General features: G+C 42.2%; 74 protein-coding genes and 1 tRNA gene (2 of these 75 only partly in view). 30 read left to right on the top strand and 45 right to left on the bottom strand.

Going from position 1 to position 115,343, the window contains the following annotated elements; translation table 11 throughout:
* Window positions 1-402 carry the final stretch of a DUF2027 domain-containing protein gene (locus K8P02_RS13860; RefSeq protein WP_025868048.1) on the top strand. 651 nt of this gene lie to the left of the window's left edge, so the window shows 402 of its 1,053 coding nt (coding positions 652-1,053); its start codon lies beyond the left edge, outside the window; the stop codon is at window positions 400-402.
* Between the two features lie 89 nt (window positions 403-491).
* On the opposite strand, the gene K8P02_RS13855 is transcribed toward K8P02_RS13860, so the two are convergent.
* The 11 genes from K8P02_RS13855 to K8P02_RS13805 all read right to left on the bottom strand — a co-directional run bounded on the left by K8P02_RS13855 (window position 492) and on the right by K8P02_RS13805 (window position 11,704).
* Window positions 492-848 carry a hypothetical protein gene (locus K8P02_RS13855; protein WP_002562552.1) on the bottom strand — a complete coding sequence of 119 codons (357 nt, stop codon included), beginning with the start codon at window positions 846-848 and terminating at the stop codon, window positions 492-494.
* Window positions 849-1,096: 248 nt separating this feature from the next.
* Window positions 1,097-1,699 (bottom strand): lysine exporter LysO family protein, encoded by a 603-nt coding sequence (locus K8P02_RS13850; protein ID WP_007486937.1) that lies wholly within the window; start codon window positions 1,697-1,699, stop codon window positions 1,097-1,099.
* Entirely contained in the window at window positions 1,696-1,980 is a 285-nt protein-coding gene (locus tag K8P02_RS13845) for a LysO family transporter (RefSeq protein WP_002562550.1), read from the bottom strand. The genes K8P02_RS13850 and K8P02_RS13845 overlap by 4 nt, the downstream gene beginning before the upstream one ends.
* A gap of 37 nt (window positions 1,981-2,017) precedes the next feature.
* The gene (locus tag K8P02_RS13840; protein WP_195350055.1) at window positions 2,018-2,821 is read right to left on the bottom strand and encodes a hypothetical protein; all 804 of its coding nucleotides are present in this window, start codon (window positions 2,819-2,821) and stop codon (window positions 2,018-2,020) included.
* A 6-nt stretch (window positions 2,822-2,827) separates the two neighbouring features.
* On the bottom strand, window positions 2,828-3,883 hold the full coding sequence (locus tag K8P02_RS13835; RefSeq protein ID WP_025868046.1) for a DUF4249 domain-containing protein: 1,056 nt from the start codon (window positions 3,881-3,883) through the stop codon (window positions 2,828-2,830).
* Window positions 3,884-3,888: 5 nt separating this feature from the next.
* Complete coding sequence (locus K8P02_RS13830) at window positions 3,889-6,570, bottom strand: TonB-dependent receptor (RefSeq protein WP_025868045.1); 2,682 nt, start codon at window positions 6,568-6,570, stop codon at window positions 3,889-3,891.
* Between the two features lie 213 nt (window positions 6,571-6,783).
* Entirely contained in the window at window positions 6,784-7,665 is an 882-nt protein-coding gene (locus K8P02_RS13825) for a FecR family protein (protein WP_195350051.1), read from the bottom strand.
* 67 nt (window positions 7,666-7,732) lie between these two features.
* On the bottom strand, window positions 7,733-8,158 hold the full coding sequence (locus tag K8P02_RS13820) for a hypothetical protein (protein WP_002562545.1): 426 nt from the start codon (window positions 8,156-8,158) through the stop codon (window positions 7,733-7,735).
* 89 nt (window positions 8,159-8,247) lie between these two features.
* On the bottom strand, window positions 8,248-8,805 hold the full coding sequence (locus K8P02_RS13815) for an RNA polymerase sigma-70 factor (protein WP_002562544.1): 558 nt from the start codon (window positions 8,803-8,805) through the stop codon (window positions 8,248-8,250).
* Between the two features lie 16 nt (window positions 8,806-8,821).
* A complete protein-coding gene (gene hemW, locus K8P02_RS13810; protein ID WP_025868044.1) occupies window positions 8,822-9,955 on the bottom strand; it encodes a radical SAM family heme chaperone HemW in 1,134 nt (377 codons plus the stop codon).
* 597 nt (window positions 9,956-10,552) lie between these two features.
* Window positions 10,553-11,704 carry an ISAs1 family transposase gene (locus K8P02_RS13805; protein ID WP_025868361.1) on the bottom strand — a complete coding sequence of 384 codons (1,152 nt, stop codon included), beginning with the start codon at window positions 11,702-11,704 and terminating at the stop codon, window positions 10,553-10,555.
* Window positions 11,705-12,424: 720 nt separating this feature from the next.
* Between K8P02_RS13805 and K8P02_RS13800 the strand changes: the two genes are divergently transcribed.
* From K8P02_RS13800 to rprY, 3 genes are all read left to right on the top strand, one after another.
* A complete protein-coding gene (locus tag K8P02_RS13800; protein WP_002562542.1) occupies window positions 12,425-14,581 on the top strand; it encodes an elongation factor G in 2,157 nt (718 codons plus the stop codon).
* A gap of 262 nt (window positions 14,582-14,843) precedes the next feature.
* Entirely contained in the window at window positions 14,844-16,397 is a 1,554-nt protein-coding gene (locus K8P02_RS13795; protein WP_002562541.1) for a sensor histidine kinase, read from the top strand.
* A 1-nt stretch (window position 16,398) separates the two neighbouring features.
* The gene (gene rprY / locus K8P02_RS13790; protein ID WP_002562540.1) at window positions 16,399-17,100 is read left to right on the top strand and encodes a response regulator transcription factor RprY; all 702 of its coding nucleotides are present in this window, start codon (window positions 16,399-16,401) and stop codon (window positions 17,098-17,100) included.
* A 383-nt stretch (window positions 17,101-17,483) separates the two neighbouring features.
* Here the strand turns inward: rprY and K8P02_RS13785 are convergent, their stop codons facing one another.
* Window positions 17,484-17,930 carry a MarR family winged helix-turn-helix transcriptional regulator gene (locus K8P02_RS13785; protein ID WP_002562538.1) on the bottom strand — a complete coding sequence of 149 codons (447 nt, stop codon included), beginning with the start codon at window positions 17,928-17,930 and terminating at the stop codon, window positions 17,484-17,486.
* A 160-nt stretch (window positions 17,931-18,090) separates the two neighbouring features.
* Between K8P02_RS13785 and rpsF the strand changes: the two genes are divergently transcribed.
* The 3 genes from rpsF to rplI are packed head-to-tail and all read left to right on the top strand — an operon-like array spanning window position 18,091 to window position 19,168.
* Window positions 18,091-18,435, top strand: a complete 345-nt coding sequence (gene rpsF, locus K8P02_RS13780) for a 30S ribosomal protein S6 (protein ID WP_002562537.1) — start codon at window positions 18,091-18,093, stop codon at window positions 18,433-18,435.
* Between the two features lie 2 nt (window positions 18,436-18,437).
* The gene (gene rpsR, locus K8P02_RS13775) at window positions 18,438-18,710 is read left to right on the top strand and encodes a 30S ribosomal protein S18 (RefSeq protein ID WP_002562536.1); all 273 of its coding nucleotides are present in this window, start codon (window positions 18,438-18,440) and stop codon (window positions 18,708-18,710) included.
* Window positions 18,711-18,724: 14 nt separating this feature from the next.
* Entirely contained in the window at window positions 18,725-19,168 is a 444-nt protein-coding gene (rplI, locus tag K8P02_RS13770) for a 50S ribosomal protein L9 (RefSeq protein ID WP_002562535.1), read from the top strand.
* Window positions 19,169-19,636: 468 nt separating this feature from the next.
* Here the strand turns inward: rplI and K8P02_RS13765 are convergent, their stop codons facing one another.
* Together K8P02_RS13765 and K8P02_RS13760 are read right to left on the bottom strand one after the other, a co-directional pair.
* The gene (locus tag K8P02_RS13765) at window positions 19,637-19,852 is read right to left on the bottom strand and encodes a hypothetical protein (protein ID WP_002562533.1); all 216 of its coding nucleotides are present in this window, start codon (window positions 19,850-19,852) and stop codon (window positions 19,637-19,639) included.
* Between the two features lie 158 nt (window positions 19,853-20,010).
* Window positions 20,011-21,684 (bottom strand): long-chain fatty acid--CoA ligase, encoded by a 1,674-nt coding sequence (locus K8P02_RS13760; protein ID WP_122201875.1) that lies wholly within the window; start codon window positions 21,682-21,684, stop codon window positions 20,011-20,013.
* A gap of 173 nt (window positions 21,685-21,857) precedes the next feature.
* Here K8P02_RS13760 and mtaB point away from each other — a divergent pair, with 173 nt between their 5' ends.
* Genes mtaB through K8P02_RS13745 form a run of 3 tightly spaced genes read left to right on the top strand, consistent with a single transcriptional unit; the run spans window position 21,858 to window position 24,738 of the window.
* Window positions 21,858-23,174 carry a tRNA (N(6)-L-threonylcarbamoyladenosine(37)-C(2))-methylthiotransferase MtaB gene (gene mtaB, locus K8P02_RS13755; RefSeq protein WP_025866705.1) on the top strand — a complete coding sequence of 439 codons (1,317 nt, stop codon included), beginning with the start codon at window positions 21,858-21,860 and terminating at the stop codon, window positions 23,172-23,174.
* A 5-nt stretch (window positions 23,175-23,179) separates the two neighbouring features.
* Entirely contained in the window at window positions 23,180-24,211 is a 1,032-nt protein-coding gene (locus K8P02_RS13750; protein WP_025866706.1) for a glycosyltransferase family 2 protein, read from the top strand.
* Window positions 24,212-24,216: 5 nt separating this feature from the next.
* Window positions 24,217-24,738: a methylglyoxal synthase gene (locus K8P02_RS13745; protein ID WP_002562529.1), complete on the top strand. Its 522-nt coding sequence runs from the start codon at window positions 24,217-24,219 to the stop codon at window positions 24,736-24,738.
* 226 nt (window positions 24,739-24,964) lie between these two features.
* Here the strand turns inward: K8P02_RS13745 and folB are convergent, their stop codons facing one another.
* The 4 genes from folB to K8P02_RS13725 all read right to left on the bottom strand — a co-directional run bounded on the left by folB (window position 24,965) and on the right by K8P02_RS13725 (window position 32,408).
* Window positions 24,965-25,336, bottom strand: a complete 372-nt coding sequence (folB, locus tag K8P02_RS13740) for a dihydroneopterin aldolase (RefSeq protein ID WP_007486953.1) — start codon at window positions 25,334-25,336, stop codon at window positions 24,965-24,967.
* 63 nt (window positions 25,337-25,399) lie between these two features.
* Complete coding sequence (locus K8P02_RS13735) at window positions 25,400-26,410, bottom strand: acyltransferase family protein (protein ID WP_025866707.1); 1,011 nt, start codon at window positions 26,408-26,410, stop codon at window positions 25,400-25,402.
* A gap of 122 nt (window positions 26,411-26,532) precedes the next feature.
* Window positions 26,533-29,235: a 4-alpha-glucanotransferase gene (locus K8P02_RS13730; RefSeq protein WP_025866708.1), complete on the bottom strand. Its 2,703-nt coding sequence runs from the start codon at window positions 29,233-29,235 to the stop codon at window positions 26,533-26,535.
* Between the two features lie 635 nt (window positions 29,236-29,870).
* Window positions 29,871-32,408: an adenosylcobalamin-dependent ribonucleoside-diphosphate reductase gene (locus K8P02_RS13725; protein ID WP_007486959.1), complete on the bottom strand. Its 2,538-nt coding sequence runs from the start codon at window positions 32,406-32,408 to the stop codon at window positions 29,871-29,873.
* Window positions 32,409-32,693: 285 nt separating this feature from the next.
* Here K8P02_RS13725 and K8P02_RS13720 point away from each other — a divergent pair, with 285 nt between their 5' ends.
* A complete protein-coding gene (locus tag K8P02_RS13720; protein WP_007486961.1) occupies window positions 32,694-33,434 on the top strand; it encodes an NADPH-dependent oxidoreductase in 741 nt (246 codons plus the stop codon).
* Window positions 33,435-33,487: 53 nt separating this feature from the next.
* Here the strand turns inward: K8P02_RS13720 and dnaA are convergent, their stop codons facing one another.
* From dnaA to K8P02_RS13705, 3 genes are all read right to left on the bottom strand, one after another.
* Complete coding sequence (gene dnaA / locus K8P02_RS13715) at window positions 33,488-34,909, bottom strand: chromosomal replication initiator protein DnaA (RefSeq protein WP_002562523.1); 1,422 nt, start codon at window positions 34,907-34,909, stop codon at window positions 33,488-33,490.
* 348 nt (window positions 34,910-35,257) lie between these two features.
* Window positions 35,258-36,151 (bottom strand): MlaD family protein, encoded by an 894-nt coding sequence (locus K8P02_RS13710; RefSeq protein WP_002562522.1) that lies wholly within the window; start codon window positions 36,149-36,151, stop codon window positions 35,258-35,260.
* Between the two features lie 9 nt (window positions 36,152-36,160).
* The gene (locus K8P02_RS13705; RefSeq protein ID WP_025866709.1) at window positions 36,161-37,396 is read right to left on the bottom strand and encodes an N-acetylmuramoyl-L-alanine amidase family protein; all 1,236 of its coding nucleotides are present in this window, start codon (window positions 37,394-37,396) and stop codon (window positions 36,161-36,163) included.
* A 146-nt stretch (window positions 37,397-37,542) separates the two neighbouring features.
* Here K8P02_RS13705 and K8P02_RS13700 point away from each other — a divergent pair, with 146 nt between their 5' ends.
* Together K8P02_RS13700 and K8P02_RS13695 are read left to right on the top strand one after the other, a co-directional pair.
* Window positions 37,543-38,436, top strand: a complete 894-nt coding sequence (locus K8P02_RS13700; protein ID WP_002562520.1) for a bile acid:sodium symporter family protein — start codon at window positions 37,543-37,545, stop codon at window positions 38,434-38,436.
* A gap of 47 nt (window positions 38,437-38,483) precedes the next feature.
* Window positions 38,484-39,248 carry a class I SAM-dependent methyltransferase gene (locus tag K8P02_RS13695; RefSeq protein WP_025866710.1) on the top strand — a complete coding sequence of 255 codons (765 nt, stop codon included), beginning with the start codon at window positions 38,484-38,486 and terminating at the stop codon, window positions 39,246-39,248.
* Window positions 39,249-39,404: 156 nt separating this feature from the next.
* On the opposite strand, the gene K8P02_RS13690 is transcribed toward K8P02_RS13695, so the two are convergent.
* The gene (locus K8P02_RS13690) at window positions 39,405-39,923 is read right to left on the bottom strand and encodes a methylated-DNA--[protein]-cysteine S-methyltransferase (protein WP_025866711.1); all 519 of its coding nucleotides are present in this window, start codon (window positions 39,921-39,923) and stop codon (window positions 39,405-39,407) included.
* Between the two features lie 208 nt (window positions 39,924-40,131).
* Window positions 40,132-41,295, bottom strand: a complete 1,164-nt coding sequence (locus tag K8P02_RS13685) for an exo-beta-N-acetylmuramidase NamZ family protein (protein WP_025866712.1) — start codon at window positions 41,293-41,295, stop codon at window positions 40,132-40,134.
* Between the two features lie 74 nt (window positions 41,296-41,369).
* Here K8P02_RS13685 and K8P02_RS13680 point away from each other — a divergent pair, with 74 nt between their 5' ends.
* Window positions 41,370-41,906 carry an HD domain-containing protein gene (locus K8P02_RS13680; RefSeq protein ID WP_002562516.1) on the top strand — a complete coding sequence of 179 codons (537 nt, stop codon included), beginning with the start codon at window positions 41,370-41,372 and terminating at the stop codon, window positions 41,904-41,906.
* A gap of 88 nt (window positions 41,907-41,994) precedes the next feature.
* Window positions 41,995-44,706: a putative LPS assembly protein LptD gene (locus K8P02_RS13675; RefSeq protein WP_007486968.1), complete on the top strand. Its 2,712-nt coding sequence runs from the start codon at window positions 41,995-41,997 to the stop codon at window positions 44,704-44,706.
* Between the two features lie 103 nt (window positions 44,707-44,809).
* On the opposite strand, the gene K8P02_RS13670 is transcribed toward K8P02_RS13675, so the two are convergent.
* The 6 genes from K8P02_RS13670 to asnA all read right to left on the bottom strand — a co-directional run bounded on the left by K8P02_RS13670 (window position 44,810) and on the right by asnA (window position 54,747).
* A complete protein-coding gene (locus tag K8P02_RS13670) occupies window positions 44,810-47,194 on the bottom strand; it encodes a T9SS-dependent choice-of-anchor J family protein (RefSeq protein ID WP_025866713.1) in 2,385 nt (794 codons plus the stop codon).
* Between the two features lie 33 nt (window positions 47,195-47,227).
* The gene (locus K8P02_RS13665) at window positions 47,228-48,094 is read right to left on the bottom strand and encodes a hypothetical protein (protein WP_025866714.1); all 867 of its coding nucleotides are present in this window, start codon (window positions 48,092-48,094) and stop codon (window positions 47,228-47,230) included.
* Window positions 48,095-48,119: 25 nt separating this feature from the next.
* Window positions 48,120-49,616, bottom strand: a complete 1,497-nt coding sequence (locus tag K8P02_RS13660) for a RagB/SusD family nutrient uptake outer membrane protein (protein WP_025866715.1) — start codon at window positions 49,614-49,616, stop codon at window positions 48,120-48,122.
* 14 nt (window positions 49,617-49,630) lie between these two features.
* The gene (locus tag K8P02_RS13655; RefSeq protein ID WP_025866716.1) at window positions 49,631-52,624 is read right to left on the bottom strand and encodes a SusC/RagA family TonB-linked outer membrane protein; all 2,994 of its coding nucleotides are present in this window, start codon (window positions 52,622-52,624) and stop codon (window positions 49,631-49,633) included.
* Between the two features lie 408 nt (window positions 52,625-53,032).
* Entirely contained in the window at window positions 53,033-53,695 is a 663-nt protein-coding gene (locus K8P02_RS13650; protein ID WP_025866717.1) for a uracil-DNA glycosylase, read from the bottom strand.
* Between the two features lie 14 nt (window positions 53,696-53,709).
* Window positions 53,710-54,747: an aspartate--ammonia ligase gene (gene asnA, locus K8P02_RS13645; RefSeq protein ID WP_007486978.1), complete on the bottom strand. Its 1,038-nt coding sequence runs from the start codon at window positions 54,745-54,747 to the stop codon at window positions 53,710-53,712.
* A 219-nt stretch (window positions 54,748-54,966) separates the two neighbouring features.
* Between asnA and K8P02_RS13640 the strand changes: the two genes are divergently transcribed.
* A tRNA-Arg gene (locus K8P02_RS13640) sits at window positions 54,967-55,038 on the top strand.
* 79 nt (window positions 55,039-55,117) lie between these two features.
* Here K8P02_RS13640 and K8P02_RS13635 read toward each other — a convergent pair.
* The gene (locus K8P02_RS13635; protein ID WP_025866718.1) at window positions 55,118-55,840 is read right to left on the bottom strand and encodes an HAD family hydrolase; all 723 of its coding nucleotides are present in this window, start codon (window positions 55,838-55,840) and stop codon (window positions 55,118-55,120) included.
* A 101-nt stretch (window positions 55,841-55,941) separates the two neighbouring features.
* On the opposite strand from K8P02_RS13635, the gene K8P02_RS13630 reads away from it, so the two are divergent.
* Entirely contained in the window at window positions 55,942-56,418 is a 477-nt protein-coding gene (locus K8P02_RS13630; RefSeq protein WP_025866719.1) for a DUF5035 family protein, read from the top strand.
* Between the two features lie 73 nt (window positions 56,419-56,491).
* Here the strand turns inward: K8P02_RS13630 and K8P02_RS13625 are convergent, their stop codons facing one another.
* The 3 genes from K8P02_RS13625 to lysS form a co-directional block, all read right to left on the bottom strand.
* Window positions 56,492-57,829 carry a glucose-6-phosphate isomerase gene (locus K8P02_RS13625; RefSeq protein ID WP_025866720.1) on the bottom strand — a complete coding sequence of 446 codons (1,338 nt, stop codon included), beginning with the start codon at window positions 57,827-57,829 and terminating at the stop codon, window positions 56,492-56,494.
* 152 nt (window positions 57,830-57,981) lie between these two features.
* On the bottom strand, window positions 57,982-58,977 hold the full coding sequence (locus K8P02_RS13620) for an NAD(P)H-dependent glycerol-3-phosphate dehydrogenase (protein WP_002562504.1): 996 nt from the start codon (window positions 58,975-58,977) through the stop codon (window positions 57,982-57,984).
* A gap of 86 nt (window positions 58,978-59,063) precedes the next feature.
* Complete coding sequence (lysS, locus tag K8P02_RS13615) at window positions 59,064-60,791, bottom strand: lysine--tRNA ligase (RefSeq protein ID WP_044095590.1); 1,728 nt, start codon at window positions 60,789-60,791, stop codon at window positions 59,064-59,066.
* Window positions 60,792-61,626: 835 nt separating this feature from the next.
* Here lysS and K8P02_RS13610 point away from each other — a divergent pair.
* Window positions 61,627-62,985, top strand: a complete 1,359-nt coding sequence (locus K8P02_RS13610; RefSeq protein WP_002562502.1) for an MATE family efflux transporter — start codon at window positions 61,627-61,629, stop codon at window positions 62,983-62,985.
* A 98-nt stretch (window positions 62,986-63,083) separates the two neighbouring features.
* Window positions 63,084-64,004: an Rpn family recombination-promoting nuclease/putative transposase gene (locus tag K8P02_RS13605; protein ID WP_002562501.1), complete on the top strand. Its 921-nt coding sequence runs from the start codon at window positions 63,084-63,086 to the stop codon at window positions 64,002-64,004.
* 11 nt (window positions 64,005-64,015) lie between these two features.
* On the opposite strand, the gene K8P02_RS13600 is transcribed toward K8P02_RS13605, so the two are convergent.
* Together K8P02_RS13600 and K8P02_RS13595 are read right to left on the bottom strand one after the other, a co-directional pair.
* Window positions 64,016-64,591 (bottom strand): Crp/Fnr family transcriptional regulator, encoded by a 576-nt coding sequence (locus tag K8P02_RS13600; protein WP_025866721.1) that lies wholly within the window; start codon window positions 64,589-64,591, stop codon window positions 64,016-64,018.
* On the bottom strand, window positions 64,578-65,960 hold the full coding sequence (locus K8P02_RS13595; RefSeq protein ID WP_223382429.1) for an MATE family efflux transporter: 1,383 nt from the start codon (window positions 65,958-65,960) through the stop codon (window positions 64,578-64,580). The genes K8P02_RS13600 and K8P02_RS13595 overlap by 14 nt, the downstream gene beginning before the upstream one ends.
* Window positions 65,961-66,376: 416 nt before the next feature.
* Between K8P02_RS13595 and K8P02_RS13590 the strand changes: the two genes are divergently transcribed.
* Window positions 66,377-67,039, top strand: coding sequence for a cytidylate kinase-like family protein (locus K8P02_RS13590; RefSeq protein WP_025866722.1), 663 nt, complete (start codon window positions 66,377-66,379; stop codon window positions 67,037-67,039).
* 103 nt (window positions 67,040-67,142) lie between these two features.
* Here the strand turns inward: K8P02_RS13590 and K8P02_RS13585 are convergent, their stop codons facing one another.
* A complete protein-coding gene (locus K8P02_RS13585; protein WP_007486992.1) occupies window positions 67,143-68,810 on the bottom strand; it encodes a putative transporter in 1,668 nt (555 codons plus the stop codon).
* Between the two features lie 230 nt (window positions 68,811-69,040).
* On the opposite strand from K8P02_RS13585, the gene mutA reads away from it, so the two are divergent.
* Window positions 69,041-70,939, top strand: a complete 1,899-nt coding sequence (mutA, locus tag K8P02_RS13580) for a methylmalonyl-CoA mutase small subunit (protein ID WP_223381398.1) — start codon at window positions 69,041-69,043, stop codon at window positions 70,937-70,939.
* 102 nt (window positions 70,940-71,041) lie between these two features.
* On the top strand, window positions 71,042-73,189 hold the full coding sequence (gene scpA / locus K8P02_RS13575; protein ID WP_195450022.1) for a methylmalonyl-CoA mutase: 2,148 nt from the start codon (window positions 71,042-71,044) through the stop codon (window positions 73,187-73,189).
* A 304-nt stretch (window positions 73,190-73,493) separates the two neighbouring features.
* On the opposite strand, the gene K8P02_RS13570 is transcribed toward scpA, so the two are convergent.
* A complete protein-coding gene (locus tag K8P02_RS13570) occupies window positions 73,494-74,780 on the bottom strand; it encodes a DUF4861 domain-containing protein (protein ID WP_223381396.1) in 1,287 nt (428 codons plus the stop codon).
* Between the two features lie 275 nt (window positions 74,781-75,055).
* Here K8P02_RS13570 and K8P02_RS13565 point away from each other — a divergent pair, with 275 nt between their 5' ends.
* The 7 genes from K8P02_RS13565 (at window position 75,056) to K8P02_RS13535 (ending at window position 93,326) form a co-directional block, all read left to right on the top strand.
* Complete coding sequence (locus tag K8P02_RS13565; RefSeq protein ID WP_223381394.1) at window positions 75,056-79,096, top strand: hybrid sensor histidine kinase/response regulator transcription factor; 4,041 nt, start codon at window positions 75,056-75,058, stop codon at window positions 79,094-79,096.
* 423 nt (window positions 79,097-79,519) lie between these two features.
* On the top strand, window positions 79,520-82,678 hold the full coding sequence (locus K8P02_RS13560; protein ID WP_223381392.1) for a SusC/RagA family TonB-linked outer membrane protein: 3,159 nt from the start codon (window positions 79,520-79,522) through the stop codon (window positions 82,676-82,678).
* Window positions 82,679-82,699: 21 nt separating this feature from the next.
* Window positions 82,700-84,190, top strand: a complete 1,491-nt coding sequence (locus K8P02_RS13555) for a RagB/SusD family nutrient uptake outer membrane protein (protein ID WP_025866723.1) — start codon at window positions 82,700-82,702, stop codon at window positions 84,188-84,190.
* A gap of 24 nt (window positions 84,191-84,214) precedes the next feature.
* Entirely contained in the window at window positions 84,215-85,852 is a 1,638-nt protein-coding gene (locus K8P02_RS13550) for a T9SS type A sorting domain-containing protein (protein WP_025866724.1), read from the top strand.
* Between the two features lie 79 nt (window positions 85,853-85,931).
* The gene (locus tag K8P02_RS13545) at window positions 85,932-88,094 is read left to right on the top strand and encodes a T9SS type A sorting domain-containing protein (protein WP_223381390.1); all 2,163 of its coding nucleotides are present in this window, start codon (window positions 85,932-85,934) and stop codon (window positions 88,092-88,094) included.
* Window positions 88,095-88,110: 16 nt separating this feature from the next.
* Window positions 88,111-89,316: a glycoside hydrolase family 88/105 protein gene (locus K8P02_RS13540; protein ID WP_223381388.1), complete on the top strand. Its 1,206-nt coding sequence runs from the start codon at window positions 88,111-88,113 to the stop codon at window positions 89,314-89,316.
* A gap of 5 nt (window positions 89,317-89,321) precedes the next feature.
* Window positions 89,322-93,326 carry a fibronectin type III domain-containing protein gene (locus K8P02_RS13535; RefSeq protein ID WP_223381386.1) on the top strand — a complete coding sequence of 1,335 codons (4,005 nt, stop codon included), beginning with the start codon at window positions 89,322-89,324 and terminating at the stop codon, window positions 93,324-93,326.
* A gap of 168 nt (window positions 93,327-93,494) precedes the next feature.
* Here K8P02_RS13535 and K8P02_RS13530 read toward each other — a convergent pair whose 3' ends face one another.
* Window positions 93,495-95,744 carry an inorganic phosphate transporter gene (locus K8P02_RS13530; protein ID WP_223381384.1) on the bottom strand — a complete coding sequence of 750 codons (2,250 nt, stop codon included), beginning with the start codon at window positions 95,742-95,744 and terminating at the stop codon, window positions 93,495-93,497.
* 63 nt (window positions 95,745-95,807) lie between these two features.
* On the bottom strand, window positions 95,808-97,886 hold the full coding sequence (locus tag K8P02_RS13525; RefSeq protein ID WP_025866726.1) for an RNA degradosome polyphosphate kinase: 2,079 nt from the start codon (window positions 97,884-97,886) through the stop codon (window positions 95,808-95,810).
* Window positions 97,887-97,940: 54 nt separating this feature from the next.
* Here K8P02_RS13525 and K8P02_RS13520 point away from each other — a divergent pair, with 54 nt between their 5' ends.
* Complete coding sequence (locus tag K8P02_RS13520) at window positions 97,941-98,432, top strand: metallophosphoesterase family protein (RefSeq protein ID WP_223381382.1); 492 nt, start codon at window positions 97,941-97,943, stop codon at window positions 98,430-98,432.
* A gap of 103 nt (window positions 98,433-98,535) precedes the next feature.
* Here the strand turns inward: K8P02_RS13520 and K8P02_RS13515 are convergent, their stop codons facing one another.
* From K8P02_RS13515 to K8P02_RS13490, 6 genes are all read right to left on the bottom strand, one after another.
* A complete protein-coding gene (locus K8P02_RS13515) occupies window positions 98,536-100,878 on the bottom strand; it encodes a GH92 family glycosyl hydrolase (protein WP_223381380.1) in 2,343 nt (780 codons plus the stop codon).
* Between the two features lie 245 nt (window positions 100,879-101,123).
* A complete protein-coding gene (locus K8P02_RS13510) occupies window positions 101,124-106,460 on the bottom strand; it encodes an FG-GAP-like repeat-containing protein (RefSeq protein WP_025866727.1) in 5,337 nt (1,778 codons plus the stop codon).
* 12 nt (window positions 106,461-106,472) lie between these two features.
* Window positions 106,473-108,464: an alpha-galactosidase gene (locus tag K8P02_RS13505; RefSeq protein WP_025866728.1), complete on the bottom strand. Its 1,992-nt coding sequence runs from the start codon at window positions 108,462-108,464 to the stop codon at window positions 106,473-106,475.
* 47 nt (window positions 108,465-108,511) lie between these two features.
* The gene (locus K8P02_RS13500) at window positions 108,512-109,009 is read right to left on the bottom strand and encodes a hypothetical protein (protein ID WP_025866729.1); all 498 of its coding nucleotides are present in this window, start codon (window positions 109,007-109,009) and stop codon (window positions 108,512-108,514) included.
* Between the two features lie 101 nt (window positions 109,010-109,110).
* Window positions 109,111-111,141, bottom strand: coding sequence for an FG-GAP repeat domain-containing protein (locus K8P02_RS13495; protein WP_025866730.1), 2,031 nt, complete (start codon window positions 111,139-111,141; stop codon window positions 109,111-109,113).
* Window positions 111,142-112,070: 929 nt separating this feature from the next.
* A protein-coding gene (locus K8P02_RS13490) for a hybrid sensor histidine kinase/response regulator transcription factor (RefSeq protein ID WP_025866731.1) crosses the window boundary here: on the bottom strand, window positions 112,071-115,343 show its 3' portion. 777 nt of this gene lie beyond the right edge of the window; only the last 3,273 of its 4,050 coding nucleotides appear in the window; the start codon falls outside the window, past its right edge; the stop codon is at window positions 112,071-112,073.

The raw sequence follows: 115,343 nt of genomic DNA, 5'->3' as shown, positions 1-115,343 counted from the left end.
AATGATGTGCCTGTCAAACAGGTCTATGTTTCTGCAGAAGATATTCAAGTGGCTTTATTGCAGAAAAAAGAGGTGGAGAAACCCAGATCACAACCGATAGTCAAACGTAGCAGCTCGAATGGTATTATAGAAATAGATCTCCATATTAATGAATTGTTGGATGATGCACATGGTATGAGTAACAGTGAAATATTGAATTATCAGCTGGATAAATTCCGTGAGGTAATGGAGAAGTATAAGGGTAAACGCGAACAGAAAATCGTTTTCATTCACGGTAAGGGTGATGGAGTGCTCCGGAAAGCTTTGCTGGACGAATTGAAACGTAAATACAATACCTGTCGTTATCAGGATGCTTCCTTTCAGGAATATGGTTTCGGGGCGACATTGGTGACTATCCGATGATGAAGGTAACAGCACCTGAAGATAGATAAAAAAAGAGTGCCGACAGATAAAACTGTTGACACTCTTTTTACATTTATATAATAATCATTTTACTTGTTCAGCTCGATACCTTTATTCTTCAAGGTGATGTTCAGTAATGCTGCATATTTGCTATACTGTTCATTTGTGAGCGTTCTTTTCATCAATTTCAAGTTTCCGTAAATTGCATTGTGCAATTTGGCTTCCTTATTCTTTTTGGCTGAAGCGGCCCGGCCCATTTGTTCTGTGAAATATTCACAGATATTAGAGACCTCTTCGCTCTGCATTGAATTCAGATTCAAATATTGACTTAACTTATTTACATTGATGTTACCTTCCCATTTTGCAGTAGTAGGTTGGTTTCCTGCTGCAAAAGTAGTCGCAGCCAGGCAGAGTGCTGCCACTAATGTTAATCCTAATCTTTTCATAATACCTACTTTTTAATTGTTATACCTAAAAACTAATCCTAATAACTAAATCTAATACCTATTGAAAACCGACTTAAGCGCTTAGTCTTTCTTTTTACCTATGCAAATATAAGGATATGTTTTAGAACATAAAAGAGGTTGGGGAGAAAAGTGTACTGTATAGCATCATTTCTTGATGTAGATCAAGAATATGCTAATAAAAAGAGTGGAATAGAGGTAGATTTGTAATCTAATTGTAATATGTTTGCCTACACGGAACAGAATAATGTTACGAGAAAGGGCACGCTGAAGTCTACTATAAAACCATGAAATATGGAAACGATCACAAATTCTTTTCCGCAGCAGCGGGTTATGATCGGGAGGGTAGTATCCATTGTGGTGGCACCACCAGCAGAAATGGGTGCGAGGCGTCCAAAGTATCTGACTAATAATGGGGCACAAAGTAGAGCGATAATTTCGCGTATGATGTTTGATAAGAGTGCGATAGTACCTAACTCCGGGCCTTTGTACTCGGTGATAAAGATGCTGGAAAGCGAATAATAACCAAATCCTGCGCCTACTGCCATGCAATCGGTCGGTGAACGATGGCTCAGGAACAGGCTGACTACAGCACAGCCGGCTAATGTTCCTAATATGGTCATGATGGGAAGAAACACCAGTCTTGGGTTGAGCGAACGGAAGCTTTTCAGTGTATTAGGATCATTGCCAATGCTGACGCCTACACAAAACATAAGTGCGCACAAGGCGTAATAACTTAGTTTGCTATGTATGAAATCAGATGGAATCAGGTGGTATAAGCCACAAAGGGTGCCCACAACGAAGAATGAGACAATGATGAGGCTACCTTTCATTGTTTTATCTCCTTTCTATACCTTATGTATATAAAGTACCACAATGCCCATGCTGCCAATACACTTCCTGCAACAGCACCCAGTGTGATAATGATGGCTTCCAGCCCGATGGTATGCAATCCTTTGATGATGGTTTCATTTCCTCCTACATCAATGCCCAGTAGAAAAAGCAGTAACCATATCAATAGTGTGATAACTTTATGAATCCATGAAAGCTTTTTACTGCGTAGCAGATAGCCGGTGAGCATCCCGGTGAGCATTATTCCTATGATAGTGAACATATCTTTTACATTATTAGGCTGCAAAGATACTATTTTCTCAGGATGCAGCCAGTATCAGGTTTAATTCCTGACAGATATTTTCTACTATTTCTTGGGTTGCTATTGAAAGACATTCGGTCATGGTACGCAGACAATTTTCGTTGGCCTGAACGGAGTTTTCGTATCCACGGTCGGGGGCTTGTTGCCGGTGATGGACGGTATAGGTTTTGTCCAGTAGGCAATCGTCTCCCCTTGATAAACGTACGGCAATGGATAAGTCGGTATTGGCATCATTGGCACGGTGATTGGGGAAAGTGATGTATTCGCCACCGAACCACAGGTAACTGCTTTCTTTCAGTTTCACTCCGGAGTAGGTTTCGTTATGAAGTATTTTCACTTTCAGGCTTAACGCAGAGTCGGGTAGGGCAGTTGGAATACTGTCTCCTAATAGTTCTCTGGGCATTCGGCGTGCATTTTTCCTGACGGGGCGCACAGGAGAAGGTTTCAGAATGAAATCGGGAGTATTACATTCGGTCAGCAAAGCTTCGGTGAGAAATTCACGATAAGTTTGTGTCAGCGAGCCTTCGCCTAACCGGACGTTGAAGCGGTTGGTTTCGTAGATATAGAGGAGTAGAGGAATTGCAAATCCACCTCTCTTTTTCACTGTGGTATAGTAGTCCAGATTGGAGTAGTCAATAAAGTCCAGATATACGGTTCGTTTGGCTTCTCCCTGATAAGCGGGGGAGGTGAGTTCGTAAAACAGATCGGACTTCATTGGGTTTATCTCCTTCTGCATGCTCCGGCTACTACGGCAGGAACAGAGGAGAAGGCTGGCCAGGAGAAATAGGTAGATGGTCTTCATGGTTTTTTAATAGGGATTATATGGGTCATATTTCTCGTCGGATATATTGATTTTTACACTTGTTTCTGTACTGATACTTACAATGCCAAGTCCTCCATGAACATTGCTGGCAAAAGTGACAGGTTCCATGGTTACGTCATCTGCAAAGTCCGATTCGCTAAGATTCAGTGCTTTTAAATACTGGAAATCCGTTTCACTGATACTAAGTATCCGGACGTAAGTATCCAGTGTTCTCCGCGTGACATCGTGGGATTCAAAGAGATAGGGCCAACTATCTGAACCGGATGAATACACCGTCATTGTGTACGATTGTCCGGAGAAGCGGCTGTCATCGAATACTCCATATATGTTCTGGGCTTGTTCAAACATACCGTTTTCGTCATCCTCAGAAGTGGTGGGATGTCCGTCTGTCAAGACTACATCTTCACGAGGGAGCATTCGGAAATTTTGTTGTGTAAGTACTGTATCTTTTAGTGCCAGACTGCCACTTATTGTACCCCGTCTGTACATGGTTGCATACAGTGTGTAGCGACGTTCCAGAACGAGACGATAGTAGTTCTTTTCGTCCGGACGGTCTGAGAAGGTGATGCGGTAGCGAAGCAACCGGTTGTAATAGTTGCCATATTCGCGGACAAGAGCAGTAGCGGTATCTACTTTTTCTATGGGCATTGGTGGTTGTGGCACTACTACTTCTGCCCAGGCATGAAATTCTCCGTCTCCGGTGCGGGCATCAATACGTACTTTGTCTCCCGGATGAAATTTAGTGGTGATGAGGAAACGTTTCTGTAAGGATACAAAATCTCCGGTGGGGATAGGTATTGCTTTGGGTGTTTCCACCAATACATCGTTTACCCGCACTTCTACACTGGCATTGGTGACATCACTTATAACGTATTGCCCTGTTTTATTCAGGTAGAGTATGTTGTTTGTGCTGTCGGCATTGATCAATGCGTTCATGATCAGTTTGGGCGGACGGGCGGCTTTATTGAAGTCTATTTCGTTTTCGCAACTGCAGATGAATGTCATTAGCATAAGGAGTGGAAATATGTATCTTGTTGTCATAATGCTCAAAATTTATAGGTGTAAGTTACTGAAGGAACACAGGGTAATAACGTTAATTTGGTGATCTTTCGTTTGGCTGGTATGTATTGAAGATATACCTTTCCATCTTCCTGGTTTTTGATATAAGAGGCATATCCTCCGGAGTTGTTACTGTATATCATTGTTGGATTCATAGCATTGTAAGCATTATAAAGGCTTATATTCCAGGTGCGTACTCCATGTTTGGTCTTTTTGTTGAAGTTTACTCCTATGTTCAACCGGTGGCTGGCAGGCAATCTGTAGTTATTGCGTTTCTCTATGTAATCTTTTTGCTGTATGGCATCCTCTCCCGGGCGGATGATGGCGGTAACTTCTTCGGCAATCGTAGCTGTGCCGCCTGTGGAGAATATCCATGAAGCGCCTATATCAATCCGGTTGCTGAACTTATGATTTACCACCAGGCTCAGGTTGTGGCGGCGGTCGTATTTATAGGGAAACCGTTCTCCGTTGTTGATACCTCCTACGGCAAACTTCCGGTCACTTTTGGCCAGTGTGTAGGCTATCCAACCGGTTGTTTTTCCGGTAGTTTTCTGTGCCATGAACTCTATTCCCATGGAACGTCCTTTGCCCATCTCTACTTTGTTTTCCCATCCGGAAGAAGAGCCAAGGAAACTGACTCCTTCTTTGTATTCCAGTACGTTACGCATCTGTTTATAATATCCTTCTACAGAAAATTCCCAGCCTGGAAGTCCCGTGTAGTAACTTCCCAATGAATATTGGTGGGCTTGCATCGGTTTTATTTTGCTGGTTACAGGCACCCAAAGATCTGTGGGCATAGAGATGGGAGTGGAGGAGAGCAGATGTATGTATTGGCTCATTTTAGTATAAGAAGCTTTTAGGGCGGTATGCCTGGTCAACTGATACCGGGCTGAAACGCGTGGCTGAGCCGAGAAATAGTTTCTCTTCTGTACCCGGAACATCGATAAGTGCAGCCCTACATTCATACGTAGCCGTGAACCTATGTCGAAATTATCTTCTATATAAGCGGATACTTCGTGTGCCTGGATTGTACTGTTGGAGATACTGTTGTAGAGGGTATCCTGTTTGGTTATTCCATCTTCCTTTTCCTGTATTTTGGAGGTAGCTACTTCCGGGCGGAAATCGTGATGGAGATATCCGGCACCGAATTTGATATGATGGGCGGGCGTGGGGTTATAATCGAAATCTATCAGATAGCTCCAGTCGCAGATGCCCGAGTGGTAGTTGGAATGATAATTACTCTCACTTATGCTTTCAAGGAGACTTGTTTTTGTGTATACCGTAGAGTTGGCGTCCATCCGGTATTTGTTGTAAGCCACGGTGGTGTTACTGAACAGCTTCTGGTTGAATATATAGTTCCAGCGGGCCGTAGCGATGGTGTTTCCCCAGTTGAGTGACATCTTGTCTTTGTACATGGATGAAGAAGAATCCGTGGTTTTGAAATAATAGCTGTCTTTCCCGTTGTAGAAGTTCAGAAACAGGCGGCTTCGGTCTGAGAATTTGTGGTTGATTTTAGCATTTATATCGTAGAAGTAGTAGCTTATTTTATCATCTTTCGGCATGAAAGGTTTCGCTATCAGATCTATATAAGAACGGCGTGCCGAAATATTAAAGGATGTTTTGTCACGGATGATTGGCCCTTCCAGTTGGATTTTACTGGAAAGAAGCCCTATACTGAGCGTACCGTGATATTTCTTCATATCTCCGTCATTGCTACGTACATCTACCACTGACGAAAGTCGCCCACCGAAGCGGGCGGGAAAGGAACTCTTGAAAAGTGTTACTTTTTTCACCGCTTCCGGCGTAAAAACAGAGAAGAAACCGAACAGGTGGTCTACATTGTATACCGGTACACCGTCCAGCAGGATAAGGTTCTGGTCCGGGCCGCCGCCACGTACATACAGTCCGGCGGATCCTTCTACACCAGCCTGTACTCCAGGCATCAGTTGAATGGTTTTCATCACATCGGCTTCTCCCAGAATGCTGGGCGTATTCTTGATTTGTGCGATAGGTATTTCCTGGGCTCCCATTTGCGTGGCGGTTATGCCTGCTTCTGCTTTGTCGGATATGATGACCACCTCTTCCAGCTGGTTGTTGTCTTGCATGAGAACGTTGATCAGAGTGTCTTTGCTCAATTCCAGTTTGTACTGCCGGGTGGTGTATCCTAAATACGAAAAACTTAGTTCTGTCTCTCCTGCGGGTAAAGTGATGCTATAAAAACCGTAAGGATTGGTAGTAGTGCCTTGCTGTTGACGACTCTCAAGGATGTTAGCGCCAATCAACGTCTCGGAGGACGTTCCGTCTGTCACATATCCGCTGATAGTGAACTTGCGGCTTACAGGTTTTTGTTTTTTCTTTTGCAAAAGGATGTGCCGTCCGGTTATCTGGTATTTTACGGGTTCATTGGCAAAGGCCAGATTAAGTATCTCCGGTATTGTTTTTTGTTTGACATCGAGTGTGAGGCGGTGGTTAATCTTCACCTCTTCTCCATAAATGAAAGAGAAACCGGTGGAGTTTTCTATTCGTTTGACGAACTCTTCCAGTGTGGCATTGCGAATGCTGAACGAAAGTTTTGTTTCAGCTTTCTGTGCCTGTGTCTGTAATGCGAAAAGAAGTACTCCGCCTATCAGAATCAGGCTTCTTATAAGAGATGTATGTATATGTTTCATGATTGATCAGTTTTGAATGTATTTCACCACAGGAGTAACACAGAGTTCCACCGAGTTTAAATCTTTGATGAAACGCGGATGATCGCAGATAAACGCAGATTAAAAGGCTGTGGATCTTTATTATCTATTTGTTTCCCTTTGCGAAAATCTGCGTTCATCTGCGTTTTAATAAATCATCGCTAGTCGTACCTCCCCGTGTGGGAAACACTCCAACTATTTTGCATTGATAATTATTCCTTTATCGTTTCGTTTGTACTCAAAGTCTCTTCCTTGTTGCAGCAGATGCAGGATTTCTTCGAGGCTTTCTCCGTTGCTAAATCGTGCTGTGAGATGGTAGTTGTACAATGCTTCATCTTCAATTTTTATTTCTACTCCGAATGAATTACTGAGTTCCCGTACTATTTCCTGTAAAGGCAGATGGTTGAAAATGAATGATCCGCTTCGCCAGGCTATTTCTGCGGCAGCATTTTGGGGCGTTTCAAGGGTCAGGCTTCCGTTCTCCTTATTATATATGGCACTTTCGTTAGGGCGTAATATAATACGTTCCGGGTTGTTGGCAATGGTTACAGCTACAGAACCTTCAAATAGGGTTGTTTTTACTTCCGGATCATTGGGGTAGGATTCTATGTTGAAGTGAGTACCCAACACCTGCACTCTGACGGCTTCGGCCTGTACGATGAACGGATGTTCCGCGTTCTTACTTACCTCAAAATAGCCTTCGCCATTTAATGTTACCTCGCGTCGTTTTCCACGAAAACGTTCCGGATAGGTGAGTGAAGAGAAGTGGTTGAGCATCACCTTCGTTCCGTCCGGGAGCTGTATGCTCCTGCATTCGGCAAGAGTGGAGACGGTTTGCATGTCCACCGGACCTATATAGTTATATGCCAGCCAACTCATCACACAAAGTAAGATAACTGCTACCGCTGCTGAGAATATTCGTATGCTTCTCGTCCTGAAGGTACGTTTATTAAGGGCAGGCAGCCGTCTTTCCAACAATTTGTAACTCTCTTCTGCCGAAAACCGTCCTCTTGGAGAACGGGTAGAGGCTATGAGCTTTTCGAGTATTTTCTCTGCTTCTGTTTCTGTATATTTCATTCTGTTTTTGAATAATATGCCAATGCCTAAATATCGCTTGGCGTACCTCCCCGTGCGGGAAGTACCTTTATTTGGGCATCAGCTCAATAGCCAGTTTGGATGTTTGTCCACCTTCCCACAGCGGTGTACAACTTATCTGGATAACTTGCCCTCTGATAGCCTTCTTCGGAGAGAGTACGATGGTTGTCTTTGCTTCTTTCTTTCCGGCTTTTATAGTCAGCCGGTCGTTGGTCAGTTTATAAATCGTACCTATTCCTGGTATGTTGGACTGGTGAATGTTTAGTTTAACTTCTCTGTCTTCTTTCTTTTTATCAACGGCAATTACTTTTACTTCCAGCGTTTCTTCCTGATTGGCCGGGTTGTAATAGTAGGTTTGTGTTGAGCGCTCAAACCCTACATAGTCTGTAGGATAGTCTTTTTTCTTGTTGTCGCATGCCAGCAACAAGAGGCTTGCCAACAGTGTCATGGCTGCCTGAGAATAGAATCTTTTCATACGTCAGTCTATTTTTGATTAAAAACATTATTCACTTATAAAGACAGGCGTCTTTGACGGATTCCCTATGCCGTTCTGGTGAATAAATGTTAATCTATCTCGGCACGTATGATCATCTCTTTCAGGCGTCCGGTTGCTTTCTGTAGCTGGGCGTCTACGGTTTTGGTGCTGATGCCCAATTCTTCTGCCACCTGAGCATAACTTTGTTTCTCTTCACGTATGCGTATAAACACTTCCCGGCAGCGTTGAGGCAGGCGATCCAGTGCTTTCACGTAACGGGCAAAAAGCTCTTCGCCGATCATTTCTTCTTCAGGCGAACGGGAAGCACCTTCCGTTTCGTCGGGTAGTTCATGGCTCGTGAGGGTATCCCGTCTCATCTCCTTCTCCAGATAATTGAGGGATGCATTTTTGACAAGTATAAAGCTATAGTCTTCAATGTTTCTCACTTCAGGGAGTGTACTACGTTGCTCCCAAAGTTTTAGAAACACATCGAGCACAATCTCCTGTGCCCACTCTTCCCGCTTCACGTAATAATAGGCAATGCGGAACAGGCGGTCGTACGTCAGGTCATAAAAACGGCGGAAGGCGGTTTGAGAACTCCATTCCTTCATCTGCCGTAGTAGTTTTCGTACTTCTGATTCGGTCATGGTGAGAGTCTTTGTGTTATTCTTCTACTTTAAGTAAGTCGCTCATGATACTGTCGGATATGAATATCCCTTTGCGGGTGAGGCGTAGATTGCCTTCCCTTTCTTCCAGCATGCCGTTTTTAATAGAAGGGGCGGCCATGTTGAGGCAATATTGCCACAGTTCCGTACCGAACTCTTCTTTTAACTTTGTTAGTGAAAGCCCCTGGCTGGTACGTATGGAAGTGATGATACATTCATTGTATCGTGTGGTAGTATCCAGAATCTCCGTTTCGTAAACTCGTTCTCCGCTTTCAATTCCCAGGAGATATTTATTGAGGGAAGCTATGTTCCATTCTCGTTCACGACGGTTGAATGAGTGTGCCGACGGGCCACAACCTAAATACGGAATTCCCTGCCAATATGAGGTGTTGTGCCGTGAAGGGTATCCCGGGCGGCAGAAGTTGGATATCTCATAATGCTCATATCCGGCTACCGTGAGCCGGTCGATGAGGCTGGAGAAGAAGTGCACGCTACTTTCCTCGTCTACTTCGCTGACGCGGTGTTGTTGCAACATCTTATATATAGGTGTACCTTCTTCATAGATCAGGTGGTAGGCAGAGATATGTTCCGGGTTCAGTGCGATAGCCTGTGTCAGATCGTGTTCCCAGCGTTCTGCCGTTTCTCCGGGCAGTCCGTAGATGAGGTCAATGCTGATATTCCGGAATCCAGCTTCCCGGCAACGCTCTATGGCAGTGATTGCTTGTGCCGCTGTGTGCCGGCGGTTGAGCAAGCGCAGGGTCGCTTCGTCAAAAGTCTGCAACCCCATACTGATACGGTTGAAAGGCAACTTGGTAAGCGTTTGCACATATTGCGGAGTGAGATCGTCCGGATTGGCCTCTAAAGTGATTTCTTGCACCTGCTTCATTCCGTAAGTTTTTTCAATGGTGTCAAAAACTTGTTGAAAATCTTCTCCGGAAAGCTGCGATGGAGTACCGCCTCCAAAGTAGATTGTCTCTATGGGTTCCCCTTGCAGGTATTGCCGGCGTATCTCCAATTCGCGGCAAAGGGCGTGGATGTATCTCTCTTTGAGTTCACTGCGTGTGGTAGAATAGAAATCACAGTAGATACAACGGGTTTTACAAAAAGGAATATGAATGTAGATACCTGCCATAGTCTGGTTATGTTGTTTAGTCCGCAAAAGTAAGATTTTAGGTTCATAAAGTGGTTATTGTGTGTGAGGATTTAACTATTTACTATACCTGTTAGTGGAATTGATTCAAATCAGATCCGATATGAATCAGTTCACCACAGAGGACACGGAGGGCGCAGAGATATTATTTTCTCTGATGAAACGCGGATGATCGCAGATGAACGCAGATTAAAAAACTGTAGTTCTTTATTTTATCGTTATTTCCCTTTGCGAAAATCTGCGTTCATCTGCGTTTCAATAAAGATTTAAAACTCTGTGCCCTCTGTGTCCTCTGTGTCCTCTGTGGTGAAATACATTCAAAACCGTATAGTGACGAAGATTATGACCCTATCTTTTCGATGGCGGAAGTACCTGTAGACGGCATCGATCCCCTTGTTCGGTGTTGTACTTTGTCTTTCTCAGAAAGGAATGTTCCTTTCCCCGGTGTGCAGTATTGTTTTAGATGTACATGTAAAGCAGCATGAGATGCACATGTCGTGTTGTCCCACATGCACATGTCGTACTGCTTTACATGTACATCTAAAACAATGTTACACACCGGGGCTCAGGGCCGACGCATTAAAATGCGCTGTCCTGTAAAAGTGTTGACAGGTATTTTTCATCCCATCCTGCTTTCAGCCTTTTGAGATTCATGCTTCCTTTTGTGACTTTATCATTCTTCAAAATGGTGAGCGCCATTTTTGTAACTGCCGAGAAATTTCTTGCTGCATTCTGCACTTTCTTGCTGTAGTCTTCCCTGAAGGTAACATCCAGTTGCCAATGCAGATTGTTTTCAATGGACCAATGCTGTCTAATGGCATTGGCTATTTCCTCCGGGTTAGTATTTTCAAGTGAAGTTATATAATACCTCGTTTTTTCAGAACGTTCCCCCGTTGCCAAAATTATCCTTTCGGATTTCATGCCCACTATTGACCTCAATCCCGCAAATTTGTCCTTAAACATCGGCTCCATGACCGGACCATAACTGACTACAGTACAGACTCTTGTTTCAAGCCTGCCATGTCCTGTACTTTCGCTGGTATGCCGGGTAACCCTATTGAGAATCACATTTCTGTTTTCATACCCATCAATTATTTTCTTGGCTAATTCATAACTACTCTTTTGATTTTTCTTTAAAGCTATTATATAGTTTGAATTCCGTTCAATAATGGCTTTTGTTATTTCCAACTGACAGCCCATGGCATCAATAGTGACGATACAATCATCCAGATCCAAGGCATGGATTAGCAGAGGAACAGCTGTGATTTCATTACTTTTATCATCCACTTTTACCTGACCCAGAGAAATACCGTTAGCTGCGGACCATGCTGAAACCATCCAGAGCTTAAAGCCTTCTTTGCCGGTAGTATGTTCATCATTACATTTGCTAGGACCACGCATTAGTTTTCCATCGATGGCTACAACACCTTTAATCTCCTGACACACTTGTTTCACCCAATTGCGGAAAATCAACTCAAAATAGGATGGTTTTATAATGCTGAAGAAACGATTAAAAGTATCATGGCTGGGGATAACTTCTAAATCGGGTATTCTACTTTTAAAAAAATCGAATTTAGCATGGCCAAATTCTTCAATCTCATTCCAAGACTGAGCACCACAGATGACAGCAGCAATGGATACATATATGATCGTTTCCATTTTATGTAACTTTTTACGATCCATCCGAGGGTCCTCTATTTGCTTACAAATGTCAATTATACCTATTTTCATGTCAATTACTGTTTAATATTACCATGTAAATATACGAAATATAAACGAAATAAAACAATGCTAAACAATTAATATTCAATTAAATAACAATAAGAAAAGTACATATACAATAGTAAATTATTTAATGCGTCGGCCCTGCACCGGGGCTTCATACGTTACTCTACGAGATAGAACTTTATCAATACCGGAGAAAGAGACTGATAGCAATGACAAACACCATTAAGTTCAAAACTGAATAGCAATGAGCAAAACTCACTACAGAGTTTCACAGAGCATTATTTATCTAATAAAACGCGGATTAACACAAATAAACACAGATTAAAAGATTGTAGTTCTTTATCATCTATTTGTTTCCCTTTGCGAAAATTTGCGTTCATCTGCGTTTCAATAAAGATTTAAACTCTGTGGAACTCCGTGTTACTCTGTGGTGAAATACATCCAAATCCATACAGAAAGGAATCAAACTTTTCCCCAGCGTATTTATCTGTATTTTAATAATTACCCATCGCCTGTCGCACCTCCCCGTACGGGAAGCACTCGGCTCCGGGTAGGAGGTTGTTCCTCGGAGCCGAGGAAGAAGATTTACGCAATGTGTTGCATAACATTGTTTAGTAACACTGTGTCCTTTGTTGCTTTTCCCCTTATTAATTCCTAATTTGCGACACTTAAATAAATGGTATGCGAGAACATACTGAGTAATTCATTTAAATCTTATTGATTATGAAGGTATATCAGACGAACGAAATTAAGAACATAGCCCTCTTGGGAAGTTCTGGATCTGGGAAAACCACTCTCGTGGAAGCAATGCTTTTCGAGAGTGGTGTTATAAAACGTCGCGGAACTATTGCCGCAAAAAATACAGTTAGTGACTATTTCCCCGTTGAACAAGAGTATGGCTACTCCGTTTTCTCCACCGTATTCCATGTAGAATGGAACAATAAAAAGCTGAATATGATAGACTGTCCGGGCTCGGACGACTTTGTAGGAGGCACAGTTACCGCACTGAATGTGACCGACACCGCAATAATTCTTCTCAATGGCCAATACGGCGTTGAAGTTGGTACACAGAATCATTTCCGCTACACCGAAAAACTGAATAAACCCGTCATTTTCCTTGTCAACCAGCTTGATAATGATAAATGCGATTATGATAATATCCTCGAACAATTAAAAGAAGCTTATGGCTCAAAAGTTGTTCCTATCCAGTATCCGATAAATACAGGTCCCGAGTTTAATTCGCTGATCGACGTCCTGTTGATGAAAAAGTACTCCTGGAAACCTGAAGGAGGAGCCCCTATCATCGAAGATATTCCTGCCGAAGAAATGGATAAGGCTATGGAATGGCATAAGGCACTTGTAGAGGCTGCTGCTGAAAATGACGAAGAACTCATGGAAAAGTTCTTTGAGCAAGACTCGCTGACAGAAGACGAAATGCGCGATGGTATCCGCAAAGGACTTGCCGCCCGTGGAATGTTCCCCGTATTTTGTGTATGTGCAGGCAAAGACATGGGAGTACGCCGCCTGATGGAGTTCTTAGGCAACGTTGTTCCCTTTGTTTCTCAAATGCCAAAAGTGACCAATACAGCCGGAAAAGAAATAGCTCCTGATGTAAATGGTCCTACCTCTCTTTATTTCTTCAAAACGAGTGTTGAACCCCATATCGGTGAAGTATCTTACTTTAAAGTAATGAGTGGAAAAGTACACGAAGGTGACGATTTGCTCAATGCCGACCGCGGATCAAAAGAACGTATGGCACAACTTTACGTAGTGGCCGGCTCCAACCGTGTCAAAGTAGAAGAGCTTTGCGCAGGTGATATTGGCGCTACCGTAAAACTGAAAGACGTAAAAACAGGCAATACACTGAATGGAAAAGACTGTGATAATAAATTTAACTTTATTAAGTATCCCAATTCAAAATACTCGCGTGCCATTAAACCTGTCAATGAAGCAGACGTAGAAAAGATGATGAGCATCCTGAACCGTATGCGTGAAGAAGATCCGACGTGGGTTATTGAACAGTCTAAAGAATTGAAACAGACACTGGTACATGGACAGGGAGAATTCCACCTCCGTACTTTGAAGTGGCGTCTGGAAAACAATGAAAAGCTACAAGTAAAATACGAGGAACCGAAAATCCCCTACCGTGAAACAATCACAAAAGCTGCCCGTGCCGACTATCGTCATAAAAAACAATCGGGTGGAGCCGGACAGTTCGGCGAAGTACACCTCATCGTCGAACCCTATAAAGAAGGCATGCCTGTGCCCGATACTTATAAGTTCAATGGACAGGAGTTCAAGATCAATGTAAAAGGAACAGAAGAAGTCCCATTGGAATGGGGAGGAAAATTGGTATTTGTTAACAGTATCGTGGGTGGTTCTATTGATACACGTTTCCTGCCTGCTATCCTGAAAGGTATCATGTCTCGGATGGAACAAGGTCCGTTGACGGGGTCCTATGCCCGTGATGTACGCGTTATTGTTTACGACGGAAAGATGCACCCGGTAGACTCCAATGAAATCTCATTCATGCTGGCAGGACGTAATGCTTTCAGCGAAGCCTTCAAGAATGCCGGTCCGAAGATTCTGGAACCTATTTATGACGTAGAGGTGTTTGTGCCGTCGGATAAGATGGGCGATGTGATGGGTGATCTTCAGGGACGTCGTGCCATGATTATGGGTATGAATAGCGAGAAAGGGTTTGAAAAACTAATAGCTAAAGTACCTCTTAAAGAAATGTCTTCTTATTCAACAGCGCTTAGCTCACTCACCGGAGGGCGTGCTTCATTCATTATGAAATTCGCAAGTTATGAACTTGTGCCTTCTGATGTACAGGATAAGTTAATAAAAGACTTCGAAGCCAAACAGGTGGAGGAGTAATTATTCGTTTATAATGCTTTAGCCGTCCTTCTTTCGTTCGAAAGGGGGGCGGCTTTTTCACTTAACAATGATTAAGAAAAGTAGAAATTCCTAAGAGAAAGATTTAATTTTTTATTAAATTTGCAAACCAAAGGATATATTGTTTTGTTATAGTCGTCAGAACATGAGCTAAATATTACCTTTCGGTTAATTTACGAGAATGTACGATTAAAATAGGTTAATGTGTTAGGTATGTTAATTAGGGAGTGTTAATTTTGTTGCTATGAAAAAGTCAACAATCTGGATATTAGGTATTGTAATGGGTCTTTCCTTCCTCGGATTACTTTACTTACAGGTAAGTTATATAGAGGCAATGGTGAAGATGCGCAAAGAACAATTTGATAACTCTGTGCGTAATAGCTTGTATCAGGTATCAAAAGATGTGGAATTTGCGGAAACCGACCGTTGGCTGAGGGAAGATATTACTGAAGCGGAACGGAAAGCGCTGACCGCTTCCTCTTCTATGCAAGGGGATGATTTGGTGCAGCAAACACAGCGATTTACGGTGAAATCACCGGATGGAAGAATAATGACGGACTTTGAATTAAAAGTAATGACTAACAAACCGTCAGAGTTGCCCAAGATGATGATTTCGCGCAGACATGGTGGAAATACGATTCCAAAAACATCGAAATCTTTGCTCGATGCAGTTAAGAATCGGTATATGTATCAGCGGGTTCTGCTCGATGAAGTTGCACTGCAAATGGTTTACCGTGCCAGTGACAAGTCGATAGGCGAACGCGTAAGATTTAAAGATCTGGACGACTACCTGAAGTCGGCACTTCTTAATAATGGAATAGAATTGCCTTATCACTTTACGGTGGTCGATAAAGATGGGCGGGAAGTATACCGCTGTGCGGACTACGAAGGGAAAGGAAATGAGGATTCATATACTCAGCCGCTTTTCCAGAATGACCCGCCGGCTAAAATGAGTATTGTAAAGATACACTTTCCCGGGAAAAAGGATTATATCTTTGATTCGGTGAGTTTTATGATCCCGTCAATGATATTCACTTTAGTACTGTTGATAACGTTCATCTTTACTATATATATAGTATTCCGTCAGAAGAAGCTGACAGAAATGAAGAATGACTTTATCAATAATATGACGCATGAGTTCAAGACACCGATATCAACCATCTCATTGGCGGCACAGATGTTGAAGGACCCTGCGGTGGGTAAGTCACCACAGATGTTCCAGCATATATCGGGAGTGATCAATGACGAAACGAAACGGCTCCGCTTCCAGGTGGAGAAAGTGCTTCAGATGTCAATGTTCGACCGTCAAAAGGCGACGCTCAAGATGAAGGAAATTGATGCTAACGAACTGATAACAGGGGTGATTAATACGTTCACTTTGAAAGTGGAACGATATAATGGTAAGATTACATCGAACCTTGAGGCCACCGATCCTGTTATATTTGCAGATGAAATGCATCTCACGAATGTGATCTTCAATCTGATGGACAATGCGGTGAAATACAAGAAACCGGAAGAAGAACTGTTGCTGAACGTCAAAACCTGGAATGAACCGGGTAAACTGATGATTTCTATACAGGACAACGGTATTGGTATAAAGAAAGAAAACCTTAAAAAGGTGTTCGATAAGTTCTATCGCGTGCATACAGGTAATCTGCACGATGTAAAGGGCTTCGGATTGGGATTGGCCTATGTGAAGAAGATTATTCAGGACCATAAAGGAACCATTCGGGCAGAGAGCGAATTGAATGTAGGAACTAAATTTATAATTGCATTACCTTTATTAAAAAATGATTGATATGGACGAGAAACTGCGTATTTTATTGTGCGAAGATGATGAAAATCTTGGCATGCTTTTAAGAGAATATTTACAGGCAAAAGGTTATTCTGCTGAGTTGTATCCCGATGGGGAAGCTGGTTATAAGGCTTTCCTGAAGAATAAATATGACTTGTGTGTGTTTGACGTAATGATGCCTAAAAAAGACGGATTTACTTTGGCACAGGATGTGCGTGCTGCCAATGCCGAAATTCCTATTATCTTCCTGACTGCAAAAACACTGAAAGAAGATATTCTGGAAGGATTCAAAATCGGTGCGGACGATTATATCACCAAGCCGTTTAGTATGGAAGAACTTACTTTCAGAATCGAAGCTATTCTGAGACGTGTACGCGGAAAGAAAAATAAAGAAAGTAACATCTATAAGATTGGTAAGTTTACCTTTGATACTCAGAAGCAGATTCTTGCTTCAGAAGGAAAGCAGACGAAACTGACTACCAAAGAATCTGAGTTACTTGGCTTGCTTTGTGCACATGCCAACGAAATCCTGCAACGTGACTTCGCTTTAAAGACTATCTGGATTGATGATAACTACTTCAATGCACGTAGTATGGATGTGTACATCACTAAATTGCGTAAACACCTGAAAGAAGATGACTCTATTGAGATTATCAACATTCATGGAAAAGGATATAAATTGATTACTCCCGAAGTTGAAAACTAAGGAAGGAGAAAAAACGAAACTAAAAAAAGGGCCGGAAATATTCATTTCCGGCCCTTTTTTTAGTTTCGTTAAATATTAATCTGCTATTTTCTTATTAATGATAATATAAGAAACAAGACCTAATACTACCAAGAGTATCGAAGTTCCCAAAATAGTATTGTTATTTACATTACCAGTCAGGGAGCAGGCGATCAGAATAATTACTCCGACCAAAATTAATATTAATCCTAAATTCTTTAATAAGACTTTCATGTGTGTGTATTTTAATAGATTATTTTATTCCTGGTCACAAATTAAAGCATAATTCTTTAACGGGCGAAATTATTTATGCAAAAAAACTATTAATCAGCGTAAATAGTCTGTTTTTACATACTTGCCGATACTTAATCTTTCGTATTGAAGAATATTTTTCTTAAGACTTCCTGACTTACGCTTAACTCTTCTACAGTGATGCCCTGTAGAGCCTCCATAAGGGTACGATTAGCTATAATACGTGCTTTTTCCTCCAACTCCTTACCGGTTTTGGTTAAGTGGATGAGATTGGTACGGCGGTCTTTTTTGTCTGAAATGCGGACAACCAAATGTTGGCGTTCCATATTATCTATCAATCGGGTCATACTGGGTTTATCTTTAAAAGTTGCATTACACAACTCTTGTTGTGTAACTCCGTCTTTTTCCCAAAGAAAAATGAGCACGGTCCACTGTTCGGGACTGATTTCCAAACCGCCCTGACGGAAGTTACGATACAGTTTCCGGTTTATAGCCGCGGAAACCTTACCATTGAGAATGGCAAAAATAAGCCGGATGTCAAAGTTAAATTGTTCTATCATGAAATTATTGTTTCAACAACTTTGCAAAGGTATAGCTCTTCTGTGTAAATTCCTATCTTGTGATACAAAAAAAGATTAAATGTTTGTAGTTCACAATAAAATGCCTAACTTTGCACCCGCATTTTTAAATCAAATAATTTATTTATTTAATTAAACGAGTATGAATCAATACGAAACCGTTTTCATTTTAACTCCCGTTTTATCTGATGTTCAGATGAAGGAAGCGGTAGAAAAATTCAAAGGTATCCTTCAGGCTGAGGGTGCTGAGATTATCAATGAAGAGAACTGGGGACTGAAGAAATTGGCTTATCCTATTCAGAAGAAGTCTACAGGTTTCTATCAGTTAATCGAGTTCAACGCAGACCCGACTGTTATCGACAAGTTGGAGTTGAACTTCCGTCGTGACGAACGTGTTATCCGTTTCTTGACTTTCAAGATGGATAAGTACGCTGCAGAATATGCTGCAAAAAGAAGAAGTGTTAAATCAAGCAAAAAGGAGGATTAATCATGGCACAACAAGTTCAATCAGAAATCAGATATTTGACTCCGCCTTCAGTAGACGTTAAGAAGAAAAAATACTGCCGTTTCAAAAAGAGTGGTATTCGTTATATCGACTACAAAGATCCTGAATTCTTGAAGAAATTCTTGAATGAACAGGGTAAAATCCTTCCGCGCCGTATCACAGGTACTTCTTTGAAGTTCCAACGTCGTATTGCGCAGGCTGTGAAGAGAGCACGTCACTTGGCATTGTTGCCTTATGTAACTGACATGATGAAATAAGAAGGAGGAAAAGTATGGAAATTATATTGAAAGAAGACGTAGTAAACTTGGGTTATAAGAATGACATCGTAACTGTTAAGTCTGGTTATGGTCGTAATTATTTGATCCCGACTGGAAAAGCTATCATCGCTTCTCCTTCCGCAAAGAAAATGTTGGCTGAAGACCTGAAACAGCGTGCTCACAAACTTGAGAAAATCAAGAAAGATGCTGAAGCAATGGCTGCTAAATTGGAAGGTGTTTCTTTGACTATTGCAACTAAGGTTAGCTCTACAGGAACTATTTTCGGTTCTGTAAGTAACATTCAGATTGCTGAAGCGTTGGCTAAATTGGGTCATGAAATTGACAGAAAGACAATCGTTGTAAAAGACGCAGTAAAAGAAGTTGGTTCTTATAAAGCTATCGTAAAATTGCATAAGGAAGTTTCTGTAGAAATTCCTTTTGAAGTAGTTGCTGAATAAGATTTAGAACTTACTAAATATAGAAAAGCCTGATCTCGAAAGAGATTAGGCTTTTTTTATGTGCCAAGGTCAGGGGGGATGTTTGCTTAAAAAGCAACTATCTCTTTTAAAGATTTGCAGGATGGGGTGGAAGAAAAGTGTTGTTTGTCTGTAATTGCTTGATATTCAATTTGAAAACAATCTAATGTATCCGATATAAAGAATAGTATTTAATAGGGTATTAAATAGGTACTTTTGTGTACCCAAAAAACGTACTTTTAAGTATGAAAAGTACGTTTTCTTATAATGAAGAGTTTCTATATCTTGGGGAATTGTTAATGGTGTTAATATGGAATGCTTAATATGGGGTTGCGCATTTGATTGAGTGTTTGTTGAATGTGTTTTTTAAGTGTCAGATGGAAGTATAAGGTACAAAAAAAGTCTGTTCGTGTTTTACACGCCAGACTTTCAATTCTCTCAGAGCTAAAATTATTCAGCTACTACAGTTTCTGTTACTGTTACGCTATCAACAGTTACTGTATCCATTGCCGCTGCTGCTTCAGCTGCTGCTGCTTCTACTGCTGCGATTGAGTCAGCGATACGGATAGAATCTGCTTCTGCTTTTGCTGCTTCAGCTGCTTTGTTTCCACAAGATGCGAATGATACTGCTGCGATAGCTGCGAATACTAAAACTAATTTTTTCATTTTCTTTGCTTTTAAAATCTGTAATACAATCAATTGCTTATTAAAACGCTGCAAAGATATGTACTTTTAGAATACGTTGTTCTCGAAAAGCCAACTTTTTTTATATTTTTTTTTGAAGTATACTTTCTATTTGTCTCACAACATGTTTTAAAACATACCTAATTCACTGCTATACTATTATATAGATAGCGTTTAATACTTCTCTTAGGTGTTTTTTCAAATTCTGTTGGGTAGAGTTGTATTTGACTTATCTTCTCATAGTTGGCTACAGTTGCATTCAGATTCTTTAGATTTTCATCCATGATGGTTTTTAAATTGTCCGGTTGATTGAGGCCTAATGAATCTAAAGACTCGTAATCTGCATATACAAGGGCTACCAACTTCTTATTTCTTTCAATAACAAGACTTTCGAGAATGAAAGGCAGGTTATTTAGTTTGGCTTCGATTTCCTCCGGGAATATATTTTGTCCGCTCGAACTTAAAATCATCGTTTTCAATCGTCCGCGAATGAAGATATTGCCATTGGCATCCATGGTTCCCAAGTCACCTGTGCGCAGCCAGCCGTCTTCGGTGAATACTTCCTTGGTAGCATCCGGATTTTTGTAATAACCGGTCATAACATTCTCACCCCGTACTTGGATTTCTCCTGTTTCAGCTTCGGGATTTTCTTTGTAAATGCGTGCTTCCATAATGTCAAGTATCTTACCGGAAGAGGTAGGGATAAATTCATTCCATGGGGCATAACTGATGAGCGGACCGCATTCTGTCATTCCGTAACCAATAGTAAATGGGAATTTGATCTTGTGAAAGAATTCTTCTACTTCCGGGTTCATAGCAGCTCCGCCAATGATAATTTCTTTGAAACGTCCTCCTAATGCATCGATCAGCTTTTTGCGAATCTGACCATAAATCTGGCTATCAAGTAAGGGGATACTTAATGCCCATTTCATACCTTTTTTATTAATAAGAGGCTGGATCGTGTTTTTGTATATCTTTTCGATAACGAGCGGAACAGTGATTATCAGATTGGGTTTTACTTCCTCGAATGCTTTCATTATGATCTTCGGAGAAGGGGTTTTGCCGAGCAGGGTGACGTGCGTACCTACAGCCGTAGCCGTCAGAAAATCGAACGCACAGCCATAAGCATGTGCTAACGGAAGGAAGGAGAGTACTTTATCTCCTTTTTTCAGTAGTTCGGTGCGGATTCCGAAGGTGACATTTCCTGCAAGATTGTTTCCTGTCAGCATGACACCTTTACTGAAACCTGTGGTACCGGAGGTATAGTTCAGCAACATGACTTTATCGTTGGAAAGCGTGGTATATTGCACATCTTCCCGGTGGAATCCTTTGGGGTATGCACGGTGCATTTCATTGTCCAGATGTTTGACGAATTTCTGTATCGTTTCACCGTCACGCTGATACAGACAACGGAAGTCAGTAAGCGAGAATACACCGCGGAGTCCGGTCAGTTTTTCTTCTTCGAGATTGTCCCAAATGGTATCGCTGGTAAAGAGAAAAACAGATTCCGAATGGTTCACAATATGATGTACGTCGTTCGGGTTGAAGTCCTGAAGAATCGGCACGATGATGGCGCCATAGGTGATTGTTGCCATATAAGCGATGCACCATCGGGCATTATTTTTTCCGATAACGGCTATTTTGTCACCACGTCGGAGGCTACAATGTCTGAATAATAGATGAAGGCGGGCTATCTCTTCGGCCACTTGCCCGTATGTGTAACCAGAGTCCTCGTCATAGTCGGTATAACAAGGCAGGTCCCAGTTTTCTTGAAAGCTATTCTCGTATAGCTTAATAAAATTCTCTTTTATCATTGCACGTTTTTTAGTGAATTGTGCAAAAATAGGAATAATAATTTAATTAGGAATCAAAAAATAGTAATTAAAGTCTATGAAGGGTTGAATCCTTTAGTTGTTAATTCCTAATTTTTAATACTTAATTCTCATAGATTGTGTAACTTTGCATCCAATATGCGTTTGTTAAAATTATGATAGATACCACTGTATTTCAGGATAAGACAGCTGTTTACTATACTTTAGGCTGTAAATTGAACTTCTCAGAGACTTCGACTATTGGTAAAATCCTGCGTGAAGCAGGTGTGCGTACGGTGCGTAAAGGCGAGCGTGCGGATATTTGTGTGGTTAATACATGTTCGGTAACAGAGATGGCTGATAAGAAATGCCGGCAGGCTATTCATCGGTTGGTGAAACAGCATCCGGGAGCTTTTGTTGTGGTGACGGGATGTTATGCGCAGCTTAAACCGGGCGATGTGGCGAAGATTGAGGGAGTTGATGTTGTGTTAGGTGCTGAGCAAAAGAAGGACCTGCTTCAGTATTTGGGCGATTTGCAAAAGCATGAAGCCGGAGAAGCGCATACAACGGCTGCAAAAGATATTCGTTCGTTTGCACCTTCATGCTCACGCGGAGATCGTACCCGCTTTTTCTTGAAGGTACAGGATGGCTGTGATTATTTCTGTTCTTATTGTACGATTCCCTTTGCCCGTGGGCGGAGCCGGAACGGAACGGTTGCTTCTATGGTAGAACAAGCCCGTCAGGCTGTTGCCGAAGGTGGAAAAGAGATTGTACTTACAGGTGTGAATATTGGTGATTTTGGTAAGACTACCGGAGAGACTTTTTTTGATCTGGTGAAAGCACTGGATGAAGTGGAAGGCATTGAGCGTTATCGGATTTCTTCCATAGAACCCAATTTGCTGACGGATGAAATTATTGAGTTCGTATCCCATTCCCGCAGATTCATGCCACATTTCCATATACCCTTACAGTCCGGATCGGATGATGTACTGAAGTTAATGCGGCGGCGTTATGACACGGCTTTGTTTGCTTCCAAAATAAAGAAGATCAAGGAAGTGATGCCCGATGCCTTTATTGGAGTAGATGTAATTGTGGGTACACGTGGTGAAACGGATGAATATTTTGAAGATGCCTACCGCTTTATTGCCGGATTGGACGTGACCCAGCTGCATGTATTCAGTTATTCGGAACGTCCCGGTACACAGGCTTTGAAGATAGATCATGTGGTGGCTCCCGAAGAAAAACATAAGCGTAGCCAAAGATTGCTAACTCTTTCGGACGAAAAAACGCAGGCTTTTTATGTCCGTCACATCGGGCAGACAATGCCTGTACTTATGGAAAAGACCAAGGCGGGCATGCCGATGCATGGTTTTACGGCCAATTATATCCGGGTAGAAGTGGAAAATGATCCTTCGTTGGATAATAAAATGGTCGATGTGTTGTTGGGAGAGCTTAATGAAGATGGTACAGCGTTGAAAGGCACTATTCTATAAAGACTATGAAAAAGATATCTGTTGTTATATTAAACTGGAACGGTTGTGACATGCTCCGCTCTTTTCTTCCGTCGGTGCTTTGCCATTCCGATAGGGATGATGTAGAGGTTTGTGTGGCCGATAATGGCTCTACGGATTCTTCGGTCGCCATGCTTCGGGATGATTTCCCAATGGCTCGTTTGATCTTGTTGGAAGAGAATCACGGCTTTGCAGAAGGATACAATCTTGCTTTACAAAAGGTGGATGCGGAATATGTGGTTCTGCTTAATTCGGATGTAGAAGTAACGGAGAATTGGCTCGAACCACTTGTCAGCTATATGGATGCTCATCCTGAAGTAGCTGCCTGCCAGCCCAAAATACGTAGTTGGCGACAGAAGCAGATGTTTGAATATGCCGGTGCAGCCGGTGGATACATAGACCGTTACGGCTATCCTTTTTGCCGGGGACGTGTGATGAATGAAGTGGAAGAGGACCGGGGACAGTATGATACGATTACTCCGGTATTTTGGGCTACGGGAGCAGCTTTGTTTATCCGCCGGGCGGATTATATGGATGCAGGTGGACTCGATGCCCGCTTTTTTGCCCATATGGAAGAGATAGATCTTTGCTGGCGGCTTCGCTCACGCGGGAAGAGTATTGTTTGTATCCCTCAAAGTGTTGTCTATCATGTGGGGGCGGCAACGCTGAAAAAAGAGAGCCCGCGGAAGACTTATCTCAATTTTCGTAATAATCTTGTCATGCTTTATAAAAATCTTCCTCCACAGGAGTTGAATAAGGTGATGCGCGTACGGGCTTTTCTCGACTATCTAGCCGCCCTTCAATACTTACTGAAAGGGCAGTTGGATAATGTAAAGGCAGTGTTTCATGCACGGAGTGAATATAAACGGCTTCGTTCTTATTTCTTGAAAGCCCGTGAAGAAAATCTGAGAAAAACTTATGTCGATTCTATTCCCGAACGAATAAAAAGCAGTATCTTGTGGCAGTTTTATGTGAAGGGACGGAAACGTTTCTCCCAATTGTCTGACTTTAAAGGATAACGCAAATGGAAAAAAAGTTAGTAAGGAAAATAGGTCTTGTGGCACATGATGCCATGAAAAGAGATCTGATTGAATGGGTGCTCTGGAATTCAGAACTGTTGATGGGACATAAGTTCTATTGTACGGGAACGACCGGTACGCTGATTCTTGAAGCATTGAAAGAGAAACATCCCGATGTTGAATGGGATTTTACGATTCTGAAATCCGGTCCGCTGGGAGGTGACCAGCAGATGGGTTCGCGTATTGTGGACGGAGAGATCGATTATCTGTTCTTCTTTACCGATCCGATGACGCTGCAACCACACGACACGGATGTGAAAGCATTGACCCGTCTGGCCGGTGTGGAGAACATTGTATTCTGCTGCAACCGTTCTACAGCTGATCATATCATATCAAGTCCTCTGTTTATGGATCCCGATTATGAACGGACTCATCCCGATTATTCCGGCTATACGAAGCGGTTTGAAAACAAACCGGTAGTGACCGAAGCCGTAGAATCAGTAAAGAAACGAAAGAAAAAGAAATAGTGCTTCCCGCACGGGGAGGTTCGGCAGGCGATGGGGGACTCAAAAATGGGTTCCCTTCTGCGTTATCCCCGTGCTGAATTCAATTGATTTTTGACTGACATTCCCGGCTCCGGGGAACAGCTTCCTCCCCGGAGCCGAGGACACTCCTCCCCGGAGCCGAGGATATTCCTCCCCGGAGCCGGGGAAAAGTACTCAATGATGGGGTGAAATTCTTCCTCATTATCTCTCATGCTCTGGTGCAAAACATCTCCACACCTGCCGCATCAATATCTGCTCCCATGGGTGGATTCCGTTTGGACAACTTTATTTCTACTTCTTCAATGGCAGGAAAATCCCGGAATAATCTTTCTGCAATACGTCCGCATACATGTTCCAACAGCTTGGAGGGGATTCCCATTTCTTCTTTCAATAGGGTATATACGTCGGCATAACTCACAGTATCCTCTACTGCATCTGTCGTAATGGCGTGTGCGAAGTCGACTTTTAATCTCAGATTGATATAAAACTCATTCCCCACAATCGTTTCTTGTGTAGCTACTCCGTGATGGGCAAAGAAGAGTATATTCTCTAAATGTATATAACTGGCGTTTATATTCATGACTGTATTTAGGCTTGAAAAGATGAATACTTTTACAAAGATACAACAAACCGGATAGAACTCTTACCTGATTCTTATCAAATCTTTCTGCGCCACCACCTGGGGCATTACTTTCAGGAAGAAAGGCGTTACGGCAATGCAGATGCCCAATGTTATGAATAGTAGTGTGAAGGCTAATGCCCATTCGTTATGAATATACCGTGATACGAGTTGACCGGAAAAATGAAGTATCGGTGCGTGAATACCAAGCGTGATTACCGAATAACGTCCTAAGTAAGAGACTACAGGTATGTGCTTCACCCTCTTGCACAGCAACATAATCATAAAGATACCGGCAAAAGCGGCTATATAGAACTGGAAGATATTGCCATGATAACTGTTGGTACGCATCCCTGGGGTGAAAGCAACGAAATACATGATGGCAAGTGCGGCAATGATAAACAGCGGGATCAGCTTGTCGAGCCGATGCGGAAAGAGAAAGAAATTGTAACGGCGTATCCAGAAACCTGCAACGTAGAATGGCAGAGCTGTCATGGCCACATCTATATACAGTGGCAGCTCAAAACGGTATTTTCCCATAAAGAAACCGATTGCTCCGATGAGTAGAGTGAGGGCAAATACCAGTTTCAGGTGTCTGTCTCGTAAGAAATGGAGTAAATAGAATAGAATATTACAATTGAACAGTGCAATCAGAAACCAGATAGGAGGATTGAACTTGATTAAATCGTGCCTGTGAAACACAACAAGTAATTCACTCCATTGTACCGGCAGATGAAATACACCGGGGGCTATTTTCCATACGACATACTTTAGCAGAAAAGCTCCGACATAAAAAAAAGTGAATGGGATAAGTAGCTTGTTGATTTTACGAAGGAAGAAACCTGAGAAGCCTTCATAAGATTTAAAGAAGATACCGGATATGAAGAAATAAAGCGGCATGCGGAAACAAGATACCATGGAGTCTTCATCAAACTTGGTAAATGCTCCGCCAATGTGGGCCATAACTACCAGAATGATGCAAACGCCTTTGGTGAGGTCTACAAAGTCAATGCGTTTGCTTTTGTTATCTTCCATTGTTGTGTTTGTCTCATTTTATGGCCGCAAAGATACAGGATATCTTGATAATAACAACGCCTCTCCCGGATTGATTTAATAGGGAGAGGCGCTTTTTATGAAAATCAGGAGATGACAGGAGTTTATTTTTCCGGCTTTCTTCCTGTCTGTTTAATCAACTCTTTTATTTTCTCGTTCAGGCTTTCTGCTTTCATCAGCTGTTCCAGCGTCAGATGCATGCGATAGCGCCAATAGTGCCGTGGGTTGGCAGGTATATTGATACGTTCTTCCTGTACGTTTGGATTACGCCATTTTCCATCTATTGCCAACCAGTCCTGCAAAGAGAGGATACAGAGGATGGAATTACTGTACAGGTGGTTGCGGACTACTTCCTCGCACAATTCCGGAGTAGCTACTGCCGGAGCAGCGCCGTAATGACCAAGCATGGTGTTGTAGTAACGCTGTGTCTGCTGATAATCTTCTTCCCACCAGCCACGTAAAGTAGACATGTCGTGCGTTGAGATGGTACAGACAGAACGGTACGGATATTCATTCAAATGACCGAATTCATAAGTTGGATTCTTTGGCATGCGCTGTATCTCAAGACTGAGAATACGCAGGTCATTCATTACCCAAGGGACGCAGTCGGGGATCATGCCGAGATCTTCACCGCATACCAACATACGGGTAGATTGTGTCAACTGTGGCAACTTGTTCATTGCTTGCTGCTGCCAGAACTGGTTATGGCGATGATAGTAATACTGATCGTACAAACGGTTGAAGGCAGCTTTTTCCCAGTCGTTCAGCGAACGGTAGATAAAGTCGTGTTGTACGCTGATACGCGGGTGGTATTTATCTGCTTCCTGACGGTCGGGGACAAACAATACATCACTGATCAGTGCGTACAGTCCGTCACGAATCCATATACTATCCTCGTCTGTTTTTCCGGCAAAGAAGGCTTCTACTTTACGTTGCGTGTCAAACTCATCACGCATACGGTATACCTCCCAGGTATCAGTTGGCTCGATAAATGTCTGTTTTACATAATCGGTGTGTGGTCCGAACACTTGTCCTAAGAAATATTCGTGTATATAAGGTTTCAGGAATTCTTCACGGAAAGGAAGTCCATAACTTTCTATCTCTTCCCGGCTCATTGGCAGGGCGGGTACAAACTGTCCTAATAGTCCGTGAACGGCATGCATCGGTATTTCCCAGATACGGAAGAAACCTAAAATGTGGTCGATACGGTAGGCATCGAAGTATTCCGCCATTTTACGGAAACGTTTCATCCACCAGCTGTAACCATCTTGTTCCATAACATCCCAGTTATAGGTTGGGAATCCCCAGTTTTGGCCGTTTACAGAGAAGTCATCGGGTGGGGCACCGGCTTGACCGTTGAGGTTGAAATAGTAGGGCTCCGTCCAGGCTTCCACACTGTTACGGCTGATACCGATAGGAATGTCACCTTTCAGTACTACCCCGTTTTCGCGGGCATATGTAGTCGCTTCAAGCAATTGCAGATGTAGGTTGAATTGGATATAGAAATAGATTGAGATAAAGGGATAATCGACAGCTCCCGGTTGGCACATCTTTTCTATCTCCTCTGCGTTGTATACGTTATGGCGGGGCCATTCGCGGAAGTTAGGCGTTTTGAAAGCATCGCGCAGATAACTGAATACAGCGTATGGTTGCAACCACTCTTTGTTGGCTTCAAAGAATTTCTTGAATGCCTTGGAAGCTAACACCTTTTCACCTTCCTGGCAGAAGATAAGACGGAAGTATTCCCACTTTGTCTGATTCACTGCTTCGTAGTCAATTGTAGAAAGTGCATTCAGCTCTTTCTGCTTTTGATTAAAGGCGGCAGCTGCTTCTTTGTCTTTCAGTGTACCCATCTTTTTGAGATCGGCATACATGGGGTGAAAAGCATAGATAGAGATACTGTTGTACGGATAAGAGTCCGTCCAGGTGTGAGTCATCGTCGTATCGTTAATTGGCAGGATCTGTACTATTTTCTGGTTCGTACTTACAGCCCAGTCAACCATGCGTTTCAGGTCTCCGAAGTCTCCTACGCCAAAGCTCTTATCTGATTTTAACGAGAATACGGGCACAGCAACGCCGGCACCTTTCCATGCGGGGATATTAAAATAGACGTACCGGTCGGAGATGACAAGCGTTTCGTTCGCTTTCAATTCCGGGTTAGCCATATAGCGATTTGGATTATTTTCCCATGTTTCGGCACGTTTCTCCTTTTTATTGTAGAGAATGAATTTGTATTCCAGCGGGAATTTAAGTTTGCTTGCATCCATCTCAGCCTGCCATTCTGGGAAATTGATATCACTCATTAACAATGCTTTGTCAGGATTCCAATCGCCCAATACTTTCTGATTGCCGCAGATAGCCACACAATAGTCTTCGTTGATGCGTGGAGCATATGCTTTTATCACTAAGCTTTTTTTGTAACTTTGAGGTACGCCTGCTCTACTGTGATGTGCCAGCAATGATTCGGTAAAAGCTGAACTATAGAAGTACTGCTGTTCCGGAAGATTCTTCCAACAGTCATTGATGCAGTATCTTTTCTTACTGTCATCTGTTAGATATAGGCGGCGGGGAAAACTGTTCCACTCATTGCGGACCACTTTTCCGTCTTGCCAGATGAGATAACTATAGTTCACAAATTTTTCATTAGGGACTTGTATTTCAGTCTCTGCTGTCCAGTGAATTCCATCTACAGTGCGAAGGGGAATGGAGTATTCGGGATTGTCTTCTCCCAATTCGGGGATGGAGCCCGTGACTCTTACTTCTTCTCCCCAGCTGGTACGATATTCAATATTAAATGATACTATCATATATATTAGATTTTGATTATGAACGATTGATTATGCAAGTATAAGACATTCTTTTTATATATTGTGTATCTGAATTCTTAGAAGTAATTTAAAATGTTATGCAAACGTTTGTGTTGGGATGTACTTTTCTTTTGCCTTGATGCAAAAGAAAAGATCAAGGCTGCATTTTTTCTCCTACTCACTTCCTTCGTTTCGCTAAAGGGGCTCGAACTCGCTTCGCTCAGACAATCGTCCCTTTTTAACGCTCCGCTACGGGCATTCGCTTAACGGAGAAAAAATGAGGCCGCAGCGGTTATGGCAGGACCGGGGGGATTTGGGTTATGTTTTGAGATCCTATTTACATATAGAACTTTAGAACCTATTTATCTTTTATTCTGTAACAGATAGCAAATAAATCGCTCCATAATTTAATCTCATTCATACTATATTAGTGCATTCCTGCCGAATGGTTCCTCGGCCTCATTTACGTAGCGTTAAACAAAACTCCGGCAAAAAGCGTCAAAGGGGCGATTGTCTGAGCGAAGCGAGTTCGAGCCCCTTTAGCTTTTTACCGGAGTTTTGTAGCGAAGTAAATGCAGCCTTGATCTTTTCTTTGGTTCTTTCTTTTGCATCAAGGCAAAAGAAAGAATATCAATTTACCCACACCTTGAAGCCCCACACGTCGTACATATCAGGCATCCTTCCTGATAAACCAGTGTTTCGTTTCCGCAGTTCGGGCACTTCTTGCCTTTGGCTTCCGTACCATCCTGGATATATTTCTTCAATGCACGTTCCACACCGTTTTTCCAGGTATTGATATTTTCACTATCCAGTTGCAGCGAACCTACCAGTTTGATAACCTGTTCAATTGGCATTCTGTAACGAAGCACTCCGGAAATCAGTTTTGCATAGTTCCAGTATTCCTTGTTAAACTTCTCGGACAGACCTTCGATTGTCATCTTATATCCGCGCTTGTTCTCGAACTGGAAATCATAGCGTTTGTTTCCGTTTTCGTCTACATTCTTAATAATACGTCCGCAAACGACACTCTTCGGAATGAAGATACCTTCATCATCATCCTGCAGACCGGTGAATATTTCATAAGGGTGTCCATCGAGCAGACCTACCAATGCTACCCATTTCTCTTTATTATTCTGGAAACGTACTACGTCGGCTTCCAATACAGATGGGCGGGTTTCGACTACAGTAGGTGGTTTGCAGGGAGGCAGACCCTCTTTCTTTTCTGGTTTGGCAGAGATCAATACTCCTGAACGTGATCCGTCACGGTATACTGTACAACCTTTACAGCCCGATTTCCAAGCTTCCACATACAAACGGTTTACGAGATCCTCGTCTACATCGTTCGGCAGATTAATCGTTACACTGATGGAGTGGTCTACCCATTTCTGGATACGTCCTTGCATCTTTACCTTCATTAACCAGTCTACGTCGTTAGAAGTAGCTTTATTATAGGGTGATTTGCTTACCAGTTCGTCGACTTCCTCCTGAGAATAACGTTTAGCTGGGTCGTATCCGTTAGCTTCCATCCAGGTCACAAACTTATGATGGAATACGATATATTCTTCAAAAGCATCTCCTGTTTCGTCTACAAAGTCAACATGGACATTGGTATCGTTCGGATTTACTTTTCTGCGACGTTTGTATACAGGCAAGAACACAGGCTCTATACCCGAAGTTGTTTGCGTCATCAGACTTGTTGTTCCGGTTGGAGCAATAGTGAGGCAAGCTATGTTACGGCGTCCATACTTTTTCATTTCTTCGTACAGTTCCGGATCTGCTTCACGCAAACGGTTGATGAATGGGTTATTCTTTTCGCGTTCTGTATCGTATATTTCAAAAGCACCACGCTCTTTAGCCATTTCTACTGATGAGCGGTAAGCGCAAAGAGCCACAGTCTTGTGAACTTCTTCGGAGAATTCCGTAGCTTCTTCAGTACCGTATCGCAGACCCAATGCGGCAAGCATGTCACCTTCAGCTGTAATACCTACACCGGTACGTCTTCCCTGACCGCTTTTCTTATAGATCTTTTCCCATAGTTCGCGTTCGGTACGTTTTACTTCACCATTTTCAGGATCTTCGTCTATCTTCTTCATGATACGCTCAATCTTTTCAAGTTCAAGATCGATAATATCATCCATGATACGCTGTGCAAGTGCCACATGTTTCTTGAACAGATCGAAATCGAAGTAAGCATCCGGCTTGAACGGATTAACTACATATGAATAAAGGTTGATAGCCAACAAGCGACAAGAATCATAAGGGCATAAGGGGATTTCGCCGCACGGATTGGTCGAAATGGTTTTGTATCCTAAGTCCGCATAACAATCGGGTACAGACTCACGAATAATTGTATCCCAGAACAATACACCCGGCTCTGCAGATTTCCATGCATTGTGCACTATCTTTTTCCATAAGGTAGAAGCGTCAATTTCTTTAGTGGTGGTTGGATTGGCCGAATCAATCGGATACTGCTGTATGTAAGGTTGCTCTTCTACTGCGGCCTGCATGAATGCATCGTCCAGTCTTACGGAAACATTCGCTCCGGTTACTTTTCCTTCCGTCATCTTGGCATCAATGAATGCTTCTGAATCCGGATGTTTGATAGATACGCTCAACATTAATGCGCCCCGACGTCCGTCCTGTGCCACTTCGCGGGTGGAGTTAGAATAACGTTCCATGAAAGGAACCAACCCGGTGGAAGTCAGTGCCGAGTTTTTTACCGGAGAGCCTTTAGGACGGATATGTGAAAGATCATGACCTACACCTCCGCGTCTTTTCATTAATTGTACTTGCTCTTCGTCAATTTTGATGATGGCACCATAAGAGTCGGCTGCACCATCTACTCCAATTACGAAACAGTTGGATAATGAAGCTACTTGATAGTCATTGCCAATACCTGTCATTGGGCTACCCTGGGGAACAATGTATTTAAAGTGGTCGAGCAGATTGAATAACTCTTCTGCACTAAGCCCATTTGCGTACTTGGCTTCAATACGTGCCACTTCATTTGCAATTCTCCAATGCATGTCTTCCGGAGATTTCTCGTAAATATTTCCGAAAGAATCCTTGACTGCGTATTTGTTTACCCAAACTCTAGCAGCAAGTTCGTCTCCTTTGAAATAATGTAAAGATTCTTTAAAGGATTCTTCGTAAGAATAAATTTGTTTTTCCACGTTGGTATGTGTCTTAGATTACTTTAATAAATAAGAAAATGTGTAGAAGCTTACTTATCATTAACAAACGTGCTGCAAAGCTATGAATGTTTTTTGGTATATCAAAATAAAAATGAGATAAATTGCTGACTGGCTGCAAGTTTTCCATTTCTAAATGGTAAGCTATTGATAAACAATAAAATGATTGTTTTGTTCGATGCTTGAAGTTTTCCAAAAAGAAAATTAATCTATTTAGTGTAAATAGCAAAATAAAAATTCTTTTTATATCTTTGCAGGAAAAAAGATATGATTGAGACCGTTAAGAACAGAAGAACAATCAGAAAGTACTTACAAAAAGATATTTCATCTGATTTGTTAAATGATTTGCTTGAAGCTTCTTTTCGCGCTTCTACTATGGGAGGAATGCAGTTATATAGCGTTGTTATCACACGTGACAGCGAAATAAAAGAAAAACTCTCTCCTGCACACTTTAATCAACCAATGGTGAAAGGAGCACCGGTAGTACTTACATTTTGCGCAGATTTTCGCCGTTTTACAAAATGGTGCGAACAGCGTAAAGCAATACCGGGATATAATAACTTGATGTCATTTATGAATGCGGCGATGGATACATTGCTAGTAGCACAAACTTTCTGCACATTGGCAGAAGAAGCAAGATTGGGTATTTGCTATTTGGGTACTACTACCTATAATCCACAAATGATTATTGATACCTTGAAGCTTCCGGAACTTGTTTTCCCGATTACTACAGTGACGGTAGGTTATCCCGATGGTATTCCTGCTCAAGTAGACCGGTTGCCTTTAGAGGCTGCTATTCATGAGGAATATTATCATGATTATACGGAGAAGGATATTGATAAACTGTATGCTTACAAGGAGTCGTTGCCTGAAAGTAAACAATTTGTAGAAGAAAACCGGAAAGAAACGTTGGCTCAGGTGTTTACAGATGTCCGTTATACAAAAAAGGATAATGAGTTTATGTCTGAGAATCTGTTGAAGGTATTGAAACAACAAGGATTTATGTAGGCAATAAAAAAGAGAGACAATACTTATAATTGATACTGTCTCTCTCTTTTTATCTAATTTCCTTTCTTTTTTAGTAATGCTTCTATATTCTCCAGATCAGAACGGAAGCTTTTGTCCACTTCGCACTGTCCTTTTACGGTTTTACAGGCATGGAGTACGGTTGCATGATCTTTATTGCCAATAAACTTGCCAATCTTTGAAGTAGAGAAATCTGTATGTGTTTTGGCTAGATACATTGCTACCTGACGAGCTTGTACCACTTCTCTTTTTCGTGATTTAGTATGGATGGCAGTAGTATCTAATCCAAAATGTTTGCATACCACATTGATGATATCATCAATACCAATGCTTTTAGCCTCATTACGAACAACGCCACGTACAATGTGTTGCGCCAGATCGAGATCTATTTCTTTATTGAAGATAGTAGAACGCGCCATGATAGCAATAACGATACCTTCAAGGTCGCGTACGCTCTCATTAACATTCTCTGCAATATATTCAATAACTTCAGGAGGGAACTGTAAACCATCACGATGAATTTTATTACGCAGAATATTTTTACGTAATTCTACTGTTGGCTTTTCAAGTTCAGCCACCATTCCCCATTTAAAACGGGTAAGAAGGCGTTCTTCCATTCCTTGTAATAATACGGGTGCCCGGTCGGAAGTAAGAATCAATTGCTTGCCGTTTTGGTGCAGGTGATTAAAAATATGAAAGAAAGTATTCTGCGTTTTGGTAACGCCTGCAAATTCTTGAATATCGTCAATAATCAGTACGTCGATTGTCTGGTAGAAGTTGATGAAATCGTTTGTAGTATTATTACGAACAGAGTCGGTATATTGTACCTGAAAAAGATGTGCTGATACATACAATACTCTTTTCCCAGGATACAGTTCTTTTATTCTTGTTCCGATGGCATTGGCTAGGTGAGTTTTTCCTACCCCTGATGCACCATGTAAGAACAAGGGGTTGAAGGCAGTACCAGCTGGATTTTGAGCTACGGCTTCAGCAACACTTCTCGACAGTTTGTTACTGTATCCTTCAATGAAGTTTTCGAAATTATAGTTGGGGTTTAAATGTGGGTCCAGATCTTGTGGTGCCGGAGCATGTAATAGGTTCGGTGCTTTATTGCCACTACCACGAATTACACTTGTTTGTGGCACGGCTATAGAGCGGTTGCTGGCTTCAAGATTTACCGTTTTATTCGGTATTGAAGTCCGGTCTACCATTACATTATACATTAACTTGGTTCCTTCGCCTATGACTTTATATAAAGTCTTTCGTAACAAGTCCACAAATTTATCTTCCAGAAATTCATAGAAGAACTGGCTGGGTACTTGTACGATTAACGTTTTGTCCTCATATTTTAATGGTACGATGGGAACAAACCAAGTTTTATATGTCGATTCGGGAACATTGTCTCTAATTATTTCAAGACAGCGGTTCCACAGCCCGACATGATTGGATTCACTCATAATGGCTATAATACATTTATTAATTAAGCAAAACTTCTACGTTTGCAAAATTGGGAATCTTATTTGAGAAAAACAAATCTATTTTTTCTTGTATTTCTCACTGAAAGAATAATGCCTTTACTTTCAGATACTTATGATCCTTCGATAAAATAGTCCCATTGTTGGTACTATTGCTTTTTTATAATATTCTGTCTGTGAGAGTGTTATAGTATTATCAAAGGAGTAAGATATTTAAATAAGCATTTCTATATTTTATTTCTTTCAGTCTGTCTATGCACTTTTCAAAGCTTTTAAGACTTGTAATTGAATACGACGCTATTTAGATAAAATCTATATAACGCTAATTTCTTACTTATCTTTCTTTCCGAATAAAGAGAAGTGCACATACCGTTTGGGGTGTTCTTTTAAGTCCTCAAGTAGGCTTGCAGCATTAGCAGTTGTTGCATTCAGATTGTTATAAAATTGTGGATCGTTTAGTAACAATCCTACTGTATTGTCTTTGCTGTTTAGCTTTTCTGTAACCATTTTTACGTTGGCCAGTGTTTGTTCAATTTCTTTGAACGTAGCAGCATAATCAATTTCCTTCAGGTTTCCACTAATAGTAATAAAGTTATCTCCGATTGTATTTAGTTTACCTGTTAGCTGTGGAATATCACGTCCCATTAATACCTTTAGTTGTCCACTTGCTACTTCAAGATTAGCAGCAGTCTTTTCTACAGAGTGTAGTGTAGCGGGAATGCTCTGATTATTCAGAATGTTATTTAAAGAGATCATAATGGAATCCAGTTTCGGCAACATTTGTTCTATCTGCGGCATGAGTGCAGCTACGCTTTCCATCATACCGTTGTTCAATTTACCTGGAATAGTGTCTCCTACTGCATATTTTTCCCGGGGATTGTTTGCCAGAAGGATATTCATTCTTACTCCTCCCATCAATTCGGATACCAATTCGGCAGAACTTCCTTTAGGGATGCGGAGCTCTGTATCCAATTCTACTTCTACTATTACATTTTCAGCTTGGTTATAATCATAATAAATGTCACGTACAATACCGACGCGTACTCCATCAGCGAAAACGGGGCTTGATTTAGCCAATCCGTTTACATTCTGAAATTTTACATAGAAATAACTTGAAGGTTTGAACATATTGATTCCCTTCAGATAGTTGATACCGTAAACGAGTATACACAGGGCAATGATTCCCGCTATTCCTATTCTGACTTCTTTTGTAATGTATTTCATTTCTGTTCTCTATTTATTTCGTTTCTTTTTAAACTCTGCAATTGCTGCGTTAATATTCATTTTTTCTCCATCCCGGAAAGCTATAATAAAAGCATCCTTAAACTTATCTGTAATAGCACGTTTATTTCTTAATACTTTATTATAATCGGTTGAGGCTCCATAAGTGTACTTATACAATCCTTTTTCTTTATAATAATCTACGTCTTTCAATCCCTTTAAACGTTTATCGTTTTTGGTCAGCGGACTTGACGAAGTTAGTATCTGTATTTTAAACGTTATTTCTCCACTATTTGTTGCACTTTCTACTGTGATAGGACGTTGCTGTGGTTTGGCTTGTGCTACCAACTCCGTTTGGTCTGGTGCACTGTCTGGTTTTTCTTCTTTAGGCTGTTGGGCTGCCAGTTCGTTCTCAGACATCTCTTCATCATCAGGGATGATGGTACGGCTGACACCTGTCAGACGAATCTCATGTTCTTTTTTATAAGTAAGAAAAGCACGATAGATTCCTTTAGCTAATGTACCGGTTCCTTCTTCGGAGTTGAGATAGCGCTCTTCTTCAGGAGTTGAAATAAAACCCAGTTCTACCAGAATACTTGGCATAGCGCTTGCTTTTAGTACAAGAAATCCGGCTTGGTGTACTCCGCGATCTACACGCTTGCAGGTATGGCGGAATTGTTTTTGTATCAGGGAAGCCAAATGTACACTTTGCTCCATATATTTATCCTGCATAAATTCAAAGATGATATACGACTCAGCCGAGTTGGGGTTAAAGCCGGCATAACGGGTTTTATAATCACTTTCGTAAAGGATTACTGAATTCTCACGTTGTGCAACAGCGAGGTTAGCGTCCGATTTGGCAAGACCGAGCGTCCAGGTTGATGCGCCTTTAGCGGTGCGATTATTGGCTAATGCATTGGTATGTATGGAAATAAACAGGTCGGCTTTGGCATTATTAGCTATTTCTGCACGACGATTCAGTGGGATAAATACATCTTTAGTGCGGGTAAAGATTACTTTCACGTCATCACAGTTCTTTTTGATCATGTTTCCCAGTTTTAATGCAACGTTCAGGTTGATATTCTTTTCTTTAGAAATCTTACCTACGGCTCCAGGATCATGCCCGCCATGCCCGGCGTCAATTACGACAACAAAGTCTTTTGCCCATGAATTACTGATACAAAGCGGGGAGCTAAGTAGCCAAAGGCAAATGAATGTATATAATATGTAGTATCTATGACGTCTCATTTTATTGGAATGACGATGCAAATGTAGCAGAATTTTGCTGAAAACTTACTATTCACTATTAAGTTTTGTATTTTTTTCCATATTTCATGGGTTTATTTCCATGATTCGTTGTTACTTTGTGTTTTGAAATTATAAATGATATAGCGATGCTTAAGTTCCTGAAGAATTGGACGTTGCCCATTGCCATGTTGGTGGGGGCCATTGGTTATCCATTATTTATCACTCTTTCTTTCTTGACTCCGGTACTTATTTTTACCATGTTACTACTCACTTTTTGTAAGGTGTCTCCTCGTGATTTAAAGCCGAAGCCTCTACATTTATGGTTACTTTTGATTCAGATTTTTGGGGCTATTGCTGTTTATTTACTCTTTTTCCGTTTTAATAAAATTGTAGCAGAAGGAGCAATGGTTTGTGTTATTTGCCCTACAGCTACTGCGGCTGCTGTTATTACTTCCAAATTGGGTGGGAGTGCTGCCAGTTTGACTACTTATACATTGATTGGTAATATTGGTACTGCTATTGCTGTTCCGGTTTTGTTTCCATTGATTGAGGCGCATGCTGATATTAGTTTTTTTGATTCGTTTTTGTTGATATTGAGTAAAGTTTTTCCTTTATTGATTTGTCCTTTTTTAGTTGCATGGTTTTTACAACGTTTTGTACCTCGCGTACACCGTACGTTGTTGAATTATCATGAACTGGCATTCTATCTTTGGGCTGTATCTCTTGCTATTGTTACTGCACAGACTCTCTCTTCTTTAATTAATGATCCGGCAGATGGGATAACTGAAATCATGATTGCTCTCGCAGCTTTGGTAGTTTGCTGTCTGCAATTCTTTTTTGGAAAAACACTCGGTAGTTTGTATAATGATCGCATTAGTGGCGGTCAGGCGTTGGGGCAAAAGAATACCATTTTAGCTATTTGGATGGCTCACACATATTTGAACCCTCTTTCTTCCGTTGCTCCGGGAAGTTATGTTTTGTGGCAGAACATTATCAATAGCTATCAGTTGTGGAAAAAGAGAAAGAAAGAGATTGAATAGTAAGTGTAAATTTTTGATAGTTAATTGTTTATAATATGGGAGACAAGATGAATGCAGATTATAAGGTAGGTGATTTGATTTATGACGCAAATATTTATGATGGATTAAACACCTTCCTGTCTGATTTGCAATTTTACAAAAAGTGGTTGCCGGAAAATAAGGATGATAGGAGGATACTTGAACTCTGCTGTGGCACAGGCAGACTTACGCTTCCGATAGCAAAGGATGGATACAATATTTGTGGGGTTGATTACACTTCATCCATGCTTGAACAGGCAAAGGCAAAAGCTTCTGAAGCAGGATTAGAGATTAATTTCATTGAAGCAGATATTAGAACATTAAACTTGCAGGAAAAATTTGATTTTATTTTTATCCCATTCAATTCAATCCATCATTTATATAGAAATGAAGATTTATTTAAGGCGTTAAAGAGGGTTGAGAGTCATCTCAAAGAAGGGGGTTTATTTTTGCTTGATTGCTTTAACCCTAATATTCAATATATTGTTGAAGGCGAAAAAGAACAAAAAGTAGTTGCTGAATACACAACCAGCGATGGAAGAAAAGTATTGATAAAACAAATAATGCATTATGAAAGCGCAACCCAAATAAATCGTATCGAATGGCATTATTTTATAAATGGTGAGTTTCATTCAATCCAAAATATGGATATGAGATTGTTTTTTCCTCAAGAATTAGATTTATATCTGGAATGCGCTGGATTTAATGTTCTTCACAAGTTTGGAAGTTTTGAAGAAGAAGCCTTTAATGATAATTCGGAAAAGCAGATATACGTTTTATCATTTAATAAATGACGTTACCAATTTTAGGTGTATCCTGGAGCAGCATTTGTTGCAGACAAAACATTTTAATGTTAGAGAGTCCGCTTGGGCTGATGTGAGAAAAAGTATTATACGAAATCTACCTGAAAGCATTGCGATATTGTCTACATGGGCAATGGATAGTGATTCTTACAGTAGGTATTTTATGCCTGCTTCTAATTCTAATAATATCTTTTTGGCTGCGAGCCCACCACCATATCCGGTTAATTTGTGATTGCTGCCAATAACACGGTGGCAAGGGACAAATATGGAAATGGGATTTGCACCATTGGCTGCTGCTACTGCACGGATGGCCTTAGGATTGTTTAATCTTTGCGATAGTTTTGCGTAAGATATGGTTGTTCCGTAAGGAATATTAAGTAATTCATTCCATACGGCTTTTTGAAAGTCTGTTCCGATAAAGGCTAATGGAATATCAAATGCAGTTCTTTTTCGAGAGAAATATTCATCTAATTGCGCCATTGCTTCCGTTATTATTTCAGAATTTCCTATTTCATATTTAGCATGTAGTGTGTTCTGTAGTCGTTTGTCAATTACTGCTCTACGTTCCTCATTCATCCAATCGCACATGCAGAGCTTCTCTTCAAAAGATCTAAGTATTAACTTCCCGCATATGGATTGATAGTATTGTATTTGAATTGTTTCCATATTGCTATGTGTCTATAATTGTTGTTTATTAATTGTTTGATGGGAGGGAGTATATGCTGTCCTTTAAGGTTTCGCTTTGTTTCATTAAGTTGAGAATTTTGTTTCAACCTATTGAGAAAGATTTCTCAATACGGTGAGAATTTAGTTTCAATGCGTTGAGAATATTTTCTCAAAGGATTGAAACAAGATGAAACATTCGTGTTCCGAATCAATATAGTAGATACTTTTCCCGCATTTCTTTGTACTTTTGCAGTTCCGTCTTCCATCCTGCCCGTATTTCTGTTTCACTTTTTCCTGCTAAAATCTCTTTACGTACAGTATCTGTACCCATTAGAAGATCGAACCAGCGTGCCCGGTCGAAGAATGCGCCCCCGGCATTTGATTTCCAGTAAAAGCGCAGGAAGTAACGTAGAGTGAATCCATCTATATTGGCAACTCTTCTTAAATCTTCTCCATAACACAGTTGGTCTTTGTGCATGGGATTCTTGTCAAAACCGGGTAGTGAATGCGGAGTGAATGTAAAGTCACCATACTTTTTATCCGGTGCACCGAGCACCTGAAATGGGAAGGTTGTACCCCGCCCCACACTGATACGGGTTGCTTCAAACGGACAGAGAGAAGCGTATAACCGTATAGCCTGATCATTGGGCAGATTAGGCGAGGGCTTAATGGGAAGAGAATAAGGTTGGCCGTGTTCCCAGCCCGTCATGGGAATGACTGTCAACCGGCAAGCGTCCGGGGTTTTATTTATCCACCCTTCACCATTTATCATGAGAGCCAGTTCGCCAATGGTACAACCGTGGAGTATAGGGATAGGCAATATACCTACAAAACTACGGAAAGCAGGACGAAGAATGGGGCCATCTATATAGTCGCAAGGATTGGGCCGATCAAGTACAATCATCTCTTTCCCATTCTCAGCGCAAGCCTCCATTACATAAAACATTGTACTGATATAGGTATAGAATCGTGCTCCTACATCTTGTATGTCGAATATAATAATATCTATATCCTGCAATTGTTGCATGGTAGGCTTTTTATTATTCCCATAGAGTGAGATGAGGGGAGTTCCTGTCCGACTGTCTTTTCCGTCTTTTATCGTTTCACCTGCGTCAGCATTGCCACGGAAGCCGTGTTCCGGGGCGAACACTTTCACTACATTAATGTTTAGTTGTAAAAGGGTATCGAGCAGGCAGGTTTGTTCTTCACCAACAATGGAGGTGTGGTTAACTACCATTCCTACCCGTTTCCCTTTCAGCAGTGGCAGGTATTCTTCGGTACGTTCTGCTCCGGTAACGAGAGTGCCTTCTGCAAAGAGGGTGCTAATGCCGATAAACAGGCTGGTGAGAATGAAGATTATTTTTCGGTGCATCTCGGTATTTTTTAGTAATATTGCACAAAAATATCTATTTGTATTGATTATTACAAGTTATAATAGGTGAAGTTATGAATCCGATTGATATAATTGATAAATACTATCCGCAGGATAATGAATTGAAACATATTTTATTAGTACACAGCCAGTCGGTGGCCGACAAAGCACTGTGGATAGCTGCGCGGCATCCGGAGTTAAATCTTGATGAAACATTTCTTTATGAAGCAGGCATGCTTCATGATCTTGGTATCTTTCTGACGGATGCTGCTCCTATTTATTGTTTTGGTACAGAACCTTACATCTGCCATGGCTATCTGGGAGCGGATTTAATGCGTAAAGAAGGTTTTCCGTTGCATGCTTTGGTATGTGAAAGACATACGGGTGCCGGGCTTTCATTGAAGGAAATTCTTCGTCAGCAGCTTCCGATTCCTCATCGCGAAATGCTTCCTGTGAGTATGGAAGAACAGGTAATATGTTTTGCGGATAAATTCTACTCAAAGACCCATCTTGACAGAGAAAAAACGGTAGAAGGTGCCCGGAAAAGCATTGCGAAGTATGGAGAGGAGGGATTGAGCCGTTTCAATCGCTGGTGTGAGCTATTCTTGTAGCACTAAAAAATAATTAAAAAGAGAGATTCCGATGTATAATTGATGAAGATTGTGTACTTTTGCCCCTTCAAGCGTAAACTATTAGTTAATGACGCCATTGAAAGCAAATACATTAATATCATTTATACTACTGTTTGTCTTACTGGTGCTTCCTGATGAGGCCATGTCTCAACGTCGCCGAAACAGGGGAGTAGAAGGAGGTGTAGAGACATTTAACCCTCCGGCAGCTCTGAATGCAGATTCTTTGACGACTGACTCGGTCAGAACAGATTCTGTTGTTGCTAAACCCATTAAGAAACAGCCACTGGATGCTCCGGTGATTTATTCTGCAAACGATTCCATTGTTTTTGAAGAAGGAGGATATGCTCATCTTTATGGAGATGGGAAGGTAAACTATCAGAAGGTAGAGTTGGGAGCACAAATTATCACCATGAATATGGACAGTAGTACGGTGTATGCTCGTGGTGTGAAAGATTCACTGGGAGTAGAAACCGGAAAGCCTGTTTTTAAAGACGGTGATACTTCTTATGATACGGAGGCTATCCGTTACAACTTTAAGAGTAAAAAAGGATATATTAATAACGTTGTCAGTCAGCAGGGTGAAGGATATGTAACCGGTAATAATGCAAAGAAAGGCGCTGATGATGAACTGTTTATGCAGAATGGTAGGTATACTACCTGTGATCATCATGATCATCCTCACTTTTATCTTCAACTAACAAAAGCTAAAGTCCGTCCGAAAAAGAATGTGGTAACGGGGCCTGCTTATCTGGTGGTGGAAGATGTACCGTTACCATTGGCTGTACCCTTTTTCTTCTTTCCCTTTTCCAGTAGTTATTCTTCTGGGTTTATTATGCCTACTGTTCTTGATGATTCTGCCCGTGGATTTGGTCTATCGGATGGAGGATATTACTTTGCTATCAGTGATTTGATGGATTTGAAATTAACAGGTGATATCTTTACGAAAGGTTCGTGGAGGTTAGGGTTGGAGACGAATTACAACAAGCGTTATAAGTTTTCCGGTTCTTTGATGGCCGATTATCAAGTGACAAAGACGGGAGATAAGAATATGCCGGACTATTCGGTATCAAAAGACTTTAAGATTGTATGGAGTCACCGACAGGATCCTAAAGCAAACCCTAATGCTACTTTCTCGGCGAGTGTAAATTTTTCAACTAGTAGTTATGAGCGTACCAACATTGGTAACTTATACAATTCTCAGTTGCTGACTCAAAATACGAAGACATCAAGTATCAGTTACTCACGTACATTTCCAGATATTGGTCTGACATTGTCGGGGACTACTAATATCTCGCAGACTATGAGAGATTCTTCTATTGCAGTGACATTGCCTGATCTTAATATTTCATTGACTCGTCGTTTCCCATTCAAGAGAAAAAAAGCAGTAGGTGCAGAGCGTTGGTATGAAAAAATTTCATTCCAATATACCGGTCGTTTGACAAATTCTATCACAACTAAAGATGATCGGTTGTTTAAATCAAATCTGATAAAGGATTGGAAAAATGCTATGCAGCACACCATACCAGTAAGTGCTACATTTACCCTTTTCAAATATTTCAATCTGACCCCGTCATTCAATTATACAGAACGTTGGTATACTCACAAGACTGATAATTATTACGATGAAGAAAAGCGTCAGTGGGTAGCTACCGATACTATTTATGGTTTTAACCGCGTGTCCAATTATAATTTCTCTTTGGGGTTGAGTACCAAACTTTATGGTATGTATAAGCCTATTTTTATGAAGAAGAAAGAGATACAGATTCGTCATGTTGTTACTCCGCAGGTAAGTGTGAGCGGTGCACCGGGGTTTGGGAAGTATTGGCAGGAACATGAAGATGCCAATGGAAATATGTCGTATTTTTCTCCTTATACCAGTCAGCAGTTCGGTACGGCACCACGTGAGAAACAGGGGACAGTGACTTTTGATTTGTCGAACAATATAGAGATGAAGTTTAAAGACCGGAATGACTCTATTAAAAAGATAAGTCTGATCGATGAATTAGGAGGTTATATTTCTTATAATATGGCTGCTGAGAAGAGACCGTGGAGTGATCTTACTTTGCGTCTACGCTTAAAACTGACGAAAAACTATACTTTCAATCTGAATTCTACATTTGCTACATATGCCTATACGTTTGATAAAGATGGTAGGGTTGTGACTGGTGACCGTACAGAATGGTCTTACGGACGTTTCGGACGTTTTTCCGGTTGGGGATCTTCATTTAATTATACTTTCAATAATGAAACCTGGAAGAAGTGGTTTGGTCCTAAAGACGACAAGGATCAGAAGGATAAAGACAAGGATCAGAATGGGGAAGATAGCGAAGATATGGATGCTGGAAATGATACCGGAACCACAAAAAAGGTGGAGAAAGCACAGGCGGACGCTGATGGTTATCAGGTGTTCAAGATGCCATGGTCTTTGAGTGTGAACTATTCATTTAATATTCGTGAAGATCAGAGCAAACCTATTAATGTGCATTCAATGCGCTATCCGTTTTCTTATACGCACAATATTAATGCCTCTGGTAATATCAAGCTTTCAAATAACTGGCAGGTGTCTTTTAGTACCGGTTACGATTTTCAGGCGAAAGAAGTAACTCAGACGTCAATGACTATTTCTCGCGACTTACACTGTTTCAATATGTCAGCAAGTCTCTCTCCTTTCGGACGTTGGAAATACTATAACTTTAAGATTAGTGCTAATGCAAGTATTTTGCAGGATTTAAAGTGGGAGCAAAGAAGTCAGACGCAGAGTAATATACAGTGGTATTAAAAATTTCCTTCTACTTTTAAGTATATATTCGATAGAATTTCAAAGAAATAAAAAAGCCAACCAGTCACTGAGACTGGTTGGCTTTTTTATTTATAGAATATTCCTACTTTACGATCAGTTTGACTGTTTCTGTTTTTGCATCGGTAGCGATTACAACCAGATAAGTTCCTGAACTAAGTGTGTTGATATTCATACTCTGTTCTGATGTTTCATTACCTGTAGCAGTAAGTACTGTTTGTCCGAGTAGATTATGAATTGCAATATTCTTAATCTGACTTCCATTGGTCTTGATATTGATCTGCTCACTTGCTGGGTTGGGATAAAGTGACAACTCTGCTTTAATGGTAGTATTATTTTTAATACCTGTAGGAGCGTTCTTTCCAAAGTTTGGACGGATATAAGGAGCACCATAACCCGGTAGTTCACTCATGAATCCATTTTTGGATGCTGCAATTAATCCATCTTTTGATTGGTCACATACTAATCCCATGTTCACTGCACTTTCTTGTTTTACCTCAAACATATATTTACCGGGAGCAAGATTTGTTTCAGGGAGTTTGTAAACGATTTCTTCTCCACCTTTACCTCTGAGTACAGATTTGGTAACCATCGTTGCTCCTATCTCTGAGTTATTATTAGTGTTTATTTTATATACGTTCAGGGTGATTTTATCGTTGGCTTGTTCTTCTTTAAGCATGAAACCAAGGCTGAGTGAGGTCAATACGTCCTCTTTCAGTATAGTGAATGCTGCACCAAATGCAACGGGACCACTACCACTACCTACACCAAATTTGAAATCGGCTGGGTTATCCCAGGCATAAATAGAATCGGTTACAATCGTTGTAAGCTGAGCTGTATTATTTGTAAGGTCGTCATCCTGAGTAATGCTAGCTTCGACAGAGAAAGCAGGTACTTGTTCTTTACTGCTTACTATATTGTCCAGATTGAAATTGAAGGTTTCCTTCTTCGTTTCTCCTACAGCCAAGGTCGGGATGGTGGTAGTTGCTAAAACATCATCATAAGCTTTCACGTTCAGTTTGATGTTGTTTTCAACTTGTTGTCCATAGTTTGCAACAGTTACTTCAAACTTCTGTGCCGTGTTTTTGATGTGGAATTGAGGAATCATTCTTGGATATTTCTCTTCGCTGGTGATTGATTCTACCTTAATATCATGTTCCAAAATCTTACTTACGCTGATACTGAATATTTCAAGATAAGACAGTTCGGTTGCGTTGAAGCTGATACCATAGTTACCTTCTTCGGTTACAGTAAATGTTATCTCTTTCTTAACTGTAGTATAATTAGTAAATTCTTTGAATTTCCCTAATTCGTTCCAGTTAGTTATATCACTTCCACTTTTTCCAAATGTAATGTTAAACAGGTCATATTTTATACCTCCGATAAGCAGTTCACTTCCTGCACTGTAATTGAAGCTGAGGCGATAGTTACCCGGTTCCATATGAATACATCTGGATAATAAAGAAGAAGGTACTTCTGCTTTATAAGCTCCGGACTTATAAATCCAACCGTTAGGGGTTATAGGATTCCAGTTTAGAAGATCAATGGCTTTCTCGAAGTTGGATTCAAACGGTAATAGGGCAGGTGATAGATTAATAACACGACCCGCTACCGTATCATTGGCAAAATTCGTTTGACCTGTGCACTGAGCTACTACTTTTATATTGTATCCTTGATCTACAGATGAAAAATCAACAGGTGTGGCAAAAGTAACATCCAATGAAGCATCTGGAGCTATTACCTCTGTGAAATCTTGTGTCACTTTGATATCTTCATCTTCCAATTCATAATATAGGCTGAAACCGTTGATCGGTCCTGTTCCTAAGTTTTTGACAGTTACTTTGATAGGGCTACTTCCCAATGTACAATCGGAAGGAGGAAGTATCAGATTTTCCAAAGCAATATCCGGCACTCCATTAAAGCTGCCTTCATCAATAGCTATATTATCTATGTAGATACTTCCTTTATTTTTTTCTGATATAGCATGAAAAGAGAAGTAATAATCTCCGGCTTCTGCTACTTCAAAGTCGTTGATACTGGCAACCCATTCCTTGGTTTTTTTGTCTATCAAAGACGCTATGACTGTCATTGTGGTAACGTCGCTTGATTTTCCATAGAGTACTTCAAACCTTTCAGGATAATTAGTTGACGATGATGTGCGATAGTAAAAAGAAATACAATTAGCTCCGGCCTTCAGGGTAACAGGATTTTTTGTAGTAAGATAATCATCTGCTGCATTTTTGCTGTTATACTGATACCTTGCTATTCCTTTTCCGCCATCTGCGTCGGGTTCACTATCTCTGTCATTCAGCCAGGTTGATTTATCATTATTATTATCAAGTACCACCCAATTATTGGTGAAATTCTCTTCAGCTGCAAAGTCTTCATAGAAGAGGTGCTTTGCCGGCTCCTCGGCCATTGCCACCAGTGCTGTTGATTGCAATGCCAACAAAAGTAATAATCTTTTCATAAGCGCATGTTTTTTTAATTGTGAGTAATCTATTTATTGTTTAATGAACTTTAATGGAACCGATTTTCCATTGTCATCAGTGTAACTGCCTACAAGACCTAACCAACTGTTTAAAGCCGGAATTTCTAAACCGAGAGCATGACCAACTTCAAAGCTGATTACCTTGTCTTTGTAAATACCTGTTATAGGGTCGGATGTTTTAACCCACATACCACCTGATATCTGTTTGTGAGTGAGTTCGACTCTGTTATTACTATACATTCCTACCGGTTGGCTGGCGGTTATAGTCAATTTATACTCTCCTTCACTTCCTGTTTCTTCTACATCTGCAATAGCAGCTCCACCGTGTCCAAAGTCTAAATATATCTGTTGGAAAGTGTTGTCTACAGAAGTAAGAGTACATGCATACCCTGTCACTCCGGTTGGAGTCGGAAGCTGGCTTTTTCCTTCCATCGAGTATTTTCCTTCTATAGGACTGTTTTCTACTATATTAATTTTGCACGTATTTATTGAACCGGCAGTTGCCCCTTCTACATCTGCAATCGCTATTGAAAAAGAGCGATTCTGCACTATTTGCTCGTTGGCTATTGAAAGAAGGGTTTCCACATTTACTGATTCTGTCCGCATCGGAATGGATAGGTGGTCTTCCGTTATGAGAATTGCTTTTTCACTTTCAAAGCCGCTATTGTTTTCTTTCAGGATGACGTGTACTTTTATGAGTCCGTTACGTTCTCCTTTTACTACGATGGGTAGATTAAGGATAGAGGTAAGCTCTTTTACCTCAATTTCAGCCGATTGAAATTCAACGGTAGCCTCTTGGGTATTAAAATCTTCATCACTACTACAAGCAATCATAGTAAATGATAAGAGGAATATGGTTAGTAATTTGAAATAATTCATAACAGTTTCATTTTATGTGTTGAGATTAGTAACCTGGGTTTTGTTGGTTCTTAATTTGAGGATTAGCATCTATCTCCGCTTTAGGGATAGGCCATACCCAACGTATGTTATCCGTTTTCACATTCAGATCTAAAGCTAGTTCATAGGATAGTTGTACTGATTGAGGTGTTTGACGTCTGAACTCTTCACCGTATCGTTTTAAATCAACAAGACGGAATCCTTCGCCGAATAACTCACGTTCTCGTTCGGCACGGATTAGATTTTTGAGGGTCAATCCTGTCACCGGTGCATATTGGATGGAGGCGTCACGAGCTGACATTAACTCAAATAATATATCATAGGCCATTGATTCGTCACCCGCTTCTCCTCTTAGGTAATAGGCCTCGGCTGTAATAAGATATTGTTCTGCAATACGGAAAATTTTGGGTTTATTCACATAGTTATTAACCCCTTCATACATTTCCGGATTTCCGGGATATTTAGTGAAGACTATTAATCTCTGTTTTTGATTTGTTGAGAAAGCTATCTCTTTGAAAGCAAAATAACAGTTGATGCGTATATCTTTCTCTCTGAACGAGTTGATGACATCTTTAGAAGGGAGGAATACCGGTTTGTCGTTGATATCGTCCAGGAAGTAGTTTCCAATAGTAGGAGCCAATTCTTGTTTAGAACAGAATAGTTGGCAGATTACTTCCGTAGTAATATCATTTTTCCACATCTCTTTGAGTTTCGCTTCATTATTGATGAGTGGATATCGTGCACTTTTAAGTAAGCTTTCGGAGCTTTCAATGGCGGTGTCGTAGTCTTTGGTTAGTAAGGCTATTCGTGCTTCGAATGCGCTTAGGGCATCTACTGTCAGGTATTCCGATGATTGCGCTCCTTTAGCACTTAGGTTTTCTTTGGCCAACCTGATATCTTCTTTGATAAAGTCATAGGTTGCAGCTAAAGTAGCACGTGAAGGATATTTAGTGTTATCGGATGTTGGAGCATATTCGTCTACCAAGGGGATACCATATTGGTTTCCTGCAGTAGCCGGGTCATAAGCTGCACAGAATTTTTCAGCTAACTGAGAGTAAGCAATAGCACGGATCAGATATGCTTCTCCGAGATAGTTTTTTATTATTGGTTGCTCACTTACCTCAAATATATCTTCCTCCTGAAGTTTTTCTATGCTTTTAATGAGTAAATTACATTGGGCAATAGTGACGTAGCAATTACTCCATACAGTAGAAAAAGTACTTTCTGAGGCGTTTGCTTCCCAACGGTAGATGGCTCCGAGTTGATTGCCAAAGTAAGAGAGCGGAATAAAGCCATCCGCTTGTATTTCAGATGCCAGTGCATTGACTGAAACTCCGATGATCCGCAAGTCGCGGTACATCCCTGTGCGCAATTTCTGGCAATCAGCAAATGACTTGGCAGCACTATCTAAAGGGATCTTGTCATAAGGATACTTGTCCATATCACAGGATACCAGTGTTAGTGTTAAGATAGAGGTTAATATAATTGACTTTAATGTTTTCATATATTTGTAGTTCTTTAAAATTTAACTTCCAGTCCTATTGTGTATTGCCTTGAGTTGGGATAGTCTCCTAATGCCAGGTTCGAATCAATTTCCGGATCTATACCAGAGAATTGGGTGAATGTGAGTAGATTACGTCCGGTAGCAAATACTCTGACTCCTTCTATGATTTTGGTTTTCTTCAATATGTTTTTGGGTAATTCATAAGCTATAGTCAGGTTTTTTAAACGGACAAACGCTGCATTCTCTAAAAAGTAATTGGTGCGAAGTAAATTCTCGCTTGCAGTGCCATAGCGCGGTACATCAGTGATGTCACCAGGTTTTTGCCACATGCTGAGCATGCGTTTATTCATGTTAACCATATTTGAATTGGTTGGATTTTCTGTAAAGAAGCGATCGTTGTTAATGAGGTATCTTTCACCTATCCATGAAAAATCTATCATCATGGTTATTCCTTTCCAGCCCAAAGATGTTCCGAAACCACCACTACAGGGAGCAAACATTTTCTTTCCGGTAAATTGCATGTTATCCATGGTGAATGTCTTGGTTTTATTACCATTTAAGTCGTAGTACATGAGCGAACCGTCTCTGGGATCTACTCCGGCACATAACACCGAGTAATACTCATTGGGATCATGCCCTACTTGATATTTCAAACCATATTGTGGAAACGCCAGTTCGTCCAACCCATTGAACAGAGATTCTATTTTGGTTTTATTATAGTTGAAATTGGCATATACGCTCCATCTGAAGTTGTTGGTGTTCAAAAGGTCAAGATTCATATTCAGGTCAACTCCGGTATTCAAGAGAGTACCTACATTTCCCATACCGGTGGAATGTCCGGTAGTGAGTGAGAAGGGTACGTCCATTAGCATATCAACCGTTTTCTTTCGATAGTATTCAATACTGAAATCCAAACGATCGAATACCCGGGTAGATATACCGGTTGAAAAGTTTTTCAAAGTTTCCCATGTTAAATCGGAGTTACCAACTGTGCCAATGACCCAGCCACTTTGATTATTATAGTTATATTTGCCGCTACCAGCTACCATACCTAAAGAAGCATAGTTCCCTATTTCTGAATTACCTGTGGTTCCATAACTGACTTTTAGTCGTAAATCATTCAACCATTTTGTGTCTTTAAGGAAAACCTCATTTTTGATATTATACATGGCTCCAACAGAGAAGAAAGAAGCCCAACGATGGTCTTTACTGAAACGTGAAGAGCCATCTCTACGGAATGAAGCGTCCAGATAGTATCTTTCGTCATAGTTATATTCTCCACGGAAAAAGTAGGAATTGAATACATACTCGGAACGTGCACCGTCAACTTTTGCCGATGAAGCTGAAATGGCGGATAATTGGGTTAACCGTTTATCTTCAATACCTTTACCAGAAGCAGAGAAGCCATCTGCATTGTGTATGATTGATTCTTGTCCGGCTAAAAGTGTCATGAAATGTTTCTTTGCAAATGTATGTTTGTATTCAACTGTGTTGGTGAAAGTCCAGTTGCTTGCTCTTTGAAACTGCTCAGAGACATTTCCGTTGAATTCATTATCTTCCCAGGGGTAGTTTACTCCTCTGTATTTATATATATATCCTTCAAAAGCTTGTGCTCCTTTTATGGTCAGTCCTTTTAGCGGAGTTAATTCAATGAATGTGTTTAGGTTGCCTAAAATTCGTTCATTCTTGATAGATGAATTCCGGAAAATCATCATTGGGTTAGTATATCCTGTTCCTGGTAAGTATAGTAAATCTTCTCCGCGTGACCATGTTCCATTTTCGTTCTCTATGATTTCATAAGGAAAATCGATAGGGCGGCCTGTGCGTGCTAATATAAGAGGTGAATTAACCCAGGCGCCTTCATTATTGTCCCTGATACCCAGAGTGGTTACATAATCCTGATAGGAAATGGCGGAGTTTACTCCAAACTTTAACCAGTCTTTCAATTTAGTGTTGAGATTAACCCTGAAGTTCTCGCGAGTCATGCCCGATTGGAATGAGGTTCCTTCCTGATCAAAATGACCTGCGCTTACATAATAATTTGTAGAACCTGAGGCACCGCTTATGTTCGCATCTATAGAATAAGTAGGAGTGTTATCTCTCAATACATAGTCGGCCCAATCCATACTTAAACCATATTTTTCTATCTTGGCTTTATCGGCCTGAAACTGTGCATTATTAGCTAAAGAAGGGTCACACATTAATTTAAACTGAATAAATTCCTGTGCATTCATCATGTCCTTTTTGAAATCTGGTAATTGGGAGATTCCGTATTGTCCGCGAATCGTAATATTTGCCTTTTCACTCATTTTCCCTTTCTTGGTTGTAATATAAACAACCCCATTGGCAGCACGTGCACCGTAGATAGAGGTTGAAGAGGCGTCTTTCAATACCGTCACATTTTCTATATCATTTGGATTGAGAGAAGTGAAAACGTCATTTGAAACCGGTGCGCCGTCTAATATATATAAAGGTGAGGTTCCTGCATTGAGGGAGGTGTATCCACGCACTCGCATCGAAGAAGTGGCTGTAGGTTCTCCCGAAGAAGTGAATACCTGCATACCGGCAACTTGTCCCTGGAGTGCATCTGCAAAATTCATAGTTGGTTTTGCTTCTAATACTTTGTTATTGACCGTAGAAACTGAACCTACTACCGAACCTAATTTTTTGCCCGTACCGTATCCGATAACTACAACTTCATCAACCAATTGTGAATCCGATTTTAGGATAACCTTCATGTTGGGTTTGATTTCGCCTTCGTATGTTGCCAAACCGATGAATGATATTCGTATTTTATGTGCAGAACTTGGAATGTTTGATAAAGTGAAGTTGCCGTCTGTATCAGTAATGGTCCCCATATCAGTACCAATAATTGAAACGGAGGCACCAACGACCGGTAAATTATCCTCTTCAGAGATTACTACGCCCGTTACTTTGGAGGTTTGCGCTATTATTATGTTTGTGCCAACCAGCAAACATGTTAATAATAACATTAATTTTTTAATCATAAGTTTCTTGAGGTTTAATTTTGTATATTATGCCATTTCTGAATGCAAATATATTAATAAATATGAAACTAACAATTTTGTTTATGAAGAAACATTGTAATAATAACAAATGGTTACTAAAACATCTTTATAATATGTTCTAAAGCATCGGTAAAGCTATCTTTTGTGTGATAGTGTAGTGTTAAATAGTCTAAAACGATAGTGTTTGGGTGCATATTTATGCATTATTGCTCGTTCTGTGTGGTCTGATTGGAGAAAAGAGGTGGAAAAAGAGAGGGTATATCAGTTGACGGATTGATAACTGAAGTTATGGTTCTTAGGAAAGTAAAAATTGAGAGTTGAAGATTGCTGTACTATTATGCAGTATGGCAATTTTCAACTCTCAACTTATAATTTTGGACTAAGTCGTCACCAAACGATTTCTGTTTCTCCGTATGTCTTTAAGTATTCATTAGCTCTACTGAAATGCTTGTTTCCGAAGAAACCATTGTAGGCAGATAGGGGGGAGGGATGTGCTGAGCTGAGCACAAGGTGTTTATTACGGTCAATGAACGCCCCTTTGCGTTGTGCATAGCCTCCCCAAAGAATAAAAACGAGATGTTCCCGCTCTTCGGCTAATACACGAATAGCGGCATCTGTAAATTCTTCCCAGCCACGACGTTGATGTGAACCGGCTTGGTGGGCACGTACGGTCAGGGTGGCATTGAGTAGCAGAACTCCTTGTTCGGCCCATCGTGTTAGATTGCCGGTAGTTGGAGCATCGGTACCGATATCTGCTTTTATCTCTTTAAATATATTGATCAATGATGGCGGGAAGGGTGCTCCGTCGTTCACAGAGAAACAAAGGCCATGTGCCTGTCCGGGACCGTGATAAGGATCTTGTCCGATAATGACTACTTTTACTTTGTCGAACGGACAGAGATTAAAAGCATTAAAAATCAACTTTCCCGGAGGATAGATGGCGTATTGACTGTATTCACTTTTCACGAATTCTGTCAGTGTACGGAAATAGTCTTTTTCAAATTCGGGTTGGAGGTGAACTTTCCAGCTTTCTTCTATTTGTACATTCATAGTATGAGATACTTTTATATAAGGTGTATGTCAAATGCTTCACATTCTTTTCTCATGTCTTCGGGCCAGATACTTGCTTGGATTTCTCCGATATGAGCTTTGCGGAGGTAGAACATGCACAGGCGTGATTGGCCGATACCACCACCGATAGACAGAGGCAAAGTGTCGTCCAACAGACGTTTATGGAAATAGAGTTCGAGGCGTTGCTCTTGTTTTTCTTCTTTTACCTGGCGTAACAAAGCCTCTTTGTCAACGCGGATACCCATGGAGGACAATTCTATAGAACGCTGTAAAACATCATCCCATAACATAAGATCCCCATTTAATCCCGGTAAGTCATTGAGCCCTTTTGTGGTATAATCGTCATAGTCGGGTGCACGTCCGTCATGCTTTTTTCCGTCACCAAGTTTGCAACCGATACCTATGATAAATACAGCACCATACTTCTGGCAGATAGCATGCTCACGGCATTTAGGTTCCAGAGTGGGATATAGCTGGCGGAGTTCTTCTGCATGAATGAAGTGTAACTTTTGCGGTAGGCAAGGTTTTATTTGCGGATACATTTCGTATACCATATATTCGGTGCGAATCATTGCGGCGTATATGCGATTTACGATTTCCTTGAGAAATTCTACGTTACGTTCTTCTGCTGTCATGACGCGTTCCCAGTCCCATTGATCTACATATAATGAGTGCAGGTTGCCTAATTCTTCATCTGAACGTATGGCGTTCATATCTGTATAGATACCATATCCGGGTTCAATATGATAGTCGGCAAGTGTTAACCTTTTCCATTTGGCAAGTGAGTGTACAACTTCGGCCTGTGCGTCTTCCAGATCCTTGATAGGGAAGGATACAGGGCGTTCTACCCCGTTCAGGTCATCGTTGATTCCCATCCCTTTGAGTACGAAGAGGGGAGCGGTGACACGACGCAAGCGCAGTTCTGACGATAGATTCATCTGAAAGAACTCTTTTATCTGTTTGATACCAAGTTCCGTCTGCTTCAGGTCAAGAAGAGGTTTGTAATTTTGAGGTTTTATAAGATAACTCATAGGTTTATTATATGTTAATTGTCGACAAAGATAGGAATAATATCTATAATATGTATTGCTTTTCGTCTAAAAGAATGTCAATATGATAAAGATTTCCTTGATGTCGGTTTCAAAATAACACATTTTCGGAGGCGGGAATAGAAAGAAGAATGAAAAAATGTCTGAAAGATTAGGAAGATAAGAAGTTTTTATCTATTTTTGTCGTCGCAAATGTAACCCGGCTCTGTAGTTCAACGAATAGAATGTAGGTTTCCGGTACCTAAGATAAGGGTTTGATTCCCTTCGGAGCTACTTTGAGGCTGTGCTTTTTTAATGAGCACAGCCTTTTATTTTTATCTATAAAGCAAATGTTCTACTATTGTTCTACAGTTCATTTGCGCTTTTTATCTGCTTCTTTATTTCCTTGTAAGCTGTTGGTAAAGGTGGTCCATCCATCACAAAGAGCTTGCATGGAAGGATACAGAGCATTTGCGCCGGCATCCAGTAATACTTTGTTATCCAGCGGGCCTGTATTGACTGCTATTGTGAAGATACCGGCTGCTATCCCTGCCTGTACGCCGAGTGGAGCATTTTCTATGACTATTGCTTCGTTGACATTGAAACCACCTTTTTCGAGAGCCATCAGATAGGGCTCGGGGTGTGGTTTACCGTGTTTTACGTCGAAAGCTGTCACCATCAATTCCGGGTGAAATGTGTTGGGGAAATTGTGCTCGAGACGGTCCAGTAGTGATCGCTGGCCAGAACCGGTAACTACCATAGGAACTAATCCGGCTTCTTTTATTTTTTGCAATAACTCCCAGGCTCCCGGCATCGGTTCGGGTTCGGGGAATTTGTTGAACTCTTCACTTTTCTCGTGATAAATGTTTTCTATTTCGTCCGGAGTGGCTTCCCGGCCCAATTGACGCTGGCAGACAATGTTGATTGTTCCGGCTCCGGTACGACCTTCATGCAGATAGGCTTCTTCGCGACTGAGATTGAGTCCGTGGGCCTGCATTACTTTATGCCAAGCTTCTGCATGATAGGGCATGGAATTAAACAGAACGCCGTCCATATCGAATAGTACGGCTTTCAAGTGTATTTCTTTCTGAGACATATCTTTGATACCTATTGATTTTTGTGCTACAAAGTTACGCTTTTTTTGCATATTCGGATATATTATGTATTTTTGTGGCATAATCAAGAGAACTACATAACATGAAAAAGCTACTTCTTGTATCATTATTACTACCGCTGTTAGTTTCGTGTTCTGGCTCGGCAGAGAGTCCTGTTATTGAAATAACGGGGTTTTTCATTGGAGATGATACTAAAGATTATAGTAAAGATATGGCTTCCATGCCTTCTTTGAAAGTCGGCGATGAAATGACTGTTTCATTGAGACTGGATGGAAATGGTGAGGATCTGAATACGTTTATAGTGAAGGAAGCAGCAGAACAGCTTGGTATAAAAGGGTTTGATTTGCCGGGTGGTGTTTCTTCCGAATCGGATTTGTCGAAGCCGGAGAATGGCGTTATTACGTTTAAAGATGGGATACAATATACCGAACTGAAGGTAGAGGTATGTGTAAAGACAGTGGCCGATGCGGATGCTATATTGGCTTTTTACTTGTCTTCGAAGGCTGAATGTGAAAGTGCCCAGGAAAAGATAGAATTGAAAACGGAGACGAAAAAGTAATCTTTGAACCGTATATAATATAGAAAGGGCGGAACTTTTAAAGTTCCGCCCTTTCTATATTATAGCCTTTTATTTATAGCCTTGCTTGTATCGCTTTTGATTCTTCTTCGTATCCCGGTTTGTTCAACAGAGCAAACATGTTCTTTTTGTATGCTTCTACACCCGGTTGATTGAATGGGTTCACACCCAGCAAATAACCGCTGATGCCACAAGCTTTTTCAAAGAAATAGAACAGTCCGCCGATGTTATATTCGCTTAGTTCGGGAAGAACAATGCGCATATTGGGTACACCACCGTCTACGTGGGCCAATTGAGTACCAAGTTCGGCCATTTTGTTCACTTCATCTACGCGTTTGCCTGCCAGGAAGTTCAATCCGTCCAGGTTAGCTTCGTCCGAAGGTACTTCCAGTTTGTGGTTTACTTTATCTACAGAGATAACGGTTTCAAAGATGGTACGTTCGCCTTCCTGAATCCATTGTCCCATAGAGTGAAGGTCGGTGGAAAAATCTACGGCAGCCGGGAAGATACCTTTGTTTTCTTTTCCTTCTGACTCTCCGTAAAGCTGTTTCCACCATTCGCCAATGTAATGTAATTTGGGGTTGAAGTTTACGAGTATTTCGATCTTTTTACCGTTCTTATACAGTTCGTTGCGGGTGGCAGCGTAGAGAGCAGCAGGATTCTCTGCAAAGGGTACGTTCAGCGCGCAAGCCTTTTCCATATCGGCAGCACCGGCTACCAGTTTTTCAATGTCAAATCCGGCCACTGCGATAGGTAGCAGACCTACCGGAGTCAGTACGGAGAAACGTCCGCCTACGTTGTCGGGGATGATAAATGATTTGTATCCTTCTTTGTCGGCAGTGATGCGTGCTGCACCTTTCTGGGCATCTGTAACGGCTACAATCACTTTCTTTGCCACCTCTTTGCCACGCTGGTCTTCGCACTGTTTTTTCAAAAGGCGGAAAGCAAGGGCAGTTTCAGTAGTGGTACCTGATTTGGAGATATTGATGACACCGAATTTTTTGTCTTTCAGGAATTCGGTAAGTTCATACAGATAGTCTTCGCCGATATTGTGTCCGGCGTAGATGATAACCGGTGCGGTTTTCTTGTCCTGTAACCATGTGAAGCTGTTTGACAATGCTTCGATAACTGCGCGGGCTCCGAGGTAGCTGCCACCAATACCGGCTACGATCACTACTTCGCAATTTTCACGCAATACCTGTGCAGTAGCTTTCAGATCGGCCAGATGTTCCGGGCTGATAGAAGAAGGCAAGTGCAGCCATCCTAGAAAATCATTTCCTTTACCGGTACCGTTTTCTAGTGTTTCTTGTGCGGCTTTTACCTGAGCTTCGTAGGCAGAAACCTTTTCTTTAGAGATAAATCCCAAAGTCTTTTCAATGTTCAAACTAATCATAATGTATATGTTTTAAATATTCTTTTAGTAGTGATTTAGTAGTAAGTAGTCAAGTAGTAAGTAGGAGATGGTTTTACTTACCAACAAGTAGCAAGTACTATCTTCTACTTACTACTTAACTACTTGACTACTTACTACTAAGCTACTTCTTTTCACCTAAATGAATCTGTCAGCAACTTGATCTCGATCATTGGTGATATACGTTCGTACAGAATGTTGTAGACTGCATCGAGTATCGGCATATTCACATGGTGGTGTTTATTGATCTCTTTGATACATTTCGTACCGTAATATCCTTCTGCTATCATCTCCATCTCTATCTGTGCGCTCTTCACCGAATATCCTTTGCCGATCATGGTACCAAACGTACGATTACGGCTAAAATTAGAGTATCCCGTTACCAACAAATCCCCTAAATAAACAGATTCGTCTACGTTTCTGTTCAATGGATGTACGGTGTCGAGAAAACGTCTCATTTCCTGTATGGCATTGGAGATAAGCACAGCCTGGAAGTTATCGCCGTATTTTAATCCGCTGCAGATGCCGGCGGCGATGGCATATACGTTCTTTAGTACAGAGCTGTATTCGATACCTGATACGTCGTCGCTAATGGAAGTCTTTATAAAATTACTTCCCAGCCTGCGGGCGAAGATGCGGGCTTTATCCGTGTCCGGACAGGCAATGGTCAGATAGGAAAGACGTTCCAAAGCTACTTCTTCGGCGTGGCAGGGACCTGCCAACACTGCTATGTTCTCGGGAGGAACGCCGTATTCTTTCGTGAAGTATTCCGATACGATGAGATTGTCGTCGGGCACAATTCCTTTGATAGCGGTAATAATGAACTTGTCTCTTATGCGTGTTTTCAGCTTTTTGAGATGAGTCTTCAAATAAGGGGAGGGGGTGACGAAGACGAGTGTATCCGATTCCTTCACGATGTCATTGATGTTTGAACTGAAATTAATACGTTTCATGTCAAACTTCACACCAGTGAGGTAAGCCGGATTGTGTCCAAGTCGTTTAAAGTCGGCTATACGATCGTCACGGCGCATATACCAATTGATAGAGTCCTCTTGTGCAAGGAACATCTTGGCTATGGCTGTGGCCCAGCTTCCGCCTCCCATTATCGCTATCTTACCGGGTAGTTTCATATTGTAGAAATTAAAGATTGAAGATTAAAAATTAAAGGGAGGAGGCGAGAGATGCCCCTCCCTGTTTAATTTCTAATTTCTCATTTTTAATTAAGTTTCTGTATCCATTCGGTGACATCGTTCACGGAAGGATTGGTCAATTCCAATTTATATTTCTTATTGATGCCGCAAATATCTTGATGTAACTTCTGCGGATTCACTTCTTTCATCTCTTCTACCAGGTTGTATCCGGCTTTTTGGATAACTGCTACCCAGTCTTGAGGGATGCCTAATTCGGTATATTTGGAATCCGGGTCTTTTTTGATGACCTTTTCCGGGCGCATCTGCGGGAAGAACAGCACTTCCTGAATGAAAGGCTTTCCGGTCATCAGCATAGTCAGGCGGTCGATACCGATACCGATACCTGATGTCGGAGGCATGCCATATTGCAGAGCTTTGAGGAAGTCCTGATCGATGAACATAGCTTCGTCGTCGCCTTTTTCGCTTAGTTGCAGTTGGTCTTTGAAGCGTTCTTCCTGATCGATCGGGTCATTCAGCTCACTGTATGCATTGGCCAGTTCTTTGCCGTTTACCATGAGTTCGAAGCGTTCGGTCAACCCTGGCTTGCTGCGGTGCATTTTGGTTAATGGGCTCATCTCTACCGGATAGTCGGTGATGAAAGTGGGCTGGATAAACGTTCCTTCGCAGAATTCGCCAAAGATTTCGTCTATCAGCTTGCCTTTACCCATTGTATCGTCAATTTCCATGTTCAGCTCCTTGCATATCTGGCGGATTTCGTCTTCGCTCTTTTCGTTGAGGTCGTATCCGGTTTTTTCTTTGATAGCATCGAGAATGGGCAGACGGCGATATGGAGCTTTGAAACTGATTGTTTTGCCGTCAATGGTAGTTTCCGGGCTTCCGTTTACTGCAATACAAATGCGTTCCAGTAATTTTTCGGTGAAACTCATCATCCAGTTGTAGTCTTTGTATTGTACGTACAACTCTATGCAGGTAAACTCAGGATTATGGTTTTTGTCCATACCTTCGTTACGGAAGTTTTTCCCGATTTCATACACACCTTCAAATCCGCCTACAATCAGTCGCTTCAGATAAAGTTCGGTAGCGATGCGCAGGTAGAGGTCCATGTCTAAGGAGTTGTGGTGAGTGATGAAGGGACGGGCACTTGCTCCACCGGGGATGGATTGTAGAGTCGGAGTTTCTACTTCGGTATATCCGGCTTCATCCAGTATGGCACGCATGGTTCTGATGATGGTGGCACGTTTCAGGAATGTTTCTTTTACACCCTCGTTCACAATCAAGTCTACATAGCGTTGGCGATAGCGCAGTTCGGGATCTTCAAAAGAGTCGTACGCCACACCATCTTTGTATTTTACAATAGGTAGCGGTTTGATAGACTTGGCCAGTACAGTCAGCTTTTTGGCATGGATACTGATTTCGCCCATCTGTGTACGAAATACAAAACCTTCGATTCCGATAAAGTCACCTAAGTCGAGCAGGCGTTTGAATACGCTATTATACATCTCTTTATCTTCTCCCGGGCAGAGGTCGTCACGGGTGATGTACACCTGTATACGTCCTTTGGAATCCTGCAATTCAATGAAAGATGCTTTGCCCATAATGCGGCGACTCATCATACGTCCGGCTATGGATACCATGCGGGGTTCGTCTTCGTCTTTGAATTCCTGTTTTATATCGGTAGAGAAAGCATTGGTTACATACTCTGCTGCGGGATAAGGCTCAATGCCCATCGCACGAAGCTCATTCAGACTGTTGCGTCGGATGATTTCCTGTTCACTTAGTTCTAATAGGTTCATTTCGTTACGTATTAACTCAATATTTGGTGGCAAAAATACGAAACATTTTTAATATTACGGCATGAACCGGCTGCTAATTTGCCCGAAGGGGGGTAGGAGGGGGGAATGAAAGGGGGTAAAACCGGTGATTACAGATTGTCAAATTGACAAAATGTATATAAGTAGGGGTAGGAAGACGCTGGTTGTGGTGTGCCGGAGGGTGGGTACTATTTTTTCGATTGTAGGGTGATTAGGAGTATTCGTTTTGCTTGTTATCTGATGCATAATGGTGTGTTTGTCTCTTTATGAATGAAAAAGTAGGGCTATTGTGCGGTATTTCTCTGCTATTTCTTTCATTATGACAGAGGTGAGTGTACCTTTTTGTTGTGTCAGATAGGCGAAAAAGGCGTCAGAAAGTTCTTTTTTTGCTCTTTCGATTGCTCCTCGGTGAGGAAGAAGTTGTTCCCCGGTGAGGAACGAGGTGTTCCTCGGTGAGGAGCGGAGCCTTCCCCGGTGGGGAACAGAAGTTTTGCCGGTAGCAAAAGGAGGCTTTATATGCAGGAATGTTGCATGTATATTCTTTTATTGTGCGATAATTTGCATATTCTTGCGCGTATTATTCATGCGGATTCTCTGGTTATACTATTTTGTATTCGGGTGTTGTTAGTAAATAAGGGGTATTTGTGTTATAAAGATAGTGTTTTGTGCTTTCTTGTGACAAGTGTTAAATGGACGAATTGCCCGGGGTGAGACTGAAACAGACATAACCTCTTTTACGTAGTTTCAAAAAGTGAACTTCCGTTTGTACACCTCTTTGAAAAACACTACTTTTGCACCCTGAATATAAGAAACAGGTATGACAACAGGACAAAAGGCACCCACAGCGTTGGGTACTGAAAAGATTGGAAAACTTTTGATGCAGTATGCCATTCCGGCTATTATCGCAATGACTGCATCTTCTCTTTATAACATGGTAGACAGTATCTTCATCGGGCATGGAGTGGGACGTATGGCTATTTCCGGCCTTGCGCTGACTTTCCCGTTGATGAATCTTGCGGCCGCTTTCGGTTCGTTGGTAGGGGTAGGGGCTGCCACGCTGGTTTCTGTGAAACTCGGGCAGAAAGATTATGACACAGCCCAACGGGTTCTTGGCAATGTGCTGGTGCTGAATATCATAATCGGTCTGGCATTTACCGTTCTCACGTTACTGTTTCTCGATCCCATCCTTTACTTCTTCGGAGGGAGTGAGGCTACTATCGGGTATGCCCGTGATTATATGGAGGTGATTCTGCTGGGCAACGTCATTACCCATCTTTATCTGGGTTTGAACGCGGTGCTTCGTTCTGCGGGGCATCCTCAGAAAGCGATGTATGCCACTATTGCTACAGTAGTCATTAATACCATACTCGATCCGGTATTTATCTTCGTCTTTGATTGGGGGATTCGCGGAGCTGCCATTGCTACGATTGTAGCACAAGTTATTTCGTTGTTGTGGCAGTTCAGGTTATTTAGTAATAAGAACGAATTGCTACATTTCCACCGGGGCATTTTCCGTCTGAAGCGTAAGATCGTATTCGATTCTCTTGCCATCGGCATGTCTCCCTTCCTGATGAATCTCGCTTCCTGCTTTATTGTGATTCTTATTAATCAGGGGCTGAAACGTCATGGAGGCGACCTTGCTATCGGAGCCTTTGGTATAGTCAACCGGCTGGTTTTTGTCTTTGTAATGATTGTGTTAGGATTGAACCAGGGGATGCAGCCCATTGCCGGTTATAACTTTGGTGCCCGGCAATATCCGCGTGTCACCCGCGTACTGAAACTGACTATTATAGGAGCGACTATTGTTACCACTACCGGTTTTCTGCTTGGCATGTTTATCCCCGATCTGCTTGCCTCCATCTTCACTTCCGACGCCGAGCTTATACAGCTTGCGGCAGAAGGATACCGTATTGTCGTGATGTTCTTCCCTATTGTGGGGTTCCAGATGGTTGCATCCAATTTCTTTCAGAGTATCGGTATGGCAGGCAAAGCTATTTTCTTGTCGCTCACCCGGCAGATGTTATTCCTCATTCCCTGTTTGCTTATTCTCCCGCAATACTATGGGCAGACAGGCGTATGGGTAAGCATGCCGGTATCTGATCTGGCAGCGAGCCTTGTTTCGGGGATTATGCTTTGGTGGCAGTTCCGTCAATTCAGAAAGATGAGCCTTGGATAGAAACGTTGAAAAACTCCGTTCGTCTCTTTTTTCTTCTCTTCTTCTGCATTCTTTCCGATTAATGCGTATCTTTGTAGAAAGTGAAAAGAAGGATCATTATGGGACAGAAAGACAGATACATCCGATTTGACTGGGCAGCGAAGCGCTTACTCAGGAACAAAGCCAATTTTGGCGTGCTTGAAGGGTTTCTTACCGTACTATTGGGCGAGGATATTCATATTCTGGAGATACTTGAAAGCGAAAGCAACCAGCAAAGTGAAGAAGATAAATTCAACCGGGTAGACATCAAAGCCCGCAACAGTAAGGATGAGATTATCATTGTTGAGATACAAAACACTCGTGAACTCTACTACTTGGAACGCATTCTATATGGAGTGGCGAAAGCCATAACCGAACACATTGAGCTGGGCAGTATCTACTCCGACGTCAAAAAAGTATACTCTATCAGTATTCTCTATTTTGACATAGGACAGGGTAATGACTACCTCTATCATGGTCAGAACGCTTTTGTAGGTGTACATACCGGAGACTTTCTGCAAGTGACCACTAAAGAGAAAGGGGCCATTGTGCGTAAACTACCGGCCGAAATATTCCCGGAGTATTTCCTTATCCGTGTCAATGAGTTCAATAAAGTAGCTGTCACTCCGCTGGAAGAGTGGATAGAGTATCTCAAAACCGGCAGTATCCGTCCCGACACCAAAGCACCGGGATTGGAAGAGGCACGAAAGAAACTGATCTATTATAATATGGAGCCAGCCGACAGACAAGCCTATGATAGGCATATCGACGCAATCATGATACAAAATGATGTGTTAGGAACCGCTAAACTTGAGGGTTTGCAGGAAGGAAGAGAAGAGGGTTTGCAGGAAGGAAGAGAGAAAGGCTTGCAGGAAGGACGGCAAGAAGGACGTCAGGAAGAGAAAAGAGCTATTGCGCGTAATATGAAAGCGCTCAATTTGCCTGTCGAAACCATTGCTCAAATATCCGGCTTAACAAGAGAAGAGATAGAACAGCTTTAATAAAGAGGTTCTTATTTCCCCTTTCCTATCCCCGCCCTTATTCGGCTCAATGATTGTGGTGTGATCCATAGATACGATGCAATGTACTTCAACGGTACATGCAGCAACAATTCCGGCGTTTCTTTTATGAGTGTCAGGTACCGTTCTTTGGCTCTTGGGCTGCCGGCGCTGATCAGCCAGTTTTCGGTAGTCAGCAGTTGGTGCTCCATGAGCCGTCTACCTAAGTTGGCCAGACCGATAGAAGTAGAATACAACTCATTTAATGCAGCTTTTGAAATGCAATAGGCGATGCTGTCAGACATCGCCTCTATGCTTATTTGTGAATAAGAGTTGTCCACATATCCCCATACAGAGAAAGCCGCTTCGCCTTTCGAGGCAAACCAAATGCTGGTGTCTACGCCATCCTTTAGATAATGCTCCCGCCAGATACCTTCTTTTATAAGATAGAGATTTGTATTCTTTGTTCCTTCCTGAACAATTACCTCTTTCTTTTTAAACCGTACCTCTTCCATGTGGCTCAGCAATGCTGATGCATCTGCTTCAGACAGTTGATATCTGTTCCGGAATTTCTCTTCAAACGTTTCCATGCTGCAAAGATACATTTCCCCGGTGGGACAAGAAACGATCTTTCAGATAAATTGCTACAATATAGAGAAAAGTCAATAGTTCGGCCAACGGAACGGCCAGCCAAATGCCCGGTACCCCAAAGAAATGAGGTAATGCTAAGAAGCCGATGAGCATAAATACCACACCACGCAGCAGGGTGATAATCGTAGCCCTGTGTGCCCGTTCGATGCTTTGGTAATAACCAATGCCTACAATGTTGAAGGCAAAAAAGAGGTATCCGATAGCGAAGTATGGTATTCCCGCTACAGCGATGTCATAAGCACCATAGCTGCGGTCGATAAATAACGACACAATGTTGCGGTTGCACAAAACGGTTACTATAAAAAAGCAGATGCCGCAAAAGAGAGCGGTCTTTATAGAGAGGCGGAAGGTCTGTTGTACCCGCTTGCTGCTGCCTGCTCCGAAGTTGTAACTTATAATGGGTTGTGCCGATTGTGCAATAGCATTGTACACCATAAATATAATGGGGAAGAAATAGCAAACGATACTGAAGGCTGCTACTCCGTCTTCGCCCAGATGACGGATGAATACATAATTGCCTAGAAACATCATGCAGGCTATCGAGGCCTCACTGACGAATGCCGAAGAACCCAGTTTTACCATATAACCGATGTTGCGGAAAGTCAACTGCCTGCTTTTCCGGCTCAATTTGACGGGATGAAGCTTGAAGGTTCGCGAGAAACGTAGCAGATAAATAAGTATCATCAATCCTCCTATCATTGTTCCCAAACTTGTGGCAAATGCCGCTCCCATCAATCCCCATCCGAAGATGAAAATAAAGACGTAATCGAGTACGATATTGCTAACTGCCGCAATGGCATTACACCACATGGCATAGTTGGGCGCTCCATCCAGGCGCACAAAGAACATACCTGCGTTGAGCAACAGATAGAAGGTGAGGAACGGGACATACCAGTTCATGTATTCTACTACCAGCGGCAACAGTCGTTCCGAGCTTCCTAATAATCTGCCTACCGGTTCTACGAAATAGTAACAAAGTGCCGATAAGATAAGTATCAGCAAAGATGAAAACACAAGTGCCTGTGTGATATTAATACCTGCTACTTTACGTTTACCGTGCGATAAGTGGATGGATGCAACTACAGAAGCTCCCACCCCAAACATTAACCCTACTCCGGTAGTAATCATAAACAGAGGGGCGGTAATATTTACAGCTGCCAGTGCGTCGCTTCCTATACCTTTGCCTACAAAGATCCCATCTGTTATTACAAATACAGCGGAGAAAACCATCCCTAATACTGTTGGTATTAATAACTTACGGAACAACTTAGAGATATCCATGCTCCCAAAGTCGATACTGTCCTTCATTTCTATATTCTCTTTCTTTTTCATACTGCAAAGGTATGGCAAGAAATGGAGAGAAAAGTTACCATTTGGTAATAAATAATCCGAATCGATAGTGAAAAACAAGATGTGGTAAATTATAGTTCATTTCTGTATGGTATTTCACCACAGAGGTCGCAGAGGGCACAGAGTTTAAATCTTTATTGAAACACAGAATTCTAAGACCTGCACAAATATTTGCGCAGGTCTTAGAATTCTGTGATTATCCGCGTTTTATCAGAGAAAATAATATCTCTGTGCCCTCCGTGTCCTCTGTGGTGAACTGATTCATTTCGGATCACTTATGCACTAAGCAATGCTCCGCCACAGCGCAGCCAATTGGCATATTGGCACATTGAATAATTAGCACATTATTTTTCTTCTTTTCAGAAATATTCCGTATGTTTGCTTCAGAACCAATATACAAATATACTATGAGTAGTAATTATGTTATTAATATCGGTCGTCAGTTAGGTAGTGGCGGAAAAGATATAGGCGAGAGGCTGGCAGCCCGGTTAGGAATCGACTTTTATGATAAAGAGTTGATTAATCTCGCTTCGGAAGAGAGTGGACTTTGCCGGGAGTTCTTCGAGAAAGCCGATGAGAAGGCTTCGCAAGGCATTATAGGCGGATTGTTTGGGATGCGCTTTCCTTTTATCAGTGACGGGGCTATGCCCTGTACCAATTGTCTGAGCAATGATGCTCTCTTTAAAATTCAGAGTGATGTTATCCGTAATCTGGCGGCAACCAAATCCTGCCTATTCGTCGGACGCTGTGCCGATTATATTTTGCGTGAACATCCTCGTTGTGTCAACATCTTTATATCTGCATCGAAAGAAGACCGTATCGCGCGGCTTCGAAGCATACATGGCATCAGTGAAGAAGATGCTGAAGGAATGATGGAGAAGGCGGATAAGAAGCGTTCGGAATATTATAACTATTATAGCTATAAAACCTGGGGAGCAGCAGCAACCTATCATCTTTGCATTGATTCTTCTGTGTTAGGCGTTGAAGAAACGGTAAGGTTTATAGAAGAGTTCGTTGCCAGGAAACTGAAACTGTAGTCGAATTGACAGTTGACAATTGACAGTTGACAGTTGACAGTTAGTGCGCTATCATGCTGCATAGTAACTGTCAATTGTCAACTGTCCACTGTCAATTAAATAATTACATCATCAGCAGCAATATCATTTGCCCTGCCAGAATGCGCAGAAACATAGTCAGCGGATAGACAGTAGAGTATCCCACGGCAGGTGCATCATTATTTGAAGCCTGATTGGAATAAGCCAATGCGGGAGGGTCGGTGTTACTACCGGCAATAAGCCCCATTAGTGTGAAATAATTCACCTTATAATATAGACGTGCAATTGCCCCGATAATCAGCAATGGAATAACGGTAATGAGGAAGCCATAACCCACATACAATAAACCGTCTCCTTCTACCACCGTGTGTACGAAGTTTGCTCCCGCTTCGATACCCACACTAGCCAGGAATAATACAATACCTATCTCACGTAGCATCAGGTTGGCACTCATTGTTGTATAAGTAACCAAATGAAGTTTGTATCCAAAGCGGCCGATCAGAATAGCCACCACCAACGGACCACCTGCCAAACCAAGTTTTACCGGTGTTGGCATGCCCGGGAAAGCAATCGGCAGACTACCCAGGAGGATACCTAAGAAAATACCTACGAAGATAGTCACGATATTCGGATGGTCCAGGCGCTTCAATGAGTTACCAAGTACACTTGCCACACGCTCTACAGCATCCTGCTGGCCTACTACCATGACGCGGTCACCTACCTGTAAAGTAAGGTGCGGGTCGGCAAACAAGTCCATACCCGAACGGTTGACGCGGGTAATGTTCACTCCGAACATACTTCGGAAATGCATATCTCCCAATTTTTTACCGTTAATATCAGATTTAGTGATCAGGATACGGCGTGATACCATCGGCATGTCTTGCTTTTCCCAGTCCACCTGTACCTCTTTTCCGATGAAAGCAATGATGGCCTCTACATCTTCTTCAGAACAAACAATAAAGACCTGGTCACCCATATGGAATTCGGTTTCATGATTGGGAATACTGACGTGCCCTTCGTGCCGGATGCGTGAACAGACAAAAGGACGTCCGAGAAAATCCTTTACCTGAATCAGTCTTTTACCATCTATCGATTCATTACGTACCTCAAGGCTCATCAGATGAGGCTTGTGTTTCATATGTTCGGCATCCTGATTCTTGAGTTCTTCTTCCTCTTTCGCAAGGTTGATACGGAAAAGGTAACGAATGGCAATGATGGAACCAATGATGCCAACTACCCCCAACGGATAAGCACATGCATATCCCAAGGCTATCTGAGGCCCGTTGTAGTTGAGTTGTGTCAATGCTTCCTGTGCAGCACCAAGTCCCGGTGTATTCGTTACGGCACCATATAAGATACCCACCATCATCGGCAATTCAATACGGCCGTTGGCAATGAAATAGATAGTCAACGCCACAGCAATATTCAATACCACAATACCTACAGCCAGCAGATTGAGTGTCATTCCTCCTTTTTTGAATGAAGAGAAGAAACTGGGCCCCACCTGTAAGCCGATACAGAACACGAACAATATCAATCCGAACTCGCGGATGAAATGCAGAATGTGTATGTCGCCGGTAAATCCAAAGTGTCCCATCAGGATACCGGTGAACAAAACAAAGGTAACTCCCAATGAAACTCCGAAGATTTTAATCTTCCCTAAGAGTACTCCGGCAGCTATCACAAAGGCATAAAGAAAGACGATGTGTGCTACGGAGCTGGGATCCCATAATAGACTTTGTATCCAATCCATAGTAGTTTTTTATTAAAATTGCCGCAAAATTAGTCATAACAAAGCAGGTAATCAAACAAATTCTCTCTTTTATTTGTTGATGACACCTTGCTATCCGGCTGTGCGAATTTTCCCTAAAAAAAGTATTGCATTAGAAGTATTTGTCTATCTTTGTGAGACTATTGGCAGCACTTAGAAAGATTCATTAAGATAAAGATAATATTAATCTTGTTTTAAACTTACAATAAACTATGGCAGACAGTAAAGAAAAGCTCTTCTCAGATTTTTCTCCTGTGCCCACCGAAAAGTGGATGGAGAAAGTCACATCCGACCTTAAAGGTGCTGATTTTGAGAAGAAACTCGTTTGGAAGACAAACGAAGGATTCAAGGTAAAACCTTTCTATCGTATGGAAGACCTTGAAGGATTGAAAACAACCGATGCACTTCCCGGAGAATTTCCTTATCTGAGAGGAACGAAAAAAGACAGTAACGAATGGTTGGTTCGTCAGGAAATCAAAGTAGAATCCCCCCAAGAAGCAAATACCAAGGCACTTGATATATTGAATAAGGGTATCGACTCTCTCTCTTTCCATGTAAAAGCAAAAGAACTTAATGCAGCTTATATTGAGACTTTATTGAACGATATTTGCGCAGAATGTGTTGAACTCAACTTCTCTACCTGTCAGGGTCATGTGGTAGAACTGGCCAATCTTCTGGTAGCTTATTTCCAAAAGAAAGATTATGATTTGAAGAAGTTGCAGGGATCTATCAACTTTGACTACTTCAACAAAATGCTCTCTAAAGGTAAGGAGAAAGGGGACATGGTTCAGACGGCAAAAGCCCTGATTGAAGCCATTCAACCATTACCTTTCTATCGTGTACTCAATGTAAATGCACTTTCGCTGAATAATGCAGGTGCTTATATCTCTCAGGAATTAGGATATGCACTCGCTTGGGGTAATGAATATATGAGTCAGCTCACTGAGGCCGGAGTACCTGCTGCTATAGTAGCGAAGAAGATTAAATTTAACTTCGGCATTAGTTCTAATTACTTTCTTGAAATAGCTAAATTCCGTGCTGCCCGTATGCTATGGGCCAATATTGTAGCTTCCTATAATCCCGAATGTCTGCGCGATTGCGATAATAAAGGAGCAAACGGCGAATGTCGTTGCGCTGCCAAGATGAGGGTACATGCCGAAACTTCTACTTTCAACCTCACTTTGTTTGATGCTCATGTGAACTTGTTGCGTACACAGACAGAGGCGATGAGTGCTGCTTTGGCAGGTGTAGATTCAATGACGGTTGTCCCGTTTGACAAAACTTATGAGACTCCGGATGAATTCTCTGAGCGTATGGCCCGTAATCAGCAATTGTTGCTGAAAGAAGAGTCTCACTTCGATAAAGTGGTTGACCCGGCTGCAGGTTCTTATTATATCGAAAATCTGACAGTATCCATTGCCAAACAAGCATGGGAGCTTTTCCTGGCTGTAGAAGAAGAAGGTGGATTCTATGCTGCTCTCAAAGCCGGTACGGTACAGGCTGCTGTGAATGAGAGTAATAAAGCCCGCCACAAAGCTGTAGCACAGCGTCGTGAAATTCTGTTGGGTACCAATCAGTTCCCGAACTTCAACGAAAAAGCAGGTGAAAAGAAACCGGTAGAAGCAAAATGCTGCTGTGGCGGACACGATACCTGTGAAAAAGAGGTGACTACACTGAACTTTGATCGTGCTGCCAGTGAGTTTGAAGCATTGCGTCTTGAAACGGAGGCTTCCGGTAAACGTCCTAAAGCATTCATGTTGACCATTGGTAACTTGGCTATGCGTCAGGCACGTGCACAATATTCATGTAACTTCCTGGCTTGTGCCGGATATGAGGTGATTGATAACTTAGGATTTGAATCTGTTGAAGCTGGTGTAGAGGCTGCAATGGCTGCTAAGGCTGATATTGTAGTACTTTGTTCCAGTGACGATGAATATGCAGAATATGCTATCCCTGCCTTCAAGGCAGTGAATGGCCGTGCGATGTTCATTGTGGCCGGTGCTCCTGCCTGCATGGACGAATTGAAAGCCGCAGGTATTGAAAACTTCATTCATGTGCGTGTCAACGTACTCGATACACTAAAAGAGTTTAACGCGAAGTTATTGAGTTGACAAGTTTTTAAGCTGATAAGTTTTTAAGTTTGTGGGTTTGCGAGTCCTGTACCTGGAACTTAAGAACTAATGATCTTGAAAACTAAAAAACTAAAGAAAAAGATGAGAAAAGATTTTAAGAACTTAGATATATATGCCGCATTTCAGCCCGCTAACGGTGCAGAGTGGCAAAAGGCTAACGGAATCGAAAGTAACTGGAAGACTCCGGAGCACATCAGTGTGAAGCCTGTTTATACAAAAGAAGACCTTGAAGGTATGGAGCATCTGGAATATGCAGCCGGACTCCCTCCTTATCTGCGTGGTCCATATTCAGTGATGTACACCCTTCGTCCCTGGACAATCCGTCAGTATGCCGGATTCTCTACTGCCGAGGAATCCAATGCTTTCTATCGTCGTAACTTGGCTTCCGGCCAGAAAGGTTTGTCGGTAGCATTCGACCTTGCTACGCACCGCGGCTACGACCCCGATCACGAACGTGTAGTAGGTGACGTCGGTAAAGCCGGTGTATCTATTTGTTCGCTTGAGAATATGAAAGTCCTGTTTGATGGTATTCCCTTGAACAAGATGTCTGTATCTATGACAATGAACGGTGCGGTTCTTCCGATTCTGGCTTTTTATATTAATGCCGGCCTTGAACAAGGTGCACAGTTGGAAGAGATGGCGGGAACCATTCAGAATGATATTCTGAAGGAATTCATGGTGCGTAACACCTATATTTATCCGCCTGCATTCTCTATGAAGATTATCTCTGATATCTTTGAATATACTTCACAGAAGATGCCGAAGTTCAACTCTATCTCTATTTCGGGTTACCACATGCAGGAAGCAGGTGCAACAGCCGATATTGAGTTGGCTTATACACTGGCCGATGGTCTGGAATACCTTCGTGCTGGTACGGCTGCCGGCATTGATATCGATGCCTTTGCTCCTCGTCTGTCTTTCTTCTGGGCTATCGGAACCAACCATTTTATGGAAATAGCCAAGATGCGTGCCGCCCGTATGTTGTGGGCTAAGATTGTAAAACAGTTCAATCCCAAGAACCCCAAATCATTGGCATTGCGTACTCACTCGCAGACTTCCGGTTGGTCACTGACCGAGCAGGACCCGTTCAACAACGTAGGGCGTACCTGTATCGAGGCAATGGCTGCTGCGCTGGGACATACTCAGTCGTTACATACCAATGCGCTGGATGAGGCTATTGCTTTGCCGACAGACTTCTCCGCACGTATTGCCCGTAATACTCAGATTTATATTCAGGAAGAAACGTATATCTGTAAGAACGTTGACCCATGGGGTGGCTCTTATTATGTAGAATCTTTAACCAATGCTCTTGCTCATAAGGCATGGGAACTGATTGAAGAGGTAGAGAAGTTGGGTGGTATGGCGAAAGCAATCGAAACCGGTATTCCTAAAATGCGTATTGAAGAGGCTGCTGCCCGTACACAGGCTCGTATTGACTCCGGTTCACAGACTATCGTAGGTGTGAACAAGTATCGTTTGGAGAAAGAAGCTCCGATTGATATTCTTGAAATTGATAATACGGCTGTTCGTCTGGAGCAGATTGAGAACCTGAAACGTTTGAAAGAAGGACGTAACGAAGCTGAAGTACAGAAGGCCCTCGAAGCTATCACCAAGTGCGTGGAAACCAAAGAAGGTAACTTACTGGAGCTGGCTGTAGAAGCTGCTCGTGTTCGTGCTACACTGGGTGAAATCTCTTACGCATGCGAGAAGATTGTAGGACGGTATAAAGCAGTAATCAGAACTATATCAGGAGTGTATTCATCAGAAAGTAAAAATGACAGCGACTTCAAGCGTGCTTGTGAACTGGCCGAGAAGTTTGCGAAGAAAGAGGGACGTCAACCTCGTATCATGATTGCAAAAATGGGACAGGACGGTCACGACCGTGGTGCCAAAGTAGTAGCAACCGGCTATGCCGACTGTGGTTTCGATGTAGATATGGGACCGTTGTTCCAGACTCCGGCTGAAGCTGCCCGCGAAGCTGTTGAAAACGATGTTCACGTAGTGGGCGTTTCTTCATTGGCTGCCGGACACAAGACACTGATTCCGCAGATCATTGACGAATTGAAGAAGTTGGGCCGCGAAGATATTATCGTGATTGCCGGTGGTGTAATTCCTGCTCAGGACTATGATTTCTTGTATAAAGCAGGTGTAGCTGCTATTTTCGGCCCGGGTTCACCGGTAGCGAAAGCAGCTTGCCAGATACTGGAGATTTTGCTGGACGAAGAATAAGTCAACAAGTCTTTTAAGAAATAAGAACAGGGGTAGGAGCCAAATGGTACTGCTCCTGTTTTTTTATCCGGTACAGAAGAGACAGGGCTGTTTTAAATTGGTATTTTATACACAGGAGGGTGTGCCAAAAAGTCTGAGAAAGCTATCAATGTATAATATCGTAAACGCAGATTCACGCAACTTATCGCAAATATTCATTTATTCTTTGCGTCAATTAGCGATCATCTGCGTTTTAATAATAGCGAGTTTTACTTTTGTTACCCTCTCGCTAATACCTCCCTGAAACAATCTGATTACAATAAACTTATTTGGATATTTCCACTACAACCGGATTTACCATATTCCGGGCATAGCTATCAATCATATTCATATAATAATCCCTGTTCGTAAATTGTTCGTCTGCCAGTTCCCAGGCGGCATAGGCATTGAACAGGTATTTTCCTTCTTCATTGGGTTTCATTTTTACACACCACGTTTTCAGGATATCCGAACCCTTGTCGGGCGCATTAAAGACATCGGAATAGTTGCTTACCGGCATAATGAGACTCATCCCCATATACCACTCCTTATTGTAAGTTTGCCGGTCATGCGTACTCATAGAAACAACTTTCCGATCATAAGTCTCCAGTCTTTGAGGCATATCGTTGAAGTTTCCTACAATTCCTGTTACCAATACTGCGTTATCGGGTAGAGGAGAAGTTGTTATCTCATTTTCATATCCATACTTTCCTGCCCAAATAGTCATTGTTTCATGTACGTCGACTTTGGTATTCCCCATTTGCCATCCATAAAAGTCTAATTTAAAGATAGAGCGCACAGGGCCTTTACAAACAAGTGAGTAACGTGTTGAGTCCACATTATCTACAGTTTCTTCTATAGTAACTCCCATACGTAAAAGGGTATCGGGCAATTGAACAGCTATACCTCCCAGTCCGAAAGAGTTGGCGGCACTCATAATGTCTCTCCCCCAGGGGCGGAGAACGTGATAGGTATCACCCGGAGTTCCGTCAGGACGGATACCTACTGTATCGAGCACAAGATCGGGTATTCTTTTTCCAAACACATCTCTACAATTTCGCCCGTCAAAGTAATGGCGGAATCCCATTTTGTCATTTTCCCATGATGGACCGTCTGTCTGGTAGGGATAAGGGTTGTTATCGTCTCCACCTCGTGCCAGGTTTTCTTTTCCATGCATATCGGTTGTCAGCTCTTCTATCAATCCTGGGCGTTTCATTTTACCATAATGCACATTGGTGCGTACAGGGAAATCCGGGTAGCTCGCTTTATCTATCCATTCTAATTGTAAAGTCAGTTTCTCTTTTTCGTTTATGTTGTATACGAATGCCAGTTCATCCCATAGTCCGTCTCCGTCCAGGTCGTCTAACTGGGAAGGAATATACTGTCCTCCTTTATCCTTTAGTACGGGAACCAATTTCTGATTTTCCGCACACAGGTCTTTGCGCTTGATTACACAGGCTTCGTCTTGCCGGGAAGTATCTGTTGGATTGGTTAGTGTGATTATATCTGCATTTCTTTCCGCACAGCTTTCGCAGACCACAGCAGCTACTCCCAAAATGAATAAGAATTTCATACTTGTTTTCATGTTTTCAGAACTTATTTAATGTTGGTTACAAAAGTGGTAATATTCTGTTTAATAAGGTATGAAATCTGATCCATATTCTGGTAAATTTGTATTTTACCCTCTTTTATCGGCTTAAAAAAACAGGTTTATTATACGAAAGTACAAGTACTTGATATAATTTTCACATGTTTCTTATCTATTAAGGTTTATCTTTGTAGCGTTCGCATGATATTTAATTTAATTCCTATATTTGCGTACGTTTATACCAATTGTGTGAAAGAAATATGAAAAACATTGTCATTAACGGGAAGTTCTGGCTCATTTGTTTTTGCTTGTGGTGGAGCTTTTTGTCGATAAGTGCTTTGGGTAATGACTATTCTTTTAGGACATTGACTGTGATGGATGGACTTTCCAATAACTCAGTGAAAGCTATTTATCAGGACTCCCTCGGGTTTATCTGGATGGGAACTAAGAATGGACTTAACAGGTTTGACGGATATGAGTCCAAAACTTATTATAATCATAATGAAGAGTTTGTAGGCCAGTCCAATGATGTGATCAATATAACCCCGGACAAGGTCGGTAACATGTGGATCGGGACTTTTAACGGAGTAATGCTGTTCAATCCGTATACAGGTAAATTTAAAGATCTGTCACAGGCTTATCAGGGGGAACTGCCACGGGGAGTTGTTATAAACATCTGGATGGAGAATGATTCAACAGTCTGGGTAGCAACCAAATCGGGGCTTTATTTTCTTAGAGGCAATACAAGTTCCTGTGTGGAAGCCTTCCGGGGGAAGTATATCAACGCGATGGCGGCTTCGGGTGAACATACTTTGCTGATCGATATTGTACAACAGGGATTAATGGAGTTTAATATAAAAACCAACGTTATCACTCCTTTCAAAGATAAAGAAGAGCGTCCTGTCTCTTCCAAAATAATGCGTGATACAAAGCAAAGGATATGGTGTGCTGCCGATCTGGGAAATATTTTCATTGCTGATTCTGACGGTTATACCTTAAAAAGAGTAGATACCAGTGATTTGAAAATAGGGTTTAAGCAAGCCCAGATACATGATTTGTTAGAGTATAATGATTCTACTTTGCTGTTGGCCACTGACAACGGATTGTATGCGTTGGACGTGAGTAATTCTTTGAAAGTTCATCCGGTCTCTGGTGTTTTTCCTACCGAATTGGCTAAAGTGAACCGGCAAATGTGTTTGTTTAAGGACCGGCAGGAGTCTTTATGGATCGGAACCTTCAATGAAGGAGCCATGCTTTTCAACTCCAAATATACGAAATTTAAATCCTACTTGTTCCATTCGGAAATTCGTAAAGAACCTCTCCGCGTAGTAGGAAAATTGGTTGAATACAAACAGCAGATATGGGTGGGGTGTAATACCGGTATTTTTGTGATTGATCTGATCACCGGGCAGTGGCATCGTGTAAACCTTGACAATCAATTGGAGATAGATACAAACTCTGAAATTTATTATGTATACCAGTTGTCGGCGAATCAAATATTATTCTATTTGCTGAATCAGGGAACATTTGTCCTGAATCTGGATACCAGGAAGGTATCACGCTATGATATCGGTTCACCCGCTTCTTCCCAAATCCGGTCTATTGCCAAAGATGTGGATGGGAAGCTATGGATAGCGCAGGATGAGTTATCGTTATTTGATGTTGTTCTGCGAAAAAGTTCTGTTGACCTATCAACCAATTACGATGGTACTACCCGTTTTATGTTTACTCAGGACATTCTTCCTGTCGGAAAAGATATGCTGGTAGGAACACGTACCAGAGGTGTGTGGCGCTTTCAGCGTAACCTGGATGATGAACTTAAATATTTTAAAGGTGAACCCTGGGGAGGAAAAGAGCTTGAAAACAAGAATGTGAGTGTGCTTTATGAAGATAGCGAGCGGAATATATGGGTTGGAACGTATGATTCCGGATTATATATGTATGATTCGAAGAGTAATGAGGTGATTCATTTCTTCGGGCAGGATAAGATTGCACACAATACCATCTATGATATTATTCAGGATAAACAGACCGGTATGATTTGGGTTGCCACTTTAATGGGGATTTCCCGGATAACCAAAGATCAACAAGTTTTGAACTATACTTATAAGAACGGATTTCCTATTCATGAACTTTCCGGTCATTCCTTTCTGGAAGCCTCTAATGGAAATATCTTTGTGGGCGGTAGAGGGGGAGTGGTAGAATTACTTCTGAGCGAGCTGTACAATACTTCCGGTATTGCTTTACAACCCCGTATTTCTCAGGTAGAGACTCTGAGCTCTATTACGGGCTCCAATCATCTTCTGTTTGATAATGCCGAGGCTTTCAAAGAGATTGAACTTAATTATGGAAACTCTTCCGTGCAGATCAAATTTTCGGCTATGGATTATCTTTTCCCGGATGGTGTGAAGTACGCCTACCGTTTGAAAGGGGTTGAGAAGGAGTGGAATTATGTCAATAGAAATGAAGCGATCTATTCTAATCTGCCGGCCGGCATCTATACGTTTCAGGTTAAAGTTTGTAGTAGTGACGGAGTATGGGGAGACGCTATAACGAGTCTGCCTTTGATTGTTAATCCTCCTGTATGGTTATCCGTATGGGCCAAAATGCTATATTCTCTTTTAGTTTTATTCATGATCTATCTCATTCTGCGGTATTCTTATATGAAAAAGACGGCTAAATACCGGTTGAAGATCGAAGAGATAAAAAAGGAGAATATTGAGCGTGATTATAAGATGAAGATTGAGTTGTTCACCAACTTCTCTCATGAGTTACGCACTCCGTTGACTTTGATAAAAGGACCTGCGGAAGATATACTGTATGATGAGGCCTTGCCCCGGAAGTTTGTTTATTCGGTGAAACAAATATTGAAGAATTCGAACAGGCTGCTTTTGCTGGTGAATCAACTGATGGATTTCAGGAAGATGGAACATGGAGCCATGCAGTTGAATCTGTCTAATGTGAATATGGTCTCTTTTATGACAGAGCGAATAGACAGTTTCTCGGAATTATTGCAGAAACGGGGGATTGTGATCCGGTATACCAATGATTACTACGGAAGTAACTGGTGGATTGATGCCGATTTAATGGAGAAAGTGATTTTTAATCTTTTGTCCAATGCCATAAAGCATTCAAAGGATGACAGTGTTATAAAGGTGGTATCTTCCGTAGAAGGTGACAAACTACTTCTGTCCGTTCAGGATTATGGTGAAGGTATATCACAGGAGAATATAGATAAGATATTCGATCCATTTTTCCAGGTGAAACAGGGGAGCATGTCCAATATGTTCGGTAGTGGCATCGGGCTTAACCTGGCAAAGTATGTAGTAAGTCTGCATCATGGTAAGATTTGGGCAGAAAGTGTTGTCGGGCAGGGAACTACTTTTTTCATAGAGCTTCAATTGGGGAAAGAGCAGTATACAAAAGATGACGTGGTTTATGTCGAAGGAGATTCGGTGGATAAGACATTTGCATTAGAGAAAGAGAGTCTGAAACCAATCGGCGAACCTTTGTGGGAGGATACGAATCCGAATGAAACGGACGAAGCGCCTGTTGTGTTGGTGACGGAGGATGATGAAGACCTGAGAAAATATCTCGTATTACAGTTGTCCGCTTCTTATAAAGTGATTGAAGCTGCCAATGGACGTGCTGCATTGGAACTGGCACTCGAAAAATTTCCGGATATCATATTGAGTGATGTGATGATGCCGGAAATGAATGGACTGGAATTTTGTGAACAAGTAAAGTCGAATCCTAAACTTGCTCATATTCCTTTTGTCATGCTCACGGCAAAGGTGTTGGATGAACATATAAAGGAGGGATATAGCGTGCTGGCCGATGACTATATATTGAAACCGTTCAATATAACTGTTTTAAAAGCTAAAATAGAAAGTATTATTAAGAACAGGGAACAACTCCGCCGGCTCTTTGGCGAAAAAATGTCGGCTATTGAAGTTCCGATGCCGGAGATTGCTGCAGTGGATCCTTTTATGGATAAGCTGATAGAACTGATAAAAGAAAAAGCTTCTGATTCTGAATTGCAAGTAAGCGATTTGTATGAAGAAATGGGATATGGGCGAATACAATTTTTCAGAAAGATAAAAGCTGTTTCCGGGATTTCACCTAATAAATTGATCGTGAATATACGAATGAAAATGGCCGCTGATATGCTTCGTGAGAATCAATATACTATATCAGAGATTGCTTACCAGACCGGATTTTCCGATCCGTCTTATTTTTCCAGAGTATTTAAGTCTGTATTCCAGATCACTCCTAAGGAATATCAGAAGAATATGAAATAGCATACTTTTGTTGTTCTTGTCTTGGGGGAGTTTTGTTTCATCCAGATGAGACAAAACTCTCATGAATATGAAACGAAATGGAACGATCGGTTTCCTTTTTGTATAAAGCGGCTTACTACCTCCTTTATACAAAACTACCAGTGGTGATACTAATTTACCAGATTACAAAATATTTTCAGGTATGACACAATTCTACAGAGGATTGATACGATTCTCCTACTGTTATTGATACCGTGCGGATACATTTGCAACAGAAATTAATAGAAATCTTAAAATATAATGCGTATGGAAAAAGTAACGAGTTAACCTGACCACCTTTCAGAATATCTTCAAAGATATCTTCTATCTATCAGATGTATTATAGCATCTATTATATTATTAAAACAAGAATAAGTTTAATCAAAACAAAAATCAAACTTAAGTATGCAAAAACACATTTTGCTAACAAATTCCAGATTCATTTGGGTAACTGCACTGTTATTAATCTGTGATGTAGCTTTTGCACAAATGAAGGTTACCGGAATAGTAACTGACCCATCTGGTGAGCCTGTTATAGGTGCAAATGTTTTGGTGAAAGAAACATCCATGGGAACCATTACGGATTTAGACGGACATTTCACGGTAAATGCCCCGGAAAATGGTTCTCTGGTTGTTTCTTACATCGGCTATTTAACTAAAACCATTAAGATTTCCGGCAAGAACAATATCAAAGTGGTTTTGAGTGAAGATAGTAAAGCGTTGGACGAAGTAATCGTTATTGGTTACGGTAGTGTAAAAAAGCAGAATCTTACTTCATCGGTGTCTAAAATGACAGACGAAGCTGTCAAGGAGCGCCCTGTAGCTACACTGGGAGAAGCATTGGCTGGTAATCTGGCAGGTGTTCGTGCACAAAGCACAAGCGGTGTTCCCGGCGAAGAACTGCAAATACGTATTCGTGGTGTGAATACGATCAATGGTAGCAGTGATCCGCTGTATGTTATTGATGGTGTACCCTATGAAAGCATGAGTGATATCAATCCTGCTGATGTGGCATCCATACAGGTTTTAAAAGATGCTTCGGCTACTTCTATTTATGGTGCCCGCGGTGCAAACGGGGTTATCCTGATCGAAACGAAGCAAGGTAGTGACAAACCGGCTGTTACATTTGACGGTTTCTATGGTCTGCAAGATCCGGAGAAATATGTTAGTATGATGGATGCCAAAGAATGGCTGGCTTTCAATATCTGGAAGAGAAACAACGACCATTTGCGTAGTGGAGGTTCAATGAGTGACCCTATGAGCGCACGTGCCGATGCAAATAAGATTCCGGATTCCTGGTTAGATCCGGACTTGGTGACTACAGATTGGCAAAAAGCAATTACTCAGGTTGCGCCTGTACAGAGCTATCAGTTGTCTGCATCGGGTAAACATAAGATGGGAACGATCTATTTTTCAGGAGGTTATTATGATCAGAAGGGTATCATTAAAGAGACCTACTATAACCGTATTAACTTCCGCTTGAACGGAACATTGAATCTCTCGGATTATTTAAAAGTAGGCGCTAATATTTCCGCTTCACGTAGTAAGCAGGATAATAAAGAGGCGCAGGGCAAAGAGACTGTTATTCAGCACGCTTTGATGCAGGCACCGATTGTAAAACTGGATGAAGCTACCCGTGACTGGGGATATCCGGATTTAGGTATTACCGTATATCCTAACCCTTTGGAGCGTTTGAAAGAAACACTGGATCAAACAGTGCAGAATAAGGCAGCAGCATCCGCCTGGGCTGAGATTACTTTTATGAAAGGCCTTGTGTTCAAGTCACAGTATAATTATAGTTATGACGGCAGGGTATATGAGTACTATGTTCCGGGCAATGTTACCTACAATAACAATAATGTAACTCTGGGAAAAAGTAATTCTCAAAGCAATAATAGCTGGTCTATTCAGAACACTCTGACTTATGACGCTTTGTATGGTAACAAACATGCCCTGAATGTTATGTTGGGGCAGAGTGCTGATGCAACTGATAAGTATCGTATTGATGGTGAAGCAACCGGATGGCCGTTGGAGAACATTCCGACACTGAATGTGGCTACTTTGGCAAAAAGGGCTTCTACGGAAAAATACCAGGTGCGTACGGCTTCTTTCTTTGGTCGTGTAAGTTATAATTATAAAGAAAAGTATTTGCTTAATGTAACCGTACGTAATGACGGTTCTTCACGTTTCGGTGCAAACAATCGTTGGGGATGGTTCCCGTCATTCTCGGCAGGATGGAAACTCAATGAAGAGTCATTCCTGAGCTCTGTAAAATGGATCTCTTTATTAAAACTTAGAGCATCCTGGGGAAAATCGGGTAATGACCGCATTGGATATTACGATTATCTGTCAGTGCTGACTACTGATAACTCGGCTTATGGCAATACACTTCAGGCTGGTATGGCTCCTAAAAATCTGAAGAATGAAGATTTGAAGTGGGAGAGTACAGCCAGTCTTGATTTCGGATTGGATTTCTCTGCTTTCAATAACCGTTTGCAGTTCAATTTTGACTATTATATTAACAAGACCGATAACCTGTTGTTTAATCTGCCTATTGTAATGACCAGTGGTTATGACAGAATCCGTACCAACTTGGGATCCATTCAGAATAAAGGATGGGAGTTGGACATAACAAGTCACAATCTGACAGGTACATTCAAATGGTCTACTTCTCTGAATCTTTCCGGTAACCAGAATAAAGTGCTGGACATGGGAGGTATCGATAGTTTCACCGATTCAATGTGGGATGGTAAGTTCATAACCCGCGTAGGCGGACCGGTATCACAGTTCTATTGCTACCGCACGAATGGTATCTTGACAGCAGATGATTTTGAAAAGAAAGCAGATGGTACTCCGGATGAAAACAAACCTCTGGTACCTGTATACAAAGGTCAGCGTATTGGTAATGTGAAGATGGTGGACCAACCTACTAAAATGGTCGACGGAAAACTGGTAGGTGACGGAGTAATCACAGAAGACGATCTGGTGCCTTACGGAAATAATATCCCTGATGTCATTTATGGTATAACAAACCGTTTCTCTTATAAGAACTTTGAGTTGAGTGTCTTGATTCAGGGACAGATTGGTGGTGATGTTATGTTCCTTGGACAACGTTCTTTGGACTATGGTTCTCCGGGAGTTAACCAGTTCTCGCATTGGGTACGTTGCTGGAAACCCGATTATCAGGCTGTTTACGGAGATCGCGGAGATCCTACTCCTTACTATTTAGGTGTAGATATGTCATGGGATGGTACAACCCCCAACATCTATAACCGTAATTCTACTTATGAGAATAATTCAGACTTACGTATCTACGATACCACTTACTTGAGAATCAAGAATATCACCTTGTCATATACTTTACCCAATGACTTATTGAAAAAGTCTTTCCTGAAAAAAGCTAAAGTATATGTTTCATTGGATAATGTGGCAACCTTTGACAATTATCCGGGTGTATCTCCTGAAACGAATAGTTATGGTAATTCTACAACAAGAGCAGGGGTGGATTATAGTACATATCCTATGAGTAGAAAATATACCCTTGGTGTAAATCTTGTATTCTAACTCTATAAAAACAATGAAAAAATGAAGCAAATAACATTCATATTATTGTTATCGTTGTCGTTTGTGTTGGGAGCTTGCAATGCTTTTCTGGACATTACTCCACAGTCCGATTATACGGTGGAAGAAGGCTATAAAAAGGAATCGGATTTTGAGCAGGCTATCTCGGCTGTTTACGGAAAACAACAACTTCTGTATAATACGAACTCTTGTTGGTTTATGTATATCAATCACCGTAGTGATGATTCGCGAAATGCAAATAACGTGGGCAGGTTTGTTGATTCACCTAACGAGAGTATCTGGACTACTTCCTGGAAAACTTACTGGTCTATAATTGACCGCTGTAATCTGATTCTGGATAAGATTGATAATGCCGAATTCACAAATGAGGAAAGACGTGATTACATTAAAGGAGAAGCTTATATGCTGCGTGCCTATGCTTATTGGAGTCTGGGTTGGCAGTGGGGAGGCGTTCCTTTGATCACAAAAACGACTCCTTTGTCGGAGATCCGTAAAATTCCGCGTTCTACTCAGGAGGCAACTCTCGGACAGGCCATATCCGATTATAAGGAGGCTATCAGATTGCTTCCCGAAGAATGGGGCACGAATGACATCGGACGTGCTACCCGCTATGCTGCTGCCGGAATGCTCGGCCGGTTATACATGTTCCAGAATAATTTTGAAGATGCCCGGACTTACCTGAAAATGGTAGTAGATCAGGAATCTGTACGCTATGAAATGGAGAAAAAATATGAAGACTGCTTCATTGACTCCAAAGACAATGGAAAAGAACGTGTTTGGGAAGTTCAGTTTATCGGAGGGCAGATTGGTGAAGGTAATTCATTTATTACCGGCTTTATTCCTGAAAAACTGACATTGCCTAACACTGCTTACGTGGCTCCTTTCACCGGATATAGCGGAAATATGAGAGCGTCGGAGAATTTATGGGATGCTTACGAAACCTCTCCGAAAGTGGATAAACGGAAAGCTCTGTCCGTAGTTACCAATGTGAAGATTAACGGAACCTATGATACACAGTCCAAGCTGGTATACAAATATTGCAAGTGGGATACTTACACACCGAAAGAGAAAAATGACTGGGCAAACAATCTTCCTATTCTGCGGTATACAGATGTGAAGATGATGTATGCTGAGGCTCTTAACGAGCTGGGCTATGTGGCTGATATCAACAGTGAACCTTTTAAAATTCTGAATGCCGTACGGGCTCGTGCCGGACTGGATGCATTGACTCCTGTGGAACTGTATGATAAAGATACTTTCCGCAATGCAATTATCCAGGAGAGAAGAGTTGAGTTTGCTTTTGAAGGCCTGCGTTGGTGTGATTTGATTCGTTGGGGAATAGCCGTTTCTACAATGAATGAACACTTTAAGCATCGTGACGAAGGTTCCGGACAGTATACAGTTCAGGATTATCAGTTGCTGCTACCGATTCCTTTCTCCGAAATGGCAGCTTATAATGATGTGAATATCATGTGGCAGAATGAAGGTTATTAATGTATTATTAAAAAAATAGTTATTATGAAAAAACATTTATTAGCATCTTTGATGATTGCAATGGCTTTTACCAACCAGTTAGATGCAAAGAACGTGTATGTGAAATTAAGTAGCGATACAGAAGCCTGGAGTCATATTACTCAGGATGAAAACAATGTGGTTGTAGAGATTACCGATGGAAAGTTTAATGGTATATTGAGCAATATTGCAGCCAAAGATAAAGTGTGGGTTGCGAAAGGTATTTATCAGGTGACAGGTTCCATCAATCTGAATGAAGACCGTGCAGGAGTACAGATATATGGTGGTTTTAAAGGAAATGAAACCGCATTGGAACAGCGTATATTGAAAGATCAGGATGAAAACGGTATTGTAGAGCCTTGGGAGTTTGAATACGAAACACAATTCCAGGGAAATACCGATACTGATCCCAGCTATCGTATATTCACTATGAATGCAGAAGGAGATGTGGTAGATGGCATAACGATCTGTGATAATACAAACGTAAATGATCATGGGGCGGGTGCTTACCTGAAAAATAATGCTGTTCTGAGTAATTGCATCGTTCGTAATATTAAAGCGGAAGCCAGTAAGAATAGCGCCGTAAACGGAGCCGGTGTATTTGTGGATGGTGCCGGTTTGGTTAAGAGCTGTTTGATTGAGAGTTGTACGAATCAGAACGACGATTCCGATGGTTCTTCTTATGGCGGCGGTATTAATATACAAGGAAATAAAAGTGTTATCAGCAATTCTGTTATTCGGAATAACCAGGTAGTTTCCGGTAAAAACGCATTTGGCGGTGGTATCTTTTTAAATAACAGTGCAGTAGCAGAAAACTGTGTGATATATAATAACTCTTCTGTTTTTCGCGGTGGTGGTGTTTATATCCATAACAATGGTGGAAAGTTGATTAATACAACCGTAGTAAAAAATATGGGTGCTAAAGCTGGTGGTGGTGTTTTCTCTAATGGAAATTCCACTATTTACAACTCTGTATTTTGGGGCAATGTGAACGAACAGGGGAATGCAAATAATCTCAACCTGAATCAGGCCGGATATGTAGAGACATTTGCATACTGCGGAATCCAGGGTGCAGGTATCTGGATGGAAAATAAGAATCTGAATACAAACCCAACTTCTTACCAGTTGATTGAAAGCAATGACTTTACTGAAGAGGTAACAGAAGGACTTGCCCCTCGTTTCATTCGTCCGACAGTAGAAGCCGGTATTGGTTACGAATTTCTGGAAGGAACGTTGGAAGCAATAGCCAAGGCAAATTGGGGACTTTTGAATGCATCAGACTTGGTAGATAAAGGTGTTAATACCATTCCTGATTATACGATTGCGACGACCGACATTTGCGGTAATGCCCGCCCGATGGGTCAGAAGTATGATTTGGGTGCTTACGAATTGGGTAGTGGTGCTACTGGTATTACTACTAACCAGAAAGAGCAGAGTCGCTTCACATTGGTTGCTAACAGCAATGGAGTTACCGTATATGGTATTGAAGGGCTTGCTAAGGTAAATGTGTACAATACTTCAGGCGCATTGGTTAAATCCGTACAACTGGGTAATGGAGAAACCATTTCTCTTATCGAGCGTGGAGTGTATTTCCTGTCTGTCTCCGAAGGTGAGACTTCACAATCAGGCAAAATCCTGTTTTAATTAAAAAAACACATCCGGACTACTTAGTCTTGAGTTTAAGTAGTCCGGAACTTTTTCCGGTAATTTTATGAGTGAACCAATGAAAAAACTTTCTATCTGGCTGTGTGTCTTATTATTTATGATAAGTGCTGAAAGTAGAGCGCAGTCTATGATTTCGGGGGCTACCTACGAGAAACGGTGTGATGCTATGATTCAGTATATGGCAAAGGGTACATCACCTTCCGGAGGTGATCCTAAATATACGGGTCCGTATTATTTTGCACGTTTATATCTTAATTACGATAAGTCACGGGCGATAAACAACCTGGAGGCTATGTATGACAAATATATAGCCGATCCTGATTTGTATTACAACTCTACGGGTTCGGGCGTTGAATTTTATGCTCATGCCACACTACATGGTTATTTGCTGACAAAGGACAATATGCCGGAGTCTTTAAAAGCCAAAATAAAGACGTTTCTTCAGTTAGGTGATTATAATTCAAGAGGAATTACTCTTAATTTGGATATGATACGTTATACGGTCGGCTTTATGGCTACTGAGCAATGGAGTGATTTTACAGATCGGTACGGACGTACAACGAAGCAGATCAGGGATTATAATCGTCCCCGTATTTTGAATTGGCTGAATAAATTCTTCCACAATAATTGTAGTGAAGCAGATGCATTTATTTATTTCTCTACGAATATAATGTATGTACGTATGTTGGCTGAGTTCTGTCAGGATGAGGAAATTAATCAAAAGGCTAATGCGGTTTACCAGCAAATGATTGCCAGTTTACTTTCGGCCTGGAATCAGGGATTGTATGTGGCCAATCCACCTCGTTGTAAGGGTTGGGACCAATTATATACAGGTGCCCGTGCTTCCAATTCGAATATAACGGCGCTTGCCTGGTTGTACTTCGGTAATCAGGAGAATAAATACCTTTTTATTCCGGGACTGACCGTAACCAATAATACGGCAAGTATGAATTTCTGGTTGGCTTATAAACGTAATGTGGCTCCCGACCCGGCTTTGTTGCAGGTTTACGACTCGAAGGAATATCCTTATGTATATACCAGTTACATTAATGATATAGGAGTGAATGGTTCAAACAAAGATGTGTTGAACTGGAAACGTTTTAAATATACATATCAAAGCAACAATTACGGTTTGGCTACTCAAACAGAAATCCCTTATGATTTGTCAAAAGCTACTTCCTGCTATGCCTATAAAGAGACCAAACGTACTTATCTGGCCTGGCAAAGTGATGTTGTAGAGAGTGTGTTTTCTGTTTGTCAGGACAATCCTGCCCGTCCTACCGACAATACAAATGCTAATATTGAAGGATACGGAGAGAACCCTTATCACAGGGTGATGCAATATGAAAAAGCAGCGGTTGGGGTGTATAATGTACCGACTACTTATATTCAGGGAAAGCGTTACCGCATCTATGTTCCTTTCACAAAAAGAGGTATTAAAGAACGTATCGAAGCAGATGGCTGGATCTTTTGTCATACCGGAACGATGCTTTTCGCCTTTAAAACATTGGAACCTTATACGTGGACGAATACAGATTTTGTAGTCAGCAATCACGATGTTCTTACTTTGGAAGATACCTCTTGCCGAAAAGGAGCCTGGGTACTGGAAACCTCAGAAATAGAGCCGGAATATAAAGCGGCTACCCGTAGTGAGGAACTGGAGTTATTCAAGAATGCGGTTCTTACCAAGACAAAGATAGAAAAACAGGATTATACTACAAGTAAGCCGGCAGTGAAGTATACTTCTTTGAGTGGCGATGTTTTGCAGTTGCAATTCTTTCCGCCTACCGAAACTTATCAGGATAATTACAAGGTGAACGGAGTACCGTTGACCCTTTCTGAAGAATACCTCTTCAATAGTCCCTATGTACAGCAGAAGAATGACGCAGATGAACTTTTCGTCTATAAAAATGGTGTGTTGGAAAAGACTATCAGTTGGAATGATTCGTCTGTTGGGATTGAGAATGCCAGAGAAGAAGCAGGTTACCGCCTTTTCCCCAATCCGGTAAGGGATGAGTTCCATCTTTCTTTTCCGCAGGAAGATAAACCGGAACGTGTGTCGATAGTCTGCTTATCCGGACAGGTAGTGAGGCATTGGAATATTCAGGAAGAATATGAGCAGACAGTTACTCTTTCGGCTGTGGGCTTGTATGAAGGACTTTATTTCCTTCGTGTTGACAATGGCAAAAAAGTATGTATGCTGAAGTTTTTAAAGATTTGATTATATAGTATTAGTTATGAAGAAGAATATTGTTTTCTTTGCATTGGTAATCCTGGGGCTGGCATCATGCTCAAGGCAAGAAGTGAGTTATTTTGATAATTTCCCGGAGGGGGCTGATCCCGTTGAGATTGGTACTAAAATAACTTACCGCTTCTTGGCTCAGGGGCATTCGCAGTATGGTAGTCCTTTACGTATAAACGAACCACGTACTCAGATTACTTATCCGGACGTTTGCACCTGGTTGGGAGGATTGTGGTTTGCTAAGGAATGTGGCAATGCGGAATTAACACAACGGTTGACCGAACGCTTCGAGCCTTTGTTTACTACAGAAGCATTTCTTCAACCGAAACCGAACCATGTTGACAACAATGTATTCGGAGCATTGCCTTTAGAATTCTATTTGCAAACCGGTGATGAACGGTATAAGAAAATGGGGATGATGTATGCCGATTCGCAATGGGAGCTGCCGGCAGACTGGACGCTCGATCATCAGGATACATGCAAGAGCAGTATGTATGGTGATTTTGTAGATGCAGATGTCTGTCTGCCCCAGCAAAAGGAGTGGGCAGATAAAGGATACTCCTGGCAGACACGCTTCTGGCTGGATGATATGTTTATGATTACTGCTATACAGGCACAGGCTTACAGGGTAACGAACGAACGGAAATACATCGATCGTGCCGCCCGTGAAATGGTGCTTTACCTGGATTCCATACAACAACCTTCAGGTTTGTTCTATCATGCTCCGACAGCTCGTTTCTGTTGGGGGAGAGGTAACGGATGGATGGCTGTAGGCATGGCAGAGTTACTGCGTATTCTTCCGGAAGATAACCCGGATAGGAAAGCTATCATGCAGGGGTATCTCAAAATGATGGTACGCCTGAAAGAGATGCAGGACCAAAAAGGTATGTGGAAACAAGTTGTAGATGATGCATCTATGTGGGAAGAAACATCCGGTACGGGTATGTTTGCATATGCGATGATCGTAGGTGTAAAAAAAGGATGGCTCGATAAAGACGAGTATGGTCCTGCTGCTCGTAAGGCGTGGATTGGACTTACTTCTTATGTGAACCAGATGGGAGATGTAGAAGGTGTATGTGAGGGCACGATGTTAGGAAATACAAGTGAGCATTATCGTAACCGCAAGCCATTGACAGGCGATCTGCACGGACAAGCTCCGGCATTATGGTGTGCTTATGCTTTGATAGCTGAAAAAATTTAAAATTGATGAGATATACTGTTATAAGTTTTATTGTGTTGTTGTGCTGGGTATTTGATACCTATGCACAACAATATCGTATTTCTACGGACCATCCAGCTGTAACTTTTGAAAAAGAGAATCCGCTTTCCTTGTCTATATACAGTTGGCCGGAGACTCTGATCAGCTATCCGGTTACTTTTTCTCTGGATAGTAATGTTGAGAACCGTTTGGAGTTGATAGATACCCGGACCGGAAATCCGGTTACTTTTCAACTTTCGGATAAGAAGTACGATAACAATCGCATTTGCTCTGCACGTATCCATTTTTTCGCCTCCATGTCTGCCGGGGGAGGTTTTAAGTATACTTTGCGGTTGGGCAGCCGGAAGATGAAGTCTGATCATCCGGTATACATCGAACGAAAAACGGACTGTTGGATACTTGGAAATACGGATTTTAGTGTTGCCATTCCTGTAACTGCTACCGTGAATGACAATATCGCTCCGGCTCCAATTCTTTCTGTTTCAAAGGGAGAAGGAGCTTCCGGTCATAACAGGTTGTACTCCGGTCATAAGAAAATAGTGTCCGTAGAGACTTCCGTAAAAGAGAATGGAGAGCTGTTTGCCGAGTGTCTGGTACTTTATCGTTTGGAGGGAGGAGCCGAGTATCGGACTTCTGTTAAGGTGGTACAAGGCTATCCGTTCGTAATCTTCGATGAAGAGATGAGCGGAATAGAAAAACAAGACGGAGTTTTTGTAGATATGGAGTGGACCGGCTTCCATCCGACTCATAAATATGCTAACTGGGACCGTCAGAAAGATGTGACCGTTGCTGACGGAGTACCTGTTGAACAACCTCTTTATACCAGTTATTGCCAGGAAGATCCGCATTGGACAGGTGAAGGATGGATAGAACAGGTTGACAAAGAAATGGTATATCGTCTGTTGCCTTTCGGAGGAAACTCTACGCGGGAGCAAGTTCCTGTGATGACTTTTTGGGAGAGTGGAAAGGATGCCCGTGAGTTGGGTGTATTTGTTTATGACCACAATCGTTGGAATGACCGGCAATACGGTATTTGGCAGCCTACTCCCGATCTGTCTGTCTATTTCAGATATGCGGATAAGAAACTCTATTTTAAGTATCCGGTACAAAATGGTACGCGCTCTACAGCAATAGCATTTACCCGGATCGGTGATACACACCCCAAAGTGGAGGCTTTCAATAAGAGTATTGATGATATTGCGGCTAATGGCGGAAAAGACCATTCGGCCGAAATGGTATTCCGGTATACGATGATGCTTCACCGGCAATATGCGTTACTGAATCTGGATAAGGTGAAGAACTGGGTACTGGAATATCCACGAGAAGCGAAACGCCCCGAAAATCCTTTTGCCAAAAGACTCAAAGAAACTTCTGCCGATCGGTTTTATAAGCAGATGGTCACTTCTCCGATGGCGTATTATATGACCGGGATGAACAGTTTTCCGGGCATTCATTCCATTTCTCACCGCCCGGTTTATTCACAGTGGGTACAGGATTATCTGACTTACTACAAAGATTTGTCCGACGAACAACGTAGGACTGTTGAGGCTCTTTTCTTATTGGCCGGTTATGTGAATATGCTTGAACCGATGAATGCCATTCGTACTTCATTGGCAGGCACTGCCAACATGGCTGCCGATGGATGGGCAGTGACCGGACAAACGGCTTTTCTTTTCCCGGAACATCCGATGGCAAAGGAGTGGGCCGATTTCTTTGAGAAGTCGATTGAAGTTTATGGTTTGTTTTATACCCGTCCGGAAGTCAGCTCCTATGAGTCTAAGGGAGGACGTTGGGTAGAAAGTTTAGGAGTGTACAATTGGGCTTATCTGCGTCCTACCGTACATTCGAATATAGCCTTGGAACTGTTTGATGGTAAAAATCGGTTTGCAGATTCTCATATGGCGCAAAGAGCCCGCTGGATGGTTGATATGGTAACGCCGGGACGAGCTTATCCACCTCATGGTGCACACGGTGGCGGTAGGTTGGTGCCGTGCTATGCGCCTGTTTATGAATTAGGAAACTGGTTGCAGTATTATGATCCGCTGGTAGCCGAAAATTTACGATGGTTGGGAGCGATAGGAGAAGATGTGGAAGAAAAGGCGAATGATACGAAATGGGTAGAGGTGCATAAGAATACGCATCAGACGAAAGATACAGGTACGAGTCCGCATCTGAAAAGTTGCAAATATACCGGGCATGGGATTGTACTTCGTGCCGGAGTTGATTCGGACGAAGAACTTTCCATCCATTTGAATCAGGTAGACAAGGGGCCCAATTACCGCTGGGGACATCAGGGGCAAGGCAATGCAGGCGGTATCTATTTCTATGCACAAGACAAAGTTTATACCGGTCATGAAAATGAGGCGGTAGGAGATCATACGCAGAATAATACGGATGGAGTAACCAATTTCGGAGTCATGAAAAACGGTACTTTCTGTAATATCGGAATGAATGAGCTGGTTGCCCCTTTATACGATCTGGAGATAGCTCAGATGGCTGAAGTACGTTCGGCAGAGGGAAAAGATTCTTTTGCATGGCCTGAATATGTATCCCGCAGTATTCTTCTGGTAGGGACCGATTATTTTCTGATTTACGATCAGACCGGAACTAATTGGAGAGCTTTCAACCGCTTCTCATGGTTCACCCGGAAAGAAGATGAATTTCCGAAGATTGTATTTATGGATAAAGTACGTCCGGAGTATTGGACAACGGCAGGAACAGCGAAGTCAAAAGGCTTTTACCGGGATGGTGTTGGTTCTTTGCTGACGCTGGTTACTCACAAGAAAGAATCGGTACGTGTTTTGGATGGTAAACTCACTGTTCCGGCATTATTAGCAGGAAATGATGTTTATGAATTCGTTCCGGATAAAAGCAGGAGTCCGAAGGGGATAGTGCAGATTGCTACAGATAAGAGCCGGGATATTATTTTCAGGGACAGCGATCCCATTACCTGGCATTCGGATTCTGTGACTTTCAAAGGAGAAGCAGGGATGGTTCGCCGGATGAAGAACGGAGATCTGCAACTGGCCCTGTTCAAAGGTTCTGAGATTGCTGCTGACGGTTTGGGTATTTATCTTACAGATGAGACAGAAACAGCCATCGCATTGACACGCCTTGTAAGTGGAGATTGCAAGGGGAGATTGAAGTCGGACGGTCAGGCGACGTTGACTTTGACAGGTGTGAAAGGGGGAAAACTCTATATTGACGGAGTGATGTACAAAGGGGATGTAGCCGGAGTGAAACTACCCGCCGGAGAACATTCCATTGAATATACAGCCAAAGAACCTGTTCCTATGCCCACAACGATTGAGGATGTTGTTTATGCAAAAGCCGGCAACATGGTTTATTTATCAAAGCCTCAATCGGTGTCAAAGGTCCGTATGGAACTCTCAAAAGATGGAGGCAAAAGTTGGGAAGTATCAGGCACAACCACAAAAACTATATATATGTTGCCCAAACTGGCAGATGGTAAGTATCATGTACGTGCTGTCTCTGTCAACGGAAAGAAAGAGGCTGCTTCTGCCTGTGAATATCCGGTTTATATAAGTAAGTCTCCTTCTCATTATCCGGAAGGCTTAAAACTTCAACTTGATTCCGGTCGGATTGATCTCTCCTGGGGTCAAGTATTAGGTACTGAAGTTTACAGGGTTTACAGAAGAAAGTTGGGTGAGAAAGATTTCCTGAAGGTTTATGAGGGAAAAGCTACTTCTTTTGCGGATGAAGAGCTTCAGGGAGTTGTTCCTGCCTTTAGCCTGCCTGGTAGCCTGGATAATGCTGATGCCGATAGAAGTGGAATTATTGTATACGAGTATACTGTGACCGCTTTAAATGGAAATGGAGAAAGTGCAATGGCTCCGGTGGTGAACAGTGATCCTGCTTCATGGGCAAACTGGTATCCATCTACTGAACTGAAGTTCAAACGTCGTTCTGCATTCTGGATGGAACCGTATGTTCCGGCTAACGCAGTTCCCGGGAAGTATTATCCAGATTGAGAATAGTAGTGCACTTGGTTGCGTTGGTTGATGAGTATTGAAAGGATAAACGCAGATTTTCGCAAAGAGATATAAATTAAAGACTTAACTTTCTCTTAATCTGCGAAAATCTACGTTTATCCTGCGTTTCAACAATCGTTCCCCTTTTGGGTTTTTAATAATGCTCTATCAGGCATCCGTTTCCATTTGGAATTTACGGCTTACCTTCATCAGATTGATTGTATAAGTTACCACATTTTGTGCTTCTTGTACCATTGTCAGGTATATCATACTTACTCTGACACTGCCTGTTTGGCTTTGGATGCGTTGTAACTCCTGACGTTTCAAGTGTGAAAGTTGGGCATTAAGGTCATTGGCACGACGTACTTCTTCCTCAAAATCATTATAATCGTTGGATTCAAGTTTCTTGCGGCACTGCTGTATCAGATAAGTGATATCTTCGGCTACGTCTCCGAATTCTCCCTTCTGAATGGCATCCAGCGGATTGAAGTTATTGTCTGTATGTTCCAGACAGGGTTCGCACAGGCGGGCGATACTGTATACCAGTTCGCTGGCAAAATCATTTCCCTGATAATAGTAAAGACCTTTTTCGAGTACGGTGTTATTATCCAGTTTGCACATTGCTACGGTTCCCGTTCGCTTCATTTGCTTGATAAGCTGCTTCTCAAACTTGGTGGAACCCATTGAGCGGCGTAATCCCCGCAGGTTCTCGTGAAGGAAGGAGGTGACTGTCAATTCAAAGTTGGTTTCGGCATATTCAAGTACTTTGCCTAACTCTTCGCGGGTGTGCTGGCGCATCAATTGCAAGGCTTCGTCACTGTTGCTGGTTTGCATCAGTTGTTTCAGTGTTTCGTTGCCTTTTTCCTTCTCTTTTTTCTTTTTATAGATTACCTGGCTGCGAATAAGCGAGAGTACTGCCAGAGCGATAAGAGCGATGATAGCAATTGTACCTCCGAAGTAGATAATCATGGCTACGAAGAAGCAGATGGTGAAAGCCGCTCCGGCGGTAAGAAACCAACCGCCAATAACGCTTAGAACACCGGTGATGCGGTAAACGGCAGAGTCGCGTCCCCAGGCACGGTCGGCCAGTGAGGTACCCATGGCTACCATAAAAGTGACATAGGTGGTAGACAACGGAAGTTTCAAAGAAGTACCTAATGCGATAAGTAATCCTGCCAATACCAGATTGACTGATGCACGGACAAGGTCGAAGGCAGCTCCGTCGGCAATGATAGCTTCGTCTTTACGGAAACGGGTGTTGATCCACTTTTTTGTACTTTCCGGCACTATTTCTGAGACGCTATTTGCCAGTGTCATACTGATACGTACCAGCGTACGGGCAATTGGGGTACTACCGAAAGTTTCTTCTCCTTCGTCCTGGCGGGAGAGGTCTACGGAAGTCTTGATAACATTATGGGCTTTCTTCGATGTACAAAGCGCATATACCATGATCGCTCCTGCACCTATCAGGAAGTACCAGGGAGTTTTGGCGGGACCTAGCAGTGAGGACATGAGAAAATCATTCGGACCTGCTGCCATGCCATTGGTTGTATAGTCAATAAAAGAGGAATAACCGGCCAGGGGGACACCGATAAAATTGACAAGGTCATTGCCTGCAAATGCCAGTGCTAATGCGAATGTACCTAACAATACCACTACCTTAAATACATTCACTTTCAGCCAGTGGAGTATTTGCATCAATATAGTGAAGAAGACAAAGAAACATCCGATCAGCATTGCTGTGTTATCCTGTACCCACTGTTTGGCTTCTGATGTCATAAATGAGCTGTCTTTCAATCCTTTGATAAGCATGAAGTAGATGATGGCTGTAGTTGCGATGCCACCGAACAGCGCAATGCTGTACTTCATCTTCTTTTTATAGTTGAAAGTAAAGACGATACGTGCCAACCATTGTACCAGCATACCGAAAAAGAAAGCGATGGCCACTGAAACGAAGATAGCCATAATGACGGACAATGCTTTATCCGTATTGATCAGGTCGCCCAGCCCTAACATATCATTGTTGTGGACTTTGATAAGTGCCAGTGCGAAGGTACCTCCCAATAGCTCGAACACCATTGAAACGGTGGTAGAGGTAGGCATCCCCATTGAGTTAAACACATCGAGCAGTACGACATCCGTCAGCATCACGGCAAGCAGTATGCACATGATTTCGGCGAAGTAAAAATGCTCGGGTTGATAAATGCCGTGTCGTGCGATGTCCATCATACCATTAGACAACGAAGCACCGATAAATATACCGATGCCTGCTATGAATAATACTGTTTTAAAGGAAGCTGCTTTCGCTCCGACGGCGGAATTTAAAAAGTTAACGGCATCGTTGCTCACTCCGACCATGAGGTCGAATATTGCAAGCACAAATAAGAAGATGACGATGCAAAGATAGATTGTCTCCATAAATGTATTCTGTTTCTGACTGCAAAGGACGGATTTTCGTGTTGCAGAGAAGTGTCATACATATTACAAAGATGTTTCATTTTTCCTTTTCAGGTAATTATAGAAAGTATATTGCGCCCGGATACCCTCTCCTTTGGACTTACTTTTGAACACATTGCACAACCTCTCGTCTACGAAACAAGCTTTGCGATTGTCAGAAAGTTGTATGTTCAGCATGTCGATCATTTCCTGCCGCAGTTCGGGGGAGAGTACAGGGGTTACCGCTTCGATCCGGCGGTAGAGATTGCGGCGCATCCAGTCCGGTGAACCGAAATAGATTTTCGGATGTCCGGCATTGCCGAAATACCATACGCGGGCATGTTCAAGGAATGTATCCACAATACGGGTGATACGAATGTTACGGCTGTATGACTGTCCCGGTATCAGGCAACAGATGCCTCTGACGATCAGGTCAATTTGTACCCCTCGTTGTGAGGCTTCATACAAGCGGTCGATCATGGCAGGGTCCTGCAATCCGTTCATCTTTAGTATGATTCTTCCGCCCCGTCCTTTTTCGGCCAGTTCTATTTCGTGATCGATAAGGCGGTTCAGCTCTGGTATCAGGTTGAAACGTGCTACGAGCAGTGTACTGAATTTGGGATTCTCCTTCCCCTGCAAGGTGCAAAAGAGCGTATAAAGGTCTTTGGTTATTTTAGGATTACAGGTGAATAGTCCGCAATCGGCATAAAGCATGGCTGTCTTTTCATTGAAATTACCGGTACCTATGTAAGCAAAGTCGCAGGTTTTGGGATCGTCGCCTTTACTCTTCCGGCGGATAAGGGCTACTTTGGCATGCACTTTGAGTCCCGGAAGGCTGTAGATGATTTTTATTCCGGCGGATTTCATCATCTCTGCTGTAGCCAGGTTATTCTCTTCGTCAAAACGGGCTTTGAGTTCTACGAATACGGTTACTTTCTTTCCGTTTTGCGCTGCTGCTATCAGCGTATTGATGACTGCGGAGTTTTCGGCTACACGATATTGCGTTACCATGATTTCTTTCGTTTGCGGATCGTGTACGGCTTCATACAGGAAGTGTATAAAGTGTTCAAACGAGTGGTAAGGATAATAAAGCAACAGGTCTTTCTGCTTCACATAGTTGAATATGGATTCTTTTTCATCCAGGCAATTCAGCTTCATAGGTCTGGGTTTTTCCAGTGACTTCAATGCCCTGTTCGGGTTGGGCAGATGACGCAGGTCTTCAAGATTGAGATGTTTGTCGCCCGGAACCAGTTCCTCCCTGTTTATTTGGAAGGCATCTACGAGGAAGTCCAGAAAGTCCGATGGCATACCGCGGTCGTATACAAAACGGCATACAGCTCCTATTTTGCGTTTCTTCACTTTTTTCTTCACCTGTTCCACAAGGTCGGCGGTGCTGGTAGTATCGTCTATCAGTATATCGGCATCCCGCGAGATTTTGATGCAATAACTGGAGTCCACATCGTATCCCGGGAAGATGAGACCGATATTGGCCTTTATGATATCCTCGATAAACATCAGGTAATAGTTGTCTCCCTGTTTGGGAAGTTCGATGAAACGGGGCACTTTGCTATATGGCATCTTCATTACGAAATATTGCACATGATCCGGGTCGGTCTGCTCCGTGCCGTGCATGAAGAGACGCACTGCGAGATAAAGCCGGTTGTCCCGCAAGAATGACACGACGCGATCTTTGCATACCGGCACCGGTTGGAGGAAGGGGAATATCTCTTCACGGAAGAAGTTCCGGATGAACTCCTGATGGAACGGTTCAACATTCCGGCTCTGATAAAAAATGATGTGGTTCTTGCGTAAGGCAGGCAATATCTTATGTTCGTAGATACGGATACGGTCTTCCAGTTGGCGGTTTACTTCCTGGTTGATATTCTCCAGCAATTCGGCAGCCGATTGTACGGACTCTTCATCGCTTTGGGTGACACCGGATGCCACTGCTTTATGATCGGCTACACGTATTTTGTAAAACTCCTCCAGGTTGGAAGAGTAGATGGATATGAAGTTGATGCGCTCATACAGTGGAAGTCGGTCGTCATTAGCTTCCAGCAGTACGCGATAATTGAATGACAGCCAGCTTATGTCTCTTTTAAAATACTGATAATTGCTTTCCATTGCGTTAAGATTTTCCCAAATATAAGTACCTTTGTGCATATAAACAAAGAAACTATGATGAAAGTTGGATTATTATCGGATACGCATGCATGGTGGGATGAGAAATACCTGGAATATTTTGAGTCTTGTGATGAAATATGGCATGCAGGAGATATCGGTTCGGTGGAGGTAGCCGAAAAGTTAGCGGCTTTCCGCCCTTTGCGTGCTGTTTATGGAAATATTGACGGGCAGGAGATCCGTAAGATGTTTCCGCAGGTCAATCGGTTTACGGTGGAAGGTGCTGAGGTCTTGATAAAACATATCGGAGGTTATCCGGGGAAGTACGATCCCTCTATAATAGGTAGCCTGATGGCGCGTCCGCCTAAGTTATTTATCAGTGGGCATTCGCATATCCTGAAGGTGAAGTATGATAAAACATTGGATATGCTTCACATCAATCCCGGTGCGGCAGGGATGTCCGGTTTTCATAAAGTTCGTACCATGGTACGTTTTGCGATAGAGAACGGGGCGTTTAAGGATTTGGAAGTAATAGAGTTAGCAGGGTAAACAGGGAATATTCCCCGGCTCCGGGGAGGAAGGTGCTCGGCTCCGGGGAGGAAGATGCTCGGCTCCGGGGAACACTCTCCTCCCCGGAGCCGGGCATTTAGCTCTATTCAGCTCCCGTCCCCCATGACTTCATCGGTTCCGGTCCCATCTCAAGAGTGAGTGTCCCTCCTTTTGCAATGTCGGCATGATCAATAAAACATTGGTTGTACTCTTTGTCGTTGAGCCATGCGCGCTGGATGTAGATGTTCTTCTTTGAGTTGTTCTTTGCAACGATGCTGAATGTTTTGCCATCCTCCAGGCGGAAAGTTACTTTGCCGAATGCCGGACTTGTCAGTTCGTATCGGGTCTCTCCCGGGCAAATGGGGTGGATGCCGGCTGCTGCAAGTATATACCAGGCAGACATCTGACCGACGTCTTCGTTTCCTGCCAGTCCTTCAATGTCGTTTCGATAGGCATTCTCACAGATACACCGGGTCCATTTCTGCGTCAGCCATGGGGCATTCAGCCGGTTGAACATAAAGGGAACCTGATGTACCGGTTCGTTGGAGTGGTTGTAATACTCATTCCACAGGAAGTGCTTGGGTGTCTTCTCAAAGAAGTCTTCCAGATCGTTCAACACCTTCTCTTCGCCACCCATGAGTGCTACCATTCCGTCGATGTCATGAGGTACAAACCACCCCTGTTGGTAGGGGTTCGATTCGATGGAGCCGTGCCATTCCGTCAATCGGCCGTTGGCGGGCCACTCTTCCCAGGCTCCTGATTCGCGTTTGGGGCGGAACCACATCTTGTCTTCCGAGTCGAAGATGTTCTTGTAGTACAATGACTTCCGGGTATACTTCTCGGCGTCGTCCGGTTTGCCCAATGCCTTGGCAAGCTGTGCCACACACCAGTCTGTGTATGCATATTCCAGTGTCTCCGAGATAGAATATCCCTTCTCTACGGGTGTGTATCCTAACTCTTCTTTGTTCCCGATCAACTCGGAGGTACGTACGGCTGCCCGGTAGGCTTTCTCAATGTCATACTTCCGGATGTTCTTGGCATAAGCATCTGCCAGAACTGAGATGGCCGGGTTGCCCACCATACATCCGCTGTAGGCATTGAAGAATTCCCATCTTTCCAAATATCCTTTTCCGCTCTCTTCGGCCAGCGTCACCAACGAATTTATCTCGTCATTCACCAACGTGGGGTTGATGATGGTTTGCAGGGGGAACTGGCTTCTGAACACGTCCCAGCCACTGAAGATGGTCCGTTTCGTGAAGTCGGTCGTCTGATGAATCTGATGATCGCCGCCCGGATACCGTCCGTCTACGTCTGTCATGTTGCGCGGATCGATCATGGTGTGATACAGGGCAGTGTAGAATGCGACTTTCTCATCGTGGGTGCCTCCTTCCATTAAGATTTTCGAAAGTTCCTTGTTCCACAACTCTTTGGCCTGTTTCTTTATTCCGTCGAACGTTTGCCCCTGCAACTCTGCTTTGAAGTTCTTTTCAGCACCCTCCAAGTCGGAGAAGGAGATACCTGCTTTCAGGGTAACTTCTTCCTGATCGGTGGTGGGGAATTCAGCAAAGAAACCTACGTGTTTGCCTTCCAGTGACTTCTTGCCTCTGATAATGCTCGATTGGGCGATGCGAGCCTGATAATTGTCGCTCAGCACATTTTCGCGTTTGCGTTCCCAATCATCCGGAATGTCGGCACTCCAGAAACCGTAATTGTCCAAAGGTTTGCTGAACTCTGCATAGAAAAACACCGTATAGTCGGGGTTGCCATATCCGTCTCCCCAACCACCTCCTTCGGGTGTGCACTTCATCCAGCCGCGGATCGTGTTGTCATTGACCACTTCCACGTACTGCGTGGTAGAGGTTCCGCCAACACGTCTTGCCAGATCGATCTGGATGCGCGACAAGTCGCTGGCAGGGTAGGTAAATCTCAGCGCACCTCCGTGCGGAGAGGCAGTTGCCTCCGTTAGGATGTCATACTTCGTTAAGCGTGCGGTGTAGTATCCGGCAGAAGCAGCTTCCGATGCTTTGTCGTACTCCGAGCGGTATCCCTTCTTCTCCGGATCGCTCTCTTTGCCGGCAATCACCTGAAGTTCACCGGTAGTGGGCATCACCAGGAAGTTTCCTAAGTCGCCATACCAGCCAACGCCACTCATTTGGGTGAAAGCGAATCCCTCGATAGTCTTATGCTGATAGCCATATCCCGATCCGTAGTCGCCTCCGGTGATGGTGTTGGGACTTACCTGGGTCATTCCGAACGGAGTCGCTGCTCCGGGAAAGGTTTTCCCCATGCTGTTGAAAGATTGTTCCGTATCGGCTTTGACACTGGTACCGATGAAAGGATTGACGTAGGATGACAGGTCTTCCGCACCGTCCGTACGGCTTTGGCAGGTGCTCATACCTGCCAGTAATACCAGTGAAAAAGCTGAATGAATGAGTTTTCTATTCATAAAAGATAATATTATTGGAAAAGAATAAGCAAAACTCACCACAGAGTAGCACAGAGTTCCACAGAGTAGTATTTATCCGATGAAACGCGGATTAACACAGATAAACACAGATTAAAAGACTGTAGTTCTTTATCATACATTTGTTTCCCTTTGCAAAAATCTGCGTTCATCTGCGTTTCAATAAAGATTTAAACTCTGTGTTCTGTGGTGAAATACCGATCCCGATATAAAAAACGAACTCTTAATTAATGAATCGTTACTTTCACCGTAGATGCTTCGTTATTCCCATAGGATAGGCGAACAATATAGACGCCTTGTTCCAAAACAGCAGAAGATTGTTGGGCAGCCGTAGCGCATACACCGGCTGACATCATCAATCCATTGGCAGACAAGATGGTATACTCTACCGGTTCTTGCCCGTTGTTCTTGATGGTAATCTGTCGTTGGGCGTTTGCATAGGCTTCTACCCCGTCAAAGGCAATTGAGTGGATGCTTGTGATAATATCTTCGCTGATGCTGGCAAACTGACTTCCCAGGTCCGCTTGGTCTACTGCCTGCACGCCAAAAGTATACTTTCCGCTTGCCAGTCCGTTCAGTTCAAAACGGTTGGTCTGGATCAATGGAATCAGGTTCCGGACTTTCAGTACTCCGGTTTGAACATCTGTCGGTGCGTAGGCATATACAGTGTTGTCGGCATTGTTTTTTACGTACACATTGTAGCGAAGTGCCTCTTGCGGCGTATGGTCGTCTGTTGCTTTGCTCCATGTCAGGATCACTTTGCCGTCCACCGACTCTACTTTCAGATTGGTAGGAGCCGCAGGCGCTGTATTTGCCTGAATATTACTCTTGCTCAGATCATTGAAAGCATATGCATTTTTCCAGTCATTCTGCCAGCCGAAAGAAGCTACATCCAATGTACCGTCTCCGTTGATGTCCACCAGGTTGATGGCTCCGCATCTTTCTGTTATTTCCGACGGAACACCACCCAAGGCAAAAGTATTGTCTCCGTAATTATAGAAAACACGGGTTACAATGCCTTCTCCGGTCACAATCAAATCCATGAAACCATCGTTGTTGATGTCTCCTGCCGTAGCCTGAACACATTTACCGTTGATAAGGCCGGTACCCTTGACTTTGATAAAATTACCGCTCTTATCGTTCAAGTACAGAGTGGCGCTTGTTTCGTTCACTTCCACAATATCTGAATAACCGTCGCCGTTGACGTCTACCAACGCTGCATCAGAGAATGGCTTCGGAACAAACCCGTCCATGGCTACCTGCTTGAAAGTACCGTCTTGATTGTTGATGTAAAGATAACCTACATCTTCGGCTGAAGGCAGAAACGCGCGTCCCTGGTTGTAAATGTCGAGATAACCGTCGCCGTTGACGTCGCCTACGTGCACGGAACCCTGTGTGATGTGTCTGAACTCTCCTCCGTCAACCACCGTCGTCTGGCGTACAAATCCTTTTCCTTCCATGTTTTTGTAGAGGGTAGTGGCAGAAGTTCCGGTAGCTTTGTTATACGGCACATCGCTGGAAACAAGAAGGTCCGTCCAACCGTCATTGTCGTAATCAAAAGCAATCAGTCCGCGTCCGCTGTGTTCGTCTTTCAAGAAATAGTGTTTCAGGAATCCGGTAGCGAGTGTTGTGTTTTTTACATAGGCATACTGATTCTCCGCACCCGTATTTTCAAGAATGAGAGGCAGGCTGGTTCCGCTCGAACTTTTTCCCATCACCACGATGTCCAGGTCGTTGTCATTGTCGTAGTCTATAAAGATAGCTTTCGACCGGGACATTGCTGCCAAGGCGGCATTGTCGCTCTGAACTCTTTTGAACTTCCCGTCTTGAGTCTGTTCATAGAGTGCCAGCGTACCGGAGTCTCTACCTCCTGTGATGAGCATGTCTACTCGTCCGTCGTTGTTGAAGTCACCCCAGATGGCATCTCCCGACTCTAAATAGTGGGGGAACGTACCACCTACTGTCCAAACTACCTCTTCCACCTTCAACGCGGGGTATTTAACGGTGAGGAATTCGCTGGCAACGTCTGCCTGGTCAACAGACTGTACACCGAACGTGTATTTACCATCCGGCAGGTTCCATTCAAATGAGTTCTGATTGATCAGGGTTGTGATGGCTCCTCCTGTCTTCAGCTTACCGGTAGTGAAATCTGCCGGAGAATAGAAGTATACAATGCCGCTGTTCTCATCTTTGGCATAGACGTTATAACGAATGGCATTGCTCGGAGTGATGGCATCTGCCGCAGGTTCCCAAGCCAGCGTAAACTTTTCGTCGGCATAGGTTACGGTCAGGCCAGCCGGAACTCGGGGAGCAATGTTTGCCGGGAGGGTGTTTTGAGACAGGTCATTCAGCACATAAGCACTTGTAAAGCCGTCACCATAACCAAAGTTAGAGAGGTCTAAGGTTCGGTCGCCATTGATGTCTACCAAGTTTAAGTTACCTGAGCGGGCTGTCACTTCTTTGGGCACATCCACGCCTTTGAACGTGTTGTTACCGTTGTTGTAGTAGATCTTGGTCATGATGTTGAAACCGGAAACCACCAGGTCTGTCCGCCCGTCATTGTTCACATCGCCGGCGGTAATGCTTGTGGCTCCGCTTTTCGTCAAACCGGTCACCGTTTCATCGTATTTGGTGAATGTATTGTCCTGGTTGTTGATAAACAGATTGGCAGCGTTGCTGTTTATTTCGACAAAGTCATCGTAACCGTCTCCGTTGATGTCAGCAAAGACCGTCTCTGCTGCCTGTGAAGCAGTAAAGAGTTGAGAAAGTGCTTCCGAACGGGAGAAAGTACCGTTCTTCTGATTCAGATACAGGTCTGCGTAGAAATCACCGTTCCATCCCTGAACGAAAACATCGGCATATCCGTCATGATTTGCATCGCCTACGTGGACCGATCCTCCGCTCACTGCCCGGAAGTCATTGCCGTCCACCACATTGGGCATCCGTTCAAATTTCCCCTGGTTGTTGCGGAAAAGAGCGGTTATGCTGCTCCCGTCGGTTGTTACTCCTGTCAGGATCAGATCCTGCCAGCCGTCGTTATTGTAATCGAATACTTGCAGGAAGCGTCCCGGGCGATCATTATCACCAGCATTGCCGGAGGTGACACCCATCAGCTCTGCACTGCGTTCCGTATCTTCCGAGAAGGTGTATTCGGGGGCACCGTTGTTCCGGTATACATGCGTTACGATTTTCCGGTTACCGGAAAACTCGTTGGTTCTTCCGGAGATGATCAGATCGAGATTGCCGTCGTTGTCATAATCAATGGCAGCGGCAGAAGCCCAGTTCAAGGCGGGTAGGGTAGTGGCTTGCAGGGTAAAACCGGTACCACCGTCATTCATATATAGCCCGATGTTACCACCGCCTTGTCCGGCAATGTAGAAGGCATCTTTATAACCGTCGTTGTTGAAGTCTCCCCAGATGAATCGTCCGTCGATCACCCAATCGGCAGGAAAACTGCCGCCTGACTTCCAGACAGCTTCTTTCAGAACCTGCGGAGTGGGGTTCTTGGGATAGATCTTGAATAGCTTCACATCTCTTGTGGGTATACTTTCAGTCCAGTTACCGGTCTTTATCGATTCCTTATTACCCCACAATTCGCGAACGACGTATTCCGTACCCTGCTCTAAGCCCAGACGATCGAAATCCATTGCCCGGTTGATCGTTGTGCCATAATTAAATGTAGCCACATACATGGTGTCTGCCACAGTGGCATAGAAGCTACGGGCAGCATCCTGATTTCCTCCGGCCGGAGCAGAATCCACCGGACGGAAAGCTTTGCACTGACTTGCAATTCTTATGATCTCGGGATTAGTGAGGAGTTTCTTTGCACGTGCTTTGGCGGTGATTACAGCGGCATTGGAATTGTCACTGAAGTCATCTCCCAATATAAAGATACCCGTAAGGATGGAGGAGGTGATGCGCGAACGGTTTTCGGCTTCCGAATAGCCCTTGATCACTACATGGTCAGCATCGTTATACTGATAAACATGGTCGAGCCACCAGCCGTAGCTCAAGCAGTTCAACACGTATTTAGTGTTGTTAATATCGCCCCATGCGTCACAACTGATGCGACGGCTCTGTGCATACTGGGCAGGGAAAATGGGTGCAATGGACAGATTGACGTAGATTCTTCCGGCGGCATATTTGTATATCTCCTGCATACCTTTGTTGTAAGCCTGTATACCGGTATGTACGCTCTTGTCGTAATAACTGTCTGCTTCTACGGCACCATGAGACATAAAGTCGATCTTTACATAGCTAAACCCTTTGGCTATATGGCTTTCAATGGCGTTCTTTATGCCGGAAAGCACTGAAGGGTGGGTGGGGTCGAGTGCATAAGCACCGTCGAAGCGGATGTATTCTCCATTGGCTTTCAGGCAAACATCATATGGATCGTCTCCCCAGGAAACGAACGTATTCATGTATCCTCCCACCTTTTGTCCTCTCGCTTTGCATTCGCTGATGAAGGCTTCCATCTTTCCTTCGTCGTCCAGCTTTCCGCCGCCGGCATCCAGTCCGATATACACATCATTTGCTCCGTTGGAGAACTCTTTCAGTTCATTCTTGATGAAAGCGGCTGTCTCAGATGCGTTCTGATAGTTTACATCTCCTTGCAGTACTCCCCAGCTGTTCCAGCCGAAAGGTTTGTTACCGTCCCAGACGGCTTTGGGAGCAACAATAGCGTTTACATCCCCAAAGGTTTCCATACCTTGGCGCCAATCGGCGAAGTAACCGATGAATACTTTAGGCGATTTGATGATCTTACCTCTCAGCTTTCCGTGAGGGGTAGGGGTATTGGTCTTGTTATTATTGAACCCTTTGTCCGTGTACTTGTCTCCGCTGTTTTTATAATACGTGTCACGGGTAAATTCGGAGGTTATTCCGCCGTATACTTCCAGATTGGTAATCTGGTTGCTGTTCCTTGTATATGCCACCACTCCTGTTTTCCAGTCGGTGTGTTCTACCGAGCCGAGAATCAGTCCCTGCCGCGTGTCGTCATTGTAGAGTCCGCCCACTTCATAGCTCGTAGAAGACTCAGCTGTCTCTTCGGAGTTGAAGTTATAGGAGCCGAAGCGTACAAAACCATCGTTGTCAAAAGGAACAAACAAGGCTCTGTTTTTATTGGCAGGCAGGAAGCTGACTTCAGTCGTGCTTCGTACGGGTGCCATGTAATTGGATGCTAATTCCTGATCGGATGCGATGCTGAACTCCGTCAGTATATAGTCATTGTATAAGTAATAATCCTGAGTGACCGTAATACCATCGGTTGTGTTGGCCGTAACGGTTATTTTTTTCCCTGTGCCGAACGGGTCGGCTACCTCTGCCGTCTGAATCGCATAACCACTCAGTTGGTCTTGGAAATACTCTTTATCTCCGTTTTTGAATGCACAACTACTCTCATTGACTACGAGCGTGTTGTTGTGGTATACACTTACTTTGGCATTGTTCTCGTTGATGTCGATTCGCCATTTCCCTACCGTTACATCTGCGGCGCAAACCGGATGAGTCGGGAAACAGAGAAATGACAGACAGCAAACTGCTGTTAATAAGACTTTGGTTCTCATGCTATTGGGGTTTTATTGAATTCTGATTAGTTTCACATCTTTTCCCGGGATGGTAATGGCTTTACTCAGGTCAATCTCCGCTCCACTCCAAAGTTCTTTGGCGTTAAGAGTTTCTGCAGGATTGAGACCTATTCTTTCGAGCGGTACATTCACGCTCATTTCTTCTTCTCCGTAATTGAAAACTACGTAGTAAAGTGTGTTATTATCCTGTCTCATGAATTGATTCTCGGAATTAGTTCCGATACCCTCTATCGGACGGAAGGATACACCGTTGGCAATGAGATTGACGTCTTCATTCGTCAGATATTTGGTTGCACGTTCCTTACCTTCTTTTGAGCCGCCTTCACTAAAATCGTCACCTGCAATGTAGAGTCCGGTGATGACAGCTGAGGTGATTCTTGCACGGTTTTCTCCTTCGGTGGCATCCTTCAACACCACGTGGTCGGCATCATTATATTGGTAAACACGGTCAATCCACCATCCGTACGAAACGGCATTCATGGTATATTCCGTATCTTTTATCTTGTTCCAGGCATCGCAGGCAATACGTCTTGACTGGGCATACTGAGCTGGGAATATCGGTGAGATGGAAAGGTTGATATACATATCACCAAAGTACTTGTTCAGTAAAGCCATTCCGTAGTTATAGCCCTGTATACCTGTCTGTATTTCGGGGTTATACCAATGATCTGCTTCCATAGCTCCATGCGTCATGAAGTCCATCTTTACATATTCAAAACCACAACGGCGGAAGAGTTCGGATGTTTTCTTCATTTGTGCTTCTATTGCCGGATGGGTAGGGTCTACGGCATAAGCGCCGTCCAGTTCCTGTGGCTGGCCGTTTGCATACAAGTATACATCTTTATATTTGTATTCAGGTGCATCATGCAGTACGTTTTCAGCTTGTCGGCCCCAGTCAGTGAAAGGAGTCCAGTATACACCGGCAATCTGTCCGTTTGCTTTGCAACGGTTAACAAAAGCGGTCAGTTCTTGCTCTGAAAAACTGTTCCAACCGGAATCCAGCCCGATATATACGGTATTGTCTGTATTACAGAAGTGGTTGTTTTGAAGATTGTTCTTGAAGAAGTCCGAAACTTCCAATGCTTTGGGGTAAGTAAGCCCGAACTGCAATACTCCCCAGCTGTTCCAACCGCAGGGTACTGCTTTGTCCCATGCTTTGGGAGGTGCTATCAGAGCATTGGCATCGGCATACTCTTCCAGTCCTGTGCGCCAATCGTCAAAAAGTCCGAATAAAACTAACGGTGATTTAATGCTTTTACCCTTTAGGGCACCGTGTGGCTTGGAGTCGCGTGTCAATTCGTCGGCAGCACCTCCGTAGCAGATCAATGATTTTAAATTGTTGGCGTCTCCGGATTGCATTTCGATGGCTGTTTTCCAGTTGTCGTGCTCTATAGAACCTACAACAAAGCCTTTTCTACTCTCATTGTTGAAAACAGCTGTGACTTCGTAACTGGTTAGTTTATCAAAGGTGAGTGGATGCGACTGGTAGCGTACCCATTTGTCGTTATCGAAAGGAATGAACAGAGCTCTATTGGTTCCCTTATCCAATAGCTGCGGCATCTCGTCTATGTTAATTGGGGCCATAAGGTTTGATTCCACTTCGGCTGATTCGCCGTTCAGCGTGAACTCCGTCAGGAAGTAGTTTTTACCGGGGATGGGGTAAAATTGTTGTTCCATTTGTGGCAGATCTTTTCCGGTGTAAGTGACCTTGACTACCGGTATTTGCCCGAAAGCATTTTCCACTTTCTCTGTGGTCATCCGGACTTTGGTGTAATCTTTAGACGTAATTGTATCGCCATCGTACAGGAAGGAGGCGTACAAGCCGTTCAGGGAATAGTTGTCGCCAGCTTTAATATCAATGGTATTACTTTGCTTGTTGTATTCAAAAGTCCACTGATCCAGATTGATTTTCGTGTTGCTGCAAGAAGACAGGCAACCAACCACGAGAAAGTTTAGAAACAGATATTTAGTAAAGCTTTTCATGTTGTGAAGATTGTTTTATTGTGAGACTGTTGTAATCAGTCTCTTGTTTATACTAATTGAAATTTGACTATTGATAGATTTTCCTTCTGAAAGGAATATTTGGCACATAAGGAGGTTAAGGTAGCATCTCCCAATAATAGTGTGCCACAAGGAAAAGGGCGTGGATAGGGCTTTTGGTAGTTCTCTGCTGTCAGTTTCAGATATTCCGAGAATTCGTTACTGTGATAAATAGAGGGTAAGCCGGTGAGATTTGTTTGCCCCTTGGTGAAAATTTCATCGAAAGTACCTATCTTTTCTTTGTTGTTTTTGGCAATGCGTATGTCCCAGACGTTATTATGACCGAAGTGCAGACAAATGGCATCGGGACGGGTTGTTACTACTACTCCCAAAGTACCGTTTCCTAACAAAGCTCCTTCAAAGAAACCGGGAACAGGTTTGTCTGTAATAATAGGATGCTTAGCAGCTATTTTCTGTGAGTCGATGGCATGTGTAGAGATGCTTATTAAAGATAAAATGCCGACTATCAGATAGTGTGTCTTTCTCATAATAATAGGTTTTAGAAACTGAAAAAAGGAACTGTCCCCAATATAGCTGAAATGAAACAGTTCCTTTTCTTATAATAATATCCTGAAAAATCTATTTTACCTTATTTACCTACTTTATAGGTGCGTCCTCCGGTTGTGATCAGATAGATACCGTTTGAAGAAACTGGAATCACCTTGTTTGCTTTATCTTTTGTTACTACTCTTCCAAGCATATCGGTTACTTCAACATCGAGGTTACTGTCTGCTCTTACGATAAAGCCTTCTTTAACTGTTTCGATGCGAACGTTGTTGGCTACTTCGCTCTGAGCAATACCGGTATCTTTACCAAGTAATTGAGTTGTGAAAGTACTTGCACCTTGTGCCTGATCGATGGCCTGTACACCAACGGTGTAGCTATAACCTTCGGAAGCATCTACTTTCATAGAATATGATTTCAATACACTGCGTACACCTGTCTGATAGTCAGTAATCACTTTCAAACGTCCTGTTTCCGGATTGGCTGGGATAATCATTGAAATCTTTCCGGTATTGTTGTTTTTTACATAAACATTGTAGAACAACGCCTCTGCAGGAGTTACATCATCGGTAGCGTCGTCCCAAGTTACAGTCAACATACCCTTTTCGATTTTGGCAACAACATTGGTAGGAGCAGTAGGAGCTTGGTTCACGAAGTCGGATGTGTTTTTGAACATGGCAACTTCATTTGAAGCATTACCATCCACTCCGAATGCATCTAATTTACCGTCATTAGAGAAATCGGCAATAACAAGTCCGCCCTGACGTTCGCCGGCGTTAAATACTTCTTTTACGCCTCCGAAGTCATATGTATTATTGTCACGTTGGTAGAGGATACCACTAAAATATCCCTCCTTATTCGTATATCCCATAAGTGCGGCATCAAGTTTACCGTCATGATTCATATCTGCAAAAGTACCAGTAGGTACTGCTCTTACCTGTAAGAAACCTGAAGTTTCCATATCTACCGGAGTAAAGACAAGGTCACCTTCATTCATGTAGATTGTTCCTCCGCCGGGAGTTGGTGCACCATCACCCAATATGATAAGATCCATTAGGCCGTCTCCATTCAAGTCTTCTACAAAAAGAGTGATATCATAACCTCCCTGAAAAGTATCATTATCAAACGGTGTCACATCCAAGAATGCAGTACCTTCATCTATATTCTGATAGATTCGGATTTCTTTGCCGGACTCTCTAAAGCTACCATCTTTATTGTCCGCATATCCGGTACAAAAGATATCCAGCCAACCGTCGTTGTCAATGTCTACAAAAGCAACGTCACCATGACTTATTGGTTTAAAATTACCATCCAAACCCTCTTCCCCGTTGGTTTCTGCTATTTTTTGTATAGTGAAAGTTCCGTCACCACCATTGTTTTTGTAAAGTTCAACGAAGCGTCTTTTAAGGCGTTCCGGATCGTAGTTCGGATTTTCCGGGTCGTTACTCTGATCTTTGTTTTCACATCCCATGAGCAAAACGTCAACAAAGCCGTCTTTGTCATAATCACCTATAGAGATACCAGTAAGATAATCTTCATTATGTGCTTGGTTGAGTCCGTGATTTTCTACTAACTTAAATTTGTAGTCGTTTTCCGGTCCCTGATTTTCAAGAAGCATTAAATATTCGGATTCATTGGTTAGGAAGTTGTGTTCTCCTTTTCCTCTTATAATAAGGTCCAGATTTCCGTCATTATTGAAATCAAGGAAACGGAAAAATGATTTTGTACTTACCGGCAGATTGATAAGGTCTTCAACCGGAGTTCCCGGAGCGTCAGGATTATCCTCTGTTCCTGCTTCGTGTTTGGATTTTGCTGAAATAGTAAAATTGCCATTCCCGTCATTCTTTATTACAATGGCTGCACAAAACCATCCTCCGACATCAAACTTACCGTCTTCAACGTAATCTTTATGACTTTGTCCACCCATGATGATATCCATAAAATCATCATTGTTAAAGTCGCCTACGGCAGGGACGGTACGGTGTGTAAAAGGTAACATAGGATTATCTCCGTTACTGGACATTATTTTATCGAATGTTACTTGTGCTGATGCTCCGCAGGTCATTAATAGTGATAGAGCGACCGTACTTTTCTTTAAAGAGAAAATGTTCTTCATAATCTTTACTTTTAAATTGGTTAATAGTTTTAAAAACTGAATGCACAAATGTAGCGTAATGGTTTATTAAGGCTGTCGTTAAATGTATCGATAACTATAATAAATGTAGAAATTTTCGGCGTTTGAGTGGTTTGTAGTCCATTTTCTACATTTGTGCTATTAGGTGAGAGTTTTGTTGTATTCTGTCTTGTGCTTGAAATGCGAAATTCTTATGTGGAATAGAACTAAAATGATTTTAGAGTAATGTTTCGATGGGTATGGAATATGAAATTAGCTAATATAGATATCTCTGTACGATCTATAGAGTCTGTATGTCGGGCACGCTTTGGTAGCATACAGAATATGCCTTAGCTTCATGTCGCTGATGTGAAATTTTATATTGGTGATTTTCTTTGCAGTGCTGAATCATACTGCTGACAATAGTTATATGATAGGAATTACATTCAGCATAATCTCAAAATTGTAGTTATTTCAGAAAGTAAGATGACGCAAAAGAATAGGTGAAGCAGAAGTTGGCATGTTGAAAATATGATACAGATTTATGATTGCTTAATATTCTGCAAATCAATATGTTATAGTATCCGTTTTTTCCTCTACGAGAAACGGGTCGATTCTCTACGACAATCGAGGCGTTTCTCGTAGAGGATCGAGGCGATCTCCGTAGAGAAATGAAATGAAAGTCTATAAGATTGACAACAGGTATAAAAGATAATTAAACTGATTTGAGTTTGTTGTAGCGAAAAAAGAAAACAGGAATAAAGACATAAAGCAGCTTGTTCTATTATCAAAAATAAGCCTGATATAGATATCCTTTAAATACAATTTACTTTGTTTTTAAAGGCTAATATAAAACGGTAAATGAGCCACAACAGATAAGTTATATCCACTGTGGCTCATTCACCGTTTTATAACAAACTATACCTTTCTATTTAGCTTTTTCCTGCTTTGCTACTTTTTGCAAACTCTTTGGGGGTCATACCAAATTGTTGAAAGAACATCTTACCGAAATAAGACGGAGAGTTAATTCCTACCATAAAGCAAACTTCTGCTATTTGATATTCACCTTCCTGTATCAGTTCTGCAGCCTTTTTCAGTCTGATTAGTTTGATAAACTCAATAGGGGAGAGTGAGGTTATCTGTTTTACTTTTCGATGGAGTCCTGAACGGCTCATATACAGGTTGTCAGCAAGATATTTCACATTTAGTTCCGGGTTAGCAAGATCATGATTTATTATCTCGATGATCTTGTTTAGGAATTTCTCATCGTTTTTACTCACTTTCATCTTCTGTACCGGGAAGAACGGTTTATTCAGGAATGCCTTTTTCTCTTTTTCCCTATTTTTAAGCAACATATTAATATGTTTATACAGATAGTTGAAAGCCGTAGGCTTTTCGATATATGCATCTGCGCCTATCTCAAGACTTTTCATTTTACTATCCATATCCGTTTTGGCAGTAAGCAGCACAAAAGGTATCTGAGCAAGGTCTTCGTTTGATTTTACGTTCTGACACAGTTCCAGACCATCCATTTCGGGCATCATCAAATCACTCAGAATGATGTTAATGTATTTCTCGTTTAAGACTTTCAGTGCTTCAACTCCATTTGTTGCAATGTAGACATTGAAATATTTTTCCAAGCGTTCTGATAGATAGCTTCGAACCTCCGGTTCATCTTCAACTATCAGTATGCTGTTTTCTTTTATTTTCGGTTCATCTTCTCCCAATTCTTCGTATTCTTCAGTGTCGGAAATAACAGTTGGAGGAGTATTCTGTTCGATGAAAGTTGTAGATTCACTATCCTCTTCCTGTTCCTTTTCCTCTGTATGTTGTTCGTCTGCATTGATGCTGATTGGAATAGATAAAATAAACGTGGTCAGGGAGGCGGTAGTATCAAGTATTAATTCGGCATTATTGAGTTTTGCCAGATTACTGGCGAGAGACAATCCTATTCCACTTCCGGGAATATTGGATACCTTCGTTGTACGGTAAAATGGTTCAAATATCTTTTTACTCAGATTGTCCGGGATAGGAGCACCGTCATTGATAACGCGTATGTGAGCGATATTATCATCTGTAGCATACAAGTCTACTTGAATTGTTTTATTTGAATATTTTAATGCGTTGTTTATCAGATTACTGATTATCTTAATGACTGATTCCTGATCTATATTGGCTATCAATACATCGTCAGTAATGTGAAGTGTAAGTTGTTTCTCTTTTTGCTCAAACGTGAGTTGGAATCGATTTATGGTTTTGGTTACCAGATTGTTGAGATTGGTATTTGTGGGATTAAGTATAAATTTACGTTCATCTATTTTACGGAAATCGAGTAACTGGTTGATTAGATCAAGCAGACGTTTTACATTTTGTTCCATAATACGCATGTTCTTTCTGATGGCTGGCGGATCTATTTCATTCTCTTCCAAAATAGCCTCGAGTGGGCCGTTGATTAGAATAAGAGGAGTTCGTATTTCATGTGCGATATCAGTAAAGAATTCTATTTTAGCATTATATATATCTTTTTCGCGTTGGTTGTCTGCTAAAATCTGTTTCTGTGCATACCGTTTCTTTTGTGTGCGGTCATACAGATAAATAAAGGTAATAACCCCTATTAGAAAGAGGAGGATATAACAATAGGTGGCTATTGTGCTTTGCCACCAGGGGGCTTTAATAAATATTTTAATAGATGTTTCATTATCCCCCCATTCACCCAGACTATTGGTCGCTCTGACACGGAAAGAGTAATTGCCTGGGCTAAGATTGGTATAGGATACACTACGGTTATCATTTGTGATAGTCCAGTCTTTGTCAAAGTTCTCCAGTTTATAAGAATATTTATAATTACTTGATGAGGAATAACTGAGCGAAGCAAATTCAAAACCAATACTGTTCTGGTCGTGATTCAGATGGACCTCATTTGTGTAAATAATACTGTTGGTAAGTGGAGATCCTTTCTCGTTTACTTTTAATTCTTCGTTAAATATCAGTAACTTGGTAATATAAAGTGGAGCTGTGACATGAGGACGTTTAATGTTGTTTGGATCTACGGCCATTAGCCCGTTGATGGATCCGAAATATAACTTTCCAGACCGGGTTCTGATCCCTGACTTATAATTGAATTGATTGTTATTGATGCCATCTTTTTCGGTAAATACCTGGATTGCTTCCGTCTCGGGATTAAAACGTACCATGCCATGATTGGTACCAAACCATAGTAGCCCTTCATTATCTTCTATTATTTTGTAGGCAACGTCATCGGGTAATCCTTCGTTTTTGGAGTAAGACTTGAAACTATTTGTCTCTTTCATATATTTGCATATGCCTCCACGGTCTGTTGAAAACCAAAGATTTCCTTTTCTATCCTCAGTAACGCTACTCACAGAGTTAGAACTTATGGTATTGGGATCTTCCTGCCTGTAAATATAATGCTCAACTATTTTATCTGTTGCTCTTAACTTAAACACTCCATTTCCCATCGTACAAACCCATATATTACCTTTTGAATCTTCGTATATGTCAAAAATGAAGTTGTATCCGAATTCATTATGACGCTCAAATTTCAGGTTGTTTTTATCACTGGAGTAAACTCCCCATCCATTTCCTAACCAGATTGTTCCTTTTCTGTCCTGATACAATGCCCAAATACTTGATTCGTCAATATCCAATTGTTCGGGGCTGAGATGTTTTCGGGTTTTAGTTTTCAGGTTATAGATATCTATTCCGTTTTTGAATAAACCCACCCATATCTCGTCTTGATTTTCTATAATGGCCTGAGGAATAAACTGAGTACCTCCTGTTGGAGTAATTCTTTCAAAAGATTGCTTTTTAGGATCAAAGACTGATATGCCATTGTCTTCGGTACATACCCATATCTTTCCATTCTGGTCTTCTTTCAGATCACGTATGATTCTTCCATCGATAGAGTTTTTTTGTTGGCTGGGGAGATATCTATCTATAGTCAGTGTTTGAGAAGGAATGTAATTTACTCCTCCGAATACAGTACCAATCCATATTCCATTCTCATTATCCTGATACATAGCGTAAATTTTGTTGTCGGTCAGACTATTACCTATCATCGGATCACTGCGGATTAATTCAGTTTTGCCAGCATCTTCATCTATTATATAGATACCCTGTTCAGTACCGACCCATAATTCATTATTGAACACCTTGACATCTCTGATTATTTTGTGATGGACATC

It is taken from the genome of Bacteroides nordii (assembly GCF_019930665.1).
GTDB lineage: Bacteria > Bacteroidota > Bacteroidia > Bacteroidales > Bacteroidaceae > Bacteroides > Bacteroides nordii.
Note: the sequence above shows the minus strand (reverse complement) of the source record. Positions and strands in the feature narration are given on the sequence as shown.

Bases quoted from the DNA above. Each gene is read 5' to 3' on its own strand.
- K8P02_RS13855 (WP_002562552.1), bottom strand. From the start codon at position 848: ATGAAAAGATTAGGATTAACATTAGTGGCAGCACTCTGCCTGGCTGCG.
- K8P02_RS13850 (WP_007486937.1), bottom strand. From the start codon at position 1,699: ATGAAAGGTAGCCTCATCATTGTCTCATTCTTCGTTGTGGGCACCCTT.
- K8P02_RS13845 (WP_002562550.1), bottom strand. From the start codon at position 1,980: ATGTTCACTATCATAGGAATAATGCTCACCGGGATGCTCACCGGCTAT.
- K8P02_RS13840 (WP_195350055.1), bottom strand. From the start codon at position 2,821: ATGAAGACCATCTACCTATTTCTCCTGGCCAGCCTTCTCCTCTGTTCC.
- K8P02_RS13835 (WP_025868046.1), bottom strand. From the start codon at position 3,883: ATGACAACAAGATACATATTTCCACTCCTTATGCTAATGACATTCATC.
- K8P02_RS13830 (WP_025868045.1), bottom strand. From the start codon at position 6,570: ATGAAACATATACATACATCTCTTATAAGAAGCCTGATTCTGATAGGC.
- K8P02_RS13825 (WP_195350051.1), bottom strand. From the start codon at position 7,665: ATGAAATATACAGAAACAGAAGCAGAGAAAATACTCGAAAAGCTCATA.
- K8P02_RS13820 (WP_002562545.1), bottom strand. From the start codon at position 8,158: ATGAAAAGATTCTATTCTCAGGCAGCCATGACACTGTTGGCAAGCCTC.
- K8P02_RS13815 (WP_002562544.1), bottom strand. From the start codon at position 8,805: ATGACCGAATCAGAAGTACGAAAACTACTACGGCAGATGAAGGAATGG.
- hemW (WP_025868044.1), bottom strand. From the start codon at position 9,955: ATGGCAGGTATCTACATTCATATTCCTTTTTGTAAAACCCGTTGTATC.
- K8P02_RS13805 (WP_025868361.1), bottom strand. From the start codon at position 11,704: ATGAAAATAGGTATAATTGACATTTGTAAGCAAATAGAGGACCCTCGG.
- K8P02_RS13800 (WP_002562542.1), top strand. From the start codon at position 12,425: ATGAAGGTATATCAGACGAACGAAATTAAGAACATAGCCCTCTTGGGA.
- K8P02_RS13795 (WP_002562541.1), top strand. From the start codon at position 14,844: ATGAAAAAGTCAACAATCTGGATATTAGGTATTGTAATGGGTCTTTCC.
- rprY (WP_002562540.1), top strand. From the start codon at position 16,399: ATGGACGAGAAACTGCGTATTTTATTGTGCGAAGATGATGAAAATCTT.
- K8P02_RS13785 (WP_002562538.1), bottom strand. From the start codon at position 17,930: ATGATAGAACAATTTAACTTTGACATCCGGCTTATTTTTGCCATTCTC.
- rpsF (WP_002562537.1), top strand. From the start codon at position 18,091: ATGAATCAATACGAAACCGTTTTCATTTTAACTCCCGTTTTATCTGAT.
- rpsR (WP_002562536.1), top strand. From the start codon at position 18,438: ATGGCACAACAAGTTCAATCAGAAATCAGATATTTGACTCCGCCTTCA.
- rplI (WP_002562535.1), top strand. From the start codon at position 18,725: ATGGAAATTATATTGAAAGAAGACGTAGTAAACTTGGGTTATAAGAAT.
- K8P02_RS13765 (WP_002562533.1), bottom strand. From the start codon at position 19,852: ATGAAAAAATTAGTTTTAGTATTCGCAGCTATCGCAGCAGTATCATTC.
- K8P02_RS13760 (WP_122201875.1), bottom strand. From the start codon at position 21,684: ATGATAAAAGAGAATTTTATTAAGCTATACGAGAATAGCTTTCAAGAA.
- mtaB (WP_025866705.1), top strand. From the start codon at position 21,858: ATGATAGATACCACTGTATTTCAGGATAAGACAGCTGTTTACTATACT.
- K8P02_RS13750 (WP_025866706.1), top strand. From the start codon at position 23,180: ATGAAAAAGATATCTGTTGTTATATTAAACTGGAACGGTTGTGACATG.
- K8P02_RS13745 (WP_002562529.1), top strand. From the start codon at position 24,217: ATGGAAAAAAAGTTAGTAAGGAAAATAGGTCTTGTGGCACATGATGCC.
- folB (WP_007486953.1), bottom strand. From the start codon at position 25,336: ATGAATATAAACGCCAGTTATATACATTTAGAGAATATACTCTTCTTT.
- K8P02_RS13735 (WP_025866707.1), bottom strand. From the start codon at position 26,410: ATGGAAGATAACAAAAGCAAACGCATTGACTTTGTAGACCTCACCAAA.
- K8P02_RS13730 (WP_025866708.1), bottom strand. From the start codon at position 29,235: ATGATAGTATCATTTAATATTGAATATCGTACCAGCTGGGGAGAAGAA.
- K8P02_RS13720 (WP_007486961.1), top strand. From the start codon at position 32,694: ATGATTGAGACCGTTAAGAACAGAAGAACAATCAGAAAGTACTTACAA.
- dnaA (WP_002562523.1), bottom strand. From the start codon at position 34,909: ATGAGTGAATCCAATCATGTCGGGCTGTGGAACCGCTGTCTTGAAATA.
- K8P02_RS13710 (WP_002562522.1), bottom strand. From the start codon at position 36,151: ATGAAATACATTACAAAAGAAGTCAGAATAGGAATAGCGGGAATCATT.
- K8P02_RS13705 (WP_025866709.1), bottom strand. From the start codon at position 37,396: ATGAGACGTCATAGATACTACATATTATATACATTCATTTGCCTTTGG.
- K8P02_RS13700 (WP_002562520.1), top strand. From the start codon at position 37,543: ATGCTTAAGTTCCTGAAGAATTGGACGTTGCCCATTGCCATGTTGGTG.
- K8P02_RS13695 (WP_025866710.1), top strand. From the start codon at position 38,484: ATGAATGCAGATTATAAGGTAGGTGATTTGATTTATGACGCAAATATT.
- K8P02_RS13690 (WP_025866711.1), bottom strand. From the start codon at position 39,923: ATGGAAACAATTCAAATACAATACTATCAATCCATATGCGGGAAGTTA.
- K8P02_RS13685 (WP_025866712.1), bottom strand. From the start codon at position 41,295: ATGCACCGAAAAATAATCTTCATTCTCACCAGCCTGTTTATCGGCATT.
- K8P02_RS13680 (WP_002562516.1), top strand. From the start codon at position 41,370: ATGAATCCGATTGATATAATTGATAAATACTATCCGCAGGATAATGAA.
- K8P02_RS13675 (WP_007486968.1), top strand. From the start codon at position 41,995: ATGACGCCATTGAAAGCAAATACATTAATATCATTTATACTACTGTTT.
- K8P02_RS13670 (WP_025866713.1), bottom strand. From the start codon at position 47,194: ATGAAAAGATTATTACTTTTGTTGGCATTGCAATCAACAGCACTGGTG.
- K8P02_RS13665 (WP_025866714.1), bottom strand. From the start codon at position 48,094: ATGAATTATTTCAAATTACTAACCATATTCCTCTTATCATTTACTATG.
- K8P02_RS13660 (WP_025866715.1), bottom strand. From the start codon at position 49,616: ATGAAAACATTAAAGTCAATTATATTAACCTCTATCTTAACACTAACA.
- K8P02_RS13655 (WP_025866716.1), bottom strand. From the start codon at position 52,624: ATGATTAAAAAATTAATGTTATTATTAACATGTTTGCTGGTTGGCACA.
- K8P02_RS13650 (WP_025866717.1), bottom strand. From the start codon at position 53,695: ATGAATGTACAAATAGAAGAAAGCTGGAAAGTTCACCTCCAACCCGAA.
- asnA (WP_007486978.1), bottom strand. From the start codon at position 54,747: ATGAGTTATCTTATAAAACCTCAAAATTACAAACCTCTTCTTGACCTG.
- K8P02_RS13635 (WP_025866718.1), bottom strand. From the start codon at position 55,840: ATGTCTCAGAAAGAAATACACTTGAAAGCCGTACTATTCGATATGGAC.
- K8P02_RS13630 (WP_025866719.1), top strand. From the start codon at position 55,942: ATGAAAAAGCTACTTCTTGTATCATTATTACTACCGCTGTTAGTTTCG.
- K8P02_RS13625 (WP_025866720.1), bottom strand. From the start codon at position 57,829: ATGATTAGTTTGAACATTGAAAAGACTTTGGGATTTATCTCTAAAGAA.
- K8P02_RS13620 (WP_002562504.1), bottom strand. From the start codon at position 58,977: ATGAAACTACCCGGTAAGATAGCGATAATGGGAGGCGGAAGCTGGGCC.
- lysS (WP_044095590.1), bottom strand. From the start codon at position 60,791: ATGAACCTATTAGAACTAAGTGAACAGGAAATCATCCGACGCAACAGT.
- K8P02_RS13610 (WP_002562502.1), top strand. From the start codon at position 61,627: ATGACAACAGGACAAAAGGCACCCACAGCGTTGGGTACTGAAAAGATT.
- K8P02_RS13605 (WP_002562501.1), top strand. From the start codon at position 63,084: ATGGGACAGAAAGACAGATACATCCGATTTGACTGGGCAGCGAAGCGC.
- K8P02_RS13600 (WP_025866721.1), bottom strand. From the start codon at position 64,591: ATGGAAACGTTTGAAGAGAAATTCCGGAACAGATATCAACTGTCTGAA.
- K8P02_RS13595 (WP_223382429.1), bottom strand. From the start codon at position 65,960: ATGAAGGACAGTATCGACTTTGGGAGCATGGATATCTCTAAGTTGTTC.
- K8P02_RS13590 (WP_025866722.1), top strand. From the start codon at position 66,377: ATGTTTGCTTCAGAACCAATATACAAATATACTATGAGTAGTAATTAT.
- K8P02_RS13585 (WP_007486992.1), bottom strand. From the start codon at position 68,810: ATGGATTGGATACAAAGTCTATTATGGGATCCCAGCTCCGTAGCACAC.
- mutA (WP_223381398.1), top strand. From the start codon at position 69,041: ATGGCAGACAGTAAAGAAAAGCTCTTCTCAGATTTTTCTCCTGTGCCC.
- scpA (WP_195450022.1), top strand. From the start codon at position 71,042: ATGAGAAAAGATTTTAAGAACTTAGATATATATGCCGCATTTCAGCCC.
- K8P02_RS13570 (WP_223381396.1), bottom strand. From the start codon at position 74,780: ATGAAATTCTTATTCATTTTGGGAGTAGCTGCTGTGGTCTGCGAAAGC.
- K8P02_RS13565 (WP_223381394.1), top strand. From the start codon at position 75,056: ATGAAAAACATTGTCATTAACGGGAAGTTCTGGCTCATTTGTTTTTGC.
- K8P02_RS13560 (WP_223381392.1), top strand. From the start codon at position 79,520: ATGCAAAAACACATTTTGCTAACAAATTCCAGATTCATTTGGGTAACT.
- K8P02_RS13555 (WP_025866723.1), top strand. From the start codon at position 82,700: ATGAAGCAAATAACATTCATATTATTGTTATCGTTGTCGTTTGTGTTG.
- K8P02_RS13550 (WP_025866724.1), top strand. From the start codon at position 84,215: ATGAAAAAACATTTATTAGCATCTTTGATGATTGCAATGGCTTTTACC.
- K8P02_RS13545 (WP_223381390.1), top strand. From the start codon at position 85,932: ATGAAAAAACTTTCTATCTGGCTGTGTGTCTTATTATTTATGATAAGT.
- K8P02_RS13540 (WP_223381388.1), top strand. From the start codon at position 88,111: ATGAAGAAGAATATTGTTTTCTTTGCATTGGTAATCCTGGGGCTGGCA.
- K8P02_RS13535 (WP_223381386.1), top strand. From the start codon at position 89,322: ATGAGATATACTGTTATAAGTTTTATTGTGTTGTTGTGCTGGGTATTT.
- K8P02_RS13530 (WP_223381384.1), bottom strand. From the start codon at position 95,744: ATGGAGACAATCTATCTTTGCATCGTCATCTTCTTATTTGTGCTTGCA.
- K8P02_RS13525 (WP_025866726.1), bottom strand. From the start codon at position 97,886: ATGGAAAGCAATTATCAGTATTTTAAAAGAGACATAAGCTGGCTGTCA.
- K8P02_RS13520 (WP_223381382.1), top strand. From the start codon at position 97,941: ATGATGAAAGTTGGATTATTATCGGATACGCATGCATGGTGGGATGAG.
- K8P02_RS13515 (WP_223381380.1), bottom strand. From the start codon at position 100,878: ATGAATAGAAAACTCATTCATTCAGCTTTTTCACTGGTATTACTGGCA.
- K8P02_RS13510 (WP_025866727.1), bottom strand. From the start codon at position 106,460: ATGAGAACCAAAGTCTTATTAACAGCAGTTTGCTGTCTGTCATTTCTC.
- K8P02_RS13505 (WP_025866728.1), bottom strand. From the start codon at position 108,464: ATGAAAAGCTTTACTAAATATCTGTTTCTAAACTTTCTCGTGGTTGGT.
- K8P02_RS13500 (WP_025866729.1), bottom strand. From the start codon at position 109,009: ATGAGAAAGACACACTATCTGATAGTCGGCATTTTATCTTTAATAAGC.
- K8P02_RS13495 (WP_025866730.1), bottom strand. From the start codon at position 111,141: ATGAAGAACATTTTCTCTTTAAAGAAAAGTACGGTCGCTCTATCACTA.